Source organism: Zobellia sp. OII3 (assembly GCF_002211465.1).
GTDB classification, from domain to species: domain Bacteria; phylum Bacteroidota; class Bacteroidia; order Flavobacteriales; family Flavobacteriaceae; genus Zobellia; species Zobellia galactanivorans.
In genome coordinates, this window is sequence record NZ_MWRZ01000005.1 from 57,672 (window position 1) to 173,014 (window position 115,343).

Consider the following 115,343-nt stretch of genomic DNA (forward strand, 5'->3'; position numbering starts at 1 on the left):
GGTTGAAATTGACTTGGCCCAATTAAACAAAAGCTATTTAAATGAGGGTGTAAACAGAACTCTGTCTGAATAAGAATAATACTTAAATCTATTTGGAAAGAGTTTAATTTACAGTCTCTAGCAAACAAAAATAGGGGTAGCTTTTGGTGCCCGATTTACACTATTAACATAGCAGTATCGGTTTTGGGCTTAAAGGCCAATACCAGCATACAAACACAAATTCGCTTGAAATTACGCATTAAGCCATTATCAACCTAAAGTCTTTTTTATTGAACCCTTTTTTAGGGGCATAGAGGTAGAGGCCGAAAAATAGCCCTTTTTCAACATCATCCCTAAAATATCTTACCCAACCTGCACACTTGTTTCTATAATATAAATCTTCTTTAGTTTTATGGCGTAAAAAGGCTACCCCGCCCTGTGCATAAAACACCAGTTCGTAATCCTTTACGGGTTGGGGATTGACCGTAGGGTTGTTGATTGTTTCCAATTCTTCGTCCCACATTTCCTGTATTTCTTCTTTACTTTTATAATAGGCTTGCGCTTGTACATAAAAAGATTGGAAATATTGTTGTGCAATAAAATCTTCATTCCCCTTTTTATATTCCTTTAAAAAGGTTCTATAATAGTCTAGCATTTTCTGCTCCAGCACATCTTGGTCCACGGTGCGCAGGTCCGCCGCATTTCCCCAGGAGTTTTCACTAAGGTCATAGGGTACCTTGGCAAAAAACTCAAAGCTATATTCATAAAAGGGAAGGCCCGTACCGGCAAACACTTCCCCATCGGCATCTTTAGTGGGGCTTTGGTGGTCCAGTATCTCCTCTTCGTCGCGTAGGCCCATGGCCCCTTGTTTGTCCAGACGTATTACCTTGATGCGTACATTGGAGGCGTCGCCCAACTGGGTTATGGTTTCCCCGTAGTCGTATGCTTCCTTAATAAGATCGCCCACGGGGTACATGCGTACCGTAACGGTCTGGTTCCCCGATTTTAAAATAGAACCATTTATCCGCAAAGGGCTTGCCAAATTGGAGAGTTCATAACTTTTGTATACCGGCATATCGTTTACCAAAACCTCTATCATACAATTGGCCTTTCCGATCCGTAGATAATACAAGGGTTCCTCATCATAACGTTTTACCTTGGCGTGAATAGCCGAAACTATATTTTTTGAGTTAACCTCTTGTTCGTTTATATCATTAGTTACTAGCATAGTTTCTTCTGAAGTTTTGTTCACTTTTGCATTTTGTGGTGTTGTCTGTTTACAGGCCAATAGGCCAATAAAGAGTAAGAGTGTTATTTTTTTCATATTCCTTTAACTATATTTTCAAGCTCAAAAAGATAGGTTTTTTCTGTCGGAAAACTGAAAGGTTCTAAGATAATCAGATCCGGGTTTCCACCTTTTAATTCTACGTCTAATTTATCTTCTTTTTCGCTTTTATGGGATGGAAAATTATCTTCATCTTTACGATCAAATTTCACATTATACTCATAGTTCCCTGCAATACCGGAAAAGAGGAGAAGATCTTGGCTATAGGGTCTGCCTTCATTATCCAAGGCGTACTTGCGTTCAAAGGCAATACCTCCTTGCAACATGGCCTCCGCTTTGCCATCTACTCCGATTCTTGTCTCCACCGCGGCTTGCTTTATCTCGGTACCCAACCACTCTGGCATGTAGGGAGCAATCCAATTGGTGGTAAAGGTAAATTTACTGCTAGCTTTTACAAAAGCATAAACTTCTATACTTTTTTTACGGCTAAAAGACACCGATTTTTTTTCGTTATCACTGTTAGTGGATATTTCCTCACCATTTGCCAAGGTGTTTTTCATTTCTATAATCGGGGCGCCATCATCGGGGATATTAAAGTCTACCTTGAATTGGGCGGAATACTTTCCTTCTATAGAGATATAGTATTCCAGTGTTTGTCCTAGTTCCTCGGCATACTTTCTAGCTTTTTCGGCTAGGTTTTCCTCCATATCATTAAGAATGATAATAACATCACCTGGAGTTATGAGTTTACGGGCACCGGATTTATTCAGGGACATAGCTCCCGACCAGCCACTGGAAACGACGTTTTTGCCTTTTTTCCGTTTCATCTTATAAACACGCTTTGAAAGCGGGATGTTCTTTTTAAACTTTTTAAACTTTAAAATTTTTCCCCACCAACCTACTCCAAATCGTGTTATGGAGAATAAGGTACTAATGCCGGTAACGTCTAATAAATAGTCTCCCGCGTGTCCATTTATTTCGGCGGTTAGGCCAAAAATTGGGTTGGCGCTCAGTTTTAACTCGAAATTATAGCCGCTAGTGCCGTCAGGGAATACTTTATACCCGTAGCCTATAGATCGCGTAAGTATCGGCATATCTATCTGAAAGATATTATGTTCGGTCTTGCGCCCAACCTTATCATAAATATCTTGGATTTTCTGAATCTTTCTGGCCATTTTTGCCGTTTTTGCACTGGCTTTTATACCTATTCTTGCGGCTGCGGAGCTCCCTCCGGATAAGATAAGCACTAGGATATCTACCACAATAAAAATAATGATGATAAGACCAAAGATCATATTGGCGATGTGCGGGTAGCGTTCCGTGTACGACACTATTTCACGGCAGCCACCATCTTCTTCGTTATAATAGGTATGAAAACCTACGGCCATACAGGAACCTATACTTTTAATATAGTCCAACATAAGGCTTACGACGAACTCATTTAGGGATTTAAAAATCCCAATATTGGGAACTATGGTCATGGGTACCATAAAATGACTGCCTATATCCTCGATTTGAGGTCTATATTTTTCTATCAGTTCATCAATACCTCTATGTAGTTTAATGTTGTCTATACCCCTAAAATACATGTCCTTTTTACTGGCAATTTGTAACTCTTCTGGTTTTTCCTCTAATTGGGAAGGACTGAGCATTATCTGAAAGTGTGCGGCCCACGATACATCTGGAGCTATCTTAACGCGAATATTTTTTGAATACCTACAGGTCTCTACGGGAATTATAATTTCGTCAGCTTTGGGAGGTATAAAATAATCCCCTAAAAATTTGAGATAGTTCCACTTTTGTATTTTTTGATTTTCATCCAAGTATTTATAAGGGAAATATGGGGTGAAGGACAGTTTGCTCCCTTCATAACTGATAATGTGCTCTTCTGGAACTTCTTCTTTATTGACAATTCTTTTAGAATGCGCTTCTTCTCCCCTTTCAACAGCGGAGCACTTGGTGTTCTCATCATGACCTGATACTTCTATTACCAAGGGTTTCTTATGGGCGCCCACCATAATGGATATATTGGGCTGTCTATAAGGTGTATTTGTAGGTTGGTTATCTTCATCAAAAATGGTTACCTTATCTTGATCTGCAAAGGTATAGGAGATGGTTTTGTACTTGCAAGGTTCATAGCGTTGTGTGAAATAGAGTTCTTCACCTACAGTTACCGTAGTTAATTCGTTTGAAACGGTTTGAGCTTCTTTAAAAAATTTTACTCCGTCAATGGTCAAGAAATTATTTTCTTTTTTACCATTGTAAATAACCTGCTTTCCATTTCGGCCTACGTAGGAAATAAGGAGGTATACCTTTCTGATTTCATTGAAAAACAAAAATTTCCTGGCGTGCCATTCCTTTTTAAGCTCTGTATAATAGTTGTTTATATCTTTTGTGGCTTTAAAACCATCTATAATTTCATTATTATATCGTAAGCATAATTCGACCGTTAAAGGAATTCCCGTAATACCTTCTCCTGTTATACTAATACCAACAAATGTATTAAAGACTGTTTCGGAGATATTTTCGTATGAGCGTGGGTCAAACCAAGACACTTCTGTAATGGTTGGTGTAGCCGCCAGTGAGATTTCTACTGTTTCTGTTATTTTTATTTCAGGATGTAAGACTTCTATTTTTATAAATGAAGGAGCGTCATGCGGACCAGCTTGCTCCTTGGATAAGGTTAGCTCCGCTTTTTGACCTCCGGTATAATCATGCTCGTCAACACGTATATTGTTCTCGATAATAACCCATTCCACATCCTCAAAAAAAGAAGGGTCGTTATTATCTGAGGCTACTATTTCTAGTTGTATGATAGCAGTTTCAATTTTATCAAAATCCAGATGTAGTTTGTTGTTTGCTACAACTTGGTTTTGATAACTGGTAATTATTTTAAAATTATTTTGGGTTATTGATGCTTTCATACCACTGGTTTTAATCAATTTTTTATAACAATACCGTGTTGTCTCTAACACTTGATGTTGATGGCCAAAACCTTATTTAAACTTTTGTCCTGTACGGATTTCCCATGTGTTTCCTTTACTTTATCAAACGAAATTTAAATGCCTTTTTTCTAGATTGAGAAGGTACCGGGTTAAGTTGTTGTGCAATAGTCTCTTCTTCTTCGGTTTCTTCAAAATTACTGGCACTTGGGGTGGCTACCTGTCCGTGGGTAAGGAAACTTATGCATGGTGAACCTGCAATGGCACAAGTAGCTTTACTGTCCTCTAATAGTGGAAATCCTTGATTTTCCATGATTTGAACTTTATCATAAAAACCATCCCAAGCTGTTATAATGGGTTGACAAGGTTTAAAGCTACTGCCGGTAGGTTGTAATTTACATTGTCCAAAAGTATTGGCCGTAAATGGCTGTCCCAATTCCATAGTAGTGGCAATTAACTTTTGCGCGCCATCTGAATCATTTATATAATGTTTTTTCTGTGTTGTTACCTGTAAAATATCTGGAAAATCTCCAAAATCACAATTGCATTGTGCACTATGACATACTAAATGTTTGTTCTTGCTCATCTAACTGGATTTAAGGGCCCTTCATTTTTTAAATGAAACTTTTACGTGTTCCTTTATTTCGAACTATGGTTAAGTTAATTTCCATCTTTTGACAATTGATCAATGTTCACTTCTATATTCTGTATTATGTTTTGTTTTTCGACAATAACTTGATCAGAACTGATATTGGTAATAATACCATTTGTTGGGTCAAAATCGTAGCATAGTTTTATTGCAGCATTGTGCTGTTTGGTTCGTGGATATTTCTCAAAATACGTATTGGAAACTTTACCGCTAAAAAAACGTTGTCTAGTATTATAGTAACTCAAGTGTACTTTTTCTTCAATTTTGCCTTTATAAGGAACTAAGGGAACATTACTTTGTAATGGGAGCATCAGTTCCTTGGTCGCGTTGTTGTAAATGGGATTAAAATATAGGGACCAAAACCAATCGTACTTTAAATGTTCTATAAGTTTTTTTTGCGTGTTGATACCTTTTTTCAAGGTGTTTAAATAACTTAGAATGGCGTCACCTGAATTTTCTTGAAGCGTTTTTTCTTTAAAGTCCTCAAAACGATCTATGATTGATTTATAGGATGTTGGGGTAATGTTTTTTATAGTTCCAAACGGAGTTACCATTACTTTAATTGGGTATAAAACTGTAGTGCCAAATTCTAAATCGAGCCGCTGCTTCAAAAAATCCGGAATTTTGTTATTAACATTTAATCCTGTTTTATTTAGTGTAACCTCCCATATCCAACTTCTAGCCTTTTTAGAGCATGTAAGACTCATTTTATATCTAATTTCATCGAAATGTTTTTTTTGATGTAACTTTATTGTTACGCCATAATCTTTGGTATATGATATATCCGAGTTATTATTTTGGTCATAGACCCCCCAAAAAATTAGCTGTTCTATCATTGGCTAAATGCTGTAATCGTAATACTATTAATAGGAGCTATTTTGTTTTAGAACAACTTTACGTTTTCACTTCCTTGAATGTCAACTCGTTTTGCACTGATAAGTTCCATGGAATCTTTTGAACTTTCTATACGAATTTTGTCCGCGTTTTCTAGAATTTCCTTGGCCAACGTTGTTATGTTCTCATCCGCTATTTCCGTTATGTTCTTTGCATTTACAGAAAAGTTTTCGTTTGCTTGGGTAATACAATTTGTTCCAGAATTAACTCTAATTTCCTCAGAGGCGTTAATGTCAATGTTTTTGGCACTAAGACTCATATTTTCTGATGCGGAAATCTCAATATTGTTATTCGCATTGATGGTAATGTCGTTGGTAGCCGTATCGATCTGAAAAATATTCTCATTCTTATCCTTGATCGTAATGCTCTCCCCGCCATCGGTATCGTTCAGCTCTATGATATGCCCGCTACGGGTCTTGATGGCCTTGATGTTGTTGTCGGCATCGGCCAGGCCGCTCTTGGCACTGCTGTTATAGCCGGCACTGAGTACAAAGGGCTTTTCGGGATTGTCGGCCTCGAAACCGACCAAGATTTCTTCGCCTTTTTCAGGGATAAAGTAAAAGCCCTTGTCGCTACCGGAGTAGGGGGTGGCCACCTTTATCCACGGTGTACTGGTACCCATGGCCTTCTGCCAGGGGAACTGCACCTTGATACGTCCGAGTCCTTCCGGATCGGCATTGTCGAGCACCCAGCCCCTTTGCGCGCCCGATCGGGGAGCGGCGAAACTGTTGGAGTAGGGCAGGTGTTCGGTACCCTCGGGTACGCCCTCGAACTCGTTGCGGTAATGTCCGCTATGGTCGAATCGGTGTACGACCTTGGTGATATCATAGGAACCGTAGGGGTCCTTTTTGCCCTGGTCGGAAAAATTGAGCCCTTCCAAGGTGAGGGTATCGCCGACGCGAAGGCCCACGAGCTCCGAAGTGCCCGAGGCCAATATCATACTGGCCGCCTTTCCCATGGCGTTGACCTTTGTGGCGGTATCTACGCCGCTTTGCGCACTGTATTCGTGCTGGCCTACGCTCCAATCATAGGAACTTCTCTTGGCGAAAACGTTTTGCGATTCGCCCTTTATCCGGTCTTGGTAGGGGTGTGACGAGCTTGGGGCGAAGGCCGATGCATCGGCTTCCAGATCGGTGTCGTTGACCCAGTCCCTGGCCTTAAGTCCGAAGGACTGCTCCCTGAGCACGGTGGAAAGGTTAAAGCCCTGTACATCTTGTCCGTAAATGCCGTGCACCTGTTTGTCCCCGGTCCTGCCCACGCAGAAATCGGTGCCGTTATGGTAGATCCAGGCCCCATAGCGGCTGCAGAGCCGTTGAAGGAAGGCCAGGTCGCTCTCGTTATATTGTACGGTATAGGGCAGGCTTACGTCGGTGCCCTTGCCGATGGAAAGTTTTACATGTTCGGTGGAATGTCCGTTCACGGTATCGGTAGCCACCTGAGATAGGGGCGTACCCTCTTCGTAGCTCAGGCACTGGACGGAATTGGCCAAGAGGGCCGCCGGCCCATGGCCCGACAGTACGATGGTACCTGCGGCATCGGCCCCCTTTTGGAGGTCTACCGAGGTGACCACGCCCTTGAATTCCATTTGGTTTTCGTTGATGCCGATGGTGATCTTCTTGCCCACATAGGCCAGGGCATTGTCCATCAAGGCGCCCGCGTAGCCTTCGGTGGCATTGGAAGGGAAGGCGATACGGAAGGCGCTGTGCCCTCCAATGGACTGTTCTACGGTAACGCTATAGCCCGAATTGGGCAAGAATTCCTCTCCTCCTACAAGGAGTTTGCTGTTTACTATTTTGGACATAAGGCAGTGTTTACGGAGGTTAAAGTAATAATAACATTAAAAGCGTACAAAATAACACTTGTTTTTTCGTTAAACTGCAAGTTGCTTTTTCTTACAAAAAAATCAAGTTGAGGTATAAAAAACACGGAAGGGCAATACATTGGCCGAACGCGTTTTAATGCCTATCAACAATTCTTTTTTCAGATGTTCCCAATCATCTTCACTATAATTGGTCTCGCTATTTTGGGTAATATATATATCGGTCGTAGGGGTGTAGCCCACAGAATTGTCACGGGAAACCATGACGCCTTTTTTGATGCTTACCTTTGTAATACTATCCTTAAAAATCGCATAGCAATGTTGAACGATATCTTGTCGGGTTATTATTCTTCCCCTAGAGAGAATGTGTTCGCGGTAGGCGTAGATTTTTTCACTTGGGGACGGCTCGTCGTGCCCTCCCAAGGTACCCGTGATCAAGACCAATGATTCGGGTTTAAAGGCCGTTCCCGAATATTGGTGCAGCTTGCTGTAGGGGTTGATCTTGTTGGCCTTTTCACCTGAGGTGGTCCAATAATCGGCATAAATAATGGTGTCCCTATTTTTGTTGATACTGTTCTTGTTAATGATCAAATAAGGAATTTTATTTTTCTTAAAACCGCGGAGTTCTATTTGTTGTTCTATGCGGGAAACGATCTGTTTCAGGTCTTTTAAATTCGAATTGATAAAGTCGTCCCCCATGGCCGAGAAGGCCACGCTGTCTTCTTTTAAAAGGTCTAAGGTGTAGTTCAATAGTTCGGAGGCATCGCGCTCGTCAAAACGGCTGACCCCTCCAAAACGCAAGTAGGCCTGGGGCCTTACCTCGTCTTTTTTGTCCCTGTTATGTACATAATACTTATTGCCGGTATCGCCCTCCACATGGCTGACATCCAAAAAGAAATCATTTTCCGATTCCATGGGGATAATATTGAAATACGACTGTAAACGCCTACTGGTGCTATGGGTCTTTTTATTCAATATGGGAAAACAGTTGATATGGCAATGCAGGTTTTCCAACATTGGGGTGGAAACCACGGAAGAAAAGGAAATTTTGATCCATAGAAGCGGCTCTTGGAACATGGCGATATCTTTTTCCGATAAAAACTCCTTGAAAATTTCCGGATGTGGCTTCAAGTTATCGGCCAGGGGCACTTGGCCCTCAATGGTGTAAAAATGGTCTTCGTAATACTGCCTTACGTAATCTTCATAAAACTGTATCTTACTTTGTATACCTTCATTGATATAGGCACTATAATCGTCCCTAACGGCCTCTTTTTGAGGGAATCCCTTGGTAACTTCCAAAGCCATACCGTTTACGGACCATTCGGCAATGCCCAAGTGGTGTACCAATAGTTCTTTGTTCGAGAAATTGAGGAGGTCAAAGTAACATAAAAGCTCCTTTAATTCCTTTAGGTCTTTACCGGGCTGGATCCCTAGGTATATGGCGGATGATTCCGGGGCACCGGAGAAATCGCCTTTCGTGAGCCACGGCGCACTTCTTTGATTTCCGTAGGATACGATCTTGTCGGGATAGGCAATATATTTCAGTTCACAATTGTTCAGGGTAAAATCGCCCGAAGGACAGAAGAAAAAATCGGTAAACCCTTCCCTGCCATTGGAATTGTTGAACAAGGGCATTCTTTTTCTATTGAAGAATTGGGTTTTTCCGTTGATTTCTATTTGCGAATCCAAGGGTAGGGCGTGCATGACGGCATGGGCCGGTTTGGCCGTTACCGATATTTCCGGTGTTAAAAGATCTACCAAGCGCTCGGTAATCTTAGTTCGGCTGGTCTTTATGGTTTCGGATATGCGTTCGAACTCATGCGAACAAGCATCGAAAAGGATGCCGACGATGGGATCGAATGAATATTCAATTTCCATTTCATCGACCCCCCAAGTGTCAGCGGCCCTGCGGATTAGACGATCTTTAATTTCCTCTTTGGATAGACTTTTCACACGTATATTTTTTTAATTTACCTATTGATCATCAATGTTTGTACGACAAGGGAGCCAAGTAATAATCCCCTGTAAATGAAAAGGGCTCATCGGTTTTTATAATGGTCCCCTTAATAGTGATATATAGATATTTTTTGAGTCTTACTTTGTTGGTGTTGGAAGACAGGCTTTCCATGAGCTCAACGTTCAAATCGATATTCGAAAGGCGTTTTTCGTAGGTTTCAATCTGATTTTTCAGCGATTTTTTGATGCGTTCCTTAAGGACGTTGGCATTTATCAAAAGATCGAAATCGGTTTCCCATATTTCACTGCCAAAAGCTTCATCAAACGTATACTCCTCGAAATAGGTCGTAATGATCACGCTAATAAACTGGGAGATAGAGTCGCGCATACCGATTTTCTTGAGCTCTTTCTTCTCGAAAAAACGCTTAAAATCAAAAGGTGCCTGATAATAGGGTTTTGCCATTCTAGATTTGTTTATTCTGTTCGCAGTTTGCTTTTGACCTGCTATTTCTTCATTTTACTAACTACTAACTACTAACTACTAACTACTAACTACTAACTACTAACTACTTAGTACTTAGTACTGACTACTTAATACTTAATACTGACCACTAACCACTCGCTCTTCCATATCATTCAACAACGGAAAAAACTACCTCCTTATTTTTCATTTCCACTTTTACGGTCTGTGGCGCCTTGATTTCTCCGGAGATGATCATTTTCGATAGGGGTCTTTTCAGTTTGTTCCGGATGACCGCTTTAAGTGGTCGAACCCCGTAAGTAGGAGAGAAGCCGTCTAATGATAGGTGCTCTTTTGTCTCCTTGTCTATTTCAAGGGTAATACCCAAGCGTTCGGTAAGTACCAATAATTCCTTCATTAAATGAAGGTCGAAAATGGTAGGGGCGTTCTTTTCCGAGATGGGAGCAAAAGGGACGATCTCTGTAATACGTCCTAAAAATTCCGGTCTAAAATAAGAGGCCATGATTTCGAGCAGCTCGTCCGATTTTGGAACGGAGCCCCCTTCGAAGGCCTTGCTTATAAATTCGGAGCCTATATTTGAGGTAAAGAGAATTACCGCATTTGAAAAATCGCCTACCTTGCCTAAACGGTCGCTGAGTTTGCCTTCGTCCAATATTTGGAGAAATACGTCGAATACCGACTGGTGGGCTTTTTCAATTTCATCGAATAAGACAATGGAATAGGGTTTCTGCCTGATCTTATTGACCAAGACCCCGCCTTCTTCATAGCCGACATAGCCCGGAGGCGCACCGTATAACAAGGCTGCAGAGTGCTCTTCCTTAAATTCTGACATGTCAAAACGAATGATCGCACTTTCGTCGTTGAAAAGAAATTCTGCCAATGATTTCGCCAATTCCGTTTTTCCCGTTCCCGTGGGTCCGGAAAAGAAGAAAGAGCCGATAGGTTGTCCGGCTTTTGAAAGTCCTGAACGCGATTCTATAATAGCTTCGGTAACGGTTTTAATGGCATTGTCTTGGCCAATGACCCTTTTCTTAAGGGTGTCCTCCATATCCATCAAACGTTCTTTTTCCTTGGTCTGTACCTTGCCTGCGGGTATTCCCGTAATACTCGAAACCATGGCGGCCAGATCTTCTTCGAGTACGGCTTCACGGGGTGTTTTCGAGTGCGCGTCAATAGCGCTTATGATATTCTTAAGGTAAGTGGATTTTTCGTTATAGGAAGGAAATCCGAAGGCGTCTTCGGTGTCGAATTTCCCGAGTACGATAGGGCTTAATTTATTCCTTAAGGCCATATAGACCCAGTCGATTTCTTGAATGTTCTCGGCTTCGTCGCGTTCTTCGGCTTTTTCCTCAATGGCTTCCATCCTTGCCTTTAATTCCTCAAGGTCGTTGGGAAGGGACTGCTCCGATACATTGGCCGCAGCCATGGTCCGGTCCAATAAGTCTAGGGCGGAATCGGGCAGGCTTTTTTCCTTTAAATACCTTTTGGACAATCGTATCGCTTCGCGAAGGGTATCTTCGGTAAGTTGCAACTCGTGATGGTCGGTATAGGTTTGGCCGATACTTTGTAGGATCCTAAAGGCCATTTCGTTATCGGGCTCTTCCAAGGTGACGGATTCAAACCTTCGGTTGAGCGCATCGTCGTTGCTGATATATTTTCTGTAATTGTCAGAGTTGGTCGCCCCTACAAGAATGACTTCGCCTTTGTTCAGCTCAGACTTGATGACGTTCAAAATTCCTTGGCTCGATGAGGCATCCTGTAGAAGAAAATGGAAATCGTCTATAAAAACAATGGGTTTAACAAGTGCCTTGGCTTCATCAAAAATGTTTTGCAGGCGGTCTTCGACCTCCCCTTTATATGAAGCACCGGAGAGCAATAGGGCCGTATCGATTTCAAAAAGATGGGCGTCCTTTAGGTTTTCAACGATTTTTCCGCCGACAATCTCCCTTGCCAAATTTTGGGCCAAAACACTTTTGCCTACACCCGATTCCCCTTGAATGATCACATTCGGCTTGTTTTTACGGCTGAGGATCTCAATAATTTTCTTTAGTTCCCTATCGCGGTTTACGATATGGTCGTACGAGCCTTCGCGGGCCGGTTCCAATAGGTCTTTTGCGTACTTGTATAATACGCCGTCAGATTTGGGAGGGGTGCTTCCCGGGGCGGTTTTTGTATTGACCGTCCCCGATTTGTCGGTTTTTCTTTGGCTTATAAGGTCGTCGAGCAATTGGTTACTGCTCAGGGGTATCGACTTTAGCTGGTCAAAGGTAAAGCCTACGCCGGGCGTAATGGCGGCGATAAAGATGCAGATCAGGTCGGGTTCCTCCTTGTTGAGTTTCTGTTGTATGTCTTCGGCTTCGTTAAAGACAAGTTGTGCTTCCGGACTTGCCTTAAGGTCGCCCGATCGGCTGGTGCGTTTTGGGTATTCCTCTAAACGAACCTCGGCCCATTCCTCGATAAAATACACATCTACGTTCTTGTTGTGCAAAAAACGTAAGAGCGATAAATCGCGATGAAGGGTGGCTTTGACCAGATGTGCAGGTCCGAAACTATCGTGTTGGTATTCATCGGCAATTTGAGTGGCGATGTGTATGGCCTTTTCCAATTCAGTATTCATAGGTCGGTTAATTTCTGTTCAAACGTTGAGAAAGGCTCAATGCCGTATTTAACTTGTTGATTTCTTTTTCGTATTCCTCAATCTGTTCGTTCAGGTCTTCAATATCCATTCTGGCACTTTCTACCTGTTTTAGGTCCCTCTTGGCATCGACCAGTTTTTTATAGGTGAGGATGAGGTTTTCGTACATACCCCTGTCGTCTAGGGAGTCTTTCGGGATGTCACTTTTTAGGTCGATAAGATCAGCGTTGATCGATTGCTCCAAAAAGAAATAACCGTCCTTGGCACCGTCTAGGGAATCAATTTGTTTGTCGATATCTTCCAATGCCGTCATGAATTGTTTTTGGTATAAAAATTCATAGCGTATTCTCTGGTTTTCGGCACGGAGTACCTCGTTTTCTTTCCAAGGTAATTTATAGCTAAAGAAAAAAGCCGTAAAAAGAATGCCTACCGAGATGGCGAACATCAGTAAGAAAAGCAGAAAAGAAGAGATGCGTTCGTTTTTATTAAGTACTTCCATATTTCAATATTTATTCGGCCAAAAATGAAGTGCCCCTAGATTTTCTAGGCTTTTCCTCTACAATGTTTTCGTTAACAAAGATGCCCATATCCCTACGCTTACCGATATAATCGACTTGGGTGAGAACGGTGAGCAACCTGTCGATAGTCTGCATAAAGACGTTGATTACCTGAAGGTTTTCGTTAACGTCGTTATGATTGTACTGTAGGTTGATGACGTCAGTGAACAATTTTTCATAGTCCCCTCCCTTAAGGTCTGTCCATTCCCCAAAATAATTGAAGAGCTGTTCTTTGTTTTCAGGAGACGATATATCTACGGATCCTTTGAATATCCGAGCAAAACTTACAAGGATTTGCAACAATTCCCTAGGATGCATGTCGTGTTCTTCCCACTTCACCTTGGTAATCTGTTGGGCAAGGTATACGTAAATCTTGTCGACCACTAATTTCATGGCATCGGCAATGGGGTTGTCACTTTGTTTTGACATGATTTTCTGAACGATCAAAATGGCATTGCGCTCGGTCATTTTTAGGAAGCTCTCCGATTCGTTGTAAAAATGAATCAAACTTTCGTGTGCCCCAAGGGTAGTGCAGGGAGGAATGTAGTCGGTGGCCACTGATAATCCCTTGCCTTCTTTTTCGATTTTGGCGATGGGCAATTGGTTGCCGGTCAAGCCCGATTTTTCTAGGTCGGACGCACTAACAAAGGAGAAAAAATACCCGTGTGTAAGGTAGGGAAGCCTTGGGGGGACTTCAGCGGGGTCTTGATTGCCAAAAGGAATAGGGTTTGCCGTGTCGATATTGATCAAGACGAAACCTTCCTCCAGTGTTTTGTCGGCCAGCTCGGCCACTACGATCTCTTCCTTGACATCGGGAGTGTTTTCGGTGATCTCGATACGGTTGCCATTGGGGGTGACGGCCCTTAATCTATTGAATGAAACCTTTAAGCTCTTGTGAATATCAAGGTTTATGGCGTATTCGTTGTTGCCAAAGAGATGCGAGGCAAGAAATCCGTATCCGTATTTCCCCATGCGTACAACAAAGGCATCCTTTATGCTGTTTTCAGCAAAGTTTTGAAGGCTTTGAAAATGCTCTTTTGAGATTTTCATTCCATCTACCCAATTGATCTTGAAATTTTTGATATCTTCTATCATGTGTCTTATTTTAAATACGTTGGCAAACGACTGTATCGCTATCTTTTAGGTTGTTTTCTTCCACGGTGCGTTCCGGGTCTATATGTTTTGATGTTCCATACCATTTAGGTTTACTGTAAAAGTACCATCCATGGGGGTCTCCCGTATCGGAGGTAACTTCAATTTTGGTCGTTGTTTTCTTGTTGTTGTAATCATTGATAAAGAAATAGAACAATCTTCCGAAGTCCATATCTTTTGGCGCCTTCGCCTTGAAACTGGTCATATTCGGTGAATTGGCATTCTTGTAGAACATAAAATTCAGAACGATCATGTTGTTGAGCTCGTAATGCTTTGGCGCATCGTACTTATTGCCCATGGGGTAATACCATTTGGTAAATAGTTTTGCGGGAATGGAAATGGAATATTCATATAGGATGAAAAAGCTGGTAGGGAATACATAGGCAGCAATGACCAAAAAGTAGTAAGGCAAGTACTGCAGGTCGTTAAAATGTGCGGCTATCATTATAATAGGAACCATTAATACCAATCCGGAAATTATGGCGAACACCAATTCCTTAAGCTTTTGGTGGGTGTCGAATTTTTCAAAGATGCTTCTGTGAAAGAAGACATTGGCCACCCCCATGATGGTGGCAAAACCGAGCATTGAAAAATACCGTAATAGTAAAGATGACTGCTTCAGGTTATATATGATGGCCACGAAGAGTGCCATAACCACTATATTGGCCGCTAGGTAGACATAGTATTTTTTGCGCCTGGTTTTAAACCCGGGGGTTTTTGAACCCAAGAAATGAAGAACCAGGGCCACTACCACCAAAACTATGGCAAAGGGCATTATAGATTCAAAACTTATGAATTTTCTAAAGTAACTTTTGATCATGGGGTGTTAAATTGTTGCCGATATTCCAAGTCTACCTGAATAGGCGTCCTCGGTCATTATAAATCTTGTTTTACGCTTAGGTAGCCTGAAGTTGATTTCAAAATCACTTTCATGGGGCAAGGTATGTTCCAAAAAGAAATTGACGACAGCCGTTATTTTCCCGTCAGGCAGGTAATCCTCTATGTTTTCAGGGCGGCTAATGTTGTTCATTGTAAAAATATATTTAGGCAGAAAGGTCTTTTGTTTTCCCGAGGTCGCCATATTCACGCCAAGTTGCCATGGTTCGTTCGTAACAGGTAGGCCTGCGGTAGCAAAATCTTTCTCGATCAAGATCTCTTCTTCTATGATATTTTCAAGTATCTTTTTTAACAACGGAATATTTCCGGCTATTTTATACATGAACGGCATAGTTTTTAAAATTTTTGCCGCCATACGTTTCGGAATCCTTTCGTCTATTTTCCATAAATCCATTAAAAAGTCAACCAATTTGGGACTTCCCAAGGCTGTTAGGATTTCGTTTTCGGCAGATTCGATATCGACACGATGAAGAAAGAACTCGGTTTCCAAGGGTTTAAAAAACTTCAAGGCATTCTCCTGTTCAATTTTTCTGCCATGGTAATCCGCCACCATGGTATTTACAAAAGGAGTACTAATATAGGTGGAATGAAAGAAACGTTCGGGCAAAACATTGTAAAAGCTACGTCGACTTAGGTGAACGTTCAGGGTATCATCATTATAACGGTCTTTTTCAATACGGGTGATATCTTTACTAAAGCGACGCTTAAAAAAGTCGCTGAGCGAAAGATCGACCTGGGTATCTTCCTCAATATAGGAAAGTAAGGTTTCCGCCTTTAGGTCAAAATCCAAATTGAATACCTCTTGGCGTATGTCGTTTTCGGGGAAATCTTTCATTTATTGAATGTTTAATAACCTGGCGGAGGCTACATATTTATCTTGCCAATATGGATTGTTAAGATCGACGATCTCTACACCATGTGGCGAGTTTGAGCCCGTAAATTTACCGTTTTGTAAATAAATACCCACATGTGAGACCACACGATCTTCATTACGGAGCCGAAAAAAGAGCAAATCGCCCTCTTTTAGGTATTTCTGGTTTTTAAAATGTGATTCGGGGTCCAAATAAAACTGCTGTATTGAGGTTCTTGGAAGCTCGCTGCCGTACGCCTTACGGTAAATAGCTTGCACATAGGCCGAACAATCTACCCCGTTTTTCGATTCCCCTCCCCAATCGTAGGGGGTGCCGAGCCATTCCTTAATGGCCGCATATAGCTTTTCGTTTTGGATCGATTCTTCGCTCACTTGTAATAATTGAGCGAATTTTTTTTTCTCTTCGGCAGATAAATAGCCCATACCGGTAGGCTTTTTTATTACTTTAGCCGTAGTTTTTTGAACAGGCTTCTTGTTCTCCGATTGGCGTTTGTATTTTTCCATTTCACGCTTATAATAGGAGTAATCCTCATTTTGCAACGTTTTTCTCGAACAAGAAATCGATAACACAATAACTAAGATAAATACAAGTTTTAATTTCATCGAATGAATAGTACTTTTAGATACATAAACCATAACCGAAAATTAGATATTAATTATGATTCATAAAAGGATTAAAACCCACTTTGACAAAAACGTATTTATCTCTTTTTTAGTATTGGTGATTTTTGGTCTTGGGCTTTTATCATTTAGATTGAACAGTAAGGTAGACTGTAGCAATGTTGATTTTGAAATGATTGCCGAATCTTATACCACTGCCGATTTGATCGAATTTAAAAGTATAGACCCATCGGGCGTGGAGTGGGAGTGGGATTTTGGAAAAGATATTCCTAAAAAATACAGGTCTAATGTGGTGCATCAGTTCACCAAGGAAGGTACTTATACGGTATCCTTAAAAATGAACGGTCAATGCGGGGTGACAAAACAGATTGAAATCTCAAAACCGAAGGACCTGATCGTTCCTGAACTGATTCCTAATATAATTCTTCCCGAATACGTAAGGGTCGGCCAAGAAGTTGAATTCTCGAACGATTCGGAATTTGCCGAGTCGTGGCAATGGAGCTTTGGGGAGTCGATGACCATTGATGGCAACAATCGCAAAGAGAAGTATGTCTATAAGAGTCCCGGGGAAAAAACCGTTCTATTGGTCGTGAATGGCGATAGGCGTCATGAAGCCAAGCAGCGGATTACCGTTTTGCCGGAAAAGAAAAGTAGAAAAAGAAGGGCAAGCATAACCCGTGTAGATCCTATTGAAACGGTTCTTCAAGATCAGATAAGGGATAAACCCAAGGCCGAAGATAAGGCTGCTGCGGATGCGGAACAAAGGAAAAAGGAAGAAGTTGCCAATAGAATAGAAGTGTCAAACGATGATATGCAGCAAATGTTTATTTCCTATTCCGGTAGGAACCTTGATGATATTTCCATTCGAAAATACTTCTGTTATAGTAATATACCTGTTTTCAATAAAACAGGCAACCGGTTTACGGTGAGCCAGTTTTTTAAGGAAATAAGGGATGTGAACAAACTAGAGATCAAGAGTATAAAAATGATCAAGGATAAGAAAACAGGTTGCGTAAAAAGTATGACCATCGATATGCGAACCAAAAAAGGCTTGTTCTGGAAGACCTTTTAAAGGGATGCACGGTTTTTGAAAGTAATCGTTCCCCTTACATTTTTTATGTCAAAAATGTTTCAAGTTAAGTTTTATAGGAAAACAACTACTTTAAATGTATGTTTTGATTTTTAATTTTAAAGTGTTTTCGTAATGTCGATAAAAGAATTTTACGAACATTTTAACCAAAAAATCAATAAGGGGGAGATTTTGTTCTGGTACTGATTATTACTGGTGTTCCCCGTGTTTTAATAGGCTTTTTCGAGGTTTTATGATTTGGTATTTCGTCGAAAAAAATTGCAAGTTTTAGTGATAGTCAATAGTTTAGCAGCGTTCTTATGTAACGTTACTTAATTATTAATCAGGTATTATTTACCAAAAAATTATTTATTATGGCTTTTAAAGCAAAATTGAAAGTTGCGGGAAAAGAGTTTACCGTTTTACACTGTTCTTATGATTTAAACCAAGAAGTTGATCCAACAGGAAGACCTTCTTCTGTTACCCGTGGTGGCAGAATCAACATGACTGTTGAATCAAATGGGGAAACCGGTTTTTTTGAATGGATGACCAACAACTTTGAAAGAAAAGACGGAAGTATTGTCTTTATTAAGCGTGATACCGACGCAACTTTAAAAGAAGTTAAATTCAAGGAAGGTTATTTGATCAAGTACAAAGAAAACTTTGATGCTACCGGTCAGAACCCATTAACTGAATCATTTACTATTTCTGCCAAGGAATTGGCCAGTGGTGGTGGTGAACATGTCAATGAATGGGTATAACCATATACGGACTTTTATTTATAAAAGGGGGCAATCTTATGCCTCCTTTTTACGTTTAATTGTGTATATATTGTACGTATAACTATTTTTTATTTAAATTTAGAAAATAAAATTATAATTTATGGCTATAGGTAATCTAGGTATAGGTGGTAATGAGGTAAAAGGCGACGCAAACGAGGCCTTGACCGAAATACCACAGAATAGAACTTTAATTGTAGGTAAGTTGACCCCAAATGCTCCGGTAAAGCCCGAGGCTATTGAAGGACTTAGGACAATTGAAGATGCTTTTGAGCATTTTGAACCTAAACTGAATATCCCGTTCGAGGATAAAGACGGTGGCGTTTTTAATGAGGAACTTTCGTTCACCAACTTAGGTGATTTTGGTAAAAAGGGAATTACAAATAACAGTGTGTTTTTAAAAGAGTTGGAAATTGAAAGTGATCAATACAAAAAGATCATCAAGCAATTGAAGACCAACAAAATTTTAAAAGCGGCATTGGAAGACCCTGAAGCCAAACAATCATTGGTTGAGACTATTGATGCGCTTATCGAGGAAATCAAAAATGCCAAATAACCTTATTCTATTCCACATATGTCCGATAAACTAAAACAGTCACAACTAAGTGACAAACCTTTCATTGAGCAAATCAAGGAAAAATCAGATAACCTTGCCAAATACGGTGGGTTTGATTTATTAGAATCTGCTATTGATGATGTTCAGAACCTAAACCCCGATCGTAAGGCACGTAGAAAAATGTTCCTTACCGAAAACAATAAAAAACAAGAGCGGGAGTCGCTTTTGAAAATTTTATCGCTTTGGTCGGATACCTTGAAATCAGGGGATGATATCATAGGCTTGGTACAGGCTGCCGATGATAAGGCTCAAGAATCACAAAAAACATACACCAAAAATATTAAAACGGCACTGGAAGAGACTCGAGAATTGGAGACCTCTTACCGTTCTGTTGCCCTATTTTATAAAAACACCGATTTACCTTCATTGAAGAACGTAACCGTGGTCAATGCCGAATTGGACCAATTGACCGATTTGGACAATACACGTTTCTTTGATTACATACGTGAAGAATTGGTGTCTAAATATGACCGTTTAGACCTAAGGGAGAACTATTCGCTTATGGTGCTTCCAGGTTATCTAGGTTCAAAATCGGTTGTGGATAAATGGGCAAAATTGGCCCATGAAAACAAAGTGACCTTGGTTACCGATTTTGCGCATTTAGATGAACCGGACGATGTGATGGAAATGTTCGAAAGTGCCAACTTGGCCAGTGGCGATGCTTATTTGTCCAATACGATCATGACCTGTAACTGGTTGGTCGGTAGAGGTAAGTATGATGAGGTAGGTGAAGAAGAAGATGTACATGTACCGCCCTCTGGAGCCTTGGCGGGAAAAATATACAAGACCTTAATGTCACAGGTTACCGCTGGTAAAAAGCACGGTGGACTAAGTGAAGTTGATGGAGTGCGTTTTGACCTTCGGAAAAGTGAGATTGCCAATTTAGAAAACTTAGGATTGGTACCTATGGTAAATGAATATGGCAAAGTAATGGCCTTTTCGGCCAAAACCTTGTTCAATGGTGACAACCTAGGGCTACAGACCTATTCCGTAGTACGTGTTTTCGATTATGTGACCAAAGTGTTGATGGACTTCCTTAACAGAAGGGCCTTTGAAAACTTCGATGCACGAACCAGAAAGGAAATACAAAACCAAATCGTTCGCTTTTTGGATGAAATTACCGGTCCCGGTAAATTGATCGAGAATTTTGAGATCCGTCGTTTCGAACAGGATATTAATCAAAAGGACCGTATTTATTTAGACGTGCGTTTAAAACCTTATTTCCCGGCCAAAAACTTCTTGATTAAGATGGACGGTCAAAAAGGTGATGAGGGTGCCGAATGGGATACCGATTACCAACAAAGTTAATAACCCGTTTTTAAAGTTCTAAAACACATAAACCCCTACAACTATGTCTTTTTTAGCAAAACTCATTATTGATGGGCAGGACTACAACGTCTTGCACTGTACCTATAATTTTGAACAACCTATGGATTCTACGGGCAAACCTGCCGGGAAACCATTGGGTGGTCAAATCATGATTACCTTGGAATCCCAGGGAAAATTCGATCTGTTCCATTGGATGTCCTCTTCAGATCAAACGAAGGACGGAACGATTATCTTCTATAAGCGCGACGCCATGTCGCAATTGCAACGGGTGGAGTTTACCAAGGCCTATTGTGTTAGCCTTGAGGAAGAATTTGACGCCATCGATGATGTGCCTATGCAAAAGCGCATCGTTATTTCGGCACAGAGCATTAAAATCGGTGATATGGTCTTTCAGAATCGTTGGGGGGAGTAAAGTAATTCTCTAGCTCTTTAATGTTGTACCATTTTTTTTTAATATTCTATAATGAGAAGAATAGAACAGCTAAAACAACGGCATGATTTAAAAAAAGCTTTAAGGAGGGCGCGTAGTGCTGCTTCTATTAAAGACTCTATTAATGAAGGGAGCCTTAATCCAATAAAACAAAAGGTTAAAACGAAATTAAATCATAGTCTTAAAAAATCATTTTTAAAAAAATCATTGAGAGGAATAAATTTTGCCTCTACCGAACTTAAACCTGAGGATTGGATTTACAATAGGGAAACTGGAAAATATGTTTGGGATGGAAATGTTACAAAACCGAGCGAAACGCCGGAAGGCTTTGATTATGTTGGACCTTCTTTACGGGATGTTGAGAATGATTTTAAAAAAAACAACCCTATTAGCTCATTTTTCACAAGTCCAGAGATGGGTAAAAATAGAACATCTTGGCCAGGAGAAATTATGGCTCATGAATCCACTATTTTTGAAAAAGTAAGGGATTTTGGTGTAGAAAAAGGAATTCCTGGCAGTGAAAGTATATACTACATGGCAGATGACATTTCTGTGTTCGTTACTGGTTTTGATTTACTAAACCCTATAGGCGAGCCATTGCATTTAGATGGTACTTTTGCCGTAAGAGGAAGTCAAGCACATATAGATTCGGGCATAAACGGGCTACTAAATGTGATGCCGATGGCGAAGTTTAATTTTCGTGGCTTGAACATGGTACAGTCAAATAAATTCTTTAAAGGTACTTGGTACAACAAACTTTCTCCTCAAACTAGAGGTCAAGTTCTAAAGACATTTAATTATTTGCTGAAATTAAATTTTACTCCAAAGAAAGTTTTCAAGCAAACTAAATCAAATACGGAAAAATTAAAAAATTAAGCCCTCCCGGTATGATTGCAATTCTCGAAATTATCGGAGGATTTGTTAGGTATTTGGTAATCAATGCTTTTAACAAAATAACAGGAAAAAAGGAAAATATAACGCTCAGTCACATTTTAGAAGATAAGAAGGGTAGAAGTTTTGCCAATGCTCAAAAAGATTACTCAAATGGTATTGTAGGTTTCGTAACATTTGCTTTACTACTTTTTTTTGCTTATTTGTTGTTTGACTAGAGAGAATATTAGTTGATTGATGAGAAAGATTGTAATAATACTTCTTATTTTGTCCGCAAATCAAATCTATTGTCAGAACATTTTTACTGAGAAGTTCGATTTGTGCAATACGACATATTTTGAAACAGAATCTGATTCTGTTTTAGCAAAGCCAATAAGTGATTTTGTAAATGTAATTGCAACAAATCTAAACGATGACAAAGTAAAAACCATTCGAGGTATCCTATCACTTCAAATTATAGTTGATGAGGATGGTAGGTCGTGTTTGTTAAGTGTAGAAAACAATACTAATATAGAAACTGACGAATTATTCTTGAAAACAAGTATAGATGATAATCTCTTATGGCATAAATTAAATAGACAGGTGTCTGTAATAGTTGCAATAAAATTTTATGGAAACGAAGTGGAAATAAAGCGCATAGGAATAAGTAAAGAAAAAGGCTTTCACGAATTATCTAATTAGTCTAATATTGGGTCAAACCATTGACTTTTTGTTATTATGAGTTGAAGATTTGCGTTGTTTTGAGTCAATTATATGGTAGGTTAGAACTTCATAAAATGAATCATTTTCCATAAGAACAAAAACAGCCTGAAAAGACAAAAGATAGTTTTCTTGTTTCCGTTGTATACCTTAGCTAGCCCTCATTTGTAGCGAGTTCCGTACAAAGTGAGAGCAGGTGTAAACTAAAAAGAAAGATATCTAAAATATTTTAGATATCTTTTATGTTTTTAGACAATGCGATGAAAACGATAACTAAAGTAACATGGACCGTGCTAGTCAAATACCGTATTCGGGTTTTATTCGTTATTCCTAGTGGAGGCGAAGCAGGGTTGAAGTTTTGGGCCCACCTGGACAATTGGGCAAAATATGGCATAAAAGGGCTTCAAACCGTTACTGGGGTTATTGAGCATGGTAATAATGTAGATTGAGCAAGGTAATAATGTAGGGAAAGCCATAGAAATATTAAAGGAAGAGTTTAAGCAAAAAGAGGTCTCAAAGGATACTCAATTTAGAAATTTGACCCCTCGCGAAAAAGAATATTTTTTGACCCACCCCAACCAAGATTCCCTTGGGCTTAAAAGGGATTGGATACTTTATATAGATTCAAACGAGTTCGACCTGTAGCGGAACCTTTTAATGATGAATTGTATTATGTTGGCGTGCAGGAAATAAGAGATACTATCTTGAAAAAGAAAATTTTAAAAAAGGCACAAGATTTGATTTCCAAAGAAAATAAAAAGAACCAAGAACGTGCAGAAGAAATATTCCATAAGGACGATTATTAAATTCGCCGATGTGGGTGCAAGTGCAGTTTTTAGCAACTGGGGTAGTGCAATATTGTCATCTGAATTTAATTTGACTTTTAATGAAGGGGTTGAATCTAATGATTTAACTACTTTTTCTAAGAATTTAGCGCTGAGTAGAGCTAGTAAAAAGGTTTCTAGTTCATTTGTTTCCACAGTGGGAAAACCTATGGAGCAATTTGCAGGGACTGTGGGAGCCTTGTATAATTATGGAGGTCAATTTACTATATCAACGTTGATTTCTACGGCTAAAAAAAGTAATTCTAAAAAAGATTCCAAAGAATAATATTTTATTTCGAGAATGATTTTGGACAAAAGTAAAATTAGAGTTCTTATTGTGGTGGGCTTTTTGTTATTGACAACTTATTTTGCTTCTAGGTATATTAAAAATGATATAAATTCAAATGCAGAATATACTATAGGTTTTGTTTATGACTATATGGAAGGTATTACATCAGGAGAGTATATTTACTATAGATATTATGTGTCGGGTCAGGTTTACGAAAATACTAATTCTTATGATAAAGCTCATAATGTTAAAATCGGTGATTACTATATGGTAAAATACTCTACGAGTAATCCTGAACATTCTGAATTACAGCAAGGGCTTCTTATAACCGATACCATTCAAATAAAAGCTGCAGGGTTTAAATTGCCTAATAGGTAAACAAAATTTTCAAGAAATTAAGTTGTTATATCCTAGTTTTTTGAAATGAGAAAACGGCACAATAAAAGGACCATCCTTGTAGGAGCACTGCGTTGTGACCTCCTCCCAAAATTAGGTGCTGGTCATAACTAGAGAATCGGGCTATTTTCATTAATTTAGATATACTCGTTTGGGGTATGTCCTAAACGAGCGGTATACACCCCAACTAAAACTTCGGTCATATGCTGACAGGGTCGACTTGAAAGGAGGGCGCAAAAATATATGCGGTATTTGATAATGCTGACGAAAAAAAGATAATTACGGTGACGGTAGGTAGAGGAATGACCTTTACTTTGGCAGGTCAAACAGGTACTAAAATTATTGGGAAAGATGGATGCTCTGAGGAATAAGTTTCCAGGGTCTATCTCCAAGGATACAATTGCTTTTGTAATCGGTCTATTGGTTTTGGCTTTAGGTATATTATATGCCACATATAAACAATATGATACTGCGGACAATCAAAAAAAAACAAATGGGGAGATAATTGAATTTTACCATTCTACAAGAGCTAGATATGGTTTAAAATATCGTTACTGGGTGGATGATAAGGAATATATTGGGTCGACAGGTGTTAGTCCTTTTAACTGCGACAACGGCAAAAAAGGCTGTGTAGGTAAAGAGTTTCCCGTGTACTATTCTTCCGAAAATCCTCAGTATAGCCGAATAGACTTGGGCAAATACGAGAAATACAAAACCACGGTCGAGTTTGTAAAATAAGTGTTCCGTTAAATTCAGATAAGAAATGAGGTATTTTATTGTTTGGATTATATTGTTTCCCTTGGCCGTTTCGTGCCAAGAAAATGAAGTTGATCTACAAGGTACTTGGCACTATGAGCGCCGTTCAAGGCCCGAAACGGGTTTTACCATGAGCATCGATGGGGTGGACGTCACCGACGAACTGAACGACGAAACTGGGGACGGGGATGGCATGGACCATTTTTACCTGGTCTTTGACGGTCAGGGACAATTGATCGAGTACAAGGTGGGCATAGGCTTCCGCTCTAACTACAAAATCGCTGATAATCTTATTTACTCCAACGATAACCCGCTATATGAAATAGTGACGTTCAGGGATAGTCTAATGGTCATAAAGCAACCCGATGAAGTGGATACCGCCACATATGAAAGAGTTGAAGTCGATTTGAGTGCTTTGGAGATCATAAATTGACTTATGAACTAAGATAGTTAACACGATGCGGCCTCTTAAGTGGGACTATCCCATAAGTGTATAAATAGCCCCGATTCACCACCAGCGCTCGTTTGCAACGAGTGTCCTAAAAAATAGGAACAGGTATTAACAAAAAAGAAAGTTGTCTGAAATCTTTAATATTGTACGATAATAAGATGAAAATTGTAATGTAAGTAACATAGGTGGTGCTCATAAAATACGAGGGCCAGCTGGGCTATTGAAGTTGAAGTTAAAAAAGAAATGGAAAAATGATGGATTGGTTAAATTCCAAAAAACCGGTGAAATTAATGCTGGTATTGGTCATCTGTTTCTTTTCATTCAAATATTTTCAGTCAATTTATCATTTTAAGTATTACGCAAGATATACCATTGGTAAGTTTACTCATTTTAAGCACCAAAATGCTTCTACTTATGCCATGTATGAATTTTATGTGGATAACAAAAAAATAGAAGGAGCTACGTATGCTAGAGAAAAAATAGACAAGTTCTTAGTAAATAAGTATTTCAAAGTAAAATATTCAAGCAAAAACCCTGAAATAAATGAGATACTTTTAGATGAAATGATTACCGATCCCAAGGCCGTTGAAGCGGCGAGGTTCAAGCTAAAAAGCAAAATAGAATAGTACATCTTTAATTTTTTGTAGAATGCTGCTGTAATGATGGTTTCTCTTTAGTATTTGCGTTGAATGATTTAAGGTCGTTTGAAATGCCCATAGGAGGACCATGGTCGATGAGGGCAATCGATTTCTTGAATTAAGGCAAAAACGTTGATTAAGGGATACTCTTATGGTCATAAAACCACCAGCTGAAGAGGGTATCGTTACTTATGAAAAGGAGGAGACAGATTTAAGTGATTTGTAAATTGATTGGGTGGATAGGTTTTGGCGCTAAAGTTATTTTTATTTACATCTGGATTTTGAATCGGGACAAACAAATGACAACTCTTAATATAGAATTTAATGGTGACATGAAGGCTAGTGATGATAAAGGCGGGCAAATATTTTATGTCAATCGTAAATTTAAGTGGACAAGTAAAATAGTTTTAAGTTTTTTTAGGGGGAATACACTAATATTGCGTGCCAGTCATTACACTCTTAATCCGTTCAGCGGGGTGAAAATTGATTACCAAAACCTTGATCATTTGGTGTCGATAAGTAAAAATGTGTTAACCGTTGCAGGCTTGGGTATTATTAAGATTAAGCAAAATCACTTCTCTTATGTAATAAACAAACGCTTAGGGTCAATATATCACAATGGAACGGAAATAGCTAGCGTTGTTCTTAGAAGTCGCCTCTCTCAGGCAAATGCTATATTAGAAGTCAAGTTTGCAACGAAAGAAGTAGATTTGATTTTTTACTCTATGCTTTTTTTGGCTATTGAAAATTCTGACATAGATGGAGGTTGCTAAATAGGAAGGAGGTTAGGAGGAGGTCATTTTGTTACTTCTTTGATTTCACATTTAGACCAATTTTATGAGAAACATAATAATTTACATATCGTTGTTTTGGTTGTTTGGTTGTAAAAAAGAGACTAAAAAGAATGCTGAAAAATTAGATGGGATAATAAAAGTTGAAGACAGTATAGGTGTTGAAGAGGGGAAACAAGAACATGTTAAATTGAAACATGGGAATTTCGACTACTCTTTAAAACCTGATGAGGTAAAAACTCAAAATGATAGTGTGTTGTTTTTAAAATATTATTTTAATCAATACATTAAAGGAAAAGACTCTTTAAGTGAGGTTTTGTTTTTTAATATGTTCCCAGATAATTTTAAAGAATTCAAGGCGCTGTATGGCTATGATGAAAGTCAAAATGAAATCATATATGGGGGCTTGTATGATGATTATGGCCAAATAATTGATTATGAACCAAAGTACGTCGAAAAACAAGATTATATTGAGAAACTGATTAGTTTGTCAATACGTGGTAATTGGCAATCGGACAATGTGGCCCATTTGCAAAATAAGGTGAATGAATTATTTTTAAAAAATCCAATCCGCTTTATCGAAATATTAAAGCATAAGAGGAAATTGGAGATTGAAAGTTTTTGGGTGTTCTTTTTTGATGGCCCTCGTCCAGAAAACCAACAAGAAATGTATAATACGGTTATAAGTAGTTTGATGGAATCGGACTCCACAATGGTTCCAATTGCAGAAAGAGCTTACACGAAAGTAAAGGAAGATTGGCAATTGCACTAGGTTAATTTGCTCTATATCCTGGTATTATATATGTGTTTTTGTCGTAATTTATTGGTGTGATACCAAGGTGTTTTGTGTAAATAGGTTCGACTTTCTTGCAATGCTGGTACTAAACTACAGGCGGCTTCACAATGTTAAAAAAAAAGATTACAACCGTTACCATCGGTTTACCTGTAGCTGTTAATGGAACTGTAAATATCTTACCTTTTTTGTATGCCGCAGGGCAATCTTCAGCTCCTGCTTTGGGTAAGGCTTTTGCTGTTAATTCGGGACGAAATATATTAATAAATGGGGCTTATAATGCATTGGAACAATATACGGCAATAGGGTTGACAAATAATGAATGGGGGGGGGCTTACAAAAAATCGACAAATTTGATGTAGGAGTGAGTGGTTTTTTTAGTAATTATGGAGGTGTCGTTATAAAATCTGCATATGACTGGAAATCTCAAAATGATTATGGAACAAACAATTTAAATGATTTTACTACTAATATGGTTTTTGGTAGTTTAAAATATAAAGCTAGTAGTTCATTTGTTGAAGGTGTTGGAAAACCATTGTCCACCTTTGCTCCCGTTCTTGGTGGCATTTTCGCACATGGAGGAAAGTCTACTGTAAAAATTACGATAAGTGCTGCTTCTAAAAAAATTAAAGAAAATTGAATTTATTGAAAAAGAAATATTTTAGCTTATTGCTATTTTTACTTTTTGCGGGGGTATTGGTGGCAATAACAGTTTGGTCTAAATATGATATTGCCCAACATGAAAAATACACTATTGGCTATGTATATGATATTGATGGAGGAACCGCTACGGCTAGTCCAAGTTTGGTCTATAAATATTTTGTAACAGGTAAGGAATATCATTCAACATCCTCATTTTCTAAAAATAAAGAATTGTATTTAAATCACTTTTATCGAGTTAGGTATTCATTTAAGAACCCGGGCTCAGGTGAAATCTTATTAAATCAACCTATTACTGATACCATCAAAATCAAAAAAGCGGGATTTTCTTTACCACAAAAGAAAAGAAACCAGTTTCAAGAATTATAGGTAGCTGGCATGAAGTTTAGATATATTGTTTTTTTACACTTATTTTTTCTTTTAACATCCACCTGTTCAGCTCAGAAAACTTTTGTCAGGAATAAACAGAATCAGGAGCTAACATGGACTGCCCTCGTCAAATACCGTTCAGGATTGAATTAGTTATACCTAATGGAGGCGGAGCAGGGTTGAAATTTTGGGCCCACTTGGACAATTGGGCAAAATATGGCATAAAAGCGGTTCAGACGGTTACCGGCGGTACCGAGCAAGGTAATAATGTAGGGAAAGCCATAGAAATATTAAAGGAAGAGTTTAAGCAAAAAGAGGCAAGTGTTGAAGCGCTCCGGATCTCAGTGGAATTCTTATATAGATGTTCATGGTAAGCTCACTAAATGGGTAGACTCGACTAAAGTGAAGGTTGTTTTAAAAGGTAGTCCTGCCCAAAGAAAAAAAGTCCTAGATTCGATCCGTCGAGAAAATGAGAGCAAAAGAGGAGGGATGAACTATTGGTTAAAGCAAAATTAATAATGATTCGTACGGCAAGTTTTCTACTCATTTTTTTTGTTGCGCTCTCGTGTAAAAATAAAGTACACAAAGAGTTTTACCCAAGTGGTAATTTAAAGTTTGAATCAACAGTAGGAGAAAATGGATTGTTTAACGGAGGGTATATTGAATATTATGATTCGGGGGAAGTTAAAGCCAAAGGGAAATATGTAGATGGTAGTATTTCAGATACGGTTTATATATTTTACAGAAATGGGAAGCTGAAAGCAAAGGGACTTTTTCAAAAAAATATTAAAAAAGGTTGGTGGAACTATTACCGACAAGATGGTGAACCAAAGAGTTTGGAGGAGTACTTGGTCATCCATGACAGTATGTACAAGAATCAATCGATACATTATCTGAATAATGGGGAAATAGACTTAAAAAACAGTTCTTTCTTTAGTTTGGAAATACCCGATACGATGGTAGTGGGTAAAAATGTAGGAAAAGTTTTGAGCTATAATTCCAACTATTCATCGGACGAATATTATCTATCGGATTACCATTTCTTAACGGTAATTGTAGAAAATGAATATGAAAACGGATTGATAAAAAAAGATACTTTTAGCGATGGGACATTTACTCCTAGTTTTGGAATTTTCGCTAGAAAAAAAGGGTATCAGACAGTAAGAGGTCGTATCATGGAGGAAATAGTATACGACATTCCTTCTGATAGCTCGGTAGTTGTTAAAGAGCATTTTAAATACTTCGAAAAAGATGTGTTCGTTCAATAACCTACATAATATTTTTGATTGTTTCTTGCCAAGAAAATCAAACAGACCTACAGGGTGCTTGAAATCAAGAGATAATCTAATGGTCATAAAACTACCAGATGAAGTGGGTACCGCCACTAAAAAAAAGGTGAATGCCGATTTAAGTATTTTGGAAATGGTAAATTAAACTGAAATCTTATAACTGAATTACATTGGGCAACATTAAATTTTGCTTCATGAATACGTACCTTAGTTGTATTTTAGAATATCATGGGTAAAAATAAAATTGGTGTCCCAAACTTCTTTCTGGTCCTAGCCTTTGTTTTTTGCTTGGCCTTTTTTTGGGGAGGTTTACTGTCTTCGGGTTCATCAAGCTCCGTACGTGTTAATGGACTAGCCATTCTATTTATGATAATTGCCTGGGTATTTGCAGGTATTATGTCATTTTGGCTTTTTAGAAGCTTTAAAATAGTCACCATTAAAAATAATACAATTACCGCTTCATCATTTTTTTCGAAAAAGAAAGTACTTAAGTTCAGTGATTTGGAGTTTGTAGGGTGGCATTCAGAGTATTTCCATTATTCCAAAAGTTTTCATATCGTCGCAACACTCTATGATATTCATGGTGGTTCTATTGAAATAAATGATTTGGAATTGGAAAATTTTGATGCGATTATGCAGTGTGTTCCCCATGAAAATTCAAATTCTAAAAAACGGGTATATAAAAAGTTGGCAAAGGATGGCTATCTCTCTTCAGCTATTGGCTTGGCGCTTAGCGCGTTGTTTTTTGTTTTTATGGCCGTAAGTTTTGGAGGTGATATTCAGGGCAATCTTTCCGGTAATTATACTTTAGAGGACTTCTTTTTTAGAGTGCTTTTCCCAATAGTTCATATGCTGATAATTTGGGTGTTTTTAAAACGTACGCTTAGATATCGAAACATTCTTAAGAAGGGGAAATCGGTTAAAAAAACAATAGCAAAAACCAATTTGGGACGAAAGGGGAAAATCGAGAATAGTTTTGAATATTGTGATGACTCGGTAATGGGATACTTTAGCGGGTCATGGAAGATTGAGGGGCAAAATGAGTTGGCCGAGGTGTACTTTTATGCCCCTAAAGACGAAATACTTCAATCTCAAATCGATAATTTTGATAAACTCTTGACTAATTATCCAACGCTTAGAAAAGAACTAGGCCAAGCCTTGGATGAACGATTAAAATTAGAGAACCACAAACATTTGGATCATTTACTGGAACAACCTCTTCATTTTTCAATTATTTCGGTGCTATATGACCAGAGAAACCATGAGAATGTCCAAGCGGATTACGATATTGAATTGATTGCTTCAAAACTCTACAAATCATTAGGGATAAAAAGGGCTGTGGATATCGTTGCGGTTATTGCCAACGGAAAGATAAAAGAAATCATACAAGAGTCCGATAGTCAGGAAAACGATAGTTTGTGATTACAATGATCGGCGAGCTTTGTTTTAGGACTTAATTTAGCTGGCCAGGCTATATTTGAAATCGGTATAATTTTATTTTCTAAGTAAATTTTGTTTATAGACGAATGTAATGAGGAAAAGAAATCGCAATAGGTAAGAGTCTTGATGTTAAGAAGAGGCAGGGATAAGATAAAATATGAACACTGCTCTTTCTTAAAGTCGGATGAGGTAAAAAACCAAACTAAAAGAGTGTTGTTTTTCATGTGTTTCCCGATAGTTTTAATGAATTCAAGACCCTTATGCTTTAGGGAAAATCAAAAGGAAACTTATATGATGGTTATGGCTGGTAAGAGTAGGGCGGCCGGCACAATGGTTGTGTGATGATAGAATTTTTTGGTTTTTTATTTGACGGTATAAACCTACAACTCTAGCCTTTCGACGATAATTTATTGGGATATCTCCCTTTATTAGTATTTTTGTATTTTAATGTTTTGTTAAGCCTTCTTTTTTTTGTAGGTAAAAAGCTATAGAAAATATTAAACTTTCTTTATGTATGAAGGTATCCCCGATTCTCTTTAATTTATTTATCGGTTTTTTTTTCTTGATAGTGGGTAATACTATGGTCGCCCAATCCCCATTGGCGGTAGCATGTAACGAGAATAGTACTGTGAGTCTATTTTTTCCGTCCAAACTGGTGAAAATTGTAGAACCTGGGGTTAATTTTAGGTTTACCTATGATGAAAGCTCGAATATAGGGGCCTTACAAGCTAGAAAAGGAAAGAACAGTAACCTTACGGTGATAACAGAAAATGGTTTTATCTTTTCGTTTAACTTGAGTTATTCAGAGAATGTAGAAAAGTTCAATTATATAATTTCACCTGAGCAAGCGGTGGGGAAACTAAATCAAGGGCCTACGGTTCAAACTGAAACGGACCAAGAACCCCGCAAAGATTTACAAGAAACCCAAGAATCCCCTTTGCCTAAACCTTCGATAAACGAAGGGGTAGAAATGCTGAAAGAGGCAATAGTTGAGAAAGAAATTCCTAGTAATCCCATTGAAAACCAAATAATTCCAGAAAATAGCCCTAAACTTGAATCGGAAGGAACCGTTTATAATGACGCTTCCGGGGTTGAGCAAGACTTATATGATGTCGATAGGGAGGAATATTATCGTATTTTTTGTGAAAACAACTATTTACAAAAAACAGTTTTTAAGAGAAGTTTTAGACAGAATAAAAGAATTGTCTTAAAATTGAACAATATTTTGGTTGACAGGGAAGAAATTTACTTTATACTCCAGATTGAGAATAATTCCAAAAGGGAGTATCATATAGATGGTGTAAGTTTCTTTAAAAAAGCGGCTGTTGGTCAATTACAAAAAATTATGAAACCCCGATATACCTTTAACCTACAAGAATCCCTTGATCCGGCAAGTGTCAATGAGATCGTATATGTTTTCAAAAATTTCAAATTAAGTAGCAAGGAACTTATTTATGTGGCCTTGGCAGAAAAAGACACCGACAATATGGTGATACTTCCGTTAGATAATAAACAAGTAAATTCCCCTTCCAATTGAATATTAAAAAAATATTTTCGGTCTTACTTTTTTGCATCCCCGTTTTCATGATAGGGCAAAGTTATACAAATACTTTTTCGGTCTCCGGTGGTATGTTCGGAGAGGGTTATGGTGGTGAGTTAACCCTGGATAATAATCTTAGTGAGACCACCTTTACGGAATTGGCCTTAAATGTCTCCATTGCAAACTATCAGTCAGGAATAAAATCTATTCCCTATTCAAGCTTAACGGCGAGCTATTCATATTTCATAACCCTTTATAGTAGAAATAGGCGGATGCAGGCACTCTCATTAGGGGGCGGTGTTTTGGCAGGCTATGAAATGGTCAATAACGGAGAGGTCGAGGTATCAAACATTGTATCGGTCAATGGGGAAAGTAAGTTTATTTACGGAGCCGTATTGACGGGGGATATCGATATTATTGTCAGTGAGCATATATCATTGATCATCCGTACATCGGAATATTTTCATGCAAATAGTGATTTCGGGAGTTTTACTAACTACACAGGCCTTGGGTTAAGGTATTATTTCAATAAATAAATTAACTTAAATTAAGTTAAGTGAAAAGGCTATACGACAAACTTATATATTCTGTGGTTGTTATAGCCATCCTTATCGCCTGTACGAAGCAGGTAGGCCTGGTGACCGAGGTAGAGTTCGATTTTGTAGGGAACAATACCGATACGGGCCATATTAACGAAGGGCTCACTACGGCCCTTACCGTTGTCCCGGAGGAAGTTTTGGAAGGCTATACCTATAGCTTCACCTATTCGGTGGAATCGGGGGAGGGCGGTTTCGAGGACGACAAGGGGGAAAACCTTGCTCCCGGGGAGAAACATCCCTTTAGCGGATTGACCGGCAACCTGCAATATATCGGCACAACGGTAGGGGAGCACAAAGTGCGTGTCCTAGCGGAGGACCCCTATGGCTTTACGGAGGAACTAGAACTCACCTATACCCTTAGCGAGGTTCCCGCCACATGGACGGCCACGGCGTCGGACACCGAGCTTTTGGTCGGCGGCCTTACGACGATTACGGTCACCTTGGGCAACGAGGGCACGGGCGATGTGGCGTACGAACGCAGTTACGGTATGGTCGCGGGATCGGGGGAACTTACCCTGGAGGACGGTACGGGGTTGGAAATGGAGGCCGATGTGGATATCGTTCCCGGTACCTATCGATACAATTTCATGGCGGAAGCCCTTGGTACGGTCATCCTTACCTTCGACCTGAGGGACGGCAACGGTCAGGAACTTACCGCGGAGGTGCGCATTGAGGTGGTGGAGGAACTGTCACCGGAGGGCAACGACATCGTGGCCTTCTCATTGCCGGGGCAGATCGGTACGTTCACGATCGACCCCGATGCCCATACGGTATCCGTAAATGTCCCCGAGGGAACGGAATTGGCCACGGCCCCCGAGGAGCTTAGGGTATCGGAGGGCGCGACGGTCTCCCCCACGGCGGATGCGGAGCTTGATTTCTCGAATCCCGTCACCTATACGGTCACGGCCGGTAACGGTGATGTCCAGGAGTGGACGGTCAGTGTCGCCGAGGTCGCTGCGGACCCCGAGATTACCCTGTTCTCGATAAACGGGACGGAGGGCGTCATTTCGGGCACCGCCATTACGGTAAGCCTTCCCGCAGGTACGGACGTCACGGCCTTGGTGCCTACGATAACGTTTATAGGGGAATCGGTAAACCCGGAATCGGAAGTCGAACAGGACTTTACGGACCCCGTTGCCTACACGGTCACTGAGGGCGGTGTAACAAAAGAATATGTTGTTACAGTGAATGTCAATGCGGTCGTAAACGGGGCCCCGACGGCGAACGACCTTACGGTGACCGTCGAAGGGAACTCGAGCAATAATACCATCGATGTGGCCGGGGAGATCATGGATCCCGAGAACGCCCCCCTTACTGTGGGCATCCAAGGCAACCCTGTGAACGGAACGGCCGGCATTTCGGGTACGGTGATCAGCTATACCCCTAACAATGGCTTTTCGGGCAATGACGTTATCACCTATACCGTCAATGACGGAATCAACCCTGCGGTGAGCGCGACGATTACGGTAACGGTGAATACGGTGGCAAACGGGGCCCCGACGGCGAACGACCTTACGGTGACCGTCGAAGGGAACTCGAGCAATAATACCATCGATGTGGCCGGGGAGATCATGGATCCCGAGAACGCCCCCCTTACTGTGGGCATCCAAGGCAACCCTGTGAACGGAACGGCCGGCATTTCGGGTACGGTGATCAGCTATACCCCTAACAATGGCTTTTCGGGCAACGATGAGATTACCTATACCGTCAATGACGGAATCAACCCTGCAGTGAGCGCGACCATAACTATTACTGTATCATCTGTGTTGCGATATCATCGATTTGAGCGTTTAGGGGCAAATTTAACCGAAGCTACTGCCAATTTTTGTAATGGTAGCAGTTTAGGCGGGGCAAAACTCAATATTGAAATAGAAACAAAGCTTATTGTCGGAAATGTTTATCGATTGTCTAACACTGATTATACAGGCTATTATAAAGTGGCCATTGCCTTGGACACCCCGAATAACGATGCTGACGATACCATAAGCGGAAGTGATGTTTCAGGAGCGGTCAGTATTAATTGTTCTACGCCTACGGAATTAACTTGGGATCTTAGTACAGGTGTGTTAAGCGGCCCGCCTAATGCTAATGTCACAATAAGCATAAGTGCTACGGGTGATGGAGGGGCTACTTTAAGGAGTTCAAGTGTGAATTTTAATTGGATAATTTGTGGTCCAGGGGCACAGGCAGAAGGGTGTCCTTATCCCAGTTCAGAAAGCATAACTGTTCAATTTCCTTCTTCAGGAAGTATAACTATTTCAGGTAGTCATAATTCTTCCTCAGATCCTTCAAGTGCGGCTACCGTTACTTTTTCTAGTGGAGGCAAAACGATAACGGATTTTATGGCCAATAATGCTATTCCCAGGTAGGTCATTCAGCACATTTTGTATAAATGTATTCTTTATTTTAGCTTAAGTTTTTAATAATATACCCTACAACGAATAAATTTGATGAAATAATCAACGGTTGTTATTTTGTCCTGATTGTATAGAATGTTCCTTAACCATGTACAAGAACTACAGACCCTTAGCGTATTTCATTTTGATGTTGACCGTCCTGTTTGCCTGCACGAAGGACGTAGGCCTTTTGACGGAGGTGGAGTTCGTGCTGTCGGGCGACAACACGGAGGAGGGCCATGTGGGGGAACCGCTCCCCACGGCCTTGACAGTGGTCCCGGAGGAGGTGCTGGAAGGTTATACCTATAATTTCAGCTATTCCGTGGAATCGGGCGACGGACATTTCGAGGACGGCCAAGGGGAGGTGCTGGAGCCCGGGCAGGCCTACGCCCTTGACGGCTTGGCCAAGGACCTGGTCTATATCGGGTCGGAGGTGGGCGACCATAGGGTGCGCTTCGTTGCCGAGGACCCCTACGGATTCACGGAGGAGCTTGAACTGGACTACATACTGACGGAGGTCCCCGCCACATGGACGGCCACGGCGTCGGACACCGAGCTTTTGGTCGGCGGCCTTACGACGATTACGGTCACCTTGGGCAACGAGGGAACGGGCGATGTGGCGTACGAACGCAGTTACGGTATGGTCGAGGGGTCGGGGGAACTTACCCTGGAGGACGGTACGGGATTGGAAATGGACGCCTATGTGGATATCGTTCCCGGTACCTATCGATACAATTTCATGGCGGAAGCCCTTGGTACGGTCATCCTTACCTTCGACCTGAGGGACGGCAACGGTCAGGAACTTACCGCGGAGGTGCGCCTTGAGGTGGTGGAGGAACTGTCACCGGAGGGCAACGACATCGTGGCCTTCTCATTGCCGGGGCAGATCGGTACGTCCACGATCGACCCCGATGGCCATACGGTATCCCTAAATGTCCCCGAGGGAACGGAATTGGCCACGGCCCCCGAGGAGCTTAGGGTATCGGAGGGCGCGACGGTCTCCCCCACGGCGGATGCGGAGCTTGATTTCTCGAATCCCGTCACCTATACGGTCACGGCCGGTAACGGTGATGTCCAGGAGTGGACGGTCAGTGTCGCCGAGGTCGCTGCGGACCCCGAGATTACGCTGTTCTCGATAAACGGGACGGAGGGCGTCATTTCGGGCACGGACATTACGGTGAATCTGCCCTCGGGCACGGACGTGAAGTCCCTTGCCCCGACAATAACGTTTATAGGGGAAACCCTGAGTCCGGAATCGGAAGTCGAACAGGATTTTACCGACCCGGTCAGCTATACGGTCACTGCGGAAGATGGGACAACACAGGACTATGTCGTAACGGTCACGGTAAACGCCGGCGCGAACCTTCCCCCTGTGGTAGATGCCGGAAGCGATACCACGATCACCTTGCCCACGGATTCCGTTACCCTGACGGGAAGTGCCACGGACAGTGACGGTAGCGTTGCATCGTATTCGTGGACAAAGGAAAGTGGGGGCAATGCGACGATAGCGAGTCCCACCTCTGCCAGCACCTTGGTCGAGGGCCTTGGGGCGGGCACCTATGTTTTTCGGCTGACGGCCACCGACGATGAGGGAGCGAGTGCTTCCGAAACGGTGACGGTAACGGTGGAGGCCGCGAACCTTCCCCCTGTGGTAGATGCCGGAAGCGATACCACGATCACCTTGCCCACGGATTCGGTGACCCTTAGCGGCAGTGCCACGGACAGTGACGGTAGCGTAGCATCGTATTTATGGACAAAGGAAAGTGGGGGCAATGCGACGATAGCGAGTCCCACCTCTGCCAGCACCTTGGTCGAGGGCCTTGGGGAGGGTACCTATGTTTTTCGGCTGACGGCCACCGACGATGAGGGGGCGAGCGCTTTCGGAACAGTGACGGTCACGGTGGAGGCCGCGAACCTTGCTCCCACGGTATCGGCAGTCGATGATATGGTCATTACGTTGCCCACGGATTCGGTGACCCTTAGCGGCAGTGCCTCTGACAGTGACGGTAGCGTTGCATCATATTTATGGACAAAGGAAAGTGGGGGCAATGCGACGATAGCGAGTCCCACCTCTGCCAGCACCTTGGTCGAGGGCCTTGGGGAGGGTACCTATGTTTTTCGGCTGACGGCCACCGACGATGAGGGGGCGAGCGCTTTCGGAACAGTGACGGTCACGGTGAATAATGCACCGGCCAATGAGGCACCGATTGTTCAAGATGACACTTACACCGTTTATGAAAATAGCGTTAATAACATTTTGGATGTATTGCTTAATGACAGTGATTCGGATGGGGATACAATGGTTATTACAAATATTGAAGATCCAATAAATGGAACGGCATCCATTGGAGTTGGACAACAAACTATTATTTATAATGCCACAACTGGAAATGACAGGTTCGATTATACCGTATCGGATGGCAATGGAGGTACGAGTTCCGGAACAATTAATATAAGTGTTATTCCCAATCAAAACCCAACCGTAGAAATAGACGAAACCATACTGGTACCCTTTGGAAATTTTCCAAAGACATTGGATTTTCGGGTTGCTAGTTCCAATGATGATGGGACCATAGTCAACTACGAATGGAATTTTGATGATGATGGTTCTACAGGTAATATTATTAACAATAGCGATGGTTCTTCCGTTTCCCATACTTTCGATGAAGCGGGAACGTATCAGATTGTCTTAACCGTAACCGACAATTTGGGTGCCACGGGCACGGATATGGTTGAACTCATTTTGGAGGCACCGCCTGAACCGGATTTCACTTTTTCGGTAAATCCCTACAATCCTGTGCCCGAAGAAGGATATCCACGGGGGGACATAGATATTTACTTCAATATTTCCCCGAATAGTGCTATGCCCTTTGGTGCATATACCATGGTGATGAACACGACCAAAGCTACATTGGATATAAATGGCACTCTTTATAGGGAAAGAAAGGATATTCCAATGGTTCCAAGTGCGGTTATAGGTCAGTTTTCGGATTTAAGTATGGCTACGGGACAACTTACGGTAACTTTTACGGTTACCCATAGTACTACGGGGATATCGAAGACACAGGCTATAACCTTGAAGTATAATTCAGGAACTGGAATCCCTTAATTTATGCCCAGATAGAAAAAGATACTATTACTTCGTTAAAGGATTATTGTCGAAAACAGTAGTCCTTTTTACTCATAGCGGAGACTGGATCCGAACCAGTGACCTTAGGGTTATGAGTCTAATTTTATAGCTGAAAACGCCTTATTTTTACCTATTTATATCAAAATCGTATACTCGGGAGATATAATAATTGTATTACAAACATATGAATTATAATGACCTCCTCCCATATTTAGGTACCGGTCATAACTAGAGAATCCGGGCTATTTTCATTCTTTTCTATATACTCGTTGGGGGACTTGTCCCCCAACGAGCTGTGCGGTCTAAATCCATTATAGTCTTCTCTCCAAATATCGAACTTTTCCTGTACATCTTCCAAAGAAAAGAACCAATTGGCATTCAAGCATTCGTCCCTGAACGGACCATTGAAGCTTTCGATAAATGGGTTATCGGCAGGTTTTCTAGGCCTTAAGGAGTCAAGTTCGACATTGTTTTCATAGGCCCATTTGTCCAATACTTTACTGATGAACTTACTTCCATTATCCACTTTGACACGCTTTGGCAGCACTTCGTTCCCAAAAGTAATAGTTTCCATCACTTGCACGACATCGCTTCCTTTGAGCGATTTTTGCGCATGGATGGCCAAGCACTTGTGACTAAAGTTATCCACTATAGTCAATGTCCTGAAAAGACTGCCGTTATAGAGCTAGTCGCAGACAAAAATCTATGCTTCAACATTCATTTAAACTAGAGGCCAATAGAAGATGGTTCAACTTCTACGGGTATAGTTATTTCAAATAACCAAGGAATAACCAAAACGACGTACATGGATGAATTAAACCCTTTGCCTTGAACAAGTTTTCTGTTAACGACAAGCTTACATTTTTAGTTTCAGGGTAGGAGGGTATCGGTATTGAGTTCTAGTTACAATAAATAGATTTCAATAAGTTGTTGGTAGTTATTGCTTGTGCTGATACTTGTGAAAGTCTCCCCTTCCTTTGATTTTTAAAGGAAGTACTACTGCAGTAGGGAGTATCGCTTTTCCTTTTCATATAGTAAGTACCTTGATAAAAAAAATCAAAAATAAGGGTGCCTACTTTCTTAATTGGGTTAAATTGTCAGGTTATATCGTAGTTCATCTTCTACAAATATTGATGGCTTATTCATGAGGTATGGCTCCAGTATGATTAACTAAGCTTTCAAATACCTTTTACATGTTTGCCTCTCCAGAGTCGCAATTCGTCCTAAAAAAATGGCATCTTTTTCCAATAGTCGTTTTATGGTTCGGTTGTTTTTTTTTGAGGTATTCTCATTATAAGGGCTTATAATTATTTTTTAAGAAAAATACACATCTCATTTTATTGTAAGTGTTAAAATTTTAGAACTTTTAAACACTATAACGTTTTCGTTTTTTTTCGAAAACGTTTTCGGGTTTTACACAGTTTCTCCAACGTTTTCATTCCTATAAATTTACATCTGCTTTATGCATTAAAGTGAGATTAGAACGAACTCAATTATTAATACAACAAACAAAATCTATGAAAATACTTCAGAAGATATGGTTGCTAGTATTTCTGGTGCCCACGGCAATTTTCGCCCAACAAAAAGTGAGCGGAACGGTAACCGATGCGGCTTCAGGAATCCCAATAATGGGAGCAAACGTAATTGTTAAAGGAAGTACCATCGGAACTACAACCGATTTTGACGGAAACTATCAAATAGAGGCAGATAATGGGGCGATATTACAGTTTTCCTACCTCGGATTCGAATCGGTGGAAATGACGGTAAATGGTGGTACTTTGAATGTAGTCATGAGCGAAGATGCCCAACAATTGGAAGAAGTGGTCGTAATCGGTTATGGTACGGTGAAGAAAAAGGACGCTACAGGCGCGGTTGATATGGTTTCTTCCGAGGATTTCAACCAGGGCCCGGTACTTTCCGCCCAACAGTTGATTCAAGGTAAGGTTGCAGGGGTATCCATTACTTCTGGTGGGGGTGCGCCTGGCGAGGGTCAAAATATCGTAATAAGGGGGCAAGGGTCGTTATCACTGACCAGTGAGCCTCTTTACGTGGTAGACGGTATTCCCTTAGATAATGAAGGTGTAGGCGGATCTCGTAACCCTTTGAACTTTATCAACCCAAACGATATCGAGAGTATGACCATCTTAAAAGATGCATCGTCTACCGCTATTTACGGGGCACGGGCAGCTAACGGGGTAGTAATGATTACGACGAAAAAGGGAAAAGGAAAAGAGTTTCGGTTCAACTACTCTGGATTGACGACTTACTATGATCCTACGGACTATGTAGATGTCTTGGATGCGGATCGGTATCGTAATTTGGTGAACCAAATCGGCGATGAGTCCGCTATTGACCGCTTAGGAAATAGTAACACCGATTGGCAAGATGAAATCTATACACAGGCGGTTGGATTTAACCATAATTTCAGTACAACCGGAAATATTGGCGGCTTTATTCCCGTGAGGGCTTCTTTAGGTTATACGGACCAGAACGGTATTCTTAAAGGGGATAACTTTTCAAGAACTACAGGAGCTGTGAACTTTAGGCCCAATCTGTTGGACGGCCATTTGAAGATCGAGCTTAACGGTAGGGGTATGTATACTGAAAATTCATTCGCCAATAGGGATGCCATCGGTGCGTCGGTCGATTTTGACCCTACACAGTCCGTTTACGATATGAATTCACCTTTTGCCAATTATTATACATGGCTCAATGCCGATGGGGTGCAGAACAACCTTGCGCCTACCAATCCGGTCGCTTTGGTAAACTTAAAGGAAGATACCGCAGAGGTGAGGCGTTTTATCGGAAATGCCAAAGTGGATTATAGGCTTCACTTTTTACCTGATTTGATCGCTACCGTAAACGTGGGGCTCGATAAATCCAATAGTCACGGAAGAACCATCGTATCGGAACTTATGCCCTCTTCCCAACTTGATTGGAACGGTTCGTTGTCAAACTATACGAACGAGTCGACCAGCAAATTGTTCGATGCCTATGCCACCTATATGAAGGAATTAGGCAAAAGCAGCCTGACCGCCGTAGCAGGGTATTCATATCAAAGTTTTGAAAATGATAATTTTAAATACGATAGTGAGGCCGAAGAAGATGGTAACGATTTTGAGTTTATAGATAAGTGGAAAAGTGTGCTGCTATCCTACTTCGGAAGGGTCAACTATAATTTTGATGACAAATATCTGTTGACCGCTACCTTGAGGGCCGATGCTTCTTCAAAATTAAATCCAGATGACCGTTGGGGCTATTTTCCTTCCTTCGCCTTTGCTTGGAACATGAACAATGAGAGTTTTCTGAAAGATTCAAATACGATCGATAATTTAAAACTTCGATTGGGATATGGTGAAATTGGAAACGTCAACGGCTTGGGTGATTATAACTTTTTGACCCGTTACAACGGAAGCCAATCGACCGCCAATTATCAGTTGGGTACCGGTTTTTATCAAACATATCGCCCTGAGGCTTTCAACGGAAACTTAAAATGGGAAGTTGGTAAAACCTTCAATGCAGGTGTCGATTTTGGCATATTTGATAGTAGAATTTCAGGTTCTTTGAACGTCTACTATAAAAATACAGAAGACCTTATCAGTAAGGTGACCGTAGACCCGTTCACTAATTTTTCCAACACTATAGATAAAAACATTGGCGATATGGTGAACAAAGGTGTTGAGATGGAACTGAATCTCGTGCCCGTCACGACCGAAGACCTTCATTGGAGCATAGGTTATAATATTTCCTTTAACGATAATGAAATCACCAATTTGCCCGATCAGGTAGAGGTCGGTGACATTAACGGAGGTACCGGAAACAAAATACAGTTGCATAAAGAAGGGTATGCCCCTTACAGTTATTGGGTGTATAAACAGGTATACGATCAACAAGGACGTCCTATAGAAGGAGCCTATGTCGATCGAAACGGAGATAACAAAATCAACAACGAAGACCGGTATCTGTACCAAGACCCCTATGCTGATATTATCATGGGCGTAAATACCAACCTTAATTACAAGAATTGGGATTTGGCCATAGTGACCAGGGCGAACTTGGGTAATTATGCCTACAACAATATGGCCTCGAGTAAAAGTTATGAGGTTAGGGCAACGGAGAACAATATCTTGACCAATTTACATTCCGATTACTTCAATACCGGGTTTAAATCCATTACGGAGAGTAACCTAGCGAGCGACTATTATATTCAAGATGCTTCCTTTTTTAAAGTAGATAATATAACGCTAGGATATACGCTGCCCGAATTCGCGGGAAACACTTCGCTAAGGGTATATGGTTCTGTGCAGAATTTACTGACTCTTACCGATTACGATGGGCTGGATCCCGAAATCAAGGGAGGGATTGATAATAATTTCTACCCAAGGCCGCGATCTTTTGTATTTGGAGTAAATCTTGACTTTTAAAACGTATACCATGAAAAAAACATATAAGAAAATAATAGCCTTGTTCGTTGTAGGGGTATTTTTAGGATCCTGCCAAGATGACCTCGACCAAACCCCTATCGATCCCGATAGTTTTACGGAACAAAACGTATTTGCAAGTCCTGATGAGGCCAAGGGTGCCTTGGCCAAACTTTATGCAAGTTTGGCCCTTACAGGTCAAGAAGGGCCTTCGGGACAAGCCGATATCAGTGGAATAGACGAGGGAACGTCACAGTTTTCACGAATGCTTTTTAGCCTGAACGAACTGACCACCGATAATGCCGTAGTCGGTTGGGGAGACCCGGGCCTGCCCAATCTTCATGAAATGAACTGGGATGCGAACAACGATTTTACTACGGCAATGTATTACCGTTTGGCCCAAGAGGTGTCTTTCTGTAATTCCTTTATCGAAAATGCCCAATCGCTTGCCGATGATGCAGAGGTGGGCTATTATATTGCCGAAGCACGGTTTTTAAGGGCTTTTGCCTACTATAATCTAATTGACCTTTATGGCAATGTTCCCTTGGTTACGGTAGTTTCTACCGAGCTTCCAGAACAGAGTCGCCGATCGGAAACCTTTGATTTCGTTGAAAGCGAATTATTGGAAATTCAAGACCTGCTCAAAGATAGCCAGTCTAACGAGTACGGACGTGTAGATCGAGTGGCCGCTTGGGCACTGCTGTCTAAACTGTACTTGAATGCCAAAGTGTGGACGGATCAAGATAAATACACCGATGCGGTTACTTATGCCAATAAGGTCTTAGGCTCTTCTTATTCCATAAATACGAACGATACCAATGGAAACGGTACGGCCTATGACGAGCTTTTTTTGGCGGACAATGATACCAACGGGGCTCAGAATGAATTTATTTTCGCACTTAATTTCGACGGAAACCAATCGAGGACATATGGAGGAACGACCTTTTTGGTCCATGCTGCCGTGGGCGGTACAATGGAAGCTTCAGATTTTGGAGTGAACGGAGGATGGAGCGGATTAAGGACTACCAGTGCCTTAGTGGAGAAATTCGATGCCTCGGCCACTGATTTCGATTCTGATGGGCATCCGGTGCAATGGGCCGATATGAGGGCGATGTTTCATGCCGACGGACAAAATTATGACATCAATACGATTGCCAATACGTTTACCGATGGTTATGCCGTAACCAAGTTTAAAAATGTAGACGCCCAAGGTAATGCGGGTAGCGATGCCGGAGGTGAATTTGTAGATTCCGACCTTCCTATTATCCGTTTGGCCGATATATATCTGGTATACGCGGAAGCCGTTTTAAGAGGTGGCTCCGGTGGCGATATCAATACGGCCGCATCTTACATCAATGAGTTGAGACAACGTGCCTATGGTTCCACTGCGGGTAATATTAGCGCCGCTGACCTTACCCTGAATTTTGTTTTGGACGAAAGGGCCAGGGAATTGTTTTGGGAAGGACAAAGACGCACAGATCTTGTTCGTTACGGTCTCTTTACTTCAAATAGTTATGTATGGCCATTTAAAGGTGGGGTCAAAAACGGAACCGCGGTCGATTCCTATAGAGACTTATTCCCACTTCCTGCCAATATTATTTCAATCAATAGCAACCTTACCCAAAATACTGGGTATTAAAAACGATAAAAATGAAAAAAATAGCATTTGTAATTACCTCACTCATAATTTCATTGGGCTTTTATGCTTGCTCTAATGATGATGATTTTACTTTTGTGGCCCAATCCAATACTGAGGAAATATCCTTTGAAAACACCCTTCTCGAGTCTTATCAACTTAGCTCCGCTAATGCCGATAACCTCGCCGAACGCTTTATTTGGAATAAGGCCGATTTTGATGTGCCCACTCCCGTTTATTACGAGGTCCAGGCTTCTTCCGATGAATCTTTTGAGGCTATTACGGTTTTGGCAAGCGACCTCACCGAGAATAACTACGGGGTTACCGTTGCCAATATGTTAAGTTTGGCAGAAGACGCGGGCTTGGATAACGACCCTGATACAGAGGCCCCTAATACCGGTACATTATATTTTAGGGTACGCGCCTATGTTGGCGATGATGCCGCAAATGTAGTGGAACAATTATCCGAAACCTTGTTATTCCCGGTCGTACTTGTTCAAGAAGAGGAGGGAGAAAGTCCGATAGAAATAAAACCGCATTTGTTTATGGTCGGAGACGTTACCGAGGCCGGATGGGACAATAATGCGAACAATACTCCACTTTTTAGGGATTCTGAAAATGACAATAATTTCTTTTTTACAGGAAGGTTTGCCGGTAGCGCCTCTACGGAAGGATTCAAACTATTGGAAGTTTTGGGTGCATGGCAACCTCAATGGGGGGTAGACGGGACCAATGTGAGCAGCAGCGATATCCTAGGAAGTGACCCGTCTGCGTTTAAGGTTGACGAAGACGGTTATTACAACTTCAACATCAATACCGAAGAGCTTACTTATACCCTAGAAAAATATGATGCTTCCGCGGCAGCTACCTATACCAATATCGGAATTATAGGTGATGCGAGTGCAGGAGGATGGGATACCGATACCGATCTTGTCCAATCCACTTTTGATCCCCACCTGTGGCATGCAGAGGGAGTTGAACTTGTAGACGGTGAAATAAAATTTAGGGCAGACCATTTGTGGGACAATAGCTGGGGTGCCAGCACTGAATTAAGTGGTCAGGGCATGAACAATAATGACCCTAATATTCCTGTCAAGGCAGGGACTTATAACGTTTGGTTTAACGATCTTGATGGAAGATATATTTTAATACCTCAAGAATAGGGTTAGCTGAAGAGGAGTCCGAAACCATATGTTTTACCTGATGTTTCGGACTTCTTTTTTCTGCCTATAAAGAATATAATATGAAAAAGATCTACAGATTTTTTTGTTTCGGACTGGCCATAATGGCCTCTTGTTCGAGTGATGATGACCAATCGGTAGTTGCCGATACCAACGACAATACCCAAAAGGAAATTATAAGTCCAATTGAACTATCTGATTACGATAATGGAAGCGGGGTTATGATGCAAACCTTTTATTGGGATGTTGAGCCAAGGGGGGAATGGTGGACAAACCTCTCTGGAAAGATAGACGACTGGGCCGAAAGTGGGGTAGACAGGTTGTGGTTGCCCGTGGCGACCAAGGGGGCATCGGGAGGTTACTCCATGGGGTATGACCCATCCGATTATTTTGATTTTGGCGAATTTGACCAACACGGAACAGTGGAAACCCGTTTCGGTAGCCGGCAAGAGTTGGAAACATTGATTGAAAAAGCCCATGGGAAGGGCTTGGAAGTTATCGCCGATATTGTTATTAACCACAATTCGGGAGGGGGAGAGGAATATAACCCGTATAGGGACAAAAATACCTATACTTTGTTCGATGAATTGCACGGTAATGCCTCTGGAATGTTCAATAGGAATTTCGAAAATTTTTACCCGAACAGTACGAGTAATTATGACGATGGAAGTTTGTTCTACGCCGAGCAGAATCTAGATCACAACCAAGAATATGTTCAAAATTGGCTATGGAAATCGGAGAATTCGGTAGCCAAATATTATAAGAACGTAATGGGGTTTGATGGATGGCGCTTCGATTATGTTTTAGGATATGAACCTTGGGTGGTCAAGGCATGGTTAGATGAAGTAGGGGGATTTTCGGTAAGTGAACTCTGGGATGGAAATGCCGATGTGCTTTCTCAATATGTCGATCAGACGGGTAGTGGAGTCTTTGATTTTGCTACCTTCTATAAATTGGAGGAAGCTATGGACCGTTTTGACGATCTTACGGTTTTGGAAGGTAAAATGTTGTGGAAGACCCATCCTGATAAATCCGTTACCTTTGCCGCCAATCACGATACCGAAAAAGATGAAAACGAAGACAATCGGATTGCCGATGAGAACAAATTAAAGGCCTATGCCTATATATTGACACATCCGGGCTATCCGACCATTTTCTATTCCGATTATGAAAATGAAGCGTTTAAAGAACCGTTGAAACAGCTCGTACAAATTCATAATAGCTTGGCCATAGGTGATGCCGAAGTGCTTTATGTTGATAATGATGAGTACATCATGAAACGAGCGGGTACCGATGATAATCCAGGGTTGATACTATATATCAATACTTCGGGGAATACTAAAAAACGAACGATAAAGTCGGCATGGAACAATAGCTATTTAATGGATTACACCAAAAATGTCCATGGCTCGATTACGAGTGATGAAAATGGAGAGGCCCTTATTGAGGCACCTGCCAACGGCTACAGTATTTGGTCTATTGCCAAAGTAAATTAAAAATTAAGTATTATCTACTTTGATAGGTCGAGGGCGTTCGATAATGAAATAGCCGGCTTAGCAGGGTCAAAATGATTTATAAAATGAAGAAAATATTTTTTGCCATTGCGGTTTCCATTTTACTTTTTCCACGGGCAATAGCGCAACAATTGAAATCGCCCAACGGTGATTTTTCAATGGGATTCACTTTGGTCGACGATGGAATACCGGTCTATAACCTGTCTTACAAAAACCAAGAAGTAATCAAGCGGAGCAAACTAGGGCTAGAGCTTAAGAACGATGAAAAATCATTGTTGAGCGGTTTCTCGATTACCGATACGCAGACCACTACTTTTGATGATACCTGGGTTCCGGTTTGGGGAGAGGTGAATGAAATAAGGAATCGTTATAATGAGCTGAAGGTTGATTTGAAACAAGAGGGCACCGAAAGGGTTCTTCGACTTCGTTTTCGCCTATTTGATGACGGACTCGGGTTTAGATATGAGTTTCCCGAACAGCCCGGTCTAACTTATGTGGTCATTAAGGAAGAGCGTACCCAGTTTGCCATGACCGGTGACCATACGGCCTTTTGGATTCCAGGGGACTACGATACGCAAGAATACGATTATACCGAATCAAAGTTGTCGGAGATACGCGGTAAAATGGAAGCGGCCATTACACCCAATGTTTCCCAGACCCAATTTTCCCCCACCGGTGTACAAACATCCTTAATGATGAAAACCGATACGGGGATATACATCAACCTGCATGAGGCGGCCTTGATCGATTATCCATGTATGCACCTGAACCTTGATGATACGAATATGGTATTCCAATCTTGGTTGACACCCGATGCCAGGGGAGACAAAGGGTATATACAAGCACCTTTTGAAACTCCTTGGCGTACGATTATCGTAAGTGACGATGCACGCGATATTCTATCCTCTAAAATGACGTTGAACCTAAACGAACCTTGTAAGATTCCAGATACCTCATGGATAAAACCTGTGAAGTATGTTGGGGTTTGGTGGGAGATGATTACCGGAAAAAGCAGCTGGTCGTACACCAATGACTTTCCTTCCGTAAAATTAGGAAAGACCGATTACGGTAAGGCAAGCCCTAACGGTACCCATGCCGCAAATACCGAACATGTGAAGGCATATATCGATTTTGCCGCTGAAAACGGATTCGACGGGGTTCTGGTAGAGGGATGGAACCAAGGTTGGGAAGATTGGTTCGGAAATTCAAAGGACTATGTATTCGATTTTGTAACTCCATACCCTGATTTCGATGTAGAGGAAATTCACCAATATGCCAAATCAAAAGGGATAAAGATGATCATGCACCATGAGACTTCGGGATCGGTTCGTAATTATGAGCGGCACCTGGACAAAGCCTATCAGTTTATGAACGACCACGGCTACGAGGCGGTTAAAAGTGGGTATGTGGGCGATATTATCCCTCGGGGAGAATACCATTATGGCCAGTGGCTTGTAAACCACTATCAATATGCCCTTGAAAAAGCCGCTGACTATAAGGTTATGGTAAATGCCCATGAAGCGGTACGGCCGACAGGAATTAGTAGAACGTATCCGAATTTGATAGGCAATGAATCGGCAAGGGGTACCGAGTACCAAGCTTTTGGAGGGAATAAGCCTAACCATGTTACCGTTTTGCCCTTTACCCGGTTGGTAGGTGGACCGATGGATTATACACCGGGAATTTTTGAAATGGATATCTCTAAGTTGAATCCGGAAAATACCTCGCACGTCAATGCTACTATAGCCAATCAATTGGCATTATATGTTACAATGTATAGCCCATTGCAAATGGCCGCGGATCTACCCGAGAACTACAAACGTTTTCCAGATGCCTTTCAATTTATAAAAGATGTAGCCGTCGATTGGGACGATAGCAAATATCTTGAGGCCGAACCGGGTAGGTATATTACCGTGGCCCGTAAAGAAAAGGGTGCGTCGAATTGGTTCGTCGGTAATGTCAATGGAAATGAAGCTAGGACATCAAAGATAAAATTGGACTTCCTTGAAAAAGGGAAAAAATATACGGCTACTATTTACGCCGATGCGTCCGATGCACACTATAAAACCAATCCACAGGCATATAAGATTTCGACCAAGACCGTAACCTATAATTCATTTTTAAAGTTAAGGTCGGCATCGGGTGGTGGGTATGCCATTAGTATAATTGAAAAATAAGCATAAAGCAAAGCAATGGTCGACTCCGACTTTTATGGGGCTTTATCCTATGGTTTGCTTTTGCTTGGAAAACAGCATTGAAATCAATTCACATGAAACGTGATTGGATCCACTTTTATTGGTGATTCTTTATAGGGAATGTTAAGGAGGCTGCTCAGATGAAATGGGTTTAGCCTCCTTTTTTTTGTGCACGGCATGCTCAAAAGTGAAGTGTAGGTCATGGTATATGACAACAATATAACATCTTATGGTTTTTCTGCCATCGGATAACCGTAAGTAGGTACGAAAGAACGACCCCGAAAAAAATGGCAATTGAAGTTAAGACAAAGGAAAAACCATGGACCCTGACCCCACCATTTCGGTTTTTATGTGCTCTAAAACGGCATCTAAATTATTCCTGTAGCTGGTAAACGCGTGCGTAGTCGATTATCATTTTCTGAGGAAAGATACTGTCATCAATGCCTTTTAGTCCTCCCCAACTACCCCCGATGGCCAGGTTCAATTTTAAATGGAAAGGCTGGTCAAAAGGCCATTCCGCATTGGTTTTGTGCTGGTTTTCAAACTGATGGTACGCAGTGCCGTCTAACAGGAATACAATTTTTTCGGGAGTCCATTCAATGGAATACTCGTGGAAATCGTCGTAAGGGTTTTCTATAAAAACCGATTTGCCTACTTCGGTTTTTTTGATGTGGTTGAAAGCTTCGGTGTGCACCGTACCGAAAATCGAATCGCTTTGATAGCCAACGTGCTCCATGATGTCTATTTCCCCGCATTTGGGCCAACCGACTTCTTTCCAGTTTTTGCCCAGCATCCAAATGGCCGGCCACGTTCCGGTGCCCTTGGGTAATTTGGCCCTAACGCTGACTTTGCCATATTTCCACTCGTTCAGGTCTTTGGTGGTTATACTGGCCGAGGTATATTCCCCAAACTCTGTGTTTTTTGTCCAGTTGTCGGCCTCTTCGGAAACGAATGTCTCGTTTTCCACCTTTTCCTTATGGGACTCTATAATAAGGAAGCCGTCCTCAACACGAATGTTTTTGGGGTTATCGGTATAGTACTGTGCTTCGTTGTTTCTGATAAAACCTATTTCATAGGCCCAATTGTCAAGATTTGGTTCGCCCTTACCATCGAATTCATCGGCCCATACCAATGTATAGCCTGCTGGCGATTCTTCTTCCGCCTCGGTATCGTTGGTTTTCTTGTTGTTGCCATCACAGCTGCCAAGGGTAAGGCCTATAAAAATAAGAGGTATTAGGTATTTTGAAAAAAGGGATTTTTGCATGGGGTCTTAGTTATGTATACAAGATAAGAAACTTCGGGAAAAGGTAATGGTCGACACTAGGTTCTTCATGGAAGAAATCGCTTTTAGGGTTGTGCTGTTTTCTTAAGTAGAAGCTCGGGCTCGTTGGTGGTGATATAATCGAAATCGTATTTCAAGAACCATTCCATGTCTTCCTCTTCATTTACGGTCCAGGCATTTAGGGCTAGTCTGTTCTTTTTGGCACTTGTAATCCATTCCGGATGTTTTTTAAAGACGGATAAGTAATAATCGGCACCATCGATGCCATCACGTTTCAATACTTCGGGAGATTTGCTGCCGTCTAGATACTGCGTGTGTACTTCAGGATTCAGTTCTTCCAATCGCTTTAAAATATCATAGCTAAAGCTGATATACACCACCATATGTTGTGCGTTGAGCTCGTTTATCAAATGATAGACTTTCTCTGCGATCAAGAGTCCCCTTTCCTTGTTTTTAGAGGGTTTGATCTCGCACACAAGGCGGGTCGTAGTATTGTTTTCAAGGCCGGCCAAAATATACTGCCTTAGGGTGGGCAACACCTCTCCGTTCTTCAATGGAAATTTGCTTAGCTCTTCATAAGAGCTTTCTTCAATTTCCAGGTTGGCGTAATCTGGGTCGTGGGTAATTATTAGAGAATCGTTCGCGGTCATACGTACGTCAAATTCGCTACCTGCACATCGCATTCGGATGGCTTCCTTAAGGGAAGCTATGGAGTTCTCCGGTAAATTTTTGGCCTTCCATGCCCCTCTGTGGGCCACCACTTTGTTTTGTGAAAAATCGACGGTTTTTTTTGTGGTTGAACACGAACCGACCAGAATCATTGTCATCAATAGAACAATATATCTCATACTTTACTTTTTTAGTATTAATATTTGGGCACAGGCCCTACGACCCATGCCCAAATCACTCAACTCAATTAATTATTACTCGGGGAAACTATTAATTATAACCATCGTTTTGCGGGTAGCCAGGACCTAGTAAATCAAGATCGATCTGTGCAATAGGGAAATTGATATAGTAAGGCTTCCAATTGGTACGTGGGTCTTTTTCGCCCAAGTTGGCCGGATAGTATTCCCCATCACCTGCGTAGTTCGTGATTTGCCTATCGATGACCTCTTGCCCCATTCTTTTTAAGGTAAACCATCGTTCTCCTTCAAAGGCAAGTTCACGGGCCCGTTCGTCCAGTATGGCCTGTTCGTCCACTGTGGCCAAGGGAGCGGCTCCCGCCCTTGTTCTTACCGCGTTTATATAGGGAAGGGGGTCTCCACTTGAGCGCATTATGGCCTCTGCCGCTATCAAGTAGGTTTCGGCCAATCTATATACCATTATATTGCTTCTTTGAAGATAGGAATTAGGGTTGTCGTCTTCTTCGGCAAACTTTATACAAGAGGGGTGAAGCCTTTGGTAGTACGAAGTATAGGTGTCACTAGGGTTGTTCAAATCTGTAATCGGCTTATAGATCTTGATTTCTTGATTTATACTATCACCGGAAGTATAATAGTATTTTAGCCTAAAATAAGTGTCGTCATCACGGGTGTCATTGGGGTCTTCCGCAAGCAGGTCGAGCAAATATTTGTTGGGAAGTATCCTTGAGAATCCTCGCCCACCTTGTGCAATATTGGCCTCTATCCCAGAAATCTGAAAGTATTGGGTAACATAGTTGGCGTTGATCATGGTGTTGTCGCCACCGCCCAATAGGTCGTCTTGAGACTGTATTACAAACAGGGCTTCTGCATGGTTTTTATCTCCGGAAAAGACTTCCTCCGTTGTAGGCATCAGGCTATGGGGTCCTTCCTCTATAAGGGAAACGGCTTGGTATTTGGCTTCCTCCCAATCGCCTTCCCACATGGCCACTTTGGCTTTTAGATGTTTTGCCGTCCCCTTTGTTACGCGACCAAAGGTATCGTTCCATTCCAAATGCTCTATGGCGAAATCCAAATCGCTATTCAGCAGTGCAAAAATCTCTTCCTTCGATGATTTGTCGTTGATGACATCAAAGGCATTGTCTACCGTAACCGTATTGGTGGTAACATAGATGTTGTTGAACATTCGGTATAGGTAGAAATAGGAGTTCGACCTAAAAAACTTGGCTTCGGCCAAAACTTGGTTTCTTATATCTTCGTCGATATCCTCCAGAGCTTCGGCAGCATTGATAATTTCGGTTGCCTTGTTGGCAATATTATAAAAATGTTTCCAAAATAACGAGGATACAAATTTGGCGCCTTGATCTACGGGAGATACCCCTCTTTCATACCTGCCCATTAACCCGGTATAGCCGGTTCTACTGAAGGCAAGGTCGCTTCGTGAAGACATTAACACCCCGCCCATAAAATCTTCGGTGCCGTTGTCATATCGATCCCTATTGAACTTGTATAAACTTACTACGCCCGATTTTAAACCATCTTCGGTAGTATATATATAGTCGGAATCGATCAAGGTACTCGGTTGCTCTTCTAGGTAGTCTTCACACGATATGGCTATAACGACTACGCTTAGTAGGGCAAATCCCTTCATTAATTTTAGGTATAGTTTTTCGGTATTCATAATTTCTTTTTTTTTAAAATTTAACCCTTACACCAAAAGTGAAACTTCTTGCATCTGGATAGCCGGTGTCGGCATTCGAAAAGGTACTCCTGATATTTATTTCAGGACTATAGCCGATATAGTCGGTATCGGTAAATAGGTTCGTTCCGGTAATATAAAACCTAATTTGCTCAAGGCTTAGGTCAGAGGTTATGGCATCGGGCAATGTGTAGCCTAAACTAACGGTTCTTAATCTTACGTATGACGCATCCCTTACCGCCAATGAATTTAAGTACAATGGGGTAGTGTCGTAATTAGGTCTAGGGAAAGATGTGGAAGGATTTTCGGGAGTATAATAGTCCACCTTTACACCATTGAGCTTTCCGGAAAGCGTTCCGCCGTTATTGAAATCGGACAAGAAAGGATTCACTTTGGTCGTACCTTCAACCGCATAAAAGTCTACGAACAGGTCAAAGCCTTTGTATGCTACCGAAGTGGACAATGAACCGAACCAGTCGGGGTTAGGACTCTTAAAGACCCGGTCTTCGGGAGTTATTTTTCCGTCCGGTATTCCGGTTTCGTTGCCGTTTTCATCTACCCCGTTGGTATCTTTTATTTTGATGTCTCCAGGTCTTAGGTTTTCCTGTGGAAGTGCCGATTCGGGGTTGGCCTGCGGGGCATTGGCAAAATCTTCACCTTCTTGCCAGATACCGTCAAACTCGTACTGGTAAATCACGCCAACGGGTTGCCCTACATAGTATCCGTAGGTGTCATCTGCAATGATGGGGTTGCCGTCGCCGTCATTATAGAGTTCCAACAATTTGTTTTTGTTCTTTGACCAATTGGTTGAAACCGACCATTTAAAATTATCGGTAGTGATAAGATTGGCCGTTAGATTTAATTCTACACCGGTATTTTGTAGTTCCCCGGCATTAAAGAAGGTGTATTGGTAACCTGTGATGGAAGGAACCCCCCGTCGAAGCAACAGGTCGGTGGTTCGCGCATCGTAATAATCGACATTACCTGTCAAAGCCCTATTGAACAAGGAGAAATCAAGACCCAAGTTGAGTGTCGTTATCCTTTCGAATTTTAAATCGGTATTGGGGAGAATGACCGATGGCGAGTATCCTGAGAAGGATTCCCTGTCGAAAGTATAATTTTGTCCATCTGCGGTAAATAAAGAGGTATAGGCACGGCCAAGGTCATTAACCAAAGAACCGTAACTCGCCCTGAGTTTTAGCTCTTGAACAGCATTGACATCCCTGAAAAAGTTTTCGTTATGCAGTTTCCAAGCAGCGGAAGCGGCCGGGTTAAAGCTCCATTTGTTGTCTTGTGAATTTACCGAAGCCCCATCGGCCCTAGCGGTTGCGGTCAGCAAATATTTATTGTTGAGGTTATATCTGGCCCTGGCCATAAAGGAAGCCAGTCGTTGCTGGTTTTTATCGCGTTCTACGGTTACGTTCCCTACGGCATTCGATATACCGTCATAGCCCAAACTTTCATTTGAAAAACCTTGTCCCTCGGTAAAGGTTCTGCTGTATTTGTTTTCTTGGGAAGATTGAACCAAGGTTAGGTTGAGCTTGTTGTCCTCGTTAAAGGCCTTGTCATAGGTCAATATATTCTCTATCAAATAAGACTCGGTCAAATGGTTGTCGATTCTGGCGATACCATTGACATCGTCGCCAGCGGAACTTAGTGAAGATTGGTATTGCCCTCTTTCCGATGTTCTTCTGGTAAGGTTGGTCTTTAATTGATACTGTAGGTCTTTGGTGATTTGCCAAATGGGGGTAACGTTGATTACGTAATCGTTTCCTTTTTCATCATTGTCTTGTTCCCGTAGGTTCCAAATGGGGTTAACGGCCGACAGTTCCTCGCCGCTTGGAAACTGGGTTAGGTTGCCGTCTTCGTCATAGGCCCTGCCCAAAGGAGAGGTGGTTATTACGTTTACGTTGGCGGCCCTTTCGGTATCATCGTTCAAGATATTCAGGTCAAAATTCACTGAAAACTTGTCGCTGATTTTTTGATCGACGTTGAGGCGTAACGTTTTTCTCGTATAACTAGAAGTTGGAATAATACCTTCTTCCTTAAAGTAATTGACACTGCCGAAAACCTTGGTGAATTCCGAACCGCCACTAACGCTCACGGCATGGCTGTTGACATAACCGTTCTTTACCAATTCATCCTCCCAATCGATGAATTCGTTGTTGGCTATGGAGGCCAATTCTAGTTCTGAAAAAATATCCTCTTCATTGGGGTAGGAGCCATCCGCAATGTTGGATCGGGCAGCTTCCCTTCTTAATTGGGCGAACTCCTGTCCGTTATAGACATCGAAATTACGCTCCATTGTTTTTGAGCTTACAAAGCCATGATAGTTTACGCTTACTTTTCCGCTTTTACCTCTCTTGGTAGTGATCAAAACAACACCATTGGCCCCTCTTGATCCGTAAATGGCCTGTGCAGACGCATCTTTTAAGAATTCAACCGACTCAATATCGTCAGAGTCGATATCTTCGATGCCGCCATCCCTAATAATACCGTCGACAACATAAATGGCGCTAACGCTTCCTTCAATGGAACCTTGTCCCCTGAAGATGATGTCGGAAGTACCCCCAGGTCTTAGGGTTCCGCCTCCTACATCTACCTGTAGACCGGCTATTCTACCTCTTAGCATTTCGTTGACATCCGATGTCGGGGTCAATAGGGCCTTTTCAACATCGGTAACGGCAACCGCATTGACCACATCACTTTTGTTTTGGGTACCATACCCAACTACAACGACCTCTTCCAGTTGGCTGGAATCTTCCTGTAATGTAATGGTGATAGGGCCGTTTGAAATGGGTACTTCCGTAGTGGCGTAACCGATATACGAAGCAATCAGGGTAGTGGCGCCTTGGGGCGCGTTCAAAGAGAAATTACCATCAAAATCGGTAGATGTACCCTGGGTGGTTCCTTTGACCACTATCGAAGCTCCCGCTAGGGGAATTCCATCTTGGTCAAGAACTGATCCTGTTATTTTTTGCTGGTCTTGCGAATAGACAACTACAGCAGAAAAAATATTGAGCAAAAGCCACAGTAGCTTTTTTCTTGGATTAAATAATTTGATAATCATAGAATGTTGGTTTTGTTCAAGATTAAAAGTTGAGTTTTTAGATAGTTATACATTTTGTATCACTAGAACATATAGTTCCATTGTTACCAATGTAGAGAGATTTCTCTTTTGAGAGGGAAAACGTGGCACTACAAAAACATACATATTGAAATAGTCTTGGCCATAGCTTCTTAAGCCCCATTATTTATAGGATTTTCAGCTATTTTGTTTTTGCTTGCAATAGTGGGGAAAAGGTGTGCTTATAAAGGGGTTTAAGTAATTTGTGGGGGTAATGTAGGGGTAATATTTAGGTGGTTTTAACGTTTAAATCGAGAGAATGTAGTCCGTAAGTTTCGTTTCCCTTTTTAAATCGAGCTTTTTTCGTAGCCTTGAACGTCTTACTTCTACACTTTTGACGGAAATGTTAAGTAGCGGTGCTATTTCCTTAGATGATAGGTTCAATCGTAAATAGGCGCAGAACTTTAAATCGTTGGATGATAAATTAGGATGCAGTTCCTTGGCCCTGGTTAAAAATTCCCTATCCGTATTGTTAAAGGCCTCCATGAAAAGTTTTCGGTCTTTTGAACTGTTAAGGTTTTTATCGATCAGTTTTATTACCGGATGGGTCTTGTTGAATGTATCATCACTCTTTTTGAGCTCTTTTTTGACCCTTCTTAGCAATTCGTTTCTCTTGATCAAACTCATTGTAGAAATGGCGAGTTCCCGGTTCTTGCTTTCAATTTCCTGGTTGAGCTTTTCATTGGTTAGCCGTATCATTTCCTGTTCACTTTGAATATACTTCAACTGCATTTCGCGTTGACTTTCGAGCATGGCTTTTCTGTTCTGACGGCGATAGTAGGTCTTATACGATTTGTGCACTAAAAATCCGACACCGAAGATGAGCAGGGCGTATGCCAATAGCGCTATGTTGGAGAGGTAAAACGGACGGGCAATAACAAAGCTGTATTGTATCGTATTCGTTGAAATATGTTTCCCGATTTTTGATCGGGCCCTAAATACGTAATCTCCAAAAGGCAATTTTTCAAAGGTTACGGATGGGGCCGGACCCCATTCGCTCCACGAATCGTCGAGCCCTTCCAATTGATATTGGTAGTTAACGTTGGTATACTTGTCGTATTGGGGTACACTATAATGAAATTTTAGTGTTGATCGCTTATAGGAAAATTGTCCTTCTTCAAGTATGGGGACATCCTTGGTATCCTTTTCGTTTTTTGTAACGCCGACCTTGTCCAACACGATTTGATGGGGCTTGTTCGGAATTTTCTCAAGGTCTATCAACAAGTATCCATTGGTCTTGCCTATAAGGTATTTGTTGTTATCTATTTGGGTGATATTTTCAAAGCTGAGGGTCATTTTTCTCCAATTGTTTCCAATGGGAATGGAGTTGAAGTCTACCATATTGTTCAAGGGCCCTTTTTGGGTATAGCCGATATGGGTCTGGTTAAAGCTCCATAGGCGTTCCTTTTGATCAAATACCAATTTGCCCGATAGGTATTCACCCTCCGGAATGAGCGGACTCAGAGTGCTGTCCTTTACAAATCTTCTTGTGCTAGGCTCAAGCTTGAAAATCCCGTTTCGATTTGTATAGAGCAGATCTTTGCCCATCTTTACTATTCCGGAGCCCTTGCTTTTTTCAATGTCGGGAATCAGGGTCACGGAATCAAAAGACAATAAATCGCTGTTCAGTATTAATCGGTAGACTCCTTTGGTTTCGTGGTTGACCCATATTTCACGAGTCTCTAGAATTTCAAAAAAACGCGATGAAATTTCAAACCCTTTGATTTTGTGGTCTAGTTTCCACAAGCCTGCATCGTTTTTCAATATGGCCAAGCCAGAATAATGGCCGACCAGAAGTTTGTTGGGCTGATCGGGTATGGGCTTAAAGTCCCACGTCCCATCAATATGGGCCACTAACGATGCCGTATTGCCCGTAATGGAAAAGACACCATTGTTGTGTCCGCATAGCAGTTGGTCGTTTTCGGCATAAAGAGACCAAACCTGGCCTTCCGTACCTTTTATAAATTTCAGGTTTTCGTCAGAATCTAGATTTTTATAGAATAGTCCCTGATTGGTGCCGATATACAGCTTTTTATCGTGTGTGATGGAGGTGTAGGTGGTTCCGAACGTACCATCGCGGTCATTGTACTCCCTTATATACGATTGCCTGTTGATACAATCAAGGCCATTGTCTAGGGCGGCCCAAACATTGGCGTCGGCATCTTCAAATAAATTGAGTACGGTATTGTTACTTAAGCCATTTTTTTGGTTGAATACCCTGGTAATTTGTCCATCGATCGACATTGAAACGATGCCTTTTGAGATGGTGCCCAGCATAAAGCTTTTGTCCTTTAGCTGAATGCCTCTAAATACCCGTGCATGTTGAAGTAGGGTGTCGGCGGGAATATGCCATTTTTTAAGGGTGCGGTTTTCTATTTTGTACAGTCCCTTGGTCCGTGTCAATACCACCAGCCCGTCATTTATTGAGAAGATGTTAAGGAGGAACTTTATGTTGAGATCTTTAGGTATGGTCGCGATCAATTTTTCCGTTCCGTTTTCAAGATTGAAAATTCTTCCATCGTATTTCTGTAGGTATATTTTTTGGTCGACCTTGAATAACCTGTAGTTGTTTTCTTTGTCCGTAGAAAAGTTCAATTCCTTTGAATCGGTATCGTAAAAATAAAGGCGGTCGTATGACTGAAAGATCACATATTTATCGAGCCCTTCAATATTCCATATGATTTCATCTTCGAAGAGCTTTTCTTTTATGGATTCGGAGATAGAGTGGTAGTCCATTGCCCCTTTGTCGTTTTTGGTCCAATAACCGAACTCCATATAACTACCTGAATAAACCTTGTCCTTATAGGAAGATAATGAGCGAATTGCGGCATTGTTAAGTGAGGGATATAAGACCCATCGAGAGCCGTCATATTCAAGTAGTCCTTCGTTGTTGGCCACGTAAATATAGCCTTCGAGGTTTTGGGTTACGTCCCAATTCTGGTTTTCCGCCCCGTATTCCGAAGCGGAAAACTTAACGATGGGTGGGGTTTCTTGAGCGTGCAAAAACTGTAGTCCAAAAAACAGTACAATCGCAAGTTTATAGAAGCGCAAAAAATGAAAGGCATTTAAAGTATGCATGTTTTTTGATGGTATAACCTATAAACAGTTCAGGCAAATTTATGAATATGTAGCCAATTGCCGTGATTGGCCATGTTTTGATACGTAATAATAAACAAAAGGGGAGGGTTTACCGGTTTTTTGGGCTCTTATTTGAAGGTTGTCTACCATCAACATAAGGAAAGGGGCGGTGCTTTTCTCTTAAAGTTGTAATAAGGGGTGGTCTTCCTCCACTTTAATTTGTAAAAAAGGATAGACCTGGTGAATGTGAGCTCCATTCCTTATATTTTTATGTAATCGAAAGGGGGGAGGCCTAGGACATTTTGGCGTCCCTTTAGCTCCTGAAATACGTGTTATGTGCAAATTGATTTCGGTTTAGAGGGATTACGGTTTGAAGGGCAATTTTGATAGGCAGGTATATTGGACTTGGTTTCGCCGTGTTTTAAACAGGCTGTATTATGCTAGCTAATGTATTGAGGGTGTTTTTTTGTAGAATGGACCAATGCGGGAAAAAGAAGCAAATATTTTCTGTATTCAGGCTTATTGGTAATGACGGAGGGCATTACGGTAATTGCTAATGGGAATTTTATTTCCCATTGACTCTTGATAGGATGGAGGTGGCATTGGAAGGCAACGATGTATAAGGCGGATATCATAACATTGGATTCAAGCCGAAACAACAAGCTATAAGCATGGAATACGGAAGTCGGGTAAACTTTGATTTATGGAGGTTATGTTTTTATATCGACAGTAGGATATAAAAACAAAAAGGAGCGCAATTCAACGTACGCTCCTTTTTTAAAACTAACAAAAACTAACTCAAACGTGGTAAGGCTTAGCGAATGAGATGCGCTATTAGGCCTTCCATTATGTTATATCCTATTCTTTCGTGATTCCCCTATCCGTATTTTTTTTTGTTCGAAAAAGGGTGGTGGCGAATATCTATACTTTATTAAATCCGTGTATCACTTGTGTGAGGCGTTAGGCTATGTTATCTCGATATGCCGATGGTGATTTCCCCATTACTCGCTTAAAGACCCTGGTAAAATAGTAGGGGTCGTCATAACCGATGTCAATCGCTATTTCATTTATGCGGAGCGTGCTGAAATCTAAAAGGTGGCAGGCGCGCTGCATTTTTAGGAAGGTAAAATGTTCGATAGGGGTGTGGGAGGTCTTCTTTTTAAAGAGAAGGCAGAAGTGCGAAACGGAAAGGCCCGAAGAGGAGGCGATTTCATGTATACTAAGTTTTTTCTGTATGTTTTCCTTCATAAGGGCAATGGCTATGGAGACAGGGTCGTTGTTCAACGAAGTCTTGGTCTGTGTAAAAAGGGAATGGTATTTAAACGAACCCAGAAGGTTGATAAGCAGCACACTGCTGTATTCTAGATTGTTCAATGAATTTCCCGCTTCAAGGGTATAATATATTTCCTCAAAAAGATAGGCTCTTTCCCTTAACCTGCTGTTCGGCGTCTTTATCAAAGTCCTTGGATAGACAAAGGGGTTGATGAAGTGATCCGTGTTTTCCCCGTTAAAATGTATCCAGTAGATGGTCCATGGGTCGGTATAATCCGCACCATACTTGTGGGGCGCGTTTTTAGGTATAATGGAAAACTGGTTTTCGGAAAGATTATGCCGCTTCCCTTCGATTTCTATCCACCCTTTTCCCTTGGCGCAAAAAATAAGAATATATTCCGGACAGCCCTCGGGTCTCTCGCGATAGTGATATTGAGCCTTTGGGAAATAACCGACGTCTGTCACATATAAGCCCCTTGTAAATTGGTTTTTTCTTAAAATTTTGAGGGGTTTTTTATGTAATACTAACATCTTCTGCCCCGTGAAAGCATCCTTTTTTTTCATAAGACTAATATAGTAATAAGAAAATAATCCATTAAATGAATAACATAATCTATTTTTTGATGCCTCGTCAGCGAATACATTTGTTCTATATCGAAGTGGCAGTATCCTTTGGTGGTATGATCATGGCCGATATCGGTATTCCAATAAATTCCTTGTCGTATAAACAATCAGCCTAATTGACATTTGAAAAGGGCTAAATGAAATGAAGTAATGAGCGTAAAAGTCTGGAGCGAAAAAATAATGATTCCTACCTATGAAATCGGAGCTGCCGAAAAGAACCCCATTTTTCTTGAAAAAAGGGTGTATCAAGGCAGTAGCGGAAAAGTATACCCCTATCCGGTGGTCGAGAAAATAAGCGACGAAAAGGTCGAAAAGGAATGGCTGGCCTGTTTTCTCGAAAACGATTTTTTAAAAATTATGATTTTACCCGAATTGGGCGGACGTGTACAAATGGCCTACGATAAAGTAAAAAAACGCCATTTTGTATATTATAACGAAGTGATAAAACCGGCATTGGTCGGACTTACGGGGCCGTGGATTTCAGGAGGTATCGAATTTAACTGGCCACAACATCATCGCCCCTCTACCTACCTTCCCGTTGATTATAGCATTACCGAAAATGATGATCAGAGCAAAACGGTTTGGTGCAGTGAAATGGAGCGTATGTCAGGAACCAAGGGCATGGCCGGCTTTACCTTGCATCCCGATAAGGCCTATTTGGAAATAAAGGTAAGCCTCTATAACCGCACCGATAGGCCCCAAACATTTTTGTGGTGGGCCAATCCGGCAGTAGCGGTCAATGATGACTATCAGTCTGTCTTTCCTCCCGATGTTACCGCCGTATTCGATCACGGTAAACGCGATGTTTCCGAATTTCCGATTGCCAAAGGGGTCTATTATAAGTTTGATTATTCCCCGGGTACCGATATTTCGCGTTATGCGAATATTCCCGTACCTACATCGTACATGGCCATGAAGTCGGATTACAATTTTGTCGGGGGCTACGAAAACGATTCTAAGGGAGGCCTGCTACATGTGGCCAATCACCATATTTCCCCTGGAAAAAAACAGTGGACCTGGGGTAATGGGGACTTTGGCAAGGCATGGGACCGAAACCTTACCGATGCCAATGGCCCTTATATTGAGTTGATGTGCGGCGTCTATACCGATAACCAACCCGATTTTACATGGCTCAAGCCTTACGAGGAAAAATCGTTTTCACAGTACTTTATGCCCTACCAAGATCTGGGCGTGGTAAAGAATGCATCAAAAGATGCGATGTTGAACCTCGAATTCGAAGGGGATAGGGCCCTTGTAAAGGCATATGCCACTGCGGTCTATAATCAGGCTACCGTACGACTTAAGTGTAAACAAGAGGTGCTCTTAGAGGAAAAATATGACTTTAGGCCGGGCCGATCGTATGCCTCGGAGCTTAGTATCGATCCCGATTTGCCCCAACACGATTTTGAACTTTCGATCCTATTGGAGAACGGAAGCGTTCTGTTGGATTGGAGACCGGAAAAAGAACCTGAGAATACCATTCCCGAGCCGGCACAGGCGGCTAGGGAACCTAAGGATATAGAAACGAACGAGGAGCTGTTTTTGAACGGACTTCATTTGGAACAATATCGCCATGCCACTTATGACCCCCTGCCGTACTACCGAGAGGCATTGGAGCGCGACCCAGGTGATATCCGTTGTAATAACGCCATGGGCCTATGGTTGATGGGGAAAGGAAAGTTTGGAAAGGCGGCACCATACTTTTTAAAGGCCTACAATAGGCAGATAGACCGCAACCCGAATCCTTTGGATGGGGAGCCTCTTTTTAATCTAGGGCTTTCGCTGTCTTACCAAGGCAAGTATGCCGAAGCCTATGATGCTTTTTATAAGTCCGTTTGGGATGTTTCCTTTATGGATCCTGGGTATTTTCAGCTGTCACTTCTCGATTGTATGAAGCAAGATTGGGTTGCGGCTTTAGATACCGTAAACCGGTCACTGCTACGCAATTGGCATAATCATAAAGCACGCCACTTAAAGGTGGCCGTACTCCGAAAGCAAGGGGAAACCGAACGGGCCCTATTGCTTATCGAAGAGTCTTTATCCATAGACCTTTTCAATTTCGGATTGTATTTTGAAAAGTACCTTATGGGGAACCAAGGGGCTAAAGAAGAACTGATCGAGCTCATGCGCAACGATATTCATAATTATATTGAAATTTCGTTGGATTATGCCCGGGCCGGTTTGTTCGATGAGGCCATAGCCCTGATAGGGTTGGGAGTTTCCCACTGTGGCCCTGACTATCCGATGGCGCTGTACTTTAAAGCTTGGTTTTTGACCCGGTCGGGGAAAGATACCGCTGCCCTTGAAACCATAAAAGCTGCCGAGAAGGCGCTTCCCGATTATTGCTTCCCGCACCGTTTGGAAGCGGTTCTGGCCCTTGAATCGGCCATACGTGTCTATCCTGAATGTGCTAAGGCGCCTTACTACTTAGGTAATTTTTGGTACAACGCCCTCCAGTACAACGATGCTATTTCGTGTTGGGAAAACTCGGTCAAGAACGACCCTTCTTTTCCAACGGCACATAGAAACCTGGCCTTGGCTTATTACAATAAAAGGGGCGACTTCAACAAGGCCCTTGACTCTATGGAGGTCGCTTTTGAATTAGATCCCAACGATGCCCGAATTTTTATGGAGCGTGATCAACTCTATAAACGGCTGAACAAATCGGTAGCATTTCGGTTTGAAAATTTTGAGAAATATCCGCAATTGGTATTGCTTCGGGATGACCTGTATATCGAAAAAGCCTATCTCTTGATTATAGAAAGGAAATATAGGCAGGCCTACGAATGGATTATGGAAAGGAAGTTTCATCCATGGGAAGGTGGTGAAGGCAAAGTGACCAAGGCCTATACATCGAGCCTGATAGGTATGGCGCGCGAGGCCTTTGTAAAAAAGGATTTTAAGGCCGCCATGGAAAATTTGGAAAAGGCGAGAACCTATCCCCATAACCTTGGTGAAGGCAAACTGCCGGGTGCCCATGAGAACGAAATCGACTACTGGTACGGCTGTGCCCTTGAGGGGCTTGGCCATATTGAAAAAGCAAATTTGTATTGGAGGAAAGCCGCTTCGGGTGCCAGCGAGCCAATGGCGGTATGGTTCTATAACGATCAGCCGCCTGAAACTATTTTTTATCAGGGCCTTGCCTTGATAAAACTGAAAAAGCCAAAAGAAGCTCTAAAGCGATTTGGAAAACTGATTTCTTACGGGGAGGCCCACCTTGCCGATGAGGTTAAAATCGACTATTTCGCGGTTTCCCTTCCCGATTTGATGATTTGGGATGAAAACCTTGACCTAAGGAATAAAATGCACTGCCAATATTTAATGGCCCTAGGCTATAAGGGTATTGAAGGAGGAAGAAAGTTGGCGGAAGAACTCTTTGAAAAAGTCATGGCCCATACAAATGTCACTTTAGACATGGCCGCCATTATGGAAATCGATTATCCAATACAAACGAATTCAGCACACCACCAAAAATAGAAAGTATGAGCACTTTAAAAATAGTGGAAGAATGTGATCAAGTTTCAGTAATCAACCTCAAACTCGGATGTGATGTGGCCTATAGGGAACTGTTCGACCGATATAATAAAAGGCTGTATTATTTTGCCTTGGGGTATTTAAAATCGCCCGTAGAGGCCGAGGGGGTGGTGCAAGATGTCTTTGCTAAAATTTGGGAAAAGAAGGAAAACCTCAAACCTGACAATTCCTTTAAGGCCTATATCTTTACAATTGCCTATAATTTAATCAAGAAAAACTTCATAAGACGGGGGCGTGTACGCGATTATTTGGCATCGGAAGGTGTGCAGCGAGGCTTTGACCTGTCTACCACGGATCAATTGGATTACAATTTTACCATGGAAAGGTTGAAAAACCTGGTGGCCAAAATGCCAAAGAGAAGACAGGAGACGTTTATCAAAAGCCGTTTTGAAGGCCTTCCCGTAAAAGATATTGCCGTAGAGATGGGAATAAGTCCTAAAACCGTTGAAAACCAGATTACTTTGGCCTTAAAATACCTTCGCGTGCATTTGAACGGTATTGAAGAACCAGGGGTTCTAGAAATGTAGTAGGCCCGAAACGAAAGTTTGCGCTCAAAAGACTTCATAAGCCGTTAAATAGGGTATGTCCGTGATTTATTGATTGTGATAGTCCGAACGGGGCAGCGTAATGCCCTCTTATTTCACAATATTACGGTACTCGTACTTTGATCGAATATCGCCTGTCAATCTACAATCTAGACCTAAAGGATCATGTCATTGGAGCGCCCGCTAAACGGAATACTTCCATTTTCTTTAACAAAATTTAACGAAAACTTGTTATGGCATAGGGGAATAAGGACAATATCGGATATTACTTAATAGTAGTGCCTTTTTATTATTTCTAAAGCTTTTCCGATGAAGATGAAATTAGATGAAAAAAGAATTCTTGACTACTTCTCAGGAGAAGATACCCCTAAGGATAGAAAGTACATAGAGTCTCTTTTTGCGGATGCTGAACGGGAAGAAGAATTAAAAGAGTTATTGGCAAGACATTGGGAAGCCTTTTCCCAAGATGATAATTTCCCCGATAAAAGTCTAGGACATTTGTTTCAAAGACCAATCGGCAAGCCGGGTTGTCTAGGAGGTAAAAATATATCCGACGTCTTTCGAAAAATATGGATGGCCTATGCACGTGTTGCCGCGATGTTGCTATTGCCATTGGGACTACTGTACCTAGTATGTATAAATGGGCAAAAAGAAAACGTCCTCGATCAAGTTTCTTCTATTCGTATAAATGCTCCCTTGGGGTCAAAACTTCAATTTACTTTACCCGATGGAAGCACAGGCTGGTTGAATAGTGGTTCGACCCTGACTTACCCACCACAATTTGGAGATACCCGTGATGTCTATTTGGTTGGGGAGGCATGGTTCGATGTGAAGAAGAATAAACACAGGCCCTTTAATGTGGTGACCCCTGATGTAGATATTTCCGTTTTGGGCACAAAGTTCAACGTAGTGGCCTATAAGGGAGAAAAAACCGATGTCGTCTTAGAGTCGGGAAAGGTTCTGTTAAAACCTAAAGGAGACCAACAGCAATTATCAATGGAGCCCAGTGAGAGGGTCGTTATCGATTCGAAGACGAACCGAGTAAGTCGTTCGAACATCGTAGGTGACAACAAATTTTCGAGTTGGAAAGATGGCAAATTGGTCTTTCGGAACGATTCAATGGAAGAGGTGGCAAAGCGGTTGAGCCGATGGTACAATATTGATGTTACCATAGAAAACCATACAGGTAAAGATTTGAGATTGCGGGCGGTATTTGTAGATGAGGATATTGAGGAGGTATTACGGCTCTTAAAAATGAGTTTCCCTATAGACTATCATATAGAAGATCGAAAAAAGGACGAAGGACACTTTCAGTTTTCAAAGCGAAAGGTCAAAATCACGGTTCGATAATAAAAGAAAAACCAACCAAACCAAAACCAATGCCTATGGTGTAACCTAAATAACAAAAAAAACAGGAAAGTGGTTGCAACACATTCCTGTTAGGGCGATTAGAAGTCACAACCGAATTATAACTACTAAACTATTACAAAATTATGGAAAAAAAACCGAAACGAGGGGGAGCGGAAATGTTTACCCTGCGTAAAATTTTAAGAATCATGAGAATTACCTTTTTCTTGGTTATAGTGGCGATAAGCAGTGTTTTTGCGAACGATTCGTATGCGCAGCACAAAAAGCTATCACTAAAGATGACCGATGTGAGACTTGGTGAAGTTCTCGATAAAATAGAAAAGGAAAGTCAGTTTTACTTTTTGGCCAACCAAGAATCTATTGATCTTGAACGTCTAGTGGACATAGACGTAAGAAACCAGCCTATCAGCTCTATACTTGACTTGGTCTTGGAGCATACGAATATCCGGTATACGGTGATTGAAAAACAGATTGTTCTGACCAACTCCGAAATTCAAAGGATAGTTGACCCCCATATGTCGGCATTGGCGCAAAACGGCATTGCCGCTGTACGCCCTGTGAATACCATGGATATAGGCAAGAGTGCATTTTACCAGATAATCAGGGGAACGGTCATCGATGAAGGCGGACAACCATTGCCCGGGGTAAACGTTTTGGCAAAAGGTACGACTACGGGTACACAAACCGACTTTGACGGAAACTATTCGATAAATGTGCCCGAGGGAGCAACGACCTTAGTTTTTTCATTTATCGGCCTAAAGTCACAAGAAATCGCAATTAACGGGAAAACGGTGGTTAATGTTACCATGATCGAAGATGCTACTGCTTTGGATGAAGTGGTGCTTGTGGGGTATGGAGCGGTAAAGAGAAGTGACTTGACCGGATCTGTTGCTTCGATCAGCAGCAAAGACATTAGTGAGATCCCGACCAATACGGTCAGCAACCTTTTGCAAGGTAGGGCCGCAGGTGTTCAGGTTACTACTGGGGATGGCTCACCAGGTGGTGGGATCAACATTAGAATACGAGGTACCAGTACGATTACGGGATCTACGGAACCCCTTTATATTGTAGATGGCTTCCCGGTGAACAGTGATAATGATGACCTCTATGTTTCAGGAGGTCTGAACGAAGGTGGCGGAGCCGGAAACGATACGAACAAGGTTCGTCCCAATGCACTATCCTTTATCAACCCTAACGACATTGCCAATATCGAAATATTGAAGGATGCCGCAGCTACCGCTATTTACGGAAGTAGAGGTGCCAACGGGGTAGTTTTGATTACGACTAAGAGAGGGAATATCGGAAAGACAAAACTGAACTTGAACTATTCTACTGGGGTTCAGACCATAATCCGTAAAATAGAAACATTAGATGGCCCGGAATATGTAAGAAGATATACCGAACGTGAGATCAATGGGGGCGTTGCTCCTCAAAATGTAAGGTTCAATGGTTCCGATAAATACCACCCAGTGGCCGAAGATGCCAAAACCTTCAACTATCAAGACCTTATTTATCGTCCTGCCATTACCCAAGACATTGCACTGGCTTTTACGGGAGGTAATGAAAAAACAAAATATTTGCTATCTGGGAAATATGTGGATCAACAGGGGATCATGGTAGAGTCAGGTTATAGGGATGCCCAGATTAGGGTGAACCTTGACCAAAAATTGGGCGACTTTATAGACGTAAAAACGAATCTATTATTGAGTAGGTCGATCAATAAAAGAGTGCCAGCTGGTGCAGGTTTCAATTACAATACGGTAACCTATGCTTTGGGGCAGGCGCCTATTCATGACCCGGAATGGTTCGATGAATCGACCGGACTTTGGTATACGGATTCGAAGGTGAGTCAACAGTACACCAATCCATTGAAGATTTTACAGGATATAGACGACCAAATATTCACCAATAGACTTTTAGGTAACGTACAGGCCGATTTTAGAATAACAAAATCATTGACCTTTACAGGTAGTGCCGGTATAGATTATTCCGATGCCACAAGAAAATTCTACCAGAAAAGAACCTTGACCTATTTTGATTCACCTGTGCCAAATGGACAGGCAAGAATCAATGGGGTAGAGGCCGTTCGTACCAATACCAATGGTTATTTTACTTGGACCAATAGTTTTGGCGACCATAATCTAAATGTGGTAGGTGGGGTTGAATTGATATCCCAAACGATATCCAACCTCAATGTAAGTATTGAAGATTTTGCGACCGATGAATTGGGTACCGAAAACCTAGGTGGAGGTAATATTGAGACCGCAGGTTTGAGTAATGGAAAACGCAAGTGGCAAACCGTTGGCTTTTTCGGAAGGATGAACTATGATTTTAAAAGTAAGTACTACGCCAGCGTTAACGTAAGACAAGATGGCTCGTCTGTATTTGGGGCATCGAATAAATGGGGATTCTTTCCTTCCTTGGCCTTGGCATGGCGCCCAACCGAAGAAGATTTTCTTAAAGATCAAGACTTCGTTTCCAACTTGAAACTAAGGGCGAGTATCGGTCAAACCGGTAACGGTTCGCTTGATCCCTATAGTGCCATTGGCCTATGGACCATTGGTGGAACCTATAGCTATGACGACCAGATCGTAAATAGGGTTAACCTGTCAAGAATATCGAATCCTGATTTGAAATGGGAGACGACTACCCAATACAATGTTGGTCTAGATGCACGCTTCTTGAACGGAAAACTTGGTTTTACCTTTGATTACTACTTAAAGGATACCGAAGATTTGATCCTGCCTGTAGTTATACCTAAAAGTACCGGCTTCGATTCTTCCATTCAGAACTTGGGTGAATTGCGCAATACAGGATTGGAATTCGGTATAGACGCCGCCCTTGCCTCAACCGAAGACTTTTCATGGAACATTAATGCAAACGTATCCCATATAGAATCTAAAGCTACCAATGTAGGAGAGGGAACGAACATCGACCCCAACACACAGGAGCCTTATATTGAAGTAGCCAAATGGAACAGAAGGGGAGGGCCACGTTTATACGAAGGACAGCCTGCCGGACAGATTTACGGATATGTAATTGAAGGGGTTTTCAGAGACCAGTCACAAGCCGATAACTGGCCTGTAGATATGGATCCTCAAAGAAACTTGCATCAAGAAGGTTTCTATATCTACAAGGATATTAATGGAGATGGTATAATTACCGATGCTGATCAAGAATCTTTGGGAACGGGACAACCTGATTATATTTTCGGGCTTACCAACCGTTTCAAATACAAGGCTTTCGACCTATCCTTATTTTTACAGGGAACCACTGGTTCAGATATTGTGATGTTTTACTCGGGTGATGCGGACAAGGCTATCAATTCCGATTTTTGGACTCCTGATAATAGGGATGCCTTGGTGGCCGTAAATAGTAGCAGCAACAATAGTAGAAAAGGGCTGACGTTCGACAACAGACAGATACAGGACGGTAGCTACCTTCGTCTAAAGAACATTCGTTTGGGATATACTTTTCCTGATGATATCGGTCTGTTAGGTGGACTGAACATTTATCTCAATGCATCCAACTTACTTACGCTTACGACTTACGACGGTTACAATCCCGATGTGAATTCAGGTGGAGGAGAAGCCTTTAGTGAAGGTTTTGACGCTGGGGTTTATCCGCTTTCTAGGACATATACGTTGGGCTTGAATTTTAACTTTTAAAAGGACGAAAAGATGAAAAAGATATATATAAACACCATTTTAATTTTAAGTCTTCTTTTTGCTTCGACCTCTTGTGAGGACTATCTGGAAGAAGAGGTATACAATTCTTTTGGCGATACGGATTTTCCTACGGAAGCCACAATAGAGACCATGGTCAATTCGGCCCACCATTTTATGGGTATGTTGGTGGTTTTTAACCATCGTATGTTTTGGGCAACGGAATTTCCAACCCCTGTTTTTCAGTATAGTTTCAGGGCAATACACCCAAGGAACAACCTTTCTACATGGAGTTGGAACAACGAGTTCGGTGATCCGGCATACTTCGATATTATGGAACGTCTTTGGGATGTAGTGAGAATGTCTAACGATATCATCGAAAAAGCTCCCCAAATTCAAATGGAAGACGCTGGACGACAAGCGGAAATTGTAGCTGAAGCTAAGTTTCTTAGAGGTATGGCCTATTTCTACGCTGTACGCCTATGGGGAGGAATGCCAATTGTAGACAAGCCACAGACCCTAACGGACGATCTGTTTCCGGCTAGGGCCAGTATTGAAGAAACCTATGCCTTCTTGATCCAAGATTTTAAGGATGCCGCGGCGGTATTACCTACAAGAAGTGAATATACCAATAGAGGTTTCAATGAGGGACATATAACCAAAGGAACGGCCCAAGGGATGTTGGCAAAGGCCTATATTACCATGGGCGGAGCACCCTTGAACGACAAATCTAACCTAGAGGAAGCTAAAATCTTATTGGAGAAGGTTATGGGTTCTGGACAGTACAGTTTGGTGCAATCGGATACCCCTTATGAGGATTTATGGGACTGGCAGAACGAGAACAATTCTGAAATGATGTATTCGATCCAGAAAGAAGGCCTTGTTCAAAATTTCAGGGGAATGTTCGGGTATATGACCCCAAATGATGCTACGGAAGGTATTTGGACGAGTGGGCAAGATTACTCCAGAGGTTCAGCCTTAGACGGGGTAACCCCTGAATTCGCTAAATGGTATGCGTCTCATGATTCAGGTCCGAGATATAAATGGACCATTGTAACGGAGTATTTGCTTTTAAACGATAAGCCACCTTTTAAGGCAGGTGATATTTTGAATATGGAAGATGGCCCCCAGGCCCAAGCCTATCAAGGAAAATGGAGGGCTGTTGGTGCTGAATTGGACAACAACTTTTTCTGCCCTAACAACTTTCCTGTGTTGCGCTATGCCGATATTTTATTGTTGCATTCCGAGGTAACCAATGAATTGGGTGCAGCCGATTATACCGGCCTTAATGCCATCCGGGAAAGAGCAGGTTTACCTACTTTGTCAGGGTTGTCCCAAGATGATTTCAGGGATGCCGTTTTTATCGAACGTGACTTGGAACTGACCTATGAGCAGAACATGCTCTTCGATATGAGGAGAAGAGGATTGGATTATACCAAGTCGAAATTAGAAGGCTTTTTTAATCCGAACCAGAACGAGTCGGCACCTGGTGCCGGAGATGGTTATCCGCAAGATTTCCAATTTTCCATAGAACCACATCGAATGCTGTTTCCTTATCCACCAAGAGAGTTGCTCTCAAACCCTAACTTAGAGCAGAATCCTGGTTATTAATACTTTTTATCTTAAGGCAAATATGAGTGGTATCCGCTCATATTTGCTTTTTTTATTTCGTTCTTAACCATTAAACTAATCTTTAAACTATGCGCAAAAACAAATTCTTACGAAGACCTGAAAAACACCTAACGCCTATTTTTTCATTTTTTGCCTTCGTCTTATTATTTTCATGTTCGGGAGATAAGAACATGGAGAGTGTAAACCTTACCAGTCCTGACGCTAAATACAGCTTTACCTTCGATACGGGAAATGGAACATCACCTTCGTACCATATTAGTTATGACGGCCAAGAAGTAATTGCAAGTTCCGGTTTGGGGTTTCAAATGGAAAATGGAACGCAAGCAGTTTCGTCCATTGAAATAGAATCGGTAGAGACCGATGAGGTCAACTCAAGTTGGAAACCGGTCTATGGTGAAAAAAACAGCTATCCCGAAAATTATAAGGAATCACTCATCAAACTAAAGGGCGAAGGGGCTTTATACAACCTCCGAGTTCGGGCATATAATGAAGGGGTTGCATTCCGGTACGAGTTTAAGGAAGCAAAGGGTACCATTGATAAGGAACTCACCGAATTTTCAGTATCACCGTCCGCTACGGCTTGGTCATCGGTAAGGGCACAGAGCGAGATTTCCAAAAGGAAGGTAACGGAACTCGATACGGTAGTGGAACGCCCCTTGCTAGTACAACTCAAAGATTCATTGTTTACGGCCATAGGCGAAGCCGCACTAGTCGATTATGCACGGATGAAACTCAGACGTGACCTAGATAAAAGCGGTACACTGGTTTCGGAATTGAGCAGTAAGGTCGTATTGGGGAACACGGTTGACAAGACCCCATGGCGCTTTGTAATGGCGGCGAAAAAACCTGCACAGTTGTTAGAGAACAATTATTTATTGTTGAACCTGAACGAACCGAACAAGATAAGCGATACCTCGTATATAAGACCGGGAAAAATCATACGGGAATCTACGCTTACAACCCAAGGGGGGATGGCCTGTGTAGATTTCGCGGTAAAACACAATTTACAGTATATAGAATTTGATGCCGGTTGGTACGGTAATGAATACGACGATGCCTCCGATGCGACTACGATTACGATTGATCCTAAAAGATCTAAGGGTCCACTAGATTTATTGAATATAATCAAGTATGCGAAAAGTAAGAATGTAGGAGTTGTTCTTTATGTGAACAGAAGGGCTTTGGAAAAACAATTGGATGAGGTTTTGCCCTTGTTGAAATCATGGGGCGTAAGCGGTATAAAATACGGTTTCGTGAACGTAGGTCCGCAAGAATGGACCGTTTGGTTGCACGATGCCGTACGAAAAGCCGCGGAACACAAGCTTATGATCGATATTCACGATGAGTACAGACCTACGGGCTACTCAAGAACCTATCCCAACCTAATGACCCAAGAGGGAATTAGGGGAGATGAGGAATCACCCGAAAATGGAGAGGTCATAAGTACCATATTTACGCGTATGATCGCCGGGGCCGGTGATCAGACCAATTGCTATTTCGCGCCTAGGGTAGAAGAGAAAATGGGCAGTCATGCCTCACAGTTGGCCAAGGCCGTTTGTATTTATAGTCCATGGCAATTTTTATACTGGTACGATAGGCCCGAAGGGTCAAAACCAGGAGAAGAAGGTGCAGGCGGTACAAAAGAATTTATACAGGAAGTGCCCGAATTGGCATGGTATGATGCCTTGCCTACTACTTGGGACGACACCCGGGTATTGGACGGCTACCCTGGGGAATACGCCATAATTGCCCGAAAAAGTAACAATGATTGGTTCGTTGGGGCTTTAAGCGGATCGGCCGGGAAGGATATTAGTTTTACATTAGATTTTCTTGATGCTGGAAAGGAATATGAGGCTACGCTATATTCGGATGATGCCAATAGCGATGCCCGTACCAAAGTAGCGATAGAAACGAGAAAAGTAAGTTCAAAAGATAGTATAGATCATACCCTATTGGCCAAAAATGGTTTGGCGGTCCATATTAGGGCATTATAATAAGTACAACTTCTTGCATTTTATAAAAAACGCTGTTATATACAGCGTTTTTTTTTTGCCCTCTACGGAGCAACTGCCAATAATCCTTCCCTAGGGAATTTTACTCGATAATCGAGATTAAATGCTCCGAGGCTTGCCTCGAGCAAGGTATATTCCTTTGAATGCCTCGCGGGCTTGGCCTGAAGTAGTTTACTATTTCGAAACATAGACGTGACATTTTACTTCTTTCCACGGTCTATTTCCCTATCCTATGACGAAGTACAAAAAAGAAACCGTTCCTGAGGTTGTCTTCTTTGATATATAGGGTATGTTTTTTTTAAAGAATGTATAGGGATGCAATTTTATTCAATAAATAATGTAATACATGTCTTACGTGTTTATGAGGTTTTTGACCTTTAAATAAAACTTAATGTTTTGTGAACAAAACGACCTCCTATTTCAGTGATTTTCTCCACCTAGAACAAAATACAACCTCAAACTGAAATATATATCCCCCCTGTAAACGTAATCCAGCCGGTATATTTGGACGAGTTTACACTAAGAAAACAAGTTTCAGGATACCAATTTACCTACTGTGTTTCAAGAGGGGAATGACCGCATAATCCGATGTCGTTCCATAATCTGAATGATTTTTATTTGTCTACTTAAAGTAAATCCACCAGTCCTTATTGAGCGAAAAGTTGAATAAGATTTTTAACCAACCATTTGAAATTATGAAGTACATAGAAAAAGTTTTAATGGTCATAAGTTTTGTGTCCGTAATCACACTTCTCTCATGTAACAACGATGATGAAGAAACCATCGAGCTTAGCGATCCGCGTATAAGTTTGAAGTCACCCGGTGATAAGAGTGATGGAATTGACATTGCCCCCACCTTTTCTTGGGAAGCTACCGATCCAATGCAAAAATCATTGAAGTACGATTTTTATTTGGGACTAGATAGCACGAAGCTTTTCTCCCAAGCCAGCAAATTGGAAGCCACGACCTATACCTTAACCGATTATAAGCTTCGTAAGGATAAAGTTTACTATTGGCAGGTGTTTGCCGATAACGGAAGCGATAGGGCGGCCAGTGAGATTTGGAGTTTTAGTAGTATTCCCGCTCCGGATGCCCCGATTCTCGACGGCCCTTCCGATAACATCTTTGTACGTGACCAGCTAGAGTTTACATGGCAAGAGGTTGTTGCGGGCGAAGGGGAAGAGCTGCAGTATCAGGTTTTCTTTGGAAAAACAAATCCTCCGAAGGAAAAGGTCGCTACCACAAAGGAACTGGCCTATTCCATGGACCCTGTCGACCTTGAGGTCGGGGAGGTGTATTATTGGCAGGTTAAGGTTTCCGACCTTATAAATGATTCTGCAAGTGAAGTCCGTATGTTCAAAAAATTAAAACCAGGGGCACCCGACGAGCCCATGGCAACTTCACCGGAACACAAAAGCGGACAGTATTCGAGTAATATCACCCTTAAGTGGAATGAGGCCCCAGATCCTGAAAATGATGCGGTTTCGTACACGGTTTATCTCGATGAGGTTTCTCCCCCAAATGTAAAACTGGGCGAAAATATTTCTGCCACCCAGATTAATGCAGAAGGTTTGGAAATAAACAAACCCTACTACTGGCGTATTGAGGCTAGCGATCCCATGGGGAACACTACCGAATCTTCGGTATTCAGTTTTACTATTTTAAATGCTGGCGCCCCAGGAGCACCTATAGTTCAAGATCTTGCCGTAAACGGGGTCTTTTCTTTAGATGAATCGCTTGTATGGGCAAAAGCAGACGGGGCGGTGTCCTACGATGTCTATATAGATACGGTGTATCCGCCATTGAATAAAGTGGCCGACGGCCTTACGGAAACGGAGTATAAAGTACCAAATAGTGATATACCGAGTGATATAACGGATGTGAAGACCTACTATGCCATAGTGGTCGCAAAAGATGCCGAGGGCAATGAATCGAGCTCGGTGCCTTTACAGTTCACACCTCAAATGACAGGCTCCATTAGGGATGCTCGAGGTGATGAGGTAAACCATTACGAATGGGTAAGGGTCGGCACACAGGTTTGGATGTCGCAAAACTTGAGGGCAACCCGCTTTACCGATGGTGAAAAAATAAATCAACTAGGGCTTAACGAATTGGTGAAAGATGACGTCAACGCTCTTTATTACAACGAACATCCCGCTGTGGAAGGATTTCCATCGAATTGGGTGAACACCTACGGTCGAGTCTATTCTTGGTGGGTGGTAGAGAGTGCGATAGCACCGGAAGGATGGCATGTTATGAAACCTTCGGATATAAACACATTGAAAGCTTATGCGGGACACCCTAGAAACCTGTTGAGCGAATGGCATGAGGGTGGGGCCAATATTTACGGACTCAATTATGAAACCGCAGGATGGCGCTATCCTTCCTCGAACGACTTTGTCGAGGGCTTTAGGGTGCCCCTAGAACAGTCAAGGGCCAACCTTTGGGTCAACAATGGCAACTATGGTGTTTGGGAGCTCAACGCCAGCTACAACAATACTTTCAGATATTTTGACTACCACTCAGGGATGATGTTCGGGATACGATTGGTAAAAGACTGATCTCAATTATAAAAGAAGCATTTTTCAAAACGAATAACCTATGAAATTCAAACTAATAATCTGTATCATCACTACTGCTATTTCCATGCAGGTAATATGTGCTCAAACCATTGAGGTCTCTGGTCAGGTCACCGATGAAACGGGACAGCCTCTTTTGGGTGCCAATGTCATTATTAAAGGTACTTCCAAAGGAACCGTAACCGACTTCGACGGAAACTATAGCATAAAAGTCGAACCTACCGACAAACTTACTTTTACCTATATAGGTTTTATTGCAAAGGAATTCGATGTTGACGGAAAATCTGTAATCGATGTAAGCTTGCTACCTGAGGCACAAAGCTTAGACGAGGTCGTGGTCATTGGTTACGGCACGCAAAAGAAGAGCAATATCGTTGGGGCCGTATCCGATGTTTCGGGAAAGGATTTAGTAAGCACGGGTATCACCAACCTCTCACAGGTAATACAAGACAGGCTTCCGGGGGTGTTTACCCAAATCAATACGGGGCAACCTGGTGCCGATGACGCTAAGATAACCGTTCGAGGTGTGTCAAGTTTTAATGGGGACAACTCTCCGTTGATTTTGGTCGATGGAGTGGAAGCGGCCGGTGGATTTTCGCAATTGGATCCAGGGGAGATTTCTTCCATATCGGTATTAAAAGATGCCTCATCAACCGCTATTTATGGGGTTCGTGGTGCCGACGGGGTTATTTTGATTACAACAAAAAGAGGGTCCATAGGAGCGCCTAGAATTAGTGTGGCCGGAGGTATTACGGCCAAAGTGTTGACCGATATACCCGATCAGCTTGGGTCTTACGACGTGCTGACCCTCGGGCAAGAATCCATAAAAAATTCAGGTTTTTACGACGGTTTAAGGTCTCAACGGTATATCGATACCTTTCTTGATCCGAACCGTGATCCCTATGCCTATCCAGATATTGATTGGTACGATGCCCTTATACGGGATGTCGGATGGGAAAGCAATGCCCGTATCAACGTTTCCGGTGGAACGGATTTTGTCAAGTATTTTACATCCTTCAGTGTGAACCATGTTGGGGATATCGTAAAAACGGAAAAATCGAACGGCTATTACAGTCCTGAATTTTCATACGACAAATATAACTTTAGAACGAACCTAGATTTCAACCTTACCAAGACCACGACCTTAAAAACGGATATTTCAGGCCGATCGGAATTGCGGAAAACACCGAACACCGAGGTTGCTGCCGATCAATTTAGCAATGTATTCAAGTTTATTGATCAGGCCACGCCGTATTTGTTCCCCTTGTATTACCCGGAAGAATTCGTATTGTCCCATCCGGATCCTTTGGCGCCTAACCAAGGAGGGATACGTTTAGCCGCCGCAGGGGCCGAAGTGCCCTACCAGGCCAACGCCTATAATGCGCTGAACTATTCGGGAATGCGTAAGTTCAGAAGGGATGTGGTGGATATACAAATAGGTCTTACCCAAAAACTGGACTTTATCACTAAGGGGTTATTGCTATCAGGTCGTTTTAATTACAGTACCGCCTACGAATATGAAAAAAGGGAAGGTTGGAACGTTAGTGAATGGCTTTATGATACCGAACGAGATCAGTGGAGGGAGCAATCGGGACAAAACTATAATTCTTCCGATTTAGATTTTCACAGTACGGGAGGTGAAAGCTACGAGAGCAGTATTAGAAATATTTATTACGAAGCCAAATTAGACTATCAACGTCAATTCGGTTCACATAATGTAGGCTTTGTAGGTGTTTTTAACCGTAATGAAAGGCGTTTAAGTGCTACGGATTTACCGTATTTCGGCGAAGACTGGGTCGGTAGGGCCAATTATGATTATAAGCAGCGCTATATATTTGAAGTTAGTGCAGGTTATAATGGGTCGGAAAAATTTGCCCCGGGAAAACGCTTTGGCTTCTTTCCTGCAGCGGCCATTGGCTGGAACATCGCCAAAGAACCTCTTGTAGAAAAGAACCTACCTTGGTTAGATGATTTTAAAGTGCGTTACTCCTATGGGGAAACGGGCAATCAAAAAAACTCCCCCCGCTTTCTCTACCTAGGAGGATGGGATGAAGTGTCCAACAAATGGGGCTATATGAGGTTCGGTTTGCCCGCAGCAAATGAAGCGCCCAGATATGGTGAAGTTAAAATTGCCAACCCGAATGCAACTTGGGAAACCGCGTATAAGCAAAATCTAGGTTTTGATGTCGCCCTCTTGGGCAACGACCTTACCTTGGCCGTAGATCTCTATAAGGAAAGGAGGGAAGGTATTTTATTATCGAACCCCGTTCCATCGTATTACCACCCGGGATTCGGGTCCTTGGGTAAAGTAGGCCTGCCTCCTATTAATCAGGGGAAATCTAAAAATCAAGGTATTGAAGTGGTCTCTAATTATAGCCATATAACACCAAGTGGATTCAGGTATTCTTTGGGAGGAAACTTTACCATTGCCGATAGCCGGATCGTCTACAAGGCCGATAGAGCGCTCACACCCGATTATCAAAAGCAGCAAGGCAAGCCCATTGGTTGGATCAGTGGGTATCAGACCAACGGTTATATCAATAATTTTGAACAGGCCGTTAACGCCCCAGCTATTAGTGGAGGCAATGCACCAGGAAATTATTTTTACTCTGATTTCAATGGGAACGGAGAAATTGAGACCAATGATAATGTCCCTATGGAAGAGACAAATCAGCCTTTCATTCTGTATGCATTTAATACCAATTTGTCATACAAGGGTATTGATCTCGGTGTGCGCTTCTTCGGTAAGGATGGTGTGGCGTATTCAACCAATAAATACTATCCAAACTTTGACCAACACCTTTTAGAGGCCAAAACCGTGCATTTAGATCGTTGGTCTCCTGAGAACCAAGATGCACAATTTCCGGCTTTTTCCAATGCAGGCGAACGATTTTACAGAAAACGTAGTGATGCCAACGTATTGAGTACGGCCTATTTAAAGCTTCAGAACGTAACGCTCGGCTACACTTTGGAATCTGCTTACCTGCAGCGTTTGTTGCGCATTCAGCGTATGAAGTTCAATCTATCCGGTCAAAACCTATATACCTGGTCCGATGTTCCTTTTGGGGATCCAGAAGGAGGTAACGGACTATCCGGAGGTTATGGGGCCTATCCCCTTGTAAAGAGATACATTTTCACTCTAAATATCGATTTCTAAAAAACAACAATGATGAAATATAACTATATACTACTCATACTCTCTATAGTCATATTGGTAGGCTGTGAGGATTATCTTGATAGACGCGACGAGAACTCAAGTTTTCTGACAGAGGAGGATATCTGGAGGGACAAAAACAAAATCAACGGTATGGCCTTTAGGCTTTACGATACCATGGAGTGGTTTTTCGAAACCCGATATGATTATAATGGCAGACAAAGTGCCGGAGGTGGGAAAAACTACGGAAACAGTTGTCAGTTTTCGGGAGAAGTACTCAATACCAGAAGTGTTGGGCCCAATGATAAAGTGATACGTGGCGATTGGGTGGGAGCGGTAAATGATCAATTTGCAAACCCTGATTTCCAAATGGCCTGGGAAGATATGTGGGAGGCCGTATACGTTTCAAATTCAATTCTATATGGTATTGATGATGTAACCTCCGACGTAATGACCAAGGAAGAGAAAAACCAAGTAAAAGGGGAAGCCTTTTTATTTAGGGCCTTGGGCTACCATGAGCTATCTAAACGTTGGGGCGCCATGCCTTATATTAAGGAGAAAATATTTCCAGAAACCGAGTTAAACCTACCAAGGCCTACATATAAGCAACAGATCACCGATATCGTCGCCGATTGTGATTCGGCAATTGCATATTTGCCCAAGGTCAGTTATTTGAACGACCCGGTTATGATGGGGAGAATGGGCAAGGCGGCTGCTATGGCACTTAAGTCAAGGGCGCTGACTACGGCGGCAAGTCCTAATTACACCGTAAACAATGAAAGTGATACCGAATTATGGGAAAAAGCGGCCCAAGCGGCGTGGGATTTGATCAAACTTTCGGAGACAAGCGATAAGGTGGGCCTTTACCAAGGGGATTACAACAATATTTTCCATACCGAACCCGGTACCATAGAAGGGGTTTGGCCCCGCTATTACGAACCTTCTCGACCCAGTTCCAATTTATACTTCCATACTTGGCTTTGGATCAATATCGGAGGATATGCCGGGCTAAGTCCTACTCAAGAGCTGGTAGACCTCTACGAAACCGCCGATGGATGGCCGATTACGGATTCCCGATCGGGGTATGATGACCAAAATCCATATGAAAATAGAGACCCAAGGTTTTACAAGAACATATTGTACCATGGCAGTACTTGGTCAAAATTTTCAGAGAATGAAACCATTGACATGCGAACAGATCCTTTAGGGGTTGACCGTACCACTCCTAACGGGGCCGATTTTGGAAACTCAAAAACAGGCTATTTGGTTCGAAAAATGTTGCCGGATAAGTGGAACAGTAAAAAATATAACGACAGCAAGTACATTAATGCGCCCTATATAAGAATGGCCGAGATATACCTTAACTACGCCGAGGCGGTCAACGAGGCCTATAAGAACCCGAATGCGGCCGTACCAGGTGCCAGTCTTACGGCAGTTGGGGCTTTAAACGCCGTTCGTAATAGAGTGGGTATGGCAGATGTTAGACCGGAATTCACTACCGATTATGCCGTCTTTCAAGAGCGGGTAAGAAATGAGTTTCAGGTAGAGCTGTGTTTTGAGTACCATATCTGGTTCGATTTGATCCGCTGGAGAATCGCTCATGAAAAACTGGACAATTACAATTTTCATGGCGTAAAAATTATCGATGACGCCAGTGCCCCCACGGGTGTACGATTCGAAAGATTTGAAATACCTATAGAGAGACGTTTTGAAGAGAAACATTACCGCTACCCACTTCGATTGGGTGATTTACAGATTTTTGAGCTCCCAGAAATGAAACAAAACCCAGGCTGGTAGTATGTTAATAATAAAAGATCTAACAATGAAAAAACTACGACCCATATATCTAGTAATCACTGCTCTGTTGTGGTTAAGCACCCATAAGGGTATGGCTCAAGATACAAGTGAACTATTTGAGGTTTCGGCAACACTATTGAACGAGGCCGGTGAGGTGTGCGATAAAGCGACAATAGTGGCTTCCAACTCAAAAAATAGAACATTTACCGACCTAAATGGCGTTTTTAGCATACGTGCGAACAAGGAAGATGTACTGGTTATTTCGGCTTTAGGGTATGAAAGGACTACAGTGAACGTAACGAACGGTGAACTCGAAAGTACTTCGATCATTCTTAAGGAATGGGGCACTATTGATGCAGACCGAAAAATTAGTGTGGCTTATGGAGATTTGCCCTTCGAACGGATCACGGGTTCCGTTGAACGCATTACGGGAGACGAGTTAAGCGATTATCCTACCACATTTGTACAAGAAGCTTTGGCGGGAAGGTTGTCAGGACTCACTTCCAATTATGGATCGGCTTCACCTGAAATAGAAAATTTCAGCAATAGCGTTCGCGGTGCCGGTGTTGGTGAGATGTATTTGGATGGAATACCGTCAAACCTGGTATTGACCCCGGGAGAGGTTGACAATATCGTATTGGCCAAGGATTATGGAAGCTCGTTCCTGTACGGAATTACCGCGGCGCCAGGGGCCATGATCGTAAAGACAAAGAAAGGTTTGAAGGGTGATCGCTCTATTAAGTTTAAAGTGCGTAGAGGGGTACGGACACCGACGTTTCTTCCTGAAATGATGAACTCCCAAGATTATACGAAAAACTATAACCAAGCTTTGGCGAACGACGGTATATCTCCCATATACGATCAAAATACAATAGATGCATATACCAACAAGAGAGATACCGTAAGAAATCCCAACCAAGATTACCACAAGAAATTTGTCAGCGATTTGGCGAGCTACCGACATATTACGGGAGAATTTTCGGGAGGAAACGAAATCACCCAGTATTTCTCACATTTGGGGTATTATACTACCGATGGGATTGAAAGCGAAGGCGATGGAAGAAAGTTGTCGAGACTACGCCTGAACAACAACCTTCAGATAAAGGTGAGCGACTTTGTTTCGGTGGATCTTGGAATAGGGGGGAGCTTCAACAAAAGAAAGGCGCCCCTTATGAGTGGCGACGATGCCTTCAATACAATGTATCAATATCCCGCCAACGCCTTGCCGTTTAAGATCAATGATTCTATTTATGCAAGAAACCCCGAGTATGGAACCAACTTGTTGGTCAATCTGGCACATGGGTCCATTATAGAAGATACCAGAAGGGATGCCAATGCAAGGCTGGGTTTGAACTTTGATTTGTCGACCGTGGCCAAGGGGTTGAATTTTAGTAGCCTGGTAGGGCTTTACAGCTATAACAATCTCTCAAAAAGGTTAGACCCAACGGTCGATATGGCCGAACCTTTTTTTACAAAAACACTCACAGGACAAGACACTTTGGTTTTAAGAAATTATACCAAGGGAGCTACCGATACAGGATGGGCCAAATTAGGAGATCGGGTCGACCGAAACCAATTCATAAAGGCGTCCTTCAATTACGATAGAAGTTTTGGAGACCACCATGACCTGACCGCCGATTTGATTTATACCAAGGAAAGCAAAAGCGGCAGCCAATTAGGGCAGGAAGAACACTATAGGAATATTGGTTTTAGGGCCAATTATTTAATGGCTAAAAAATATGTGTTCGAAGGAAATTGGATGAACTCGGCGGTACGACAACTTCAAAAAAAGCAACGCCGTACGATTACCTATGCCACGGGTGTAGCCTGGTTGGCCCACAAGGAAAACTTCTTGAAGAGTTCACAATGGTTGGATTTTCTTAAGCTAAGGGCGAATTACGGTATGCAAGGGCGTCCTGTTGGCCAGTTTTTTCTTGAAGATAATCAATACAGCGGATCAGGTGCCGGTACCTTCGGTATCGTTGGGGCCACCTCTTCATCTGGGGGATATCGTCGCGTATTTACGGGAGCCGATGACATTGTAATGCCGAAACAGGAATACCTTAACGTAGGTTTCGATTTTCAGATGTTCAAGCATAAGTTGAACGGACAGATCAATTATTATAACATACGTAACTACGACGAGTTGGTGGTTCCGAACAATCTATACGCCCTATTGGCGGCAAATGACGATTACCTGCCCTATATTAACTTTTCCGACAATGAGAGAAAAGGCTTCGATGGAAGTATAAGCTATCGAAAGAAACTTGGCGATTTTCGCTTCTCCATCGGTGCAAATGCCATGTACAACACCACATATGTAACCAAATCAAACTCGATTAATTATCCTGAAGAAGCAAGAAATCAAATGGGCAATCAAGGAGGTCGTATCATTGGTTTGGAGGCCGACGGAATTTTTCAGAATCAAGCGGAAATAGATGCCGCCATACCTTCAAAATTCGGAGAGGTAAAACCGGGGGATATCCGATATAAAGATTACAACGGAGACGGTACCATAGATGAGAAAGACTACCATGAAATAGGGCATTCCCCAAGATTATCCTATGGTTTAAACTATGGTATGAAATATAGAAACTGGGCCTTTAGCCTGCACGGCGATGGCGTGGCCGGTGGTAGCTTCAACGACGGGCTCTATTGGAGTAGGGGCACGGACGCCTATACTCAAGAATTGTCGAAAAGCTGGCCGGCTACCAATGATTTGCCAAGGTTGACCACACTGTCTAACAGTAACAACTACAGGAATTCTTCATTTTGGTTGAAAGACGCCTCGTATTTCAATGTCAGGAGTATTACGTTGGAGTATACGATTCCACAAAATATAATTCAAAAATCGTTTATCAAGGAAATTACGTTTTTCACTTCGGGCAAAAACCTCTTTGTCTTATCATCGGTTAAAGACCGCTATATGCCAAGTCCTAATAAAGGTTATTCACAATACCCGGTATTGAAATCGTATGAAGTGGGGTTAGAAGTATCCTTTTAAAATAAAACCATCAACAATGAAAAAAAATATACTATTTTGTTTTGGAGTAGCATTGCTGGGCATATCCTGCTCCAATGATTTTACTGAGGTGGTGCCATCTAACAATGTTTCCACTAAAGAAGTGTTTACCGACATTAGCCGGGCCCAAAGCTTTTTAAATCCGGCCTATGGTTCTGTTCGAAATTCGCCATGGATATCCTTAGATGCACAGACCCATAATGTCGTGAGTAAAAGCGGTCCTTCGCGTACTGCCGTTTCAGGGGCTACGGCTGAGTCTTCCCCGGTAAGCGGGGAATGGAATTCGGCCATTGGCAAGATTCTTCATATCAACGAATTTTTCGAAAAGGGCTTTAATGTTACCTATGATGCCTTCGATGAAGAGTTCGCTGAAGCTTTAAAGAAGCGGATTAGAGGAGAGGCTTTTGGTCTAAGGGCCTATTACAAGTGGATCCTGCTAAAGAATTTTGCAGGGCCGTCGGCCCAAGACCCCAATACCATGTTGGGAATACCGATTATTGATGAAGTCCTTACCATTGATAATGCCAATGATATACCCCGAAGTACATATATGCAGAGCTATGCCAACATTCAAAAAGATTTGGATAGCGCCCTTACCAACATTGACCTGCTACGTTATGCAGGTGATGGTGATGTAGACGGCGTTCGGCTTACCAGTAGAATTTCGGGAGAAATGATTTGGGCCTTACGTGCTAGAATGGCGCTTTTTGCGGCTAGTCCCGCTTTCGAGCAGATTTCATGGGAAGAAGCGGCAAATACGGCATATGATGCCATTGCGGCAATCGATGAAGGGGCCATAAAAGATTTACAGCCTTTTGGGAACTTTAATAATGTAGATAATCCCGACCATTTTTGGAGACGTAGTTTCAGCGAAAACGGCAGCCTTGAATCCCAAAATTTTCCACCTTCCTTATTCGGAAATGGCGATTGGAACCCTAGTCAAAATTTGGTCGAGGTATTTCCCGACAGCTTGGGGTACCCGATAACGGATCCGAATAGTATTTACGATCCTGTTGAGCCATATGCGAATAGAGACCCTCGTTTTGAACGTTTTGTTTTCCATAATGGGGAAAATGAATTTCGAAATGCCTTTATCGAAGTATTTGCCGGAGGCAAAGATGCGCAGGGAGGTATACGCAAACAAGCGACTCGTTCAGGGTACTATCTAAAAAAGTTTCTTAGTGACAATATCAATCTCGATGTAGAGGCCAATGCCAATAAGGAGGACTATAAAGTTTATCCTATTTTTGATCGTGGCGGACTATATCTCGATTTTGCCGAGGCCGCCATCGAAGCTTATGGTATTGCCGGAAAAGGGGGAGATATGGTATTTTCGGCCAAAGAGGTGCTATCGGTAATTAGAAAAAGAGCCGGTATATCTACCGATCAATACCTAGACCTTGCAATAAGCGACCTTGGTGCATATCGTAACCTGATACGTAATGAACGACGTATCGAATATGCCTTTGAAGGTGAGTATTATTACGATGTACGCCGTTGGAAAGTTTCCTTAGAAGAATTGAACCAGCCTGTGCTCGGTATAGAGGTCGGTAAAGAAGCTAGCGATAAATTTAACTATACCGCTACCGAAATAGAGTCTAGGAGTTTTGAAGAATATATGTATTACAACCCTATTCCTCGTAATGAAGTTTTAAAATCGAATACCCTTATTCAAAACTTCGGATGGCAATAGTTTTCCGAACGATTAAATTTAAACTGATATGAAATATAGCTATTCAATATTGACATTGGTCCTGGCATTGGTTTTCTCTTGTGAAGAGTATGAAGATTATGTTGTAGATACCGCGGGTTACACCGATGTTTATTTTCCTAAGCCCGAATTACAAAGGTCAATTGTGTCCGGAGAGGGGTTGTCCATCAAAGTGGGCGTTTACTTGGGCGGCGTAAGGGAAAACAAGGAGGATCATCAAGTAAAGTATGTAATCGATGAGACCTTGTTGGTCGATACCCCTTATACCCTTATGCCTGATGATTATTACAGCTTGGAGGGTGATGAGATTACGGTACCGAAGGGCTCGTTTCAAGGTTTGGTCGATGTGAAATTCGATTCCTTGAAATTGGCGCAGGATACTTTGCTTAGGGATTTTAATTATGCACTTCCTTTTAAGATCGTTTCAACCTCGGTTGATTCTATTCTAGAAGGTAAGGAACAGACGATCATTCCCTTGAAATTAATGAATACCTACGAAGGTAATTTTTATCAGGTGGGGTCTTTGAAGCAATTTTTTACCGCAACAAAAGTACTCGATACGGTATATGTATATGGCGATGATTTAGACGGGCCCAATACACCGATTCGAACCCTTTCCTCTATTATGATGGATACCGTAGACCTTGATGGTATCGGGCCACGAGGGGGAGATGGTTACCATATGCGCTTAAAGGTCGACCCCAAGGATAATTCGGTAGAAATCATTGCCGATACCGCATCGATATATCAAGTTTACCCTAACGGAAAGAGTACTTGGGACCCCGTTAAGCGAAAGTTCGTTTTAAGCTATAAGTACAGCGATGGCGAGAGGGATTATGAGGTCGAGGAAAAACTGACGTTTCGAAATCGCGTAAGGGATGGTATAAACGAATGGAGATGGGAAGGTTTTCCCGGTAACTAGAAAAGTAGACTATAAAAATCAAAAGATTAAAAATGATATTGAACCCGGAAAGCGAGCTTTCCGGGTTTTTTGTTTTGGCAAGATAAAGTCTTTTGGGGCGGGTCTCAGTTCGATTCCCCCTCATCTAGATTTCACAGGGCAACCTTTACATGGTTATTGCACTATTGATTCCTTCTTTTATTGCCTTCTTTTTCAGGAAAGGATACGTCGTACGATGTCCCGGGATGTTGCCGGTCATTTTTGACTGTCTTAAATACGACTTGCTTTAGATATTTAACCTTCTATGGGAAGGGGAGGCGGGCCTAAACGAAGGTCAGGATAATTACGTGTTGTTTATGGTTTAGGGCAAACCGGAAGAAGGGTTTGATTTACTCTCGGAAACGTATCGCTTCGCATATTCCGAAGGGGTCAGCATATGTTCTTGTTTAAAGCACTTGCTAAAATATTTAGGGTCGTTGAAGCCACTTTTAATGCAAATTTCGGCAATGAGCAAACCAGAATCTTGGCGTATGATCTGGGCGGCCCTTTTTAGTCGATATGAGCGTATAAATTCATTGGATGACTGTCCGGTCAGTTGTTTAAGTTTACGGTACAGGGCAGAGTGGCTCATGCCCATTTTCTTTTTGAACATTTCCGTGGTAAAATCCGGATTATCGAAGTTTTCATCTAAAATCGAATGGGCCTTCTTGATAAATAGGGAATCGATTGAATCTACGGAGGTGTCATCAGGAACCAGGTTTACCTTTACTTTGGATATCTCCGATACTCTTTTGACATTTTTGATGATGTTCTCAATTCTTGCTTTTACGATCTGAATATCGAAAGGTTTGGCAATGTAGTCATTGGCGCCTATTTCCAAGCCCCTCAATTTAAACTCATCCGATGTCCATGCACTAAGGAAGAGGAAGGGGATGTGACGTGTCTTCTCGTTCTTTTTTATAGCTTCACAGAATTGTAGGCCATCCATAATCGGCATTAATGTGTCGCTCATGATCAACTCTGGGGCGTGTTCTAGGGCCAATTTAAGTCCTTCCTCCCCATTAGGGGCTTCTATGACCTTGAACGTATCGGAAAGGGATGATACAATGTACGACCGTATATCGACATCATCTTCTACGATCAATATTTTTGGAGTGCTTTTGGAGTGGACCTTTACCGGAAGGGGACTAGGGGTTTTCTTGGCGTTCCGTACGGTTATCGGACGCAAGGGCAAAGTCGTCTTTACAATTTCTTCTTGTTTGATTTCCTTGGGTTGATAATACTTTCGCTCTATGGGTAACTGTATGGAAAACAGGGAGCCGACCTCAGGCTCGCTTTCCAAAGCAATGCTTCCATGATGAAGGGTGATAAGGCGTTTCACATAATCGAGACCGATACCTGCCCCGTTCGGGTTTAGCGACTTGGCTTCCTGCACCTGATAGAAACCTTCGAAAATCTTATGTTGTTTTTCTTTGGCAATCCCTATACCGGTGTCTTTTATTTCAATGACAATATGGCCTTTAGACTTCTTGTAATAGCCTAATCCTACCGAAACCAAACCGTTTTTAGGAGTAAACTTAAAGGCGTTGGACAATAGGTTGTATACGATTTTCTCTATTTTGTCTTCGTCGACCCATCCTTCTATTGTTTCCATTTCTTTTATGAACTCTAATCGTACTCCCTTTTGAATGGCAAATTCACGGAAAGCATTGGTGGCTTCTTCTAAAATCGCGGCTATATCTTGCTTAGACACTTGAAGGCTTAAAGTATCCCCTTCCAGTTTACTGATATCGAGAATTTGATCGACAAGGCGCAGTAATCGTGCCACACTCGTATCAATCAATTGAAATAGATGGTCTTGTTTGGGGTCTTTCTTGTACCGTACAAGTTGCTGTAAAGGGTCAGAAATAAGGGTGAGCGGAGTCCGTAGCTCATGCGATATATAGGTGAAAAAACGCAAGCGCATTTGATTGAAATCTTGTTTGTTTTTCATTTTCAACCGCTGCACTATCAAGGCGTTCTTTTGCTGAACACTGATAAACGTATACTTGTTGTAGAGATACAGCAAGAAAAGCACCAATAAGACCATTAGGGATCTAAACCACCAAGTAGCATGAAACGGTGGGGCTATCTCGATAGCTAAAGCCTTTACGTTTGCCGATGCCTCAAGCGTCTTTAACTTTAAGACATAATTGCCGTGGTTGAGATTGGTAAAACCAATGGTTCTGTTATTTCCGATAGGAACCCATTCATCCATATAGTTTTCCAATATATAGGCGTACTGGTTGCCTCCGGGGTTTTTGAAGTCTAGGGCGACAAAATCTATGGAGAAATCCTTTTGGTCGGGCTTCAAAAATAATTTGTCGGTTTTAGAGATACTTTTCTTGAGTAGGGACGACGCTTCCCCGGCGGTAACTTCCTTATTGTCTATTTTTAGGGAAGTCAGAATTATTTCGGGCTCCGTTCTTTTCCTTAAAAGACTTTCGGGGTTGAAAATCACCAATCCCTTTGATCCGCCAAAGGCGAGTCTATTATCGGGTAAAAAGGTCGATGCGCGCGGATAAAACTGATACAATGGAAATTTATGTGGCCGTCCTATATTTTCAAAGGTGGAGGTAGCCTTGTTGAACTTAGAAATTCCCTTAAAAGTACTGACCCAAATTGAGCCATCGTCAGTGTCGATAAGGCTAGAGACAAAATTGGTAGGTAGGCCCTCTTTTTCGGTAAATATGGTAAACTCGCTATTTCTTGGGTCGAGGTAACCCATACCGCCACCTAATGAAGAAAACCAGATATGACCCGATTTTTTATCTAGTAGAACTTGACTGATCGGAAAGGACGACAGCTGGGGTGATCGGTAGTTTTTAAAGCTCTTGGTCTTGGTATCAAAGATGCAAATGCCGCCGAAAGTGGCTAAAACTAAGGTGTTGTCGTTACCGATTCTTATATCCCTGATATCTTTTCTGCTGTAGCTTTTAAATTTTTGTTTTGATCTATCGAAGAGGTTTAAGCCTTCTTGTGTGCCTATCCATAGATTGTTTTCGGGGTCTTCAATGATACAATAAACCATGTCACTGCTTAGTCCACCAGGGTTCAAGGCGTCGTTGTTATAACGAATGAAACCGTTTTTTTCAGGTTTTAAACGATTAAGTCCCCCAGAATAGGTGCCTACCCAAATGTTACCGAGGTAATCTTCATAAATGCTCGTTACGGTATTAAAGCTCAATGATGAAGGGTTCTTTCTATCATAGAGGTACGATGTGTATTTATCTTTTTCGGGGTCGTACACGTTGAGGCCTCCCCAAGTACCCAACCACAATTTGTTCTTACGGTCTAGGTAAACACTTCGGATCCTACTGTCGGAAATGCTATTGCTATTGTAGGTGAGATGTTTGATCAACTCGAATTTGTCATTTTTTGCACTGTTAAAACATACGCCGCCGGCATAGGTGCCTACCCATAATACGCCTTCCCTGTCTTCGTATACCGAATAAATGGAATTGGTAACCAAGCCACTAGTGTGATCCGGAAGGTGTTGGTAATTGGTGAACGACCTATTTTCGGTATCCATTTTGCTTAACCCGCCTCCATTGGTCGCAATCCATAAATGACCATCGGGAGCGTAAAAAATGTCCCTGACTTCATTATGGGGAAGCAAGCTGTTTTTGGTATTGAAGTTCTCGAAACGGACTTTCTGTTTGTTGAAATAGGAAATACCTTGACGCTCCGTACCTATCCAAAGGCCTCCTTGGTAATCAAGGGATAAAGATTTTATATGGCTTCCGGACAAAGAATCCGGTTTTTTGGAGCCTCCAAAGTATTTGGTGAACTTTTCGGTCTTGACATCAAGAAAGTTCAAGCCATTTTCTGTTCCCACCCAAAGATTGTCATTGTCTTTGGCCAAAGAACTTACATCTGAATTCGATAAGGAAGTTTTGTTATTGGAATCGTGTTCGTACGTTTTGAGTATGCCCTTTTTAAGATGATAAAGCAATAGTCCTTCGGTAGTGCCTAGCCACATTAAGGAATCATTTTCAAATGCGAGGACATTCACGTGGGGACGACTATCGGAAATGCCTGTCAATTCATGCTCAATGATTGTTTCTGAATAAGGGTCGTAACGTTTGAGCCCGTTGTCGGTCGCCAACCAAATATTGCCCTCTGTATCTTCCAACATATCATAGACCTTACGGCCTTTTAAAGGGGAGGTGCTCTTTTTGAAGATATCCACATGGTAGCTATTGTACCTGCTAAGGCCGTCATCGGTTCCGAACCAGAGGTATCCCGTTCTATCTTTTAGAATGCTGTATATGGTATTTTGTGATAATCCGTCTTCCGTGGTGATAGAGATAAAATCTAGGGCGGATTCCTTTTCAAGGGTCTGGGCAAATACTATAGGGAATCTTGTCAAAAACAATAAAATCCATATAGCATAAAAATTTTTAGACATAGGGGAAGCTTCAAAATGTAAAAATGGTTGGTAGGGTCTTTATGATGATGTTATTGGAATCTTTAGTAAATGAACCGATCTATTTTCATGGGGTAAACTTGATTTATAGTGAGACTTAACAAAAGATAAGGTATAGATATTCTGGATGGAAGTAGTGAAACGATAGAAAGACCGTTTAAAATTACGAATTTTTTGATTTTATAGCCAATGAAATGTCTTTTTGTTTGTATTAATATGTAAAAATTGACGAAATAAAACCATTGAGGTATTTGGTTTAGGATAAACATAATTTTTGTGCTAAACGTAAGGGCTTCTTTTTTTATGGAATCGATTCAAGAAAGTCGGCTCACTCTGCCAATAGTCTTAAAAGTGTTGTTATCGGCCCATTTTTATTGACTTTGAACAAAATGTTTACCAATTATATCTCATAGTCCACCCCTTGTCTAGCGTTTTCCTCTTTATTTGAAGACTAACATGTCATGTCCCTATGGAAAAGGGAAATCGGTGTTCATGTTGAGAAAAACTGGTCTTAGGCCATTACGCTGTTAAAGAGCCCGGAAGTGTTTTTTTAACGGGCCGGGCCGAAAAAGAACGATAAATATATAGTTAAATGAGGATAGGTGCACTGATAATTGGGATTCTACTGTTTTCTTTTCCAAAGGAATTACATTCGCAAAGCAAGCAAAAGATATATCACAAAAACTGGGTCGATTTTAATAAGAACGGCAAAAAGGATGTTTATGAAGATCCCACACGGCCAGTAGACCTTCGTATTGAAGACTTGCTCTCACAAATGACCTTAGAGGAAAAAAGTTGCCAAATGGCCACCCTCTATGGCTTTGGTAGGGTATTGAAAGATGAATTGCCGACCCCCGATTGGAAGAATCAGATATGGAAAGACGGTATCGGCAATATAGACGAGCAACTCAATAATCTAGCTTACCACCCTTCGGCCGTGACCGATAAGGCTTGGCCTCCCTCGAATCATATCAAGGCCTTGAACACCATTCAGGAATTCTTTGTAGAAGACACCCGTTTGGGTATTCCGGTTGATTTCACCAATGAAGGCATACGGGGGCTGTGCCATGAAAAGGCCACTAGTTTTCCCTCGCAACTCGGGGTAGGGGCTACATGGAACAAAAATTTGGTCGGTAAAATAGGACATATTACCGGAAAAGAAGCCCGGCTATTGGGCTATACCAATGTGTATTCTCCCATACTCGATATTGCGCGCGACCCACGCTGGGGCAGGGTCGTGGAGTGCTACGGGGAAGACCCCTACCTGGTAGGCGAACTCGGTTATCAAATGGTAAAGGGAATACAGCAAGAGAAAGTGGTTTCCACTCCCAAACACTTTGCCATATACAGTGCACCAAAGGGAGGTCGTGACGGCGATGCCCGAACCGATGCCCATATTACCGAGCGCGAATTATTTTCTCTTTATTTACATCCCTTTAAGCGTGCTATCAAAGATGCCGGCGCCATGGGGGTGATGAGTTCTTATAACGATTACAATGGGGTGCCGGTGAGCTCCTCCAAATATTTTTTGAACGATATTCTACGTGAAGATTGGGGCTTTAAAGGCTATGTGGTATCCGATAGCCGTGCGGTCGAATTTATTGCCGATAAACACCATGTGGCCAAAGACCGCAAGGATGCGGTTCGACAGGCTGTTCTCGCAGGTTTGAATGTAAGAACCGATTTTACCATGCCCGAAGACTTTATTCTTCCGGTTCGGGAGTTGGTCAAGGAAGGAGGGCTTGACATGACCACCATTGACGACCGCGTACGCGATATTCTAAGGGTGAAATTCTGGCAAGGACTTTTTGATGCTCCTTATGGGAAGCAAATGAAAGAGGCGGATAAGACCGTCGGGAAGCCTGAGTACCAAGAAGTGGCATACCAAGCTTCCTTGGAAAGCATTGTCTTGCTCAAAAACGAAGAAAACATTCTCCCTCTCGACTTTTCAAAATATAAATCGGTGTTGGTTACGGGCCCCAATGCCAAGGCCATCAATCACTCGGTAAGTAGATACGGTCCATCTCATATTGATGTGGTTTCGGTTTTTGACGGAATAAAGGAAAAATTCCCTAAAGACGTAGAGATAAAGTACACCAAGGGCTGTGATTTTTTTGATGAAAATTGGCCCGATAGCGAATTGATGAACACCCCGCCAACGGAAGCGGAACAAAGTGAAATCGACAAGGCTGTGGCGATGGCAAAAACGGTAGGCTTGGCCATAGTGGTTTTGGGCGATGACGAAGAAACCGTAGGGGAATCGCGATCTAGAACCTCCTTAGACCTTCCGGGAAACCAACAAAAACTGGTCGAGGAAATCTACAAAACGGGTACACCGGTAATCGTGGTGCTGATCAACGGTCGGCCGATGACCATTAATTGGGTCGATAAATATGTGCCGGGCATTGTCGAGGGCTGGTTTCAAGGAAAATTTGGCGGATCTGCCATCGCCGATGTATTGGTGGGCAGTTACAATCCGGGCGGAAAGCTTCCGGTATCCTTCCCTAAAACGGTAGGGCAATTACCGATGAACTTTCCTTCGAAACCGGGCGCCCAAGCCGATCAGCCCGCTAAAGGACCCAACGGCTCGGGAAAAACACGGGTAGGAGGCTTTCTTTATCCTTTTGGTTACGGTCTGAGTTACACCACTTTTGAGTATACGAACCTGAAAATCCGATCGAATATCAAAAACGGTTTGGGGGATGTAGTGGTTTCCGTGGATATTACTAATTCAGGGAAGCGAAAGGGCGATGAAATCGTTCAGCTTTATTTTTCGGATGAAACCTCCAGTGTAACGGTCTATGAAAAACAGCTTCGGGGCTTCGAGCGAATTTCCTTGGAAGCAGGGGAGACCAAGACGGTAAATTTTACACTGTCACCAGAAGATCTGTCTCTTTATAATAGGCAAATGGAATTTGTGCTCGAACCAGGAAGTTTCACGATCATGATAGGAAGCTCTGCAGAAGATATTCATGTCAGTGGAAACTTGAAAATATAAACCAACCAATGAAAATAAAATCAGCCCTTATATTGCTTTTACCTATTGTCTTGAGCGCCGTTAGCGCTACGGCACAAGACTCTCCTTCTTTTGAATTGGCAAAACCAAGTGCCAAACAAATTGCGTTTGCCGATTGGGAGGTGGGGGCTTTTATCCATTTCGATTTAAACACTTTTACAGGTCAGGAACATGGTGACGGACAGGAATCACCATCACAATTCAACCCTACCGAATTAGATGCCGAGCAATGGGTGCTGACCGCAAAATCTTTAGGGGCAAAATATGCCTGTCTTACGGTCAGGCACGAAGGCGGATTCTGCTTGTGGCCCTCAAAAACTACCGATTATACGATTGCCAAGAGCCCGTATAAAGAAGGTAAAGGTGATATTGTAAGAGAGTTTGTCGAAGCTTGTCGTAAACATGACATGGTGCCCGCATTTTATCATACCGCCGCCTTTGATGCCAATGCAACCCTCAAAGATTACAAAGGAAAACTTGACCTTCCGTTAGACTGGATGACCACTTGGGGGAAGGCCATGTCTTCTGCCCATAAAAACGATCCAGGTCTTAAAGAGCGGCTGAAAAAAATCCAGGTAGAACAGATGAGGGAGCTCCTTACCGAATATGGCCCGATTGGTTTTATGTGGTCTGACCACTGGAATGCACAAGATCCAAATGGAGTTTGGAGGGCGGTAACGGATTTGGCGGAAGAATTGCAACCGGAAATGGTATTTATGGGAACCGATACTTGGGTCCCTGGAAATGAAACAGGACATGTGGTATATCCTATGTGGAATGCGGTGAATACGGTTGATGGGACAAATTATTCAAGGCCGGCACCAACCAAAAACGATATTACGGATAAGAAAAATGATTATGGACTTTTGGAAACAGATGTCCTTACGGGACATCCGTTGGGGAAATTTTGGCGCGTCCGTGAATGCACTACGAATTCAGGGTTTCATTATGGGGGGTGGTTTTGGCACCCCGACTCGGTGAAGGCGACCTTCCCAAAAAAACTATGGGAACACTTAGACCTGTATTATAGAACCGTAGGGCTTGGAGCCAATACCATCATCAATTTACCTCCTGACGACCGTGGGCTTATACCGGAAGATTTTGTAACTGCTGCCAAGGTTTTCGGTGATGAAATCAAGGAGCGATTTTCAAATCCAATAGCCCAAACCAATAAAATCCATAAGGGCGACACATTGGAGTTGTCATGGGCAAAGCCTAAAGTTATTAATACCATAGTCACTATGGAAAACATAGAAAACGGACAAAAAGTGGCAAAGTATGTATTAGAGGCTTTTGTAGACAAAAAGTGGCAAGAACTAAAACCCAGAAACAAGCTAATCGGATTTAAACCCTATAACAGTAGTCCAGGGTATCAGACCATTGGCCACAAGAAAATAGATCGAGTAGAGCCGGTAACTACAAATAGAATACGGTTTAGAAGCTTGGAATCTATTGTGCACCCTGTTGAAATCAGACAGATGTCGGTTTTTAATTGCCCGCCGGTAGTAAAGAATTTTGACTCGAAGTTTCCCTTTTTAAGTGGATTGGAATCTACATCTGAATCTGCTCATAATGGCGTAAAAAGAGATAAAAATTATATCGGTGAAAATATAGTCATTAATGGCAAAGCATTTCAAAAAGGGCTGATGGTTTGTCCGGTCGGTAAAACCAGTGAAGGACATATCGAATTTAATATATCGCAGTACCAAGATGTTAAAGGTATAACGGCCACTATAGGTATAGACGATATGGTAAACCATAATGGCTCGGTCGTTTTTATTGTAAGAACGTATCAAAACGGTTTATGGACTGACCTATACACCAGTGAAACACTAACAGGGAATGATGACGGAGTCGATATTGATATTGATTTCCCGCACCCTGCCAGTAAAGTTCGCCTTATTACAACCGACGGGGGAGATAATGCCAATTCTGACCATGCCGTTTGGGGCAATATTCAATTTAAACTAGAGGAATAAACTTATATTTTTATGAAATATTTTTCCTATTCATTACTGTTTCTACTATTCCTAAACTGTAGAAATCAAAAATCGTCGTCCTCAAGTATAGAAGAGTCTACACTTGCAAAACCAAGTGCCAAACAAATTGCGTTTGCCGATTGGGAGGTGGGGGCTTTTATCCATTTTGGATTGAATGTATTTAGCGGGCAGGAACATGGAGATGGAAAAGTATCGCCCTCTGAGTTCGATCCTAGCGAATTAGATGCTGAACAATGGGTGTTGGCAGCCAAGGCGTTGGGGGCAAAATACGCTTGTCTCACCGTTAGGCACGAAGGCGGATTCTGCTTGTGGCCCTCAAAAACTACCGATTATACGATTGCCAACAGCCCTTACAAGGGAGGTAAGGGTGATATCGCCCAAGAATTTGTCGATGCATGTCGTAAACATGACATGAAAATTGGTTTTTATCACACCTCAAGTCACGATGCCAATGCCGGCCTTAGCTGGTACGATGGGTATATCGGTTGGGCGGATAATCGCGATTCTTTAATGAATATTGCCTTTCAAAGACCGGGTCTCAAAGAAAAATACAAGCAGGTTCAAATGGGCCAAATGCGGGAACTGCTCACTAATTATGGCCCCATAGATTTTATGTGGTCGGATCATTGGGGAGCCCCGGGTAGTGAAGAGATCTGGAATCCGATTACCGATTTGGTAGCCGAACTTCAACCCAATATGGTATTTATGGGCCCTGAAACATGGGTTCCGGGAAATGAATCGGGCCTTGTGGTCTACCCAATGTGGAACGCGGTAAATACAGTTGACGGAACAAATTATACCAGGCCTTCTGCTAGTTCAAAGGATAAGAATGTCGAGAATGATTATGGCCTTTTAGAAACCGAGGTAAGAACAGGGCATCCCGAGGGCAAATTTTGGAGGGTAAGGGAATGTACTACACATTGGGCCTTTCATGAAGGAGGTTGGTTTTGGCATCCTGAGGTCACTTTGCCAAGGTCTTTGTCGGAACATGTAGACCTTTATTATAGAACCGTTGGCCTCGGAGCTAACACGATTATCAACCTTCCTCCGGACAATCGCGGCTTAATTCCCGATACTATCGTTTCCGCGGCCAAAAAATTTGGGAATGAAATTAAAAGGAGGTTTTCCAATCCCATTGCGGAATCGAAGCAAATAAAAACAGGGGAAACGGTTGAACTAAGCTGGAGCAAACCGCAAAAAATAAATACGGTGGTATTAATGGAAAATATAGCCAATGGGCAGCGCGTGGTCAAATATTCTTTGGAAGCCTTTGTAAACGATTCCTGGGTTCCCCTAAAACCGATGAACCATTTTCCCATAGCCAAACCGCCGTACAATCCCAATCCCGGGTACGAAACCATTGGACATAAAAAAATCGATAGGATCGAAACGGTTGAAACCAATAAAATCAGGTTCAAAAGTCTGGAATCTGTAGAAGGTGTACCAGAAATACGAAAAATGCAGGTCTTCTATAATGCTCCTTATTAATTAGAATGAAACAATACAGATCAATGGATTCCTTTACATCACGTTGTTTACCCTTTACCTTACTGGCTTTGGTCATGTTTAATATGGGTTTTGCCCAAGATAAAGCACGACCTTCCGACAAGAAGATAGAAAAGCTCATTTCTAAAATGAGCCTAGAGGAAAAAGTGCATCAATTGGCCACGCAATACCCCAATGCCAATATGCGATTGGGTATACCGAACCTGAGTGCCAACGAATGCCTGCACGGAATAAAAATGGATAGCGCAACGGTATTTCCACAAGCCATAGCCATGGCAAGTACTTGGGATACCGAACTGATCGAAAGAATGGGACATACGGTGGCCAAGGAGTCAAGGGCCTTCGGCATCCATCAATGTTACACCCCTATGCTGGCCGTGGTACGCGATGTACGTTGGGGGCGAACCGAAGAAAGCTATGGCGAAGACCCGTATTTGGTGGGTAAAATCGGTTCATCGTACATCAGGGGATTGCAGGGCATGGGAGCGGAACGCTTTGATGAAAACCATATAATGGCTACGGCCAAGCACTTTGTGGCCGATGGGGAACCTATGGCCGGCGACAATGGTGCGGCGCACGATATATCGGAATACACGCTTCAAAATGTGCATTTATATCCATTTCGGATGGCCATTGAGGAAGCCGAGGTAGGTGCGATAATGCCGGCCCATCACCTTTTGAACGGTATACCTTGCCATGCGAACAAACACGTAATGCAGACCGTACTTCGCGATGAATGGGGATGGGACGGGCTTGTGGTCTCTGACAATGGGGATATGCGCTCCTTAAAACGGGTTTTTAATTATGTTCCCGATTACGAACATGCGGCCAAAAAAGGTTTGGAGGCTGGAATTCATCAAGAACTGGCCCTTTTTCAAGGCTGGAGCGACCATCGTATGTTTGGCGATTACCTGATATCGGCAGTAAATAAAAAGATAGTGCCCGTCGCTCTTGTAGACGATGCGGTAAAACATGTATTACAGGCTAAATTCGATCTAGGTCTTTTTGATACCGATATCAAAAACGACGAGCGTTTCGATGTCCTTAAAAACCCCGATAACGGTGAGCCGGACAAGGTTAGCCAGCACGATGCCGAAATGTTTAAAAAGGCTCTCTATGTAGGGATTCCTAAAAAGGATTGGAAGAAAACCGTTTTTGACCAAAGTCATAATGACCTGGCCCTTGAAGTGGCACAGAAGTCCATTGTACTCTTAAAAAATGAAGGGGATCTTCTTCCGCTCAAAAAGGAAAAGTATAAAAAGATAAGTGTTGTAGGGCCCAATGGAAAGGCCATGCGCTTGGGAGGTTATTCTCCCGACAATCCTAAATACTATATCAACATAGTAGAGGGAATACAAAACTACCTCGGTAGTGATAGGGAGGTCGCCTTTGAAGAGGGCTGCGATTTTACCGACTCTACGGCAAATATTCCGAAAGCGGTGGCATTGGCCGAATCTTCCGACATCACCATCGTTGCTATCGGCGGATCGGAAGAAACTTGCCGAGAGAATGAAGATCGTGATGACCTAAGCCTTCCCGGGCCACAACAAAAATTGGTAGAGGCCATTCACGCCACGGGCAAACCTTATGTAGTGGTACTGCTCAATGGTAGGCCCCTTTCCATTGAATGGATTGCCGAGAATTCTCAGGCCATTGTAGAAGGATGGTATCTAGGGCAGGAAACAGGAAAAGCGATCGCCAATATATTGTTCGGAAAGGTAAATCCAAGTGGTAAACTACCAATAACCTTTCCTAGAAACGTAGGTCAGGTGCCCTTGTTTTACAATAAGCTCGAAACCGGACGCCCTAGACAGATATATAACTCCGATCCCGACCCCTTGTTTCCGTTCGGTTACGGGTTGAGCTATACTTCCTTTGAACTAGGTGAGCCCCAACTTTCAAATGAAGCCATAGCCGCAAATGAACTGACAACGGTAAATATTCCTATAACCAATACCGGTACCCGTTCGGGGGAAACGGTGGTCCAACTGTATGTGCACGATGTTCTTTCCGAAAGGGTGCGCCCCCAAAAGGAACTGCGCAATTTTAAAAGAGTGGCCCTAAAACCGGGTGAGACAAAACAAATAAGTATCAAAATCGGTGCTCAGCAATTGGAGTATTGGAACGATGGTAAGTGGACGATAGAACCGGGACAATTTGATATCATGGTCGGATTGGACTCCAAACACCTCAAAAAAGTAGCCTTAACTGTCAAAAATTAGTCACATATTATGAGATTTTTGAACCTTTCAAGCTTTACTAATTCTATCGCGCTGCTGTGCTTGTGCCTTTTCTTGGGATGCGCCGAGAAGCCAAAGGAAACAGGTGGTAAAGCGGAATTGAAGTTATGGTACGATAGGCCGGCCGAAATTTGGGAAGAAGCCTTGCCCGTGGGGAATGGAAGTCTGGGGGCCATGGTTTTTGGACGTCCCGTAATGGAACGGATTCAATTCAACGAAGATACCTTTTGGGCAGGAGGTCCGATTACCCCTAGTAAACCCGAGACCAAGAGCTATCTGCCAGAGGTCAGGAAACTGGTCTTCGACGGGAAATACAAAGAGGCCGATGCCCTTATCAATAAACATATTATCGGTCCTAAAATGATGCCTTACCTGCCTATGGGCGATGTTGTTATTGAAATGAAAGGCCTTGACGATATCACCGATTTCCGCAGGGAATTAGATCTTAGAACGGCAATAAGCAAGGTCGGTTTCAGCTCAAAAGGAATAGCCTACAAACGTGAGGTCTTTTCTGCCGTCGAAGAAAATGCCATAGTCATTAGACTAGAGGCCAGTAAAGAGAAAAGCCTTAATTTTTCCATTGCCCTAGATAACCAAATTGGGGCAACATCCCGGGTCTTGGATGCAAATAACCTAGAACTCTCGGGCACCGCTCCCGATAGGGCCAACAGAAAGAGTGAACTCCGCTTTGTTTCTAGATTGAATATTGGGGAAAACGACGGACATACTATCATAAACGATTCCACTATTACAGTTTCAGGCGCTTCTAAGGTGACCCTTCTTTTATTCGCGGCCACGAACTTTAAAAATTATAAAGATGTTTCGGGTAATCCTGATTTTAAATGCAAGACCTTATTGGATCTGGTGCATCTCAAAAGCTTCGAACAAATACGGGAACAGCATATAACCAATCATCAGCGCCTATTTGAACGCTTAGACTTCGACATGCCCACCAATTTGAATTCAGGTCTACCGACCAACGAACGATTACAGAAGTTTCAAGAGGAGACCGACCCTAGTTTGGTTGCCCTGTATTATCAATTTGGGCGCTATCTCTTAATGAGCAGTTCAAGGGGGAATAGTCAACCGGCGAACCTGCAGGGCATATGGAATCAAAATCCGACCCCCCCTTGGGATAGTAAATACACGACCAATATTAATTTGGAAATGAATTATTGGCCTGCAGAGGCGAGCAATTTGGCGGAATGTGCCATCCCCTTGTTTACCTCTATTCGACAACTGGCGGAGGCTGGGGCCGTAACGGCAAAAAACAATTATGGGGCCGATGGGTGGGTACTACACCACAATACGGATATCTGGAAGACCACGACGCCGCTAGATGGGGCGGCTTGGGGAATTTGGCCTACCGGTGGGGCCTGGCTTACGACCCATTTATGGGAACACTACCTGTTTTCCGAAGACGAGGCCTTTCTTAGATTACACTATCCCGTGATAAAGGGCGCAGCCGAATTCTTTGTGAATACATTGGTCGCCCACCCCGAATACGGTTACTTGGTGACCAATCCGAGCATATCTCCCGAAAATAGACATATGGAAGGGAATATTAGCGTTTGCGCGGGCCCAGCAATGGACACCCAGTTGATACGTGATCTTTTCGCCCAGTGTATCAAGGCTTCCGAGATATTGAACGTCGATTCCGATTTTAGAAAAGTACTTACGGAAACCCGAAGTAAATTGGCCCCCGACAAAATTGGCTCAGAGGGACAATTGCAGGAGTGGTTGGATGACTGGGACATGAAGGTCCCTGAGTTACAACATCGCCATGTAAGCCATTTATACGGACTCTATCCTGGGGCGCAATTCGCCCCGGAAAAAACACCGAAGGAATGGAATGCCGCAAGAAAATCGCTAGAAATCCGTGGAGATGGGGGTACCGGCTGGTCTCTTGGTTGGAAAGTTGCCCTTTGGGCACGGTTGAACGATGGAGACCATGCCTTTAAAATACTAAAGACTTTATTGAAGCCTACAGATTTTGTAGGGCATGGAGGCCCGGGAGGGACCTATCCGAACTTGTTCGATGCCTGCCCTCCTTTTCAAATAGACGGGAACTTTGGAGCCCTTGCCGGAATCAATGAAATGTTATTGCAGAGCCAAAACAACAGGGTGTTGCTGTTGCCGGCATTGCCTGCCGAATTGAAAGACGGGAGTATTCAAGGTATTCGGGCGCGTGGGGGATTTGAGCTTTCCATAGCATGGAAGGAAGGAAAATTAAAGGCTGTAAAAATACTTTCTAAAAAAGGGAATACCTGCAATTTGGTGTATGGCGATAAAAGCATGGCACTAGAAACCGAGGCAGGGAAATCCTATCTGTTGGACGGAGAACTGAATATCAAAACAAAAAAATAAATTATGATTAGAATGATACATACGAATCGAGGAAAACTATTTCTCTTAACGCTCTTGTTAAGTTTACAGGGCTTTGCACAGAAACCATACGAAGCCAATTGGAAATCCATAGACAGTCGCCCCGTTCCTGAATGGTACACCGACGCCAAATTCGGTATTTTCATACATTGGGGACCTTATTCGGTACCTGCCTTTTCTAAGGTAGGCGAATATTCGGAATGGTACTGGATGAATTTGGCCAATCCGCAAAGGGTTAAAAATGGGTATAAGGAAACCAATGAATTCCACAATCGGGTCTATGGGGAAAATTTTACCTATCCTGATTTTGTACCCTTGTTCACGGCCGATATGTACGATGCCGATCAATGGGCCCGTATTTTTGAGAAATCAGGGGCCAAATATGTGGTGCTGACTTCTAAACACCATGACGGTTACACCCTGTGGCCGAGTAAAGAGTCCGACAAATCATGGGGACGCCCGTGGAGTGCTACCAACTCCGGTCCCGGTCGCGACCTTTTGGGGGAACTGACGACCGCAGTACGTAAAACCGACGTGAAAATGGGGATCTATTACTCCCTCTACGAGTGGTTTAATCCCTTATACACCTCAGATGTAGACCTGTACGTCGACCAACATATGGTACCCCAGTTTAAAGATGTGGTCAACAAATATTCCCCATCATTGATTTTTACCGATGGTGAATGGGACTACCCCCATACGACATGGAAGGCGACCGAGCTATTGTCTTGGTTGTACAATGAATCACCAAGTAAAGAAGATGTAGTGATCAATGACCGATGGGGTAAAGAGACAAGACATCACCATGGGGGCTACTATACTACCGAATACGGTTCAGGAATGCCCAATGCAGATGTGCCTTGGGAAGAAAATCGAGGCATGGCCCATTCATTCGGGTTTAGTAAAACCGAAAATTTTGAAGATTACAATTCTACCCAAGAGCTTCTGTATATGTTGATCGATATAGTGAGTAGGGGAGGAAACTTTCTTTTGGACATAGGCCCAACGGCAGATGGACGAATACCCGTAATCATGCAGGAACGCCTTTTGGAAATGGGAGATTGGCTCAATGTGAACGGAGAGGCAATTTACGGCACTACGCTATGGAAGGAAACATGCCAATGGACCGACGGTCAAGTGCAAGATGCCAAAAGAGGACGGTACAAAGTAAAGTACGATGTCATGAAACTGACGGTCGATCCAGAACCTGGCTTTGCCTCGAAAGAAATTTTCTTCACCCAAAAGGGTCAAACACTTTACGGTATTTGTCCGGTATACCCTAAAGGAAACCTGACGGTTAAAAATGTCAAATTAAAGTCTGATGCCAAGGTGACCTTACTTGGTTATGAAGGCCCTTTAAAATGGGAACAAAACGGAAAGGATATTATAGTGAACGTTCCTTCATTAACGGCATCGGAAGTGCCTTGTGATTATGCGTGGACGTTTAAAATCGATGGCGTAAAAAAATAATGGTAGGATTCTCTAAAAATATAACCTCTAAATTACGCATAGTACTGCTTTTGTGCTTGCCCTTGTTCGCTTGTAAGGACATGGTGGCCCCAAAAGGGAAAGAGAATCCCGATGCGGTAACCCAACAACGGTTGCCCGAATCAAAATTAAGGGAATGGCAGGCGTTGAAGTACGGTATGTTCATACATTTTGGTATGAGTACGTTTTTAGGAGAAGAACTGCCCGATGGCCAAGCACCGCTGGATGCATACGCCCCGACCAATTTAGATGTATCGCAATGGGTCAGGGTGGCCAAAGAGGCGGGGATGACCTATGCCGTTTTGACGGCCAAACATGTTGCGGGCCATTGTTTATGGCCCTCCGATTATACCGATTACGACGTGTCGGGAAACAAAACGGCGGTTGATGTGGTAGGTGAATTTGTAAAGGAGTGTCGTAAGCAGGGAATACGGCCGGGACTCTATTATTGCGCATGGGACAATCATCATACTTTCGGAAGTCTTATGCCGGGCAAGTCGGAAAATTATAATGGGGCTATGGTCACACCTACGGAAATGGAACCGGCAAAGGGAGCACCGTATACCTCCCATCTATACCAGAATTTTATGACCGCGCAAATAGATGAGCTCCTTGAAAGATACAGTCCCTTGGTCGAATTCTGGATCGATATTCCCATAATTCTTGGCGATGGCTATCGACAGTTTATCTACGACCGTATCTCAAAAAAATATCCAGATATGCTTATCGTCATGAACCATGGAAAGAAAAAGGTAGGAAAGGATCTTGTCTTTTTAGATAAAAAGGCCTGGCCTACCGATGTTCTTACATTAGAGCGTTTCTCTCCCGAAAAACCGTATGATCCCGTATGGGAAATAAAAAACCAACAATACTACTTACCTGCCGAATCGAACATGCCTATAGGCAATGAGTGGTTTTGGGAAATTGATGACGAGGCCAAACCCATAGACGAGTTGACCTCCAAATTTCAGGATTGTTTGGATAATGATGTAAACTTTCTATTGAACGTACCGCCCGACCAAAGTGGTCAAATACCTCAGAAGTGGATTATACCATTGATGGAGCTAAAACAGAAAATGAACTTGCAAATTCAAAATTGAACAGAAAATGAACAGCTTATGCTTTAGCCAATATCGGTTGGCCCTTATTAGGCCAATGGCCTTCCTCCTTGTTAATTTGCTGATGTGTTCTTTGGGGCATGCACAAGAAAATAAGGAAGAAGGGCAACCCGCATTTTCATTTCCCGAGTACAGCTCCAAATACACCGACAATCAATTTTTAAAGGATGTAAGACCTGGGGCAAAATTCTATGTTGGCCCGAACGGCAAGGACAATAACCCCGGAACGAAGAATAAACCCTTTAAGAGCCTGGAGGCCGCAAGAAATGCGATAAGGAACTTAAAAACTACTAAGGGCTTGCCCAATGGTGGGGTTGAGGTAGTTGTATTAAAAGGGACCTATTTTATTGAAAACGAGTTTCAACTTTTAAAAGAAGATTCAGGAAGTCCTGATAGACCCGTGGTCTATAGCGGAGAGGCCCCAGATGAGGTGATTTTCTCTTCTGGAGCTGAACTCAACGTAAAAAAATTGCAGAAGGTAAAAAATGAAAAACTGCTGGCCAGGCTCCACCCGAAAGCACGTGGAAAGGTCTTGAGTATAGACCTCACGAAGCATCAGGCCGCCAAAGCGTTTAAGGGAGATGGTGAATATGGGCAATTGGCCATGAACGGCAGTATGTTGCAATTGGCACAGTGGCCGAATCGGGGATATAACCATATAGGGGAAATTTTAGAGGAAGGCCCCACTACACGTTGGCTTAAACCTAATGAGCAACCTATGCCCTACAGTAAGGAAAACCCGACCGGCGGGAAATTCAGGTTCAAGGAAAACCTCTCACCTTCTATTGCGGATGAATTTAAAAGAACGGGAGATATGAGGGTCCAAGGCTACTTTCATAATGATTGGTACTTTCAGAACGAAGCCGTGGGCAATATAGAAGAGGGCTCCGTTCAGTTGTTGCACCACACCCGATACGGAATTGTCGACAAGATCAAGTCCATTCCGAGAAGGGTACGGCTTTTTAATGTTTTGGCAGAATTGGACGAACCGGGAGAATGGTATTTCGACAAAAAGGAACAACGCTTGTACGTCTGGCCTATTGACGGATTTATGCCAAAAACATCAAGATTGACCGTGATTGGCGATCAAGGGAGAGGCCAGAAAGGCAAAAGCGGAAAATTGGCAATGATCAGCCTTAAGAACACCTCAAACGTAATTTTAAAGAACTTCGTTTTCGAAAACACGGCCGATTTGGCCGTGAGTATAGAAGGAGGGGAACACAACCTCTTGGCGGCAAGTACCGTCCGTAACGGCGCCGGAAAGGGAGTTAACATAAGTGGAGGGAAATATAACGGTATTACCGCCTGTAATTTCTATGATCTTTATGCGGCCTTCAGTATTTTCGGAGGCGATTTCCGATCCTTGGAACAGTGCTTCAATTTCGCAACCAATAACATCATAAGGGATTGCCGTTATCGCGGGTATGGGCTTATAGGCTTATCGGGTGTCGGTATATATTTTGCGCATAACCTTTTGTACAACATGAACGGGGCTATCTCCTACAAAACGGTGGATCTTTTAATGGAATACAACGAGTTTTATAACATAGGTTATGAAATGGGAGATTTTAACGTGGCCTATTGCGGGGCGCAATGGTATACCATGAACAATGTGCTTCGGTACAATTTTGTACACCACCTCATTGAACCCGGGGGACATCCCGTTATGGCCTTTAGAAATGACGATGGCGGTGCAGGTTTGAAAATCTACGGAAATGTATTTTATAGGTCGGGGCGCGGTGGTGCCGCTTTTCAAGGCCCATTAAATGATTATCAAAATAACATTACCATGGACTGTTCGGTAATGTGGTGGACGAATAAAAGCGCTATCTCTTCCGTCGAAATTCAAGACCGATGGAAGGACCTCTCTAAATTCGGGCGAGACCTTCCCAAGGGAGACAAAGGTGATTACCTCAATATTGTTGAAAGTGTTATCGGAAAAGAAGGCTGGTTGAAATCGCCATGGAAGGAAGCCTTCCCCGAAATGAAAGAAATGATAGAAACCAATCCTTGGGCACAGACGTTTTGTCAAGTGAAGGATAATTATACCTTTAAAGTCAGTCAAAAATTCCATATACACGGTGGTTCGGGTACCATAGAAGGTCTAGAGAGCAGTGAGGTCGGTCGTTTTACGGACCTTCCGGCAGAAGGCCATTTTGAACTGCCAACCGATATTGAACTAAGTGCCTTTCGCGACGTGTCTTCCCTCGATTTTAGCTTTAGGGAAGATTTTACCCCCAAGCCCAATTTTAAACCAATACCCTTTGAGGAAATAGGCTTGGTAAATGACCGGTTTAGACCGAGCACGCCTAATAAAATGAAGTATCGAAGTGAAATTTATAAGAGGTTCAAGAGCGAAAAAGGCGGGCGCTACAATGCAGAGATCGTCAATGCGAGATACCCCTTGCCCAGTTACCTGAAACCATAGGCTTCCTTCATTCCAAAAAAAAAAAAACAGTACAGATTCAAACCAAAATATCAAAACTATGTTTAAAACCCGCACCCTAATGCTAATGCTTTCAACGAGCTTTCTTTTGCTCAATTGTAAGGAGGAAGAAAAAGTCATTACAAAAAACGCTGAGGTTGATACGGAAGAAACGGCCAGGCCATTGGCCGAACTACAGCTCGATTTTTTAAACACTCGGTATCAGGCCTATTTTCACTACAATATGTGCACCTTCAAAAACCTGAATTCCGAAGAGCATTTTGGGAGATCTACGGGGACGGAACCAGCGAGTATGTGGGCGCCTACGGGCTTAGATGTGGCACAATGGGCCCAAGTGTGTAAAGATGCACGGATGGAAGGCGGATGGTTGACCACTAAACACCATGGGGGCTTCTGTCTTTGGGATAGTGAATATACCGATTACGATGTGGCTTCCTCTGGCGTCAAGACCGACGTGGTAGGCGAGTTTGTAAAAACGTTTAGGGATGCCGGTTTAAAAGTGGGACTGTATTATTCTATTTTAGACTATCATCATGGTGTGGAAAACGGGAGTACGACACGTGAGGAAATCGAGTTTCTCAAAAATCAGATTACCGAATTGTTGACCAATTATGGGCCAATAGATTACATCAACTTCGATGGTTGGTCGTCATGGCCTACAACTCCGAATTTTGACGATGTTCCCTATGGTGAAATCTACAGATTGGTAAAATCCTTACAGCCCAATTGCCTTATCGTTAACCATACATATGAATCCAATTTGGCCCATGCCGAAGTGCCGTTTGCCGATGCGGCGGGCCGTGCCTATCCATATCACCCAGACTATATGCGGCCAACGGCAGCTTCCGATCTGGTCCAAATCGATTGGTGGTGGGATGATAATAACAACATGCGTGTTACTAAAAGTGTAGAGTATATCTTAGGTCAATTAGACAGTTACAACTCCCATAATTCGGTTTACATTCTGAATATTTCCCCCAACCCTGCCGGGCGTATAGACGATGATGCCATCGTTCGATTAAAAGAGGCCGCAGCGGTATGGGAAAAACCGGAAGACCTTAAAAGCCCAGGGGCGAATTGGGGTTTTGCTTATGAGGTTTCCGAAAACCTGGCCTTTTTAAGGCCTTGCTCCCAATCGAGCACCCATACTTTTATTCGTGATAAAAGAGCCTATCCAAGGGCCGATATTGCGGTTGATGGGGTAACCGAAGGCAATGGCGAAATGGAGCAAACTTCATGGACGGAAGTTGAAGACCGTCCTTGGTGGAAGGTAGACCTTCAGGCCGAACATAAAATAAACGAAATAAAACTGTTTGACCGCACCGATAAGCATACGGACGAATTGAAAAACTTTACGGTAAGCATATGGGATGCCGACGAAAAAGAGGTTTGGAAATCCGATGAGGTGAATGCCGCATCAAAAACGCATACCATCGCCGTTCCCGATATCGTCGGAAGTTTTGTAAAAGTTCAATTAAATGGAAAAGGTAGTCTTGCTTTGGCAGAGGTTATCGTAAAAGGAAAATAATTATGAAAATAGTAAAGATAGGAGCACTTTTTTTAATTGCGACGCATATCCAAGCGCAAACAACTATAGATAAGAAGTCAAAACCCTTACCCGAGCTTCAGCTTGATTTTGTAAATACCCGTTACCAGGCTTATTTTCATTATAACATGGCCACTTTTAACAATGTCAATTCAGAAGAGAAACAAGGTCGGGCCTATGGTAAGGTCGCCCCAACAACTTGGGCGCCTACGGGACTCGATACGGACCAGTGGGCCCAAGTGGTAAAAGATGCTAGAATGACCGGAGGCTGGCTTACGACAAAACACCATGGTGGCTTCTGTCTTTGGGATAGCGCCTATACCGATTATGACGTGGCTTCTTCGGACGTCAAGACCGATGTTGTCAAAGCCTTTGTCGATTCGTTTCGCAAGGCGGGCCTGAAAGTAGGACTGTATTATTCGATATTGGATTATCATCATAAAGTAGAAAACGGTAGCACTTCGCGGGCGGAAATCGAATTCACTAAAAATCAGATCAGGGAACTTTTGACCAATTATGGGCCAATAGATTATATCAATTTCGATGGCTGGTCTTCATGGCCTACCAACCCTGATTTTGACGATATGCCCTATGGTGAAATTTATGCCTTGGTCAAATCCTTGCAGCCCAATTGCCTGATCGTAAACCATACTTATGAGTCCAATCTGGCCCATGCCGAGGTTCCCTTTGCCGATGCCGCGGGAAGGGCTTATCCGTACCATAAAGATTATATGAGACCGACTGCGGCCTCCGATTTTATTCAGCGAGGCTGGTGGTGGGACAACAACAATGGCTTTGGCGTATCTAAAAGTGTTGATTACCTGCTAAAACAACTGAATAGTTACAACTCTCATAATTCAGTCTATATTCTAAATATTTCGCCCAACCCTGAAGGGCGGATCGATGAAGATGTAATAACACGGTTAAAAGAAACTGCGGCGGTATGGCAGAAACCCGCCCCACTTGAAAAACCAGGATCCGATTGGGGTTTTTCTTATGAGGTTTCCGAAAACCTGGCCTTTTTGAAACCTTGCTCCCAATCTACGACCCATCCCTATATCAATGATAAACGCGCCTATCCAAGAGCCGATATTGCCGTTGATGGCGTAACCGAGGGGAACTGGGAAATGGAACAGACATCGGGCACCAAACAACGAATGAACCCGTGGTGGATGGTAGATCTTCAAGACACGGAAAAAATCAATGAAATCACCATATACAATGCTACCGGCCAGGAAAAAACAGAAATGACCGATGTAATCGTCTCTATTTTGGATAAGGACGAAAAAGTAGTTTGGTCCAAAGGGTTTAAAGAATTCCCCGATCCTTCAAAAACACTAAAGACCAAGGGCGTGTTTGGACGCTTTGTAAAGATAAGGATGCAAAAAGAAGGTAGCCTCAGAATTGCCGAGGTCATTGTAAAATAATCGATAGGGCAGGCGGCAAGCGCAGATGCCTTTTGTTTAAAAGAAAGGGATAGGGTTTCCTGTCCGTAACAAGATATAAATTAAAAAATAGCTCTAAACGGCCTTTTCAAATATGGGAGTTCAAACTGTACATATGGTTCGTTCGGAAAAATCAACCGGCCGACTGCTTGTAATTGCCTTGTTCCTGCTTACATTTTCTTTGCAATTTTCGGTTTATGCCCTTGAGGAAAAACGTGTCGACAAGGTATACTATGTGAGTAAAAAAGGAAATGACAACTGGTCGGGTAAACGGCCTAAGCCGAATTCAAACGGATCAGACGGACCTTTTTTGACTATAAAAAAAGCCTTAGAGGTTATGAAGGATGGTGGCATCTGTTATATTCGAAAGGGAACTTACCGCGAAACAGTATTTCCGAATTTTGTAGGCGAACCGTCAAGGAAATTGAGACTCGTCGGTTATAAAAATGAAAAGGTTATAATCAACGGGTGTTCAGTGATGGACAAGGGGTGGACCAAAATATCTGAGCATATTTTTAGTGTTCCCCTAGAAAAAACTTCGGAAGATTTAATCGTCTTCCATAATGAAAATTGGACACCCGAAGCGCGTTGGCCCAATTACTCGGGCGACCTCCTTAAACCAAATTTCGCCAAGGTAGACGGTGGTACCGCCCTATCGTTACAAAATACCGATTTACCCAAGAACATAGATTTAAAAGGTGCGACGCTCTATGGTTTCTTTGGAAAGGAATGGGCGTTGCAGACCTTTGTAGTTTCTGGGTATAAGCCTAATGAACAAAGGATCTCCTTTCCCGAGGCCAAAAGAAGGCAAAATTATTACGGAGGTACTTCTGGGTGGGACAAAAATTATGCGCCTAGAAAGGGGAATCGATTTTACATTTCCGGTCATTACGATTTGTTGGATACCGATGGGGAATGGTATTATGACCCCCAAAAGGGAAAGCTCTTTTTTTATTTAGAAGAGCATGAAGCCTCATCTGAATTAAGTCTCGAAATAAAGACGAGAAACAATGCAATTGATCTGTCGGGGAGCTCTTATGTCGAAATCGCCAATCTTGACATTTTTGGTGCGGGAATAACTTCTGATGCGCTTACGCAGCATTGCCTCATAGAAAACGTAAAAGGGTTCTATGTTGAACCGGGCATCAATTTATCGGGTAAGCATAACGAAATCAACAGTTGTGAATTTGCATATAGCCCGAAGGCCTTGGTTAACATTACGGGAAGTAATAATAAGGTCGTGAACAGCTATATCCACGATGGAAATTACACCGGCACATGGGACCAACTGTTGAACACCTCTGGTAGCGGCCATTTGATAAGTCACAATACGGTTGCCCGTGCAGGTGGCGGATGTATTGGGCCGGGAGGAAAAAATATGCGCTTCCAGTACAACAGTGTTAGTGATGCGGGCCTCATTCGGCATGATATCGGCGGTTTTTATGTGGCCAACAATGATGGGGCCGGTACGGTCATTCACCATAATAAAGTGCACAACGTCTATGGCATTGGTATTTATTTAGACAATAGTACCAGTAATTATACCATTCATCATAACGTGGTGTGGAACTGTGGTTGGGAATATATACTCACCGAGGCACCACCGGGCTTTTTGAGTATTGGGGCCTATGATGGCATACGCCTTAATACTCCGGGAAACTATAACCTTATATTCAATAATACGCTTTATAATAAATACGGACTAGGGTATTGGGGAAGGAACTTTAAAGAGGATATGTACGGTGATGTCGTAATCAACAATATTTTCACAGGTTCATACCATGTCTCGGAAAACGTAGTTACTACCCATAATCTTTTCAAGGATATTGAAGCGCGATTAGTGGATCCCCAATCTCAAAATTTTGAGCTTAGCGCGACATCTCCGGCTATTGACAAAGGGGTAATATTGAAATCCATAACAGATAGCTTTGAAGGACAAGCTCCTGATCTTGGCGCATTCGAATATGGTAAGGAAGCATGGCGTGCCGGGCATAATTTTGATGCTCCGCCAAAACCTGAATTCGAAGCCTTTAAGACCGATTTTATGAACTTGGTTACCAACGGCACCTTTGAGCAAGGTTTGAACGCTTGGCATAAAACAGGGGAGGCAGTGCAAATCATTCAAGAGGATTCATGGGGAATTGAAACGGCGAAAACTCGAATGCAATCGCATTCTGTTGCGATCCATAAAAAAAATAACGGCATTCAACAAACCATAGAAAACCTTGAATCCAATACGAATTATACCATGTCGGTCTGGGTCAAGGCTCCCGACTCTGGTGCTAAGGGTGAATTACGTATTGAAAGCAAGGATTCCAAAATGTCAGGTCAAACTTCACTTACCTCCGAATGGGAATTTTTAAGTATTGAATTTAAGACCGATGACAGACCAAAACCCTTTACCGTTTCATTGCTAAATACAGGCTCTCAGGCCACGGTTTATTTTGATGATGTGGGCTTGGTCAAGAATATAGGACAGACGATAAATAATTAAAATATAACACCATGAATGGAAGAATTTTTTACTTCACTTTACTAATTGCGGTTTGTTTCGGCTCATGTAAAAATACGGCTTCAAAAGAAACGGTATTGCACGAAGAAAAACACAGTCCGCGGCAACCCAACATCGTTTTCATCTTTGCCGATGATTTAGGTTTTGCCGATTTAGGTTTTACCGGAAGCGATACCCATCTGACACCCAATTTGGATAAGTTGGCCAAGGAAAGCGTCTATTTTGATCGGGCATATTCCTCGCATCCGACCTGTGCGCCGAGCCGCATGTCTATAATGACGGGAAAATACCCGGCACGACTGGGGGCCGTAAGCCATGGCAAACTTGGTGGGGTTGCCCATCCGGGGCCCAATGATAATGGTTTGCCCATGACGGAAACGACAATTGGCGAGGCCTTGAAGAAAGAGGGGTATACTACCGCGCATATTGGAAAATGGCATATCGGCAAAGGTGAGAATAATCCGGGTACGCGAGGATTCGATGTGGATATTGCATCTAATGAGTTTTGTTGCCCAGGGAGTTACATGTATCCTTTTGAGTCGAACAATGAAAAACAAAGGGTGGCCTCAAAAATCCCGGATTTGGAAGATAGGAAACCAGGCGATTTTTTAACCGATGCCCTTGCGGAAGAGGCTGTGAAATTTATTCATTCCACAGATGAGAAACCCTTCTTCCTGAACATGTCATTTTATGCCGTTCACACGCCCATAACCGCCATACCTGAAAAAGTGGAAAAGTATAAAAGGTTGATCGGTCCCGATGCCAGACAGAAGAACCCTACCTATGCCGGCTTGGTCGAACACTTAGATGACGCCGTAGGTGCTATTCTTAAAGCCTTGGAAGAAAAAGGAATAATCGATAACACCATTATCGTGTTTACCAGTGATAATGGTGGGGAAATATTGCACGGTATTACCGATAACTTTCCATTGCGGGACGGCAAAGGTTCTTCTTACGAAGGAGGTACCCGAGTGCCCCTTTTGGTCAAATGGCCGGGCGTTACACAGGCGAATACGGTAAGCCATGAACGGATCATAGGGTTTGATTATTATCCGACCTTTCTCTCTATGGCCGGGGCAAATCCTGATTTACATGATATAGATGGAAGGGACTTTAGCCCCTTGTTGAAAAATCCAAAGGAAAAACTCGAGGAAAGGGACCTTCACTGGCTCAAATACCTTTCGTTGATCCATTATAGAATTCCTATAGCCGATAATAAGAGGTGTTTTGAGACCATAGTCAGTGGCGATTGGAAGCTGCACGAGTATTTTCAAATGCCGGATGGTTATAAGCAACACTTTGAGTTGTACAATTTAAAGGACGACCCTTCGGAAAAAAACAACCTAGCTAATAAATTTCCTGAAAAGGTACAGGAGTTGAAGTTGAAAATGGAAAGCTGGAAAAAAGATATTGGCGCCCCCGTTTACGATATGGAAAAATTTTATGGGC

General features: G+C 42.4%; 78 protein-coding genes (1 of these 78 only partly in view). 56 read left to right on the forward strand and 22 right to left on the reverse strand.

The window, feature by feature from the left end; translation table 11 throughout:
* Positions 1 to 238 precede the first annotated feature (238 nt).
* The 13 genes from B4Q04_RS14485 to B4Q04_RS14545 all read right to left on the reverse strand — a co-directional run bounded on the left by B4Q04_RS14485 (position 239) and on the right by B4Q04_RS14545 (position 16,621).
* A complete protein-coding gene (locus B4Q04_RS14485) occupies positions 239 to 1,303 on the reverse strand; it encodes a hypothetical protein (RefSeq protein WP_088697227.1) in 1,065 nt (354 codons plus the stop codon).
* Positions 1,300 to 4,188: a hypothetical protein gene (locus tag B4Q04_RS14490; protein WP_088697228.1), complete on the reverse strand. Its 2,889-nt coding sequence runs from the start codon at positions 4,186 to 4,188 to the stop codon at positions 1,300 to 1,302. Before B4Q04_RS14490 ends, B4Q04_RS14485 begins: the two co-directional genes overlap by 4 nt.
* Before the next feature lie 115 nt (positions 4,189 to 4,303).
* On the reverse strand, positions 4,304 to 4,792 hold the full coding sequence (locus B4Q04_RS14495; RefSeq protein ID WP_088697229.1) for a DUF4280 domain-containing protein: 489 nt from the start codon (positions 4,790 to 4,792) through the stop codon (positions 4,304 to 4,306).
* Between the two features lie 74 nt (positions 4,793 to 4,866).
* A complete protein-coding gene (locus B4Q04_RS14500; protein WP_088697230.1) occupies positions 4,867 to 5,691 on the reverse strand; it encodes a hypothetical protein in 825 nt (274 codons plus the stop codon).
* Positions 5,692 to 5,738: 47 nt separating this feature from the next.
* Positions 5,739 to 7,550 carry a type VI secretion system Vgr family protein gene (locus tag B4Q04_RS14505; protein ID WP_088697231.1) on the reverse strand — a complete coding sequence of 604 codons (1,812 nt, stop codon included), beginning with the start codon at positions 7,548 to 7,550 and terminating at the stop codon, positions 5,739 to 5,741.
* A 102-nt stretch (positions 7,551 to 7,652) separates the two neighbouring features.
* The gene (locus B4Q04_RS14510) at positions 7,653 to 9,521 is read right to left on the reverse strand and encodes a type VI secretion system baseplate subunit TssF (protein WP_123772379.1); all 1,869 of its coding nucleotides are present in this window, start codon (positions 9,519 to 9,521) and stop codon (positions 7,653 to 7,655) included.
* 31 nt (positions 9,522 to 9,552) lie between these two features.
* Positions 9,553 to 9,987 (reverse strand): GPW/gp25 family protein, encoded by a 435-nt coding sequence (locus B4Q04_RS14515; protein ID WP_013991792.1) that lies wholly within the window; start codon positions 9,985 to 9,987, stop codon positions 9,553 to 9,555.
* A gap of 169 nt (positions 9,988 to 10,156) precedes the next feature.
* The gene (locus tag B4Q04_RS14520; RefSeq protein ID WP_013991791.1) at positions 10,157 to 12,622 is read right to left on the reverse strand and encodes an ATP-dependent Clp protease ATP-binding subunit; all 2,466 of its coding nucleotides are present in this window, start codon (positions 12,620 to 12,622) and stop codon (positions 10,157 to 10,159) included.
* A 7-nt stretch (positions 12,623 to 12,629) separates the two neighbouring features.
* The gene (locus B4Q04_RS14525) at positions 12,630 to 13,139 is read right to left on the reverse strand and encodes a type VI secretion system transmembrane protein TssO (protein WP_013991790.1); all 510 of its coding nucleotides are present in this window, start codon (positions 13,137 to 13,139) and stop codon (positions 12,630 to 12,632) included.
* Positions 13,140 to 13,149: 10 nt separating this feature from the next.
* Positions 13,150 to 14,292, reverse strand: a complete 1,143-nt coding sequence (locus tag B4Q04_RS14530) for a hypothetical protein (RefSeq protein ID WP_088697233.1) — start codon at positions 14,290 to 14,292, stop codon at positions 13,150 to 13,152.
* Positions 14,293 to 14,302: 10 nt separating this feature from the next.
* Entirely contained in the window at positions 14,303 to 15,169 is an 867-nt protein-coding gene (locus tag B4Q04_RS14535; RefSeq protein WP_013991788.1) for a TssN family type VI secretion system protein, read from the reverse strand.
* A 6-nt stretch (positions 15,170 to 15,175) separates the two neighbouring features.
* A complete protein-coding gene (locus B4Q04_RS14540) occupies positions 15,176 to 16,081 on the reverse strand; it encodes a hypothetical protein (protein ID WP_013991787.1) in 906 nt (301 codons plus the stop codon).
* A complete protein-coding gene (locus B4Q04_RS14545) occupies positions 16,082 to 16,621 on the reverse strand; it encodes a C40 family peptidase (protein WP_158499707.1) in 540 nt (179 codons plus the stop codon).
* 154 nt (positions 16,622 to 16,775) lie between these two features.
* Between B4Q04_RS14545 and B4Q04_RS14550 the strand changes: the two genes are divergently transcribed.
* The 26 genes from B4Q04_RS14550 to B4Q04_RS14670 all read left to right on the forward strand — a co-directional run bounded on the left by B4Q04_RS14550 (position 16,776) and on the right by B4Q04_RS14670 (position 38,891).
* The gene (locus B4Q04_RS14550) at positions 16,776 to 17,810 is read left to right on the forward strand and encodes a PKD domain-containing protein (protein ID WP_013991785.1); all 1,035 of its coding nucleotides are present in this window, start codon (positions 16,776 to 16,778) and stop codon (positions 17,808 to 17,810) included.
* 371 nt (positions 17,811 to 18,181) lie between these two features.
* Positions 18,182 to 18,568 carry a type VI secretion system tube protein TssD gene (gene tssD / locus B4Q04_RS14555; RefSeq protein ID WP_013991784.1) on the forward strand — a complete coding sequence of 129 codons (387 nt, stop codon included), beginning with the start codon at positions 18,182 to 18,184 and terminating at the stop codon, positions 18,566 to 18,568.
* 121 nt (positions 18,569 to 18,689) lie between these two features.
* Positions 18,690 to 19,142, forward strand: coding sequence for a hypothetical protein (locus B4Q04_RS14560; protein ID WP_013991783.1), 453 nt, complete (start codon positions 18,690 to 18,692; stop codon positions 19,140 to 19,142).
* Between the two features lie 18 nt (positions 19,143 to 19,160).
* Positions 19,161 to 20,510, forward strand: coding sequence for a DUF5458 family protein (locus B4Q04_RS14565; RefSeq protein WP_013991782.1), 1,350 nt, complete (start codon positions 19,161 to 19,163; stop codon positions 20,508 to 20,510).
* Between the two features lie 43 nt (positions 20,511 to 20,553).
* A complete protein-coding gene (tssD, locus tag B4Q04_RS14570; RefSeq protein ID WP_013991781.1) occupies positions 20,554 to 20,943 on the forward strand; it encodes a type VI secretion system tube protein TssD in 390 nt (129 codons plus the stop codon).
* A gap of 51 nt (positions 20,944 to 20,994) precedes the next feature.
* Positions 20,995 to 21,837 (forward strand): hypothetical protein, encoded by an 843-nt coding sequence (locus tag B4Q04_RS14575; protein ID WP_088697234.1) that lies wholly within the window; start codon positions 20,995 to 20,997, stop codon positions 21,835 to 21,837.
* Positions 21,838 to 21,848: 11 nt separating this feature from the next.
* Positions 21,849 to 22,070 (forward strand): hypothetical protein, encoded by a 222-nt coding sequence (locus B4Q04_RS14580; RefSeq protein WP_088697235.1) that lies wholly within the window; start codon positions 21,849 to 21,851, stop codon positions 22,068 to 22,070.
* Between the two features lie 19 nt (positions 22,071 to 22,089).
* Entirely contained in the window at positions 22,090 to 22,533 is a 444-nt protein-coding gene (locus B4Q04_RS14585) for a hypothetical protein (protein ID WP_088697236.1), read from the forward strand.
* Positions 22,534 to 23,156: 623 nt separating this feature from the next.
* On the forward strand, positions 23,157 to 23,357 hold the full coding sequence (locus B4Q04_RS22490; protein ID WP_123772380.1) for a hypothetical protein: 201 nt from the start codon (positions 23,157 to 23,159) through the stop codon (positions 23,355 to 23,357).
* A 10-nt stretch (positions 23,358 to 23,367) separates the two neighbouring features.
* A complete protein-coding gene (locus tag B4Q04_RS22495; protein WP_123772381.1) occupies positions 23,368 to 23,661 on the forward strand; it encodes a hypothetical protein in 294 nt (97 codons plus the stop codon).
* A gap of 15 nt (positions 23,662 to 23,676) precedes the next feature.
* Entirely contained in the window at positions 23,677 to 24,042 is a 366-nt protein-coding gene (locus B4Q04_RS14595) for a hypothetical protein (RefSeq protein ID WP_088697238.1), read from the forward strand.
* A 369-nt stretch (positions 24,043 to 24,411) separates the two neighbouring features.
* The gene (locus B4Q04_RS14600; protein ID WP_088697239.1) at positions 24,412 to 24,798 is read left to right on the forward strand and encodes a DUF3592 domain-containing protein; all 387 of its coding nucleotides are present in this window, start codon (positions 24,412 to 24,414) and stop codon (positions 24,796 to 24,798) included.
* Positions 24,799 to 24,823: 25 nt separating this feature from the next.
* Positions 24,824 to 25,249 carry a hypothetical protein gene (locus B4Q04_RS14605; protein ID WP_088697240.1) on the forward strand — a complete coding sequence of 142 codons (426 nt, stop codon included), beginning with the start codon at positions 24,824 to 24,826 and terminating at the stop codon, positions 25,247 to 25,249.
* Between the two features lie 269 nt (positions 25,250 to 25,518).
* A complete protein-coding gene (locus tag B4Q04_RS14610) occupies positions 25,519 to 25,893 on the forward strand; it encodes a hypothetical protein (protein WP_088697241.1) in 375 nt (124 codons plus the stop codon).
* A gap of 311 nt (positions 25,894 to 26,204) precedes the next feature.
* Positions 26,205 to 26,678: a hypothetical protein gene (locus B4Q04_RS14615; RefSeq protein ID WP_145956569.1), complete on the forward strand. Its 474-nt coding sequence runs from the start codon at positions 26,205 to 26,207 to the stop codon at positions 26,676 to 26,678.
* Between the two features lie 64 nt (positions 26,679 to 26,742).
* Complete coding sequence (locus tag B4Q04_RS14620; RefSeq protein ID WP_088697243.1) at positions 26,743 to 27,468, forward strand: hypothetical protein; 726 nt, start codon at positions 26,743 to 26,745, stop codon at positions 27,466 to 27,468.
* A 131-nt stretch (positions 27,469 to 27,599) separates the two neighbouring features.
* Positions 27,600 to 27,851, forward strand: a complete 252-nt coding sequence (locus tag B4Q04_RS14625; protein ID WP_088697244.1) for a hypothetical protein — start codon at positions 27,600 to 27,602, stop codon at positions 27,849 to 27,851.
* 2 nt (positions 27,852 to 27,853) lie between these two features.
* Positions 27,854 to 28,129, forward strand: coding sequence for a hypothetical protein (locus tag B4Q04_RS14630; protein WP_123772382.1), 276 nt, complete (start codon positions 27,854 to 27,856; stop codon positions 28,127 to 28,129).
* Positions 28,126 to 28,518, forward strand: a complete 393-nt coding sequence (locus tag B4Q04_RS14635; protein WP_088697246.1) for a hypothetical protein — start codon at positions 28,126 to 28,128, stop codon at positions 28,516 to 28,518. Before B4Q04_RS14630 ends, B4Q04_RS14635 begins: the two co-directional genes overlap by 4 nt.
* A 113-nt stretch (positions 28,519 to 28,631) precedes the next feature.
* Positions 28,632 to 28,892: a hypothetical protein gene (locus B4Q04_RS14640; RefSeq protein ID WP_088697247.1), complete on the forward strand. Its 261-nt coding sequence runs from the start codon at positions 28,632 to 28,634 to the stop codon at positions 28,890 to 28,892.
* A 123-nt stretch (positions 28,893 to 29,015) separates the two neighbouring features.
* Positions 29,016 to 29,786, forward strand: coding sequence for a toxin-antitoxin system YwqK family antitoxin (locus B4Q04_RS14645; protein WP_123772383.1), 771 nt, complete (start codon positions 29,016 to 29,018; stop codon positions 29,784 to 29,786).
* Between the two features lie 387 nt (positions 29,787 to 30,173).
* Positions 30,174 to 31,229 carry a hypothetical protein gene (locus B4Q04_RS14650; RefSeq protein ID WP_123772384.1) on the forward strand — a complete coding sequence of 352 codons (1,056 nt, stop codon included), beginning with the start codon at positions 30,174 to 30,176 and terminating at the stop codon, positions 31,227 to 31,229.
* 532 nt (positions 31,230 to 31,761) lie between these two features.
* Positions 31,762 to 32,784, forward strand: coding sequence for a DUF4138 domain-containing protein (locus tag B4Q04_RS14655; protein WP_088697250.1), 1,023 nt, complete (start codon positions 31,762 to 31,764; stop codon positions 32,782 to 32,784).
* Positions 32,785 to 32,831: 47 nt separating this feature from the next.
* Complete coding sequence (locus tag B4Q04_RS14660) at positions 32,832 to 33,323, forward strand: conjugal transfer protein TraO (protein WP_013991761.1); 492 nt, start codon at positions 32,832 to 32,834, stop codon at positions 33,321 to 33,323.
* Positions 33,324 to 33,343: 20 nt separating this feature from the next.
* Positions 33,344 to 35,755: an Ig-like domain-containing protein gene (locus tag B4Q04_RS14665; protein WP_088697251.1), complete on the forward strand. Its 2,412-nt coding sequence runs from the start codon at positions 33,344 to 33,346 to the stop codon at positions 35,753 to 35,755.
* Between the two features lie 136 nt (positions 35,756 to 35,891).
* Positions 35,892 to 38,891 carry a PKD domain-containing protein gene (locus B4Q04_RS14670; protein ID WP_088697252.1) on the forward strand — a complete coding sequence of 1,000 codons (3,000 nt, stop codon included), beginning with the start codon at positions 35,892 to 35,894 and terminating at the stop codon, positions 38,889 to 38,891.
* Positions 38,892 to 39,123: 232 nt separating this feature from the next.
* Here B4Q04_RS14670 and B4Q04_RS14675 read toward each other — a convergent pair whose 3' ends face one another.
* Entirely contained in the window at positions 39,124 to 39,570 is a 447-nt protein-coding gene (locus B4Q04_RS14675) for an integrase core domain-containing protein (RefSeq protein WP_088697253.1), read from the reverse strand.
* An 859-nt stretch (positions 39,571 to 40,429) separates the two neighbouring features.
* On the opposite strand from B4Q04_RS14675, the gene B4Q04_RS14680 reads away from it, so the two are divergent.
* The 5 genes from B4Q04_RS14680 (at position 40,430) to B4Q04_RS14700 (ending at position 49,841) form a co-directional block, all read left to right on the forward strand.
* Positions 40,430 to 43,336, forward strand: coding sequence for a SusC/RagA family TonB-linked outer membrane protein (locus B4Q04_RS14680; RefSeq protein ID WP_088697254.1), 2,907 nt, complete (start codon positions 40,430 to 40,432; stop codon positions 43,334 to 43,336).
* A 10-nt stretch (positions 43,337 to 43,346) separates the two neighbouring features.
* Entirely contained in the window at positions 43,347 to 44,972 is a 1,626-nt protein-coding gene (locus tag B4Q04_RS14685) for a RagB/SusD family nutrient uptake outer membrane protein (RefSeq protein WP_013991757.1), read from the forward strand.
* Between the two features lie 11 nt (positions 44,973 to 44,983).
* Entirely contained in the window at positions 44,984 to 46,132 is a 1,149-nt protein-coding gene (locus B4Q04_RS14690) for a SusF/SusE family outer membrane protein (RefSeq protein ID WP_088697255.1), read from the forward strand.
* Between the two features lie 80 nt (positions 46,133 to 46,212).
* Positions 46,213 to 47,646 carry an alpha-amylase gene (locus B4Q04_RS14695; RefSeq protein WP_013991755.1) on the forward strand — a complete coding sequence of 478 codons (1,434 nt, stop codon included), beginning with the start codon at positions 46,213 to 46,215 and terminating at the stop codon, positions 47,644 to 47,646.
* Between the two features lie 83 nt (positions 47,647 to 47,729).
* Positions 47,730 to 49,841: a glycoside hydrolase family 97 protein gene (locus B4Q04_RS14700; protein WP_088697256.1), complete on the forward strand. Its 2,112-nt coding sequence runs from the start codon at positions 47,730 to 47,732 to the stop codon at positions 49,839 to 49,841.
* Between the two features lie 391 nt (positions 49,842 to 50,232).
* On the opposite strand, the gene B4Q04_RS14705 is transcribed toward B4Q04_RS14700, so the two are convergent.
* The 6 genes from B4Q04_RS14705 to B4Q04_RS14730 all read right to left on the reverse strand — a co-directional run bounded on the left by B4Q04_RS14705 (position 50,233) and on the right by B4Q04_RS14730 (position 61,645).
* Positions 50,233 to 51,123, reverse strand: coding sequence for a family 16 glycosylhydrolase (locus B4Q04_RS14705; RefSeq protein ID WP_013991753.1), 891 nt, complete (start codon positions 51,121 to 51,123; stop codon positions 50,233 to 50,235).
* 83 nt (positions 51,124 to 51,206) lie between these two features.
* Positions 51,207 to 51,989: a glycerophosphodiester phosphodiesterase gene (locus B4Q04_RS14710; protein ID WP_013991752.1), complete on the reverse strand. Its 783-nt coding sequence runs from the start codon at positions 51,987 to 51,989 to the stop codon at positions 51,207 to 51,209.
* Between the two features lie 91 nt (positions 51,990 to 52,080).
* A complete protein-coding gene (locus tag B4Q04_RS14715) occupies positions 52,081 to 53,685 on the reverse strand; it encodes a RagB/SusD family nutrient uptake outer membrane protein (protein ID WP_088697257.1) in 1,605 nt (534 codons plus the stop codon).
* Positions 53,686 to 53,698: 13 nt separating this feature from the next.
* A complete protein-coding gene (locus B4Q04_RS14720; RefSeq protein WP_088697258.1) occupies positions 53,699 to 56,773 on the reverse strand; it encodes a SusC/RagA family TonB-linked outer membrane protein in 3,075 nt (1,024 codons plus the stop codon).
* A gap of 303 nt (positions 56,774 to 57,076) precedes the next feature.
* A complete protein-coding gene (locus B4Q04_RS14725) occupies positions 57,077 to 59,908 on the reverse strand; it encodes a triple tyrosine motif-containing protein (RefSeq protein WP_088697259.1) in 2,832 nt (943 codons plus the stop codon).
* A 960-nt stretch (positions 59,909 to 60,868) separates the two neighbouring features.
* Positions 60,869 to 61,645 (reverse strand): AraC family transcriptional regulator, encoded by a 777-nt coding sequence (locus tag B4Q04_RS14730; RefSeq protein ID WP_158499705.1) that lies wholly within the window; start codon positions 61,643 to 61,645, stop codon positions 60,869 to 60,871.
* Positions 61,646 to 61,779: 134 nt separating this feature from the next.
* Between B4Q04_RS14730 and B4Q04_RS22730 the strand changes: the two genes are divergently transcribed.
* The 7 genes from B4Q04_RS22730 to B4Q04_RS14760 all read left to right on the forward strand — a co-directional run bounded on the left by B4Q04_RS22730 (position 61,780) and on the right by B4Q04_RS14760 (position 74,542).
* Complete coding sequence (locus B4Q04_RS22730) at positions 61,780 to 61,920, forward strand: hypothetical protein (protein WP_158499704.1); 141 nt, start codon at positions 61,780 to 61,782, stop codon at positions 61,918 to 61,920.
* A 34-nt stretch (positions 61,921 to 61,954) separates the two neighbouring features.
* A complete protein-coding gene (locus B4Q04_RS14735) occupies positions 61,955 to 65,281 on the forward strand; it encodes a DUF5107 domain-containing protein (RefSeq protein WP_088697260.1) in 3,327 nt (1,108 codons plus the stop codon).
* 5 nt (positions 65,282 to 65,286) lie between these two features.
* Entirely contained in the window at positions 65,287 to 65,865 is a 579-nt protein-coding gene (locus B4Q04_RS14740) for an RNA polymerase sigma-70 factor (RefSeq protein WP_088697261.1), read from the forward strand.
* Between the two features lie 327 nt (positions 65,866 to 66,192).
* Positions 66,193 to 67,233, forward strand: a complete 1,041-nt coding sequence (locus B4Q04_RS14745) for a FecR family protein (RefSeq protein WP_088697262.1) — start codon at positions 66,193 to 66,195, stop codon at positions 67,231 to 67,233.
* A gap of 143 nt (positions 67,234 to 67,376) precedes the next feature.
* The gene (locus tag B4Q04_RS14750) at positions 67,377 to 70,919 is read left to right on the forward strand and encodes a TonB-dependent receptor (protein WP_088697263.1); all 3,543 of its coding nucleotides are present in this window, start codon (positions 67,377 to 67,379) and stop codon (positions 70,917 to 70,919) included.
* Positions 70,920 to 70,931: 12 nt separating this feature from the next.
* Positions 70,932 to 72,527: a RagB/SusD family nutrient uptake outer membrane protein gene (locus B4Q04_RS14755; protein ID WP_088697264.1), complete on the forward strand. Its 1,596-nt coding sequence runs from the start codon at positions 70,932 to 70,934 to the stop codon at positions 72,525 to 72,527.
* An 89-nt stretch (positions 72,528 to 72,616) separates the two neighbouring features.
* A complete protein-coding gene (locus tag B4Q04_RS14760) occupies positions 72,617 to 74,542 on the forward strand; it encodes a glycoside hydrolase family 97 protein (RefSeq protein ID WP_088697265.1) in 1,926 nt (641 codons plus the stop codon).
* Between the two features lie 62 nt (positions 74,543 to 74,604).
* On the opposite strand, the gene B4Q04_RS22735 is transcribed toward B4Q04_RS14760, so the two are convergent.
* A complete protein-coding gene (locus B4Q04_RS22735) occupies positions 74,605 to 74,748 on the reverse strand; it encodes a hypothetical protein (protein WP_161496077.1) in 144 nt (47 codons plus the stop codon).
* Between the two features lie 507 nt (positions 74,749 to 75,255).
* On the opposite strand from B4Q04_RS22735, the gene B4Q04_RS14765 reads away from it, so the two are divergent.
* Genes B4Q04_RS14765 through B4Q04_RS14790 form a run of 6 tightly spaced genes read left to right on the forward strand, consistent with a single transcriptional unit; the run spans position 75,256 to position 87,745 of the window.
* Positions 75,256 to 77,121: an FISUMP domain-containing protein gene (locus tag B4Q04_RS14765; protein WP_123772385.1), complete on the forward strand. Its 1,866-nt coding sequence runs from the start codon at positions 75,256 to 75,258 to the stop codon at positions 77,119 to 77,121.
* Between the two features lie 40 nt (positions 77,122 to 77,161).
* Positions 77,162 to 80,296: a SusC/RagA family TonB-linked outer membrane protein gene (locus tag B4Q04_RS14770; RefSeq protein WP_088697267.1), complete on the forward strand. Its 3,135-nt coding sequence runs from the start codon at positions 77,162 to 77,164 to the stop codon at positions 80,294 to 80,296.
* 9 nt (positions 80,297 to 80,305) lie between these two features.
* Positions 80,306 to 82,090 carry a RagB/SusD family nutrient uptake outer membrane protein gene (locus tag B4Q04_RS14775; protein ID WP_088697268.1) on the forward strand — a complete coding sequence of 595 codons (1,785 nt, stop codon included), beginning with the start codon at positions 80,306 to 80,308 and terminating at the stop codon, positions 82,088 to 82,090.
* Between the two features lie 25 nt (positions 82,091 to 82,115).
* On the forward strand, positions 82,116 to 85,094 hold the full coding sequence (locus B4Q04_RS14780) for a SusC/RagA family TonB-linked outer membrane protein (protein ID WP_161496078.1): 2,979 nt from the start codon (positions 82,116 to 82,118) through the stop codon (positions 85,092 to 85,094).
* A gap of 16 nt (positions 85,095 to 85,110) precedes the next feature.
* Positions 85,111 to 86,805, forward strand: coding sequence for a RagB/SusD family nutrient uptake outer membrane protein (locus B4Q04_RS14785; RefSeq protein WP_013991736.1), 1,695 nt, complete (start codon positions 85,111 to 85,113; stop codon positions 86,803 to 86,805).
* A 28-nt stretch (positions 86,806 to 86,833) separates the two neighbouring features.
* Positions 86,834 to 87,745 (forward strand): DUF1735 domain-containing protein, encoded by a 912-nt coding sequence (locus B4Q04_RS14790; RefSeq protein WP_088697270.1) that lies wholly within the window; start codon positions 86,834 to 86,836, stop codon positions 87,743 to 87,745.
* A gap of 340 nt (positions 87,746 to 88,085) precedes the next feature.
* Here B4Q04_RS14790 and B4Q04_RS14795 read toward each other — a convergent pair whose 3' ends face one another.
* A complete protein-coding gene (locus B4Q04_RS14795; RefSeq protein ID WP_088697271.1) occupies positions 88,086 to 92,174 on the reverse strand; it encodes a two-component regulator propeller domain-containing protein in 4,089 nt (1,362 codons plus the stop codon).
* Positions 92,175 to 92,784: 610 nt separating this feature from the next.
* Between B4Q04_RS14795 and B4Q04_RS14800 the strand changes: the two genes are divergently transcribed.
* The 12 genes from B4Q04_RS14800 to B4Q04_RS14855 form a co-directional block, all read left to right on the forward strand.
* Entirely contained in the window at positions 92,785 to 95,190 is a 2,406-nt protein-coding gene (locus B4Q04_RS14800; RefSeq protein WP_088697272.1) for a glycoside hydrolase family 3 N-terminal domain-containing protein, read from the forward strand.
* An 8-nt stretch (positions 95,191 to 95,198) separates the two neighbouring features.
* Entirely contained in the window at positions 95,199 to 97,187 is a 1,989-nt protein-coding gene (locus B4Q04_RS14805) for an alpha-L-fucosidase (RefSeq protein ID WP_088697273.1), read from the forward strand.
* 12 nt (positions 97,188 to 97,199) lie between these two features.
* Positions 97,200 to 98,696 carry an alpha-L-fucosidase gene (locus tag B4Q04_RS14810; RefSeq protein ID WP_088697274.1) on the forward strand — a complete coding sequence of 499 codons (1,497 nt, stop codon included), beginning with the start codon at positions 97,200 to 97,202 and terminating at the stop codon, positions 98,694 to 98,696.
* A 5-nt stretch (positions 98,697 to 98,701) separates the two neighbouring features.
* Positions 98,702 to 100,936, forward strand: coding sequence for a glycoside hydrolase family 3 N-terminal domain-containing protein (locus tag B4Q04_RS14815; RefSeq protein WP_088697275.1), 2,235 nt, complete (start codon positions 98,702 to 98,704; stop codon positions 100,934 to 100,936).
* A 9-nt stretch (positions 100,937 to 100,945) separates the two neighbouring features.
* Positions 100,946 to 103,321, forward strand: a complete 2,376-nt coding sequence (locus tag B4Q04_RS14820; RefSeq protein ID WP_088697276.1) for a glycosyl hydrolase family 95 catalytic domain-containing protein — start codon at positions 100,946 to 100,948, stop codon at positions 103,319 to 103,321.
* A gap of 3 nt (positions 103,322 to 103,324) precedes the next feature.
* Complete coding sequence (locus B4Q04_RS14825) at positions 103,325 to 104,809, forward strand: alpha-L-fucosidase (RefSeq protein WP_088697277.1); 1,485 nt, start codon at positions 103,325 to 103,327, stop codon at positions 104,807 to 104,809.
* The gene (locus B4Q04_RS14830) at positions 104,809 to 105,927 is read left to right on the forward strand and encodes an alpha-L-fucosidase (protein WP_088697278.1); all 1,119 of its coding nucleotides are present in this window, start codon (positions 104,809 to 104,811) and stop codon (positions 105,925 to 105,927) included. The genes B4Q04_RS14825 and B4Q04_RS14830 overlap by 1 nt, the downstream gene beginning before the upstream one ends.
* Positions 105,928 to 105,934: 7 nt before the next feature.
* The gene (locus B4Q04_RS14835) at positions 105,935 to 108,373 is read left to right on the forward strand and encodes a right-handed parallel beta-helix repeat-containing protein (protein ID WP_201723402.1); all 2,439 of its coding nucleotides are present in this window, start codon (positions 105,935 to 105,937) and stop codon (positions 108,371 to 108,373) included.
* Between the two features lie 58 nt (positions 108,374 to 108,431).
* Positions 108,432 to 109,919: an alpha-L-fucosidase gene (locus B4Q04_RS14840; RefSeq protein WP_013991725.1), complete on the forward strand. Its 1,488-nt coding sequence runs from the start codon at positions 108,432 to 108,434 to the stop codon at positions 109,917 to 109,919.
* A gap of 2 nt (positions 109,920 to 109,921) precedes the next feature.
* On the forward strand, positions 109,922 to 111,364 hold the full coding sequence (locus tag B4Q04_RS14845) for an alpha-L-fucosidase (RefSeq protein WP_088697279.1): 1,443 nt from the start codon (positions 109,922 to 109,924) through the stop codon (positions 111,362 to 111,364).
* A gap of 112 nt (positions 111,365 to 111,476) precedes the next feature.
* Positions 111,477 to 113,876 carry a carbohydrate binding domain-containing protein gene (locus tag B4Q04_RS14850; RefSeq protein WP_088697280.1) on the forward strand — a complete coding sequence of 800 codons (2,400 nt, stop codon included), beginning with the start codon at positions 111,477 to 111,479 and terminating at the stop codon, positions 113,874 to 113,876.
* 11 nt (positions 113,877 to 113,887) lie between these two features.
* A protein-coding gene (locus tag B4Q04_RS14855) for a sulfatase (RefSeq protein ID WP_088697281.1) crosses the window boundary here: on the forward strand, positions 113,888 to 115,343 show its 5' portion. The gene runs 14 nt beyond the window's last position; the window shows 1,456 of its 1,470 coding nt (coding positions 1-1,456); it begins with the start codon at positions 113,888 to 113,890; the stop codon falls past the right edge of the window.

Coding starts and splice junctions, on each gene's coding strand:
- B4Q04_RS14485 (WP_088697227.1), bottom strand. CDS start 1,303: ATGAAAAAAATAACACTCTTACTCTTTATTGGCCTATTGGCCTGTAAA.
- B4Q04_RS14490 (WP_088697228.1), bottom strand. CDS start 4,188: ATGAAAGCATCAATAACCCAAAATAATTTTAAAATAATTACCAGTTAT.
- B4Q04_RS14495 (WP_088697229.1), bottom strand. CDS start 4,792: ATGAGCAAGAACAAACATTTAGTATGTCATAGTGCACAATGCAATTGT.
- B4Q04_RS14500 (WP_088697230.1), bottom strand. CDS start 5,691: ATGATAGAACAGCTAATTTTTTGGGGGGTCTATGACCAAAATAATAAC.
- B4Q04_RS14505 (WP_088697231.1), bottom strand. CDS start 7,550: ATGTCCAAAATAGTAAACAGCAAACTCCTTGTAGGAGGAGAGGAATTC.
- B4Q04_RS14515 (WP_013991792.1), bottom strand. CDS start 9,987: ATGGCAAAACCCTATTATCAGGCACCTTTTGATTTTAAGCGTTTTTTC.
- B4Q04_RS14520 (WP_013991791.1), bottom strand. CDS start 12,622: ATGAATACTGAATTGGAAAAGGCCATACACATCGCCACTCAAATTGCC.
- B4Q04_RS14525 (WP_013991790.1), bottom strand. CDS start 13,139: ATGGAAGTACTTAATAAAAACGAACGCATCTCTTCTTTTCTGCTTTTC.
- B4Q04_RS14530 (WP_088697233.1), bottom strand. CDS start 14,292: ATGATAGAAGATATCAAAAATTTCAAGATCAATTGGGTAGATGGAATG.
- B4Q04_RS14535 (WP_013991788.1), bottom strand. CDS start 15,169: ATGATCAAAAGTTACTTTAGAAAATTCATAAGTTTTGAATCTATAATG.
- B4Q04_RS14540 (WP_013991787.1), bottom strand. CDS start 16,081: ATGAAAGATTTCCCCGAAAACGACATACGCCAAGAGGTATTCAATTTG.
- B4Q04_RS14545 (WP_158499707.1), bottom strand. CDS start 16,621: ATGGAAAAATACAAACGCCAATCGGAGAACAAGAAGCCTGTTCAAAAA.
- B4Q04_RS14550 (WP_013991785.1), top strand. CDS start 16,776: ATGATTCATAAAAGGATTAAAACCCACTTTGACAAAAACGTATTTATC.
- tssD (WP_013991784.1), top strand. CDS start 18,182: ATGGCTTTTAAAGCAAAATTGAAAGTTGCGGGAAAAGAGTTTACCGTT.
- B4Q04_RS14560 (WP_013991783.1), top strand. CDS start 18,690: ATGGCTATAGGTAATCTAGGTATAGGTGGTAATGAGGTAAAAGGCGAC.
- B4Q04_RS14565 (WP_013991782.1), top strand. CDS start 19,161: ATGTCCGATAAACTAAAACAGTCACAACTAAGTGACAAACCTTTCATT.
- tssD (WP_013991781.1), top strand. CDS start 20,554: ATGTCTTTTTTAGCAAAACTCATTATTGATGGGCAGGACTACAACGTC.
- B4Q04_RS14575 (WP_088697234.1), top strand. CDS start 20,995: ATGAGAAGAATAGAACAGCTAAAACAACGGCATGATTTAAAAAAAGCT.
- B4Q04_RS14580 (WP_088697235.1), top strand. CDS start 21,849: ATGATTGCAATTCTCGAAATTATCGGAGGATTTGTTAGGTATTTGGTA.
- B4Q04_RS14585 (WP_088697236.1), top strand. CDS start 22,090: ATGAGAAAGATTGTAATAATACTTCTTATTTTGTCCGCAAATCAAATC.
- B4Q04_RS14595 (WP_088697238.1), top strand. CDS start 23,677: ATGATTTTGGACAAAAGTAAAATTAGAGTTCTTATTGTGGTGGGCTTT.
- B4Q04_RS14600 (WP_088697239.1), top strand. CDS start 24,412: ATGGATGCTCTGAGGAATAAGTTTCCAGGGTCTATCTCCAAGGATACA.
- B4Q04_RS14605 (WP_088697240.1), top strand. CDS start 24,824: ATGAGGTATTTTATTGTTTGGATTATATTGTTTCCCTTGGCCGTTTCG.
- B4Q04_RS14610 (WP_088697241.1), top strand. CDS start 25,519: ATGATGGATTGGTTAAATTCCAAAAAACCGGTGAAATTAATGCTGGTA.
- B4Q04_RS14615 (WP_145956569.1), top strand. CDS start 26,205: ATGACAACTCTTAATATAGAATTTAATGGTGACATGAAGGCTAGTGAT.
- B4Q04_RS14620 (WP_088697243.1), top strand. CDS start 26,743: ATGAGAAACATAATAATTTACATATCGTTGTTTTGGTTGTTTGGTTGT.
- B4Q04_RS14625 (WP_088697244.1), top strand. CDS start 27,600: ATGTTAAAAAAAAAGATTACAACCGTTACCATCGGTTTACCTGTAGCT.
- B4Q04_RS14640 (WP_088697247.1), top strand. CDS start 28,632: ATGGACTGCCCTCGTCAAATACCGTTCAGGATTGAATTAGTTATACCT.
- B4Q04_RS14650 (WP_123772384.1), top strand. CDS start 30,174: ATGATAATTGCCTGGGTATTTGCAGGTATTATGTCATTTTGGCTTTTT.
- B4Q04_RS14655 (WP_088697250.1), top strand. CDS start 31,762: ATGAAGGTATCCCCGATTCTCTTTAATTTATTTATCGGTTTTTTTTTC.
- B4Q04_RS14660 (WP_013991761.1), top strand. CDS start 32,832: ATGATAGGGCAAAGTTATACAAATACTTTTTCGGTCTCCGGTGGTATG.
- B4Q04_RS14670 (WP_088697252.1), top strand. CDS start 35,892: ATGTACAAGAACTACAGACCCTTAGCGTATTTCATTTTGATGTTGACC.
- B4Q04_RS14680 (WP_088697254.1), top strand. CDS start 40,430: ATGAAAATACTTCAGAAGATATGGTTGCTAGTATTTCTGGTGCCCACG.
- B4Q04_RS14685 (WP_013991757.1), top strand. CDS start 43,347: ATGAAAAAAACATATAAGAAAATAATAGCCTTGTTCGTTGTAGGGGTA.
- B4Q04_RS14690 (WP_088697255.1), top strand. CDS start 44,984: ATGAAAAAAATAGCATTTGTAATTACCTCACTCATAATTTCATTGGGC.
- B4Q04_RS14695 (WP_013991755.1), top strand. CDS start 46,213: ATGAAAAAGATCTACAGATTTTTTTGTTTCGGACTGGCCATAATGGCC.
- B4Q04_RS14700 (WP_088697256.1), top strand. CDS start 47,730: ATGAAGAAAATATTTTTTGCCATTGCGGTTTCCATTTTACTTTTTCCA.
- B4Q04_RS14705 (WP_013991753.1), bottom strand. CDS start 51,123: ATGCAAAAATCCCTTTTTTCAAAATACCTAATACCTCTTATTTTTATA.
- B4Q04_RS14710 (WP_013991752.1), bottom strand. CDS start 51,989: ATGAGATATATTGTTCTATTGATGACAATGATTCTGGTCGGTTCGTGT.
- B4Q04_RS14715 (WP_088697257.1), bottom strand. CDS start 53,685: ATGAATACCGAAAAACTATACCTAAAATTAATGAAGGGATTTGCCCTA.
- B4Q04_RS14720 (WP_088697258.1), bottom strand. CDS start 56,773: ATGATTATCAAATTATTTAATCCAAGAAAAAAGCTACTGTGGCTTTTG.
- B4Q04_RS14725 (WP_088697259.1), bottom strand. CDS start 59,908: ATGCATACTTTAAATGCCTTTCATTTTTTGCGCTTCTATAAACTTGCG.
- B4Q04_RS22730 (WP_158499704.1), top strand. CDS start 61,780: ATGAATAACATAATCTATTTTTTGATGCCTCGTCAGCGAATACATTTG.
- B4Q04_RS14735 (WP_088697260.1), top strand. CDS start 61,955: ATGAGCGTAAAAGTCTGGAGCGAAAAAATAATGATTCCTACCTATGAA.
- B4Q04_RS14740 (WP_088697261.1), top strand. CDS start 65,287: ATGAGCACTTTAAAAATAGTGGAAGAATGTGATCAAGTTTCAGTAATC.
- B4Q04_RS14745 (WP_088697262.1), top strand. CDS start 66,193: ATGAAGATGAAATTAGATGAAAAAAGAATTCTTGACTACTTCTCAGGA.
- B4Q04_RS14750 (WP_088697263.1), top strand. CDS start 67,377: ATGGAAAAAAAACCGAAACGAGGGGGAGCGGAAATGTTTACCCTGCGT.
- B4Q04_RS14755 (WP_088697264.1), top strand. CDS start 70,932: ATGAAAAAGATATATATAAACACCATTTTAATTTTAAGTCTTCTTTTT.
- B4Q04_RS14760 (WP_088697265.1), top strand. CDS start 72,617: ATGCGCAAAAACAAATTCTTACGAAGACCTGAAAAACACCTAACGCCT.
- B4Q04_RS22735 (WP_161496077.1), bottom strand. CDS start 74,748: ATGTTTCGAAATAGTAAACTACTTCAGGCCAAGCCCGCGAGGCATTCA.
- B4Q04_RS14765 (WP_123772385.1), top strand. CDS start 75,256: ATGAAGTACATAGAAAAAGTTTTAATGGTCATAAGTTTTGTGTCCGTA.
- B4Q04_RS14770 (WP_088697267.1), top strand. CDS start 77,162: ATGAAATTCAAACTAATAATCTGTATCATCACTACTGCTATTTCCATG.
- B4Q04_RS14775 (WP_088697268.1), top strand. CDS start 80,306: ATGATGAAATATAACTATATACTACTCATACTCTCTATAGTCATATTG.
- B4Q04_RS14780 (WP_161496078.1), top strand. CDS start 82,116: ATGAAAAAACTACGACCCATATATCTAGTAATCACTGCTCTGTTGTGG.
- B4Q04_RS14785 (WP_013991736.1), top strand. CDS start 85,111: ATGAAAAAAAATATACTATTTTGTTTTGGAGTAGCATTGCTGGGCATA.
- B4Q04_RS14790 (WP_088697270.1), top strand. CDS start 86,834: ATGAAATATAGCTATTCAATATTGACATTGGTCCTGGCATTGGTTTTC.
- B4Q04_RS14795 (WP_088697271.1), bottom strand. CDS start 92,174: ATGTCTAAAAATTTTTATGCTATATGGATTTTATTGTTTTTGACAAGA.
- B4Q04_RS14800 (WP_088697272.1), top strand. CDS start 92,785: ATGAGGATAGGTGCACTGATAATTGGGATTCTACTGTTTTCTTTTCCA.
- B4Q04_RS14805 (WP_088697273.1), top strand. CDS start 95,199: ATGAAAATAAAATCAGCCCTTATATTGCTTTTACCTATTGTCTTGAGC.
- B4Q04_RS14810 (WP_088697274.1), top strand. CDS start 97,200: ATGAAATATTTTTCCTATTCATTACTGTTTCTACTATTCCTAAACTGT.
- B4Q04_RS14815 (WP_088697275.1), top strand. CDS start 98,702: ATGAAACAATACAGATCAATGGATTCCTTTACATCACGTTGTTTACCC.
- B4Q04_RS14820 (WP_088697276.1), top strand. CDS start 100,946: ATGAGATTTTTGAACCTTTCAAGCTTTACTAATTCTATCGCGCTGCTG.
- B4Q04_RS14825 (WP_088697277.1), top strand. CDS start 103,325: ATGATTAGAATGATACATACGAATCGAGGAAAACTATTTCTCTTAACG.
- B4Q04_RS14830 (WP_088697278.1), top strand. CDS start 104,809: ATGGTAGGATTCTCTAAAAATATAACCTCTAAATTACGCATAGTACTG.
- B4Q04_RS14835 (WP_201723402.1), top strand. CDS start 105,935: ATGAACAGCTTATGCTTTAGCCAATATCGGTTGGCCCTTATTAGGCCA.
- B4Q04_RS14840 (WP_013991725.1), top strand. CDS start 108,432: ATGTTTAAAACCCGCACCCTAATGCTAATGCTTTCAACGAGCTTTCTT.
- B4Q04_RS14845 (WP_088697279.1), top strand. CDS start 109,922: ATGAAAATAGTAAAGATAGGAGCACTTTTTTTAATTGCGACGCATATC.
- B4Q04_RS14850 (WP_088697280.1), top strand. CDS start 111,477: ATGGGAGTTCAAACTGTACATATGGTTCGTTCGGAAAAATCAACCGGC.